Origin of the sequence: Ensifer sp. SL37 (assembly GCF_026672675.1) — a bacterium.
GTDB lineage: Bacteria > Pseudomonadota > Alphaproteobacteria > Rhizobiales > Rhizobiaceae > Ensifer > Ensifer adhaerens.
Genome location: NZ_JAPPRN010000002.1, coordinates 401,536 through 516,878 on the forward strand (window position 1 = coordinate 401,536; position 115,343 = coordinate 516,878).

Annotated in this window: 64 protein-coding genes, 1 tRNA gene, 32 pseudogenes and 1 riboswitch (2 of these 98 only partly in view); of the genes and pseudogenes, 50 read left to right on the forward strand and 47 right to left on the reverse strand. The window is 58.8% G+C overall.

Annotated features, from left to right (window positions below):
- From OVA00_RS09830 to OVA00_RS09840, 3 genes and pseudogenes are all read right to left on the reverse strand, one after another.
- Positions 1–2,024 carry the 5' portion of a hypothetical protein gene (locus tag OVA00_RS09830; RefSeq protein ID WP_268088736.1) on the reverse strand. Its footprint begins 202 nt before the window's first position, so the window shows 2,024 of its 2,226 coding nt (coding positions 1–2,024); it begins with the start codon at positions 2,022–2,024; the stop codon falls past the left edge of the window.
- Between the two features lie 1,200 nt (positions 2,025–3,224).
- Positions 3,225–4,413 (reverse strand): annotated as a pseudogene (locus tag OVA00_RS09835) (IS91 family transposase).
- A 4-nt stretch (positions 4,414–4,417) separates the two neighbouring features.
- Positions 4,418–5,281: a tyrosine-type recombinase/integrase gene (locus OVA00_RS09840; protein ID WP_268088550.1), complete on the reverse strand. Its 864-nt coding sequence runs from the start codon at positions 5,279–5,281 to the stop codon at positions 4,418–4,420.
- 425 nt (positions 5,282–5,706) lie between these two features.
- Here OVA00_RS09840 and OVA00_RS09845 point away from each other — a divergent pair.
- The 4 genes from OVA00_RS09845 (at position 5,707) to istB (OVA00_RS09865) (ending at position 12,821) form a co-directional block, all read left to right on the forward strand.
- Positions 5,707–6,926 (forward strand): IS3 family transposase gene (locus tag OVA00_RS09845; protein ID WP_268088737.1). Its coding sequence is split into 2 segments (ribosomal slippage): positions 5,707–6,043 and positions 6,043–6,926, totalling 1,221 coding nucleotides; the frame shifts between segments, so codons are not numbered across the junction.
- Between the two features lie 391 nt (positions 6,927–7,317).
- Positions 7,318–10,143, forward strand: a complete 2,826-nt coding sequence (locus OVA00_RS09850) for a hypothetical protein (RefSeq protein ID WP_268088738.1) — start codon at positions 7,318–7,320, stop codon at positions 10,141–10,143.
- 537 nt (positions 10,144–10,680) lie between these two features.
- Positions 10,681–11,943 carry an IS21 family transposase gene (gene istA / locus OVA00_RS09860; protein ID WP_268088872.1) on the forward strand — a complete coding sequence of 421 codons (1,263 nt, stop codon included), beginning with the start codon at positions 10,681–10,683 and terminating at the stop codon, positions 11,941–11,943.
- Positions 11,940–12,821 (forward strand): IS21-like element helper ATPase IstB, encoded by an 882-nt coding sequence (gene istB, locus OVA00_RS09865; protein WP_065375085.1) that lies wholly within the window; start codon positions 11,940–11,942, stop codon positions 12,819–12,821. Before istA (OVA00_RS09860) ends, istB (OVA00_RS09865) begins: the two co-directional genes overlap by 4 nt.
- Positions 12,822–12,831: 10 nt before the next feature.
- On the opposite strand, the gene OVA00_RS09870 is transcribed toward istB (OVA00_RS09865), so the two are convergent.
- The 5 genes and pseudogenes from OVA00_RS09870 to OVA00_RS09890 form a co-directional block, all read right to left on the reverse strand.
- Positions 12,832–13,769, reverse strand: a protein-coding gene (locus tag OVA00_RS09870) for an IS630 family transposase (protein ID WP_268088739.1) whose coding sequence is annotated in 2 segments (ribosomal slippage) — positions 12,832–13,430 and positions 13,430–13,769 — 939 coding nt in all. Because the reading frame shifts where the segments join, the coding sequence is not laid out codon by codon here.
- 411 nt (positions 13,770–14,180) lie between these two features.
- On the reverse strand, positions 14,181–15,224 hold the full coding sequence (locus OVA00_RS09875; protein ID WP_268088740.1) for an IS110 family transposase: 1,044 nt from the start codon (positions 15,222–15,224) through the stop codon (positions 14,181–14,183).
- Between the two features lie 239 nt (positions 15,225–15,463).
- Positions 15,464–16,036, reverse strand: a pseudogene (locus tag OVA00_RS09880) (transposase); the annotation flags it as partial.
- Between the two features lie 39 nt (positions 16,037–16,075).
- Entirely contained in the window at positions 16,076–17,278 is a 1,203-nt protein-coding gene (locus tag OVA00_RS09885; RefSeq protein ID WP_268088633.1) for an IS256 family transposase, read from the reverse strand.
- Positions 17,279–17,337: 59 nt separating this feature from the next.
- Positions 17,338–18,114 (reverse strand): annotated as a pseudogene (locus tag OVA00_RS09890) (IS256 family transposase); the annotation flags it as partial.
- 61 nt (positions 18,115–18,175) lie between these two features.
- Here OVA00_RS09890 and OVA00_RS09895 point away from each other — a divergent pair.
- From OVA00_RS09895 to OVA00_RS09915, 5 genes and pseudogenes are all read left to right on the forward strand, one after another.
- Positions 18,176–18,708: pseudogene (locus OVA00_RS09895) on the forward strand (transposase); the annotation flags it as partial.
- Positions 18,709–18,800: 92 nt separating this feature from the next.
- Entirely contained in the window at positions 18,801–20,072 is a 1,272-nt protein-coding gene (locus tag OVA00_RS09900) for an IS256 family transposase (protein ID WP_268088873.1), read from the forward strand.
- 33 nt (positions 20,073–20,105) lie between these two features.
- Positions 20,106–20,774 (forward strand): annotated as a pseudogene (locus tag OVA00_RS09905) (IS3 family transposase); the annotation flags it as partial.
- Between the two features lie 223 nt (positions 20,775–20,997).
- Positions 20,998–21,323, forward strand: a pseudogene (locus OVA00_RS09910) (transposase); the annotation flags it as partial.
- 53 nt (positions 21,324–21,376) lie between these two features.
- Positions 21,377–22,258 (forward strand): annotated as a pseudogene (locus OVA00_RS09915) (IS256 family transposase); the annotation flags it as partial.
- A 92-nt stretch (positions 22,259–22,350) separates the two neighbouring features.
- Here OVA00_RS09915 and istB (OVA00_RS09920) read toward each other — a convergent pair.
- Positions 22,351–23,220: an IS21-like element helper ATPase IstB gene (istB, locus tag OVA00_RS09920; RefSeq protein ID WP_268088741.1), complete on the reverse strand. Its 870-nt coding sequence runs from the start codon at positions 23,218–23,220 to the stop codon at positions 22,351–22,353.
- Positions 23,217–24,742 (reverse strand): annotated as a pseudogene (gene istA, locus OVA00_RS09925) (IS21 family transposase). The gene istB (OVA00_RS09920) and the pseudogene istA (OVA00_RS09925) overlap by 4 nt, the downstream one beginning before the upstream one ends.
- A gap of 178 nt (positions 24,743–24,920) precedes the next feature.
- Between istA (OVA00_RS09925) and OVA00_RS09930 the strand changes: the two are divergent.
- Both OVA00_RS09930 and OVA00_RS09935 read left to right on the forward strand, forming a co-directional pair.
- Positions 24,921–25,247: pseudogene (locus OVA00_RS09930) on the forward strand (transposase); the annotation flags it as partial.
- A gap of 39 nt (positions 25,248–25,286) precedes the next feature.
- Positions 25,287–26,105 (forward strand): annotated as a pseudogene (locus OVA00_RS09935) (IS3 family transposase); the annotation flags it as partial.
- Positions 26,106–26,434: 329 nt separating this feature from the next.
- Here the strand turns inward: OVA00_RS09935 and OVA00_RS09940 are convergent.
- The 3 genes and pseudogenes from OVA00_RS09940 to OVA00_RS09950 all read right to left on the reverse strand — a co-directional run bounded on the left by OVA00_RS09940 (position 26,435) and on the right by OVA00_RS09950 (position 31,175).
- A pseudogene (locus OVA00_RS09940) lies at positions 26,435–27,119 on the reverse strand (division plane positioning ATPase MipZ).
- A gap of 530 nt (positions 27,120–27,649) precedes the next feature.
- Positions 27,650–28,921 carry an IS256 family transposase gene (locus OVA00_RS09945; protein ID WP_268088851.1) on the reverse strand — a complete coding sequence of 424 codons (1,272 nt, stop codon included), beginning with the start codon at positions 28,919–28,921 and terminating at the stop codon, positions 27,650–27,652.
- A 460-nt stretch (positions 28,922–29,381) separates the two neighbouring features.
- Positions 29,382–31,175 (reverse strand): hypothetical protein, encoded by a 1,794-nt coding sequence (locus tag OVA00_RS09950; RefSeq protein ID WP_268088742.1) that lies wholly within the window; start codon positions 31,173–31,175, stop codon positions 29,382–29,384.
- A 431-nt stretch (positions 31,176–31,606) separates the two neighbouring features.
- Here OVA00_RS09950 and OVA00_RS09955 point away from each other — a divergent pair.
- Positions 31,607–32,361 (forward strand): IS5 family transposase gene (locus OVA00_RS09955; protein WP_090429178.1). Its coding sequence is split into 2 segments (ribosomal slippage): positions 31,607–31,940 and positions 31,940–32,361, totalling 756 coding nucleotides; the frame shifts between segments, so codons are not numbered across the junction.
- On the opposite strand, the gene OVA00_RS09960 is transcribed toward OVA00_RS09955, so the two are convergent.
- Entirely contained in the window at positions 32,362–34,230 is a 1,869-nt protein-coding gene (locus tag OVA00_RS09960; RefSeq protein ID WP_268088743.1) for a TonB-dependent receptor plug domain-containing protein, read from the reverse strand.
- 127 nt (positions 34,231–34,357) lie between these two features.
- A riboswitch (cobalamin riboswitch) is annotated at positions 34,358–34,565 on the reverse strand.
- A 457-nt stretch (positions 34,566–35,022) separates the two neighbouring features.
- Here OVA00_RS09960 and mscL point away from each other — a divergent pair.
- From mscL to OVA00_RS09975, 3 genes are all read left to right on the forward strand, one after another.
- The gene (gene mscL, locus OVA00_RS09965; RefSeq protein ID WP_268088745.1) at positions 35,023–35,454 is read left to right on the forward strand and encodes a large conductance mechanosensitive channel protein MscL; all 432 of its coding nucleotides are present in this window, start codon (positions 35,023–35,025) and stop codon (positions 35,452–35,454) included.
- 526 nt (positions 35,455–35,980) lie between these two features.
- Entirely contained in the window at positions 35,981–36,376 is a 396-nt protein-coding gene (locus OVA00_RS09970) for a SyrB-like regulator (RefSeq protein ID WP_268088746.1), read from the forward strand.
- Positions 36,377–36,482: 106 nt separating this feature from the next.
- Complete coding sequence (locus OVA00_RS09975) at positions 36,483–37,004, forward strand: hypothetical protein (RefSeq protein WP_268088747.1); 522 nt, start codon at positions 36,483–36,485, stop codon at positions 37,002–37,004.
- A gap of 577 nt (positions 37,005–37,581) precedes the next feature.
- Here the strand turns inward: OVA00_RS09975 and OVA00_RS09980 are convergent.
- The 3 genes from OVA00_RS09980 to OVA00_RS09990 form a co-directional block, all read right to left on the reverse strand.
- Positions 37,582–37,911 carry a hypothetical protein gene (locus OVA00_RS09980; RefSeq protein WP_268088748.1) on the reverse strand — a complete coding sequence of 110 codons (330 nt, stop codon included), beginning with the start codon at positions 37,909–37,911 and terminating at the stop codon, positions 37,582–37,584.
- Between the two features lie 184 nt (positions 37,912–38,095).
- Positions 38,096–38,171 (reverse strand) — tRNA-Ile (locus OVA00_RS09985).
- Between the two features lie 280 nt (positions 38,172–38,451).
- Entirely contained in the window at positions 38,452–38,757 is a 306-nt protein-coding gene (locus tag OVA00_RS09990; protein WP_268088749.1) for a LexA family protein, read from the reverse strand.
- Positions 38,758–38,802: 45 nt separating this feature from the next.
- Between OVA00_RS09990 and OVA00_RS09995 the strand changes: the two genes are divergently transcribed.
- The 5 genes from OVA00_RS09995 (at position 38,803) to OVA00_RS10015 (ending at position 50,969) form a co-directional block, all read left to right on the forward strand.
- Entirely contained in the window at positions 38,803–39,927 is a 1,125-nt protein-coding gene (locus OVA00_RS09995) for an IS630 family transposase (protein ID WP_268088750.1), read from the forward strand.
- Positions 39,928–40,447: 520 nt separating this feature from the next.
- Complete coding sequence (locus tag OVA00_RS10000; protein ID WP_268088751.1) at positions 40,448–47,845, forward strand: two-partner secretion domain-containing protein; 7,398 nt, start codon at positions 40,448–40,450, stop codon at positions 47,843–47,845.
- An 86-nt stretch (positions 47,846–47,931) separates the two neighbouring features.
- Positions 47,932–48,834 carry a tetratricopeptide repeat protein gene (locus OVA00_RS10005; protein WP_268088753.1) on the forward strand — a complete coding sequence of 301 codons (903 nt, stop codon included), beginning with the start codon at positions 47,932–47,934 and terminating at the stop codon, positions 48,832–48,834.
- A complete protein-coding gene (locus OVA00_RS10010; RefSeq protein WP_268088754.1) occupies positions 48,834–50,450 on the forward strand; it encodes a ShlB/FhaC/HecB family hemolysin secretion/activation protein in 1,617 nt (538 codons plus the stop codon). Before OVA00_RS10005 ends, OVA00_RS10010 begins: the two co-directional genes overlap by 1 nt.
- Entirely contained in the window at positions 50,451–50,969 is a 519-nt protein-coding gene (locus tag OVA00_RS10015) for an invasion associated locus B family protein (protein ID WP_268088755.1), read from the forward strand.
- Positions 50,970–51,097: 128 nt separating this feature from the next.
- Here the strand turns inward: OVA00_RS10015 and OVA00_RS10020 are convergent, their stop codons facing one another.
- From OVA00_RS10020 to OVA00_RS10045, 6 genes and pseudogenes are all read right to left on the reverse strand, one after another.
- Complete coding sequence (locus tag OVA00_RS10020) at positions 51,098–52,300, reverse strand: IS256 family transposase (protein WP_268088617.1); 1,203 nt, start codon at positions 52,298–52,300, stop codon at positions 51,098–51,100.
- Between the two features lie 607 nt (positions 52,301–52,907).
- Positions 52,908–53,438 (reverse strand): annotated as a pseudogene (locus tag OVA00_RS10025) (reverse transcriptase domain-containing protein); the annotation flags it as partial.
- A gap of 29 nt (positions 53,439–53,467) precedes the next feature.
- A pseudogene (locus OVA00_RS10030) lies at positions 53,468–54,634 on the reverse strand (transposase); the annotation flags it as partial.
- A 34-nt stretch (positions 54,635–54,668) separates the two neighbouring features.
- On the reverse strand, positions 54,669–55,940 hold the full coding sequence (locus OVA00_RS10035) for an IS256 family transposase (RefSeq protein WP_268088509.1): 1,272 nt from the start codon (positions 55,938–55,940) through the stop codon (positions 54,669–54,671).
- 73 nt (positions 55,941–56,013) lie between these two features.
- A complete protein-coding gene (locus tag OVA00_RS10040) occupies positions 56,014–57,456 on the reverse strand; it encodes a hypothetical protein (protein ID WP_268088757.1) in 1,443 nt (480 codons plus the stop codon).
- Positions 57,456–57,851, reverse strand: coding sequence for a DUF4158 domain-containing protein (locus tag OVA00_RS10045; protein WP_268088758.1), 396 nt, complete (start codon positions 57,849–57,851; stop codon positions 57,456–57,458). The genes OVA00_RS10040 and OVA00_RS10045 overlap by 1 nt, the downstream gene beginning before the upstream one ends.
- Positions 57,852–57,891: 40 nt before the next feature.
- Here OVA00_RS10045 and OVA00_RS10050 point away from each other — a divergent pair, with 40 nt between their 5' ends.
- The 4 genes from OVA00_RS10050 (at position 57,892) to OVA00_RS10065 (ending at position 61,256) form a co-directional block, all read left to right on the forward strand.
- Positions 57,892–58,410, forward strand: a complete 519-nt coding sequence (locus tag OVA00_RS10050) for a recombinase family protein (protein ID WP_268088759.1) — start codon at positions 57,892–57,894, stop codon at positions 58,408–58,410.
- A gap of 132 nt (positions 58,411–58,542) precedes the next feature.
- Positions 58,543–60,066, forward strand: a complete 1,524-nt coding sequence (gene istA / locus OVA00_RS10055; protein ID WP_442780478.1) for an IS21 family transposase — start codon at positions 58,543–58,545, stop codon at positions 60,064–60,066.
- On the forward strand, positions 60,063–60,932 hold the full coding sequence (gene istB / locus OVA00_RS10060; RefSeq protein ID WP_268088741.1) for an IS21-like element helper ATPase IstB: 870 nt from the start codon (positions 60,063–60,065) through the stop codon (positions 60,930–60,932). The genes istA (OVA00_RS10055) and istB (OVA00_RS10060) overlap by 4 nt, the downstream gene beginning before the upstream one ends.
- Positions 60,933–61,055: 123 nt before the next feature.
- Entirely contained in the window at positions 61,056–61,256 is a 201-nt protein-coding gene (locus OVA00_RS10065) for a hypothetical protein (RefSeq protein ID WP_268088761.1), read from the forward strand.
- 22 nt (positions 61,257–61,278) lie between these two features.
- Here the strand turns inward: OVA00_RS10065 and OVA00_RS10070 are convergent, their stop codons facing one another.
- The 4 genes and pseudogenes from OVA00_RS10070 to tnpA (OVA00_RS10085) form a co-directional block, all read right to left on the reverse strand.
- On the reverse strand, positions 61,279–61,431 hold the full coding sequence (locus OVA00_RS10070) for a hypothetical protein (RefSeq protein ID WP_268088762.1): 153 nt from the start codon (positions 61,429–61,431) through the stop codon (positions 61,279–61,281).
- A 548-nt stretch (positions 61,432–61,979) separates the two neighbouring features.
- A pseudogene (locus OVA00_RS10075) lies at positions 61,980–62,712 on the reverse strand (IS66 family transposase); the annotation flags it as partial.
- A 44-nt stretch (positions 62,713–62,756) separates the two neighbouring features.
- Positions 62,757–63,110, reverse strand: coding sequence for an IS66 family insertion sequence element accessory protein TnpB (gene tnpB / locus OVA00_RS10080; RefSeq protein ID WP_173516751.1), 354 nt, complete (start codon positions 63,108–63,110; stop codon positions 62,757–62,759).
- A complete protein-coding gene (gene tnpA / locus OVA00_RS10085) occupies positions 63,094–63,441 on the reverse strand; it encodes an IS66-like element accessory protein TnpA (protein WP_376741636.1) in 348 nt (115 codons plus the stop codon). Before tnpA (OVA00_RS10085) ends, tnpB begins: the two co-directional genes overlap by 17 nt.
- 153 nt (positions 63,442–63,594) lie before the next feature.
- On the opposite strand from tnpA (OVA00_RS10085), the gene OVA00_RS40015 reads away from it, so the two are divergent.
- Positions 63,595–64,023: an ATP-binding protein gene (locus OVA00_RS40015; RefSeq protein WP_442780479.1), complete on the forward strand. Its 429-nt coding sequence runs from the start codon at positions 63,595–63,597 to the stop codon at positions 64,021–64,023.
- Here OVA00_RS40015 and OVA00_RS10095 read toward each other — a convergent pair.
- The 4 genes and pseudogenes from OVA00_RS10095 to OVA00_RS10110 all read right to left on the reverse strand — a co-directional run bounded on the left by OVA00_RS10095 (position 63,956) and on the right by OVA00_RS10110 (position 67,502).
- A complete protein-coding gene (locus tag OVA00_RS10095) occupies positions 63,956–64,159 on the reverse strand; it encodes a cold-shock protein (protein ID WP_268088610.1) in 204 nt (67 codons plus the stop codon). The genes OVA00_RS40015 and OVA00_RS10095 overlap by 68 nt on opposite strands.
- A 384-nt stretch (positions 64,160–64,543) precedes the next feature.
- Positions 64,544–65,216 (reverse strand): annotated as a pseudogene (gene scpB / locus OVA00_RS10100) (SMC-Scp complex subunit ScpB).
- Between the two features lie 2 nt (positions 65,217–65,218).
- A pseudogene (locus OVA00_RS10105) lies at positions 65,219–66,170 on the reverse strand (DUF1403 family protein).
- 113 nt (positions 66,171–66,283) lie between these two features.
- A pseudogene (locus tag OVA00_RS10110) lies at positions 66,284–67,502 on the reverse strand (IS3-like element ISRm1 family transposase).
- A gap of 467 nt (positions 67,503–67,969) precedes the next feature.
- Between OVA00_RS10110 and OVA00_RS10115 the strand changes: the two are divergent.
- The gene (locus OVA00_RS10115) at positions 67,970–68,398 is read left to right on the forward strand and encodes a hypothetical protein (protein WP_268088763.1); all 429 of its coding nucleotides are present in this window, start codon (positions 67,970–67,972) and stop codon (positions 68,396–68,398) included.
- 14 nt (positions 68,399–68,412) lie between these two features.
- A complete protein-coding gene (istB, locus tag OVA00_RS10120; protein ID WP_268088764.1) occupies positions 68,413–69,195 on the forward strand; it encodes an IS21-like element helper ATPase IstB in 783 nt (260 codons plus the stop codon).
- Here the strand turns inward: istB (OVA00_RS10120) and OVA00_RS10125 are convergent.
- The 4 genes from OVA00_RS10125 to OVA00_RS10140 all read right to left on the reverse strand — a co-directional run bounded on the left by OVA00_RS10125 (position 69,192) and on the right by OVA00_RS10140 (position 75,162).
- Positions 69,192–70,324 (reverse strand): IS3 family transposase gene (locus OVA00_RS10125; RefSeq protein ID WP_442780480.1). Its coding sequence is split into 2 segments (ribosomal slippage): positions 69,192–70,072 and positions 70,072–70,324, totalling 1,134 coding nucleotides; the frame shifts between segments, so codons are not numbered across the junction. The two genes, istB (OVA00_RS10120) and OVA00_RS10125, sit on opposite strands and share 4 nt — an antisense overlap.
- A 571-nt stretch (positions 70,325–70,895) precedes the next feature.
- On the reverse strand, positions 70,896–72,083 hold the full coding sequence (locus OVA00_RS10130; protein ID WP_268088552.1) for an IS91 family transposase: 1,188 nt from the start codon (positions 72,081–72,083) through the stop codon (positions 70,896–70,898).
- Positions 72,084–72,087: 4 nt separating this feature from the next.
- Positions 72,088–72,951, reverse strand: a complete 864-nt coding sequence (locus OVA00_RS10135; protein ID WP_268088550.1) for a tyrosine-type recombinase/integrase — start codon at positions 72,949–72,951, stop codon at positions 72,088–72,090.
- Between the two features lie 459 nt (positions 72,952–73,410).
- Positions 73,411–75,162, reverse strand: coding sequence for a hypothetical protein (locus OVA00_RS10140; protein WP_268088766.1), 1,752 nt, complete (start codon positions 75,160–75,162; stop codon positions 73,411–73,413).
- Positions 75,163–75,402: 240 nt separating this feature from the next.
- On the opposite strand from OVA00_RS10140, the gene OVA00_RS10145 reads away from it, so the two are divergent.
- Both OVA00_RS10145 and OVA00_RS10150 read left to right on the forward strand, forming a co-directional pair.
- Positions 75,403–76,326, forward strand: coding sequence for a LysR family transcriptional regulator (locus tag OVA00_RS10145; RefSeq protein ID WP_268088767.1), 924 nt, complete (start codon positions 75,403–75,405; stop codon positions 76,324–76,326).
- A 402-nt stretch (positions 76,327–76,728) separates the two neighbouring features.
- Positions 76,729–77,409, forward strand: a pseudogene (locus OVA00_RS10150) (IS3 family transposase); the annotation flags it as partial.
- Between the two features lie 38 nt (positions 77,410–77,447).
- Here the strand turns inward: OVA00_RS10150 and OVA00_RS10155 are convergent.
- The gene (locus tag OVA00_RS10155) at positions 77,448–78,650 is read right to left on the reverse strand and encodes an IS256 family transposase (RefSeq protein WP_268088633.1); all 1,203 of its coding nucleotides are present in this window, start codon (positions 78,648–78,650) and stop codon (positions 77,448–77,450) included.
- A 63-nt stretch (positions 78,651–78,713) separates the two neighbouring features.
- Here OVA00_RS10155 and OVA00_RS10160 point away from each other — a divergent pair.
- From OVA00_RS10160 to OVA00_RS10175, 4 genes and pseudogenes are all read left to right on the forward strand, one after another.
- Positions 78,714–79,133 (forward strand): annotated as a pseudogene (locus OVA00_RS10160) (IS66 family transposase); the annotation flags it as partial.
- Between the two features lie 625 nt (positions 79,134–79,758).
- Positions 79,759–80,085: a hypothetical protein gene (locus OVA00_RS10165; RefSeq protein WP_268088768.1), complete on the forward strand. Its 327-nt coding sequence runs from the start codon at positions 79,759–79,761 to the stop codon at positions 80,083–80,085.
- A 73-nt stretch (positions 80,086–80,158) separates the two neighbouring features.
- Positions 80,159–80,446, forward strand: a complete 288-nt coding sequence (locus tag OVA00_RS10170; RefSeq protein ID WP_268088769.1) for a hypothetical protein — start codon at positions 80,159–80,161, stop codon at positions 80,444–80,446.
- A gap of 341 nt (positions 80,447–80,787) precedes the next feature.
- Positions 80,788–82,014, forward strand: a complete 1,227-nt coding sequence (locus tag OVA00_RS10175) for an IS110 family transposase (protein ID WP_442780486.1) — start codon at positions 80,788–80,790, stop codon at positions 82,012–82,014.
- A 392-nt stretch (positions 82,015–82,406) separates the two neighbouring features.
- Here OVA00_RS10175 and OVA00_RS10180 read toward each other — a convergent pair whose 3' ends face one another.
- The 3 genes from OVA00_RS10180 to OVA00_RS10190 form a co-directional block, all read right to left on the reverse strand.
- Positions 82,407–83,594 (reverse strand): IS91 family transposase, encoded by a 1,188-nt coding sequence (locus OVA00_RS10180; protein ID WP_268088771.1) that lies wholly within the window; start codon positions 83,592–83,594, stop codon positions 82,407–82,409.
- Positions 83,595–83,598: 4 nt separating this feature from the next.
- On the reverse strand, positions 83,599–84,462 hold the full coding sequence (locus OVA00_RS10185) for a tyrosine-type recombinase/integrase (protein WP_268088772.1): 864 nt from the start codon (positions 84,460–84,462) through the stop codon (positions 83,599–83,601).
- A gap of 458 nt (positions 84,463–84,920) precedes the next feature.
- Positions 84,921–86,672, reverse strand: coding sequence for a hypothetical protein (locus OVA00_RS10190; RefSeq protein WP_268088766.1), 1,752 nt, complete (start codon positions 86,670–86,672; stop codon positions 84,921–84,923).
- Positions 86,673–86,912: 240 nt separating this feature from the next.
- Here OVA00_RS10190 and OVA00_RS10195 point away from each other — a divergent pair, with 240 nt between their 5' ends.
- Positions 86,913–87,836 carry a LysR family transcriptional regulator gene (locus tag OVA00_RS10195; protein WP_268088773.1) on the forward strand — a complete coding sequence of 308 codons (924 nt, stop codon included), beginning with the start codon at positions 86,913–86,915 and terminating at the stop codon, positions 87,834–87,836.
- A 402-nt stretch (positions 87,837–88,238) separates the two neighbouring features.
- Positions 88,239–88,919 (forward strand): annotated as a pseudogene (locus OVA00_RS10200) (IS3 family transposase); the annotation flags it as partial.
- A 38-nt stretch (positions 88,920–88,957) separates the two neighbouring features.
- On the opposite strand, the pseudogene OVA00_RS10205 reads toward OVA00_RS10200, so the two are convergent.
- Positions 88,958–90,159, reverse strand: a pseudogene (locus OVA00_RS10205) (IS256 family transposase).
- A gap of 63 nt (positions 90,160–90,222) precedes the next feature.
- On the opposite strand from OVA00_RS10205, the pseudogene OVA00_RS10210 reads away from it, so the two are divergent.
- From OVA00_RS10210 to OVA00_RS10225, 4 genes and pseudogenes are all read left to right on the forward strand, one after another.
- Positions 90,223–90,642, forward strand: a pseudogene (locus OVA00_RS10210) (IS66 family transposase); the annotation flags it as partial.
- Between the two features lie 624 nt (positions 90,643–91,266).
- The gene (locus tag OVA00_RS10215; RefSeq protein WP_268088768.1) at positions 91,267–91,593 is read left to right on the forward strand and encodes a hypothetical protein; all 327 of its coding nucleotides are present in this window, start codon (positions 91,267–91,269) and stop codon (positions 91,591–91,593) included.
- A gap of 73 nt (positions 91,594–91,666) precedes the next feature.
- Positions 91,667–91,954, forward strand: coding sequence for a hypothetical protein (locus OVA00_RS10220; RefSeq protein WP_268088769.1), 288 nt, complete (start codon positions 91,667–91,669; stop codon positions 91,952–91,954).
- A 341-nt stretch (positions 91,955–92,295) separates the two neighbouring features.
- Positions 92,296–93,522: an IS110 family transposase gene (locus OVA00_RS10225; protein ID WP_442780486.1), complete on the forward strand. Its 1,227-nt coding sequence runs from the start codon at positions 92,296–92,298 to the stop codon at positions 93,520–93,522.
- 392 nt (positions 93,523–93,914) lie between these two features.
- Here the strand turns inward: OVA00_RS10225 and OVA00_RS10230 are convergent, their stop codons facing one another.
- Complete coding sequence (locus tag OVA00_RS10230) at positions 93,915–95,102, reverse strand: IS91 family transposase (RefSeq protein ID WP_268088774.1); 1,188 nt, start codon at positions 95,100–95,102, stop codon at positions 93,915–93,917.
- 4 nt (positions 95,103–95,106) lie between these two features.
- On the reverse strand, positions 95,107–95,970 hold the full coding sequence (locus OVA00_RS10235; protein ID WP_268088772.1) for a tyrosine-type recombinase/integrase: 864 nt from the start codon (positions 95,968–95,970) through the stop codon (positions 95,107–95,109).
- A 128-nt stretch (positions 95,971–96,098) separates the two neighbouring features.
- Between OVA00_RS10235 and OVA00_RS10240 the strand changes: the two are divergent.
- Positions 96,099–96,374, forward strand: a pseudogene (locus tag OVA00_RS10240) (IS4 family transposase); the annotation flags it as partial.
- Between the two features lie 38 nt (positions 96,375–96,412).
- Here the strand turns inward: OVA00_RS10240 and OVA00_RS10245 are convergent.
- Positions 96,413–97,683: pseudogene (locus OVA00_RS10245) on the reverse strand (IS256 family transposase).
- Between the two features lie 123 nt (positions 97,684–97,806).
- On the opposite strand from OVA00_RS10245, the pseudogene OVA00_RS10250 reads away from it, so the two are divergent.
- The 7 genes and pseudogenes from OVA00_RS10250 to tnpC form a co-directional block, all read left to right on the forward strand.
- Positions 97,807–97,992, forward strand: a pseudogene (locus tag OVA00_RS10250) (NUDIX hydrolase); the annotation flags it as partial.
- A gap of 463 nt (positions 97,993–98,455) precedes the next feature.
- Positions 98,456–99,829: an ISNCY family transposase gene (locus tag OVA00_RS10255; RefSeq protein WP_060517155.1), complete on the forward strand. Its 1,374-nt coding sequence runs from the start codon at positions 98,456–98,458 to the stop codon at positions 99,827–99,829.
- 325 nt (positions 99,830–100,154) lie between these two features.
- Entirely contained in the window at positions 100,155–101,426 is a 1,272-nt protein-coding gene (locus OVA00_RS10260; RefSeq protein ID WP_268088859.1) for an IS256 family transposase, read from the forward strand.
- A gap of 135 nt (positions 101,427–101,561) precedes the next feature.
- A pseudogene (locus OVA00_RS10265) lies at positions 101,562–102,354 on the forward strand (ISNCY family transposase); the annotation flags it as partial.
- Positions 102,354–103,163: pseudogene (locus tag OVA00_RS10270) on the forward strand (ISNCY family transposase); the annotation flags it as partial. The pseudogenes OVA00_RS10265 and OVA00_RS10270, both read left to right, overlap by 1 nt.
- Positions 103,164–103,222: 59 nt before the next feature.
- Positions 103,223–104,426 (forward strand): annotated as a pseudogene (locus OVA00_RS10275) (IS256 family transposase).
- A 37-nt stretch (positions 104,427–104,463) separates the two neighbouring features.
- Positions 104,464–105,609 (forward strand): annotated as a pseudogene (gene tnpC / locus OVA00_RS10280) (IS66 family transposase); the annotation flags it as partial.
- Between the two features lie 8 nt (positions 105,610–105,617).
- Here tnpC and OVA00_RS10285 read toward each other — a convergent pair.
- The 3 genes and pseudogenes from OVA00_RS10285 to OVA00_RS10295 form a co-directional block, all read right to left on the reverse strand.
- Positions 105,618–105,839: pseudogene (locus tag OVA00_RS10285) on the reverse strand (DUF6429 family protein); the annotation flags it as partial.
- A 58-nt stretch (positions 105,840–105,897) separates the two neighbouring features.
- Positions 105,898–106,212 (reverse strand): annotated as a pseudogene (locus tag OVA00_RS10290) (sigma factor-like helix-turn-helix DNA-binding protein); the annotation flags it as partial.
- 510 nt (positions 106,213–106,722) lie between these two features.
- Positions 106,723–111,129: a hypothetical protein gene (locus OVA00_RS10295; protein ID WP_268088775.1), complete on the reverse strand. Its 4,407-nt coding sequence runs from the start codon at positions 111,127–111,129 to the stop codon at positions 106,723–106,725.
- A 569-nt stretch (positions 111,130–111,698) separates the two neighbouring features.
- Between OVA00_RS10295 and OVA00_RS10300 the strand changes: the two genes are divergently transcribed.
- Positions 111,699–112,724 (forward strand): IS110 family transposase, encoded by a 1,026-nt coding sequence (locus OVA00_RS10300; RefSeq protein WP_268088776.1) that lies wholly within the window; start codon positions 111,699–111,701, stop codon positions 112,722–112,724.
- 242 nt (positions 112,725–112,966) lie between these two features.
- Here OVA00_RS10300 and OVA00_RS10305 read toward each other — a convergent pair.
- A pseudogene (locus tag OVA00_RS10305) lies at positions 112,967–113,464 on the reverse strand (IS110 family transposase); the annotation flags it as partial.
- A gap of 487 nt (positions 113,465–113,951) precedes the next feature.
- Between OVA00_RS10305 and OVA00_RS10310 the strand changes: the two are divergent.
- Together OVA00_RS10310 and tnpA (OVA00_RS10315) are read left to right on the forward strand one after the other, a co-directional pair.
- Complete coding sequence (locus tag OVA00_RS10310; RefSeq protein ID WP_268088777.1) at positions 113,952–115,004, forward strand: IS110 family transposase; 1,053 nt, start codon at positions 113,952–113,954, stop codon at positions 115,002–115,004.
- 256 nt (positions 115,005–115,260) lie between these two features.
- Positions 115,261–115,343: the start of an IS66-like element accessory protein TnpA gene (gene tnpA, locus OVA00_RS10315; protein ID WP_268088521.1), read on the forward strand. It continues 370 nt past the right edge of the window; 83 of the gene's 453 nt are visible here — the first part of the coding sequence; it begins with the start codon at positions 115,261–115,263; its stop codon lies off the right edge, out of view.

The following is a 115,343-nucleotide window of genomic DNA, read 5'->3' on the forward strand; positions in this document are numbered from 1 at the left end:
CCTTTTGCTTCAAAAATCGCGAAAACGTTTTCTAAAGTGCTCCGTGGTTGCGCAAAGTGTCCAGTGTGGTTGTTCAGAGAAATGATCACTCCGTCTGACACCTCAGCTCTGCCAGCGTATATCGGCCATTCGTCACCAACCAAGGAGCCGTGATGCAATCGAGGTCTTAGTGGCAAGGTGGGGCTAGCATCAACGTTTTCAGCGTTCTTGCCGCTTCTAAAAAGTTCGCTTTCCGTGTTCACATCCGACACGTAAATATCGTTGTTGCTATCGATTACAAATCTTATTTTTCCACTTGTCACACGTTTTCCAGTTGCGTCTTCCCAGGAAATCTTACCATCCTTTACTTCTATTTTGAACTTAGAAAGGTCTTTCGGAAGAAAGACCCCCTTTTCAGTATCGAGCGCCAATTCGTGCTCCGTGATTTGAAGTCCAGCCGACTTGTTGGAAACGGGACGCGTTTGTTCCGGAGCTTGCTCGGTTCTCCCGCCAGTCATCATTGGCTGCTCATCGGCAACTGTTGAACTTCCTGAAGTGGGGTTGCCATTTGGATCGACGCTCGGGCTATTTGCGGCGGGGCTTGTCGCTTTTTCTGGCATCACCGACGCTCCATCTGCCTGTGCCCCGTTCCACTTGACCGGTTTATCTGGACTGGCGGGATATCCTATGCGTCCATCGGGCAAGCGTTTGGGTGGGTTGAAGAAACCATTGCCTGTCGTAGGTTTCCTGCCGACCTCCTCCCCGGCGGTCAGTGTTTGCGGTTCCATTTGCGTGGTGGAAACGTCCTTGCCGATCTCGAGTTCGGCAGCGGGTTGCTCTGTTACTTCGGGAGCTGTGGCTTTGGCGAGCTCTGCCGTCTCAGCGACAATCTCAGCCTCTTCGACGAGTGGAGCTGCGGCCTGAACAGGAGCGAAAATGGCAGCTGCGACGTTGACTTGTTTCAAGATGTCGCCGAACTCTTCCAGACCAAGGTCCGCTGTGCTGGCCAAAAGTGCCGTGCCATCCTGCTTGGCGAGACCCAGATTGTAATCGGCAAGGGCATCGCCTAGGTTTTCAGGCCCGTAGGCCTCGCCAAATGTTGTCAGATAGCTGGCCGCGTCGCTTGGCTGCTTCGGTGCTTCGACACTGAACGCAAAAGTGTCAAGTTCGCCCTTGCGTCCTTTCTCGAACGCTTCGAACACATCCGGCACGCCCCGAGACTGGTTGCTAGATGTGCGCGCAGTCTGGGCCTCATGGCTGAAGTGGGGCAGCAACTGTTTGGCCGCTTGCGGATCCGCCAGAAGATCGAAAGCGTCTTGCTGGCTGTTGAGTTCCCGGTAGTCGACCTTGCCTTTGTCATCAAACAGCACCAGGACACCTGGAGTTTGTCCAAGCGGCTGATCTCCAGCGTCAATGCTGTCGTTGCCAGCGTCGGATGCCGGTCTCGAAGTGAAATTGCTGCGTTCTGAAACAAACAAGGCGTTCTTTGCCGGGTATCCGTTGATTGACGGGACCACGGCGACGAATCTCTTGTCGTTCGAGGCCAGTCCCAGAACCGCGCCTCGGCCCTTTTCGCTGAGACCCTGATCCTGCCGCGCAGTCTCTGCAAGCAGCGCTGGAACAGCCTTATTCAACTCAGATCGGCGATGACCATCGCCATAAAAACCTTCGACATGCTGCTTGAACGCTCCTTCGAGCGGCGGCAGCCCGCCCAGTTTCCCCTGGATCGCCGCCTGAAGGTTTGACACCTGCGTATCTTGCTCTTGCCAGCGCGGGACTTGAGAGCCGCGGCTCTGAAGTTCAATACCTGTCTTAATCGAGGCTCTGCCTGCGGGATCAATCTTGGCTTGGTTTAGCCTGTCTAGTGCAAACAGCACGGGCGAGGATGCATTGACGGCGCGAGCAACCGTCAATGCACTGCCTGACGGAAACGGAGGGGATGCCATTGGTTTGGGCCGCTTGGCTTCCGGCTGGATTGGACTTTCATCGCCGGACAGTCCCGGCACCCGATTGATTGTGGAAGAGGCAGAGGAAATCACAGTCATATTCAAACCTTGCTATATCGTGATCGTGCGCGCCCTGTACCCGTGGAAATAGGGACTAACTTAAGGCTTGCCTAGGTTAGTCGTATCTACAGTATGGATAACTTACAAATAGCTATAGTTCAGGAGAGATGAAGGGAATGTCGACCGCCGAGGTAGGTTCCGCGTGGTTGAAGTACAATTTTAACGACGATCACTTCAGGGGATAGCGGCAGTCGAGGCACCGGCGCCTGACGAGCACGAGGCCGTCCCGGACGTACTTGCATCCTAGTTGGGGACACTCCATGGAAGAGCTGGCGAAGGCCGCAGAGGCGTTTCGGCACGCCGCGAGCCAAGCTGCGTGTCACCCTGCAGGGCTTTCCGCACGGGGCGTGCGGCGACGCCACCCTGCTCCTCGGTCATCACCTGAAGACCCGTGGTTTCGGAACGTTCAAATACGTGCTCGGCATGCGCACGGATGAGGACGGGGAGCGGTATTCCCATGCGTGGCTCCAGCAGAGCGACATCATCGTCGACATTACCGCCGACCAGTTCCCGAACCAAGCGCCGGTCATCGTGGCCGACCATTCCCCGTTTCACGAGGGAGACCGAGGTGCCGCACGAGGCGGATTTCCATGTCGATCACGGCTACACGGCCGCGATGCTGGGGGCCGCGGCCGTCATGGACACGCTCGAGGCCTAGCCAGCCGGAACTTGTGTGGCGCCGCCAACGAGCCCGCCAAAAAGAGCGACGGTTTCAGGCGTAGGGATTCAACTCCCTGAGAGGGGGGAGAGTGCCCGCTGTCCTCTCATATGCGCTAACTTAGGGGCTGGACGACCTGAATCTATCTGTGATTCATAAGCGGGTGCGGGATCATCCCAATCTGGAGGGTTATGTGAGGTCGCATCCGTCGTCGCGGCGAGCTCGAGCGACCTCACATAAGCCGGATTGAAGTAAGGCGCGGGTTGTTTGGCGCCGTTATGGGAATAGTAAAGCACGCCGCTTGATGACGATAGCGGATTCGTCGTGGACGGCAATCGCACCGCCGATTTTTGTGGTGATCTGGCGACCTTCGCGAGCAGCTTGCCGGACGATAGGAAGCGATTTTTGCGCTCTCAATGCACACTGTCGGTCTTTCGGTGTGGCCAGGGCCACGCGGTATCGCGCGCCGGCGCGGCGCTTGGTTTTGTGGGCATATGGGAGGGGGTGCGGATTGTCGGAGTTCATGATGTATCGCACCAGAAAGATGATGGCCGGGGCGGCGAAACAGGCGCAACAGTGATTCCTGTCCTACGCATGGGACGCCGGCAGTCAGGGCATTCGTGGGATTGCCCGGGCTGTGATTTGCCTGCCTGCGACCGCTCCCCTGCTGATGATGGTTGATCGAGGATCTGCCTGCAGAGGCCGATACGATCCCGTCGGTGGCTATTGGCGAGAAAGCCGAAGTGGCGCATGCGGTGGAAGCCGTCCGGGAGCACGTGTAGAAGAAAACGCCGGATGAACTCGTGCGGGTCAAGGCGCATGATCTTCTCGCGGTCGCGACCCTTGCCACGGTAATCCTTCCATCGGAAGGCAACGTGGTCATCATCGACCTCGACGATGCGGCTGTTGGCGATGGCAACACGATGGGTGTAGCGGTACGAGATAGGCGAGCACCTGGTCGGGGCCGCCGAACGGTGGCTTCGAATAGACGACCCATTCGACGCGGCGCGCACGCGCGAGATGGCGGGTGAACGCCTCGTCATCGTTGAGATGGCTGAGTTCGTTGGAGAAGCGGAGTTCACCGTGAGCGAAGGCTCTAGCAAGGGCCGTCAGAAAGAGCCGCCGAAACAGCCGCGACAGTACGCGCACGGGCAGAAAGAAGCCCGGCCGGCATGCCACCCACCTAGATCTGTCGGGCGAGAGACCGCCGCCGGGCACGACGCAATGAACATGGGGATGATGGGTCATGGCCTGGCCCCAGGTGTGAAGCACGGCGACGATGCCGATCTCGGCGCCCAGCCGCTTGGGATCGGCGGCAACGGTCTGCAGCGTCTGGGCCACGATGCGCATCAGCAATGCATAGACGACCGCCTTGTTGTGGAAAGCGATCTCGGCGATGCCCGGTGGGAGCGTGAAGACCACATGAAAGTACGGGACCGGCAACAGATCGGCGACGCGTGCAGCGACCCACTCCTTGCGGGCCGCGCCTTCGCACTTCGGGCAATGGCGATTGCGGCAGGAATTATAGGAGATGCGGGTCCTGCCGCAATCGTCGCAGGCATCGACGTGACCGCCGAGCCTCGGCGTCCGGCAGGCTTCGATCGCGCCCATGACGCGTCGTTCGCCGCGGCCAAGATGACCGGCGTTCTCACGTCTGTAGGAGCTCCCATGTCGCCGAAAGATGTCGGCGACTTCGAAGGTGGGACGCAACCGATCACGATTCCGGCGGTGTCACCTCCAGTCGTAACCGATCGAGCGGACTGGCCGTCGACCGGATCGTGTCGGTAGAGACCTGCGTATAGCGCGCTGTCGTGGAGAGGTGGGCGTGACCGAGCAGGACCTGGATGATGCGGATATCGGTCCCGTTCTCGAGCAGGTGAGTGGCAAAGGAATGCCGCAACGTATGGACGGTGACGTGCTTGGAAAGACCCGCCGCCGCAACCGCCGAACGGCAGGCGGAATGCAGCACCGACGGCGCGATCGGCTTGTCTGGATCGCGCCCAGGAAACACAATGTCCTTGGGCCGCGCCAACCGCCAATAGCTGCGCAGGATCCCGAGCAGTTCCGGCGACAGCATGACGTAGCGGGCTTTGCCGCCTTTGCCACGCGTGATGTGGATCACCATCCTTGAGCTGTCGATATCGTTGGCGCGAAGACCACAGACCTCCGAAACCCTCAGGCCGGCGGCATAAGCCGTTGTCAGAGCCACCCGCGCCTTCAAGCTGGAGACGGCTTGCAGAAAGTCGACCACCTCGTCGCTCGAAAGAACAACCGGCAACTGGCGTGGCTCGCGCGCATACGGAATATGCTCCGGGATCGTATTCTGGCCGAGCGTCACGCCATAGAGGAACCGGAGGGCGCAGACGATCTGGTTCAATCCGGACCAGGAGATGCCCGTCGACACAAGGTGAACCTGGAAGGCGTGGACCTCGTCCAGGCCGAGCCGAGCCGGTGATCGGCCGAAATGGCGGCTAAACTTTGCGACTGCATAAAGATAGGATTGCTGCGTGGCCGGAGAAAGATTGCGGACCGTCATGTCCTCGATCATCCGGCGACGCAGAGGGCTCATCTCGGCCATCTGGATCTCCTGTCTGAAGGGTGGGTTTGCAACACCCAAATCCTCTCAGACAGGAGACATCTCTCAAAGAGGCCACCAATTGCCGCGACTAGCGGCTTAGTTCAATCCTTGACCCATCGCCGACGGCTCATATCGCCCGCTTATGCACAGGTCTGACATAACGGCCGCGAAAGGGGCGCCACCAAATGTGCCCCGGTTACCCCCCGTTTACTGCGGCATGATCGAGTTCACGAATAATTAACCATCTGAATTGACGCCATAAATTTCATAAGCGGAGGTTATTACGCAGTCAATTTCTGTCATCCGGACGCCATTTTTCACACTCTATTACTATCGATAGGTTGACCTGTGTGCCTGAATTAGCCCCCGAAAGGCCCGGACATGCTCCCCCACTTAGCTAAGTGGGTAGGAGTAATGTTGGTAATATGACTAGCAGCAATTTTAAGATGGAAGTTCTCTCCGGGCCGGAGCGTCGGCGGCGCTGGAGCACGGCAGAGAAGCTGGCGATCATCCATGAGACCTATGAGGCGGACGCGACGGTGAGCATCGTCGCACGTCGGCACGGCATCCAGCCGAACCAGTTGTTCGCCTGGCGCAAGCTGGCGTCCCAAGGGGCACTGACGGCGACTACCGCCGAAGAGGAGGTCGTTCCGGCTTCCGAATACCGGGCGCTTCAGGCCCAGGTGAAGGAGTTGCAACGCCTGTTGGGCAAGAAGACTATGGAGAGCGAAATCCTGAAGGAAGCCCTCGAAATCGCCGGTGGCCCAAAAAAACATCTGTTGCGCTCGCTCTCTCTTCCGAGGGGGATTTTGGAATGAAGACCGTCTGCGAAACTCTAGGTGTCGCCCGCTCGAATATCGCTGCGCGTGCCGCAGGTTCCCCTTCCAGAGCCAGAGGACGCCCGCCTCTACCTGATCGCGAGCTGGTGGAGGACATCAAGGCCGTCATCGCCGATACGCCCACCTACGGCTATCGGCGTGTCCATGCCATCCTGCGTCGGAATGCCCGGAAACTGGGGCGTTCGTGGCCCAATGCCAAGCGGGTCTACCGGGTGATGAAGCTGCACAATCTGCTGCTGGTGCGTCATACCGGAGCGGTCGATGATCGCCTTCACGACGGCCGGGTCGCCGTCGAGCGTTCGAACATCAGATGGTGCTCCGACGGCTTCGAGATCGGCTGCGACAACAAGGAGAAGGTCCGTGTCGCCTTCGCCCTCGACTGCTGCGACCGTGAAGCAATCGCCCATGTCGCCACCACCGAAGGTATCAAGAGCGAAGACGTGCAGGACCTCGTGATCACCGCTGTCGAGAACAGCTTCGGACGTATCAACATGCTGTCCGAACCCATCGAATGGCTCACCGACAACGGCTCTTGCTTCATCGCCAGGGACACCGCATCCTTGCTGCGCGAGATCGGCATGGAACCGTGCACGACACCGGTGCGAAGCCCACAGTCGAACGGCATGGCCGAGGCGTTCGTCAAAACCTTCAAGCGCGATTACGTCTCGGTGAATCCAACCCCCGACGCCGAAACCGTCATGGCGCAACTGCCGTTCTGGTTCGAGCACTACAACAATCTTCACCCGCACAGTGCTTTAGGATATCAATCGCCGCGCGAGTTCATCAGCTCGCAATCTCAAACCTGAGCATGTCCGGTCTTTTGGGGGCAACTCCAGTGCCAAAGACCAAACCGCATTTTCCGCACGATCTGTGGTCGGGTTATCTGACGGAGCCCACCAATCGTCCCCTTCCGGAAGCGAGACAAACTATCCCTCAAATTATCGTATTAGCCTATTACTAATATTCCGTTCTAACCTCGAGACTCGTCCGTACAGCACGATCCGCTGCGATGGCGTCCACCATCCCATTCGAGGGTTCTTAATGGCAGTGGCGTAATGGATCCATTACCTCAATAACGCCGAGCAGCGGCATAGTGCTTGCTCGCTCCGGCAGCACCTCTCGTCATCCCCATAAAGAGGCTGTGAAGAACACCAACGTCAACACGCGGCGAATAGAGTGTGTATCTTGGAGTAGAAAATGAGTGTTACGTTTTATCCAGAAAGAACTCGTCTCCCGGCTGGTCGCGAAGAATTGGACCAGCGAACTCAAATAGCGCCACCTCCCGCCTCACGAAGCCAAGCCTCCAAGGGAAACCCTTCGGCTGTCGTCAAGAGTACGAAAGAGGCCAAGGATGCTGGCGAGGCGTCTGCAACATTGTCCACATGGGACGAACTCTCCGACAAGCAACCCAATGAGAGCGTTCCGGCCTTGTATTCAAAGCTGGCTATGGAACGGGAGGCGCTAATACAATCAAAGGAGCGCGCTCTCTCCGGTCAGCTTCGCTCTGCATTAGAAATCATAAATATGAAGGAGCGCCTAGCCTGGATAGATTATCAAAAAGGGGAGAATAGCGGCGATGCCGATGCCATGAATAAACTGAATAATTTTAGTACGGAGGTGTATAACCATCTACAAGACATTTTCACGGGGCTGTCAAATCCTCCCCGGGCGGCCCAAAACCCTACAAATCTTTCTGACGTAGATTCGCAGGTCGATGCGGTCTATCGACGTTATTTTTCACAGAATCCGAATATTAATCCAACTGATACCGTAGAGACAATCAGTTTTGGAAACGTGAGGATGATAGACGCCCTCTTGTATTTCGATGACAACACGGGTGGTTTATTTGGCATCCTAGCGCCAGAAGATAAAAATAAGCGCTCCGCCTATAATGCGGCGTTAAATTCGCCCGCGCTGAAGACATTACGACACGAATTAAATTTGATAAATAAACAGCAACTTGGCAACGATACCTTTTTGCCAAAAAATTCGTTCCTAATTGATTTTGTTGATGCTGAACTGCAGCACCTCAATCCAGAAATTCATCCGGACACCCTGTTTAGAGGGTATCAAGAGAGCAAGAACTTTAATCACAATAAGCTTAACCTAGAAAAGAACGGAATACTAAAAGAGGTATCACCAAATGATACCCAACTTAAAGCTTTCAAAGTAGAGTTGAATAGACAGCTTTCTGGCGAGCCTGAAGCGTCATTGAATGATAACAGCAGATTCTCGCAAGTGTATGTCAGCGCGACGGATCTATCTGATTTTTCGTATATTACATCCGCATTCGGAAACCCAGAGACAATACCTCTAGATGGCGTCTATTCCTATCGATCAGATGATGGGGCAATCATCCTCTACAACCCCACTCCTCCACAAGGTCACGGCAAACTGTTTGATATAACCCGCCCGGTTCCTCAGTTGGGAACGCAGGAGTTTTTCAAAGACAATAGCACGGATAGGGATGTCTTTGATTTTCTAGAAGGGCGCGTTGGGTATGTTTATGACAATGTAATTATTGTTCCGGCAAGTGTGAGTGTATCTGCCGAATCTATCGCGAGAAATAATGAGCGTGTTATTTTTTCTGATGCAACCGATGACCTTGAAAAAATAATAGCGCTAGACCTTGAGCAGCCTTACTCAAAATATATCGACTCCATTATTGATGATGAATACACTACAATATATAATAATATAGATAAAGTATTAGACGGCATGCCAAACTTTGAGGTATTAAGTCCTGCCTTGAGCTTGAATGAAGATGACAAATTCGAGATTGATCGTATTTTGTCGGATTTTGACAATGACGTCAAACCACGTGAATTTCTGCAGGGAGTGATTCCTGGGATCACCATTTCAAATCCTGATGTTCTTTATTTTCCCTCAGGGCCAAATCAAAAATTTTCTGGGCTAATGGTTAATCTGGCGCGTGAAGAGATTGTGCCCATCCCGAAATCTTTGAAGGAAAGGGCCAGATTGTTCTCAACCGATGAGTTTAGGCAAAATTTCTCTCAAAACGATACGATCAAGAATCGTGACCGCATTCGATTGGACCTACAAGCCAATGATATGAAGGAAGCGCTCGGGGATTATTTTCGTAATTTGCAAGATTTGTCTGTGACTTATAAAAAAGTCCAATCTAAATATTTCGGTCAGCAAATATCGTCTCAGAACGATCTCCAAAGAAACTTGGATAAGGAGGCGAGAAAGGTTGTCAATTACATGGACGCTGTTGCATCCGGATTTATTACGCCAAGCGATGAGGATCTCAATACAATTCAAAAAATCGATGATTTACTTAGAAGAAATGATGCCTCCTACGATGCGTTCGCTGGAGGCGAGGAACGCGTCAGCACCATGGAGAGGATAACAACTAAGGATAACAACCCCATTGTCGAGGACTGGCGGGCGAGACTGAAGGCGGATGGGGATTACATGCTGACATCCGGGTCGGAAGAATGGTGGCGAGATAATATAGAGCGCGTGCGATTGGCTGCCGAGGCAGTGGCCGTTGGCATTGGTGCAGCACTGGCGGCGACAGGTCTGGGCATTCCGGCCGCGCTCGTCGCTAATACGATAGTTGCCTTTGCGATTGACTATTCTGGGGATGCCGTTCTGGATCATCATACGGATGATCTGCGCACGAAGAACGCATTAGACGAAGACATGGCTGAACGTTTGGTCAAGTCGCTGGCAAAGGCGGCCATCACGACGGTCGGATCGGGTGGGACGAATGCTGCAACATCTTTGAGCGCAGCGGTTGCTCCTCCACAGGCAATAAGTTTGGCCCGGTTGGAGCAGGTCCTAGGTGGAGCCTTCACAAAGATGACGGCAGCGGAGGCAACAAGAGTTCCAGCCCCACAGTTGGCGCAGTCGCTACTATGGCAGGTCCCTACCCCACTCTCGGATAGTATAGTCACTCTTGGTAAGAACGTAATAGCGAAGGGATCGCGCTCGCGATATGCTAATTTCATTTATCAGACCATGGGCAGGCAAGCGGTGAGTAAGACCAAGGCTTGAACCGGACCGTGTTTCCGGCGACTGGCTCATGCGAGCCCGGCTCTGTGTCCGGTGCATGTGTTGCTGTTCCGCGTTCCCCTTGGTCCCCAGCCTTGGCTCCACCGACTCCGCCGCTGGTTGCCCAGCTTTGTTCGTCGGTTTCTCAGCTACTATGCCAGAGTCAGACTTCTCCGTGTCGTTCATCAGCGGCTACGGCTCCTCGCCTTCCCGCTGCGGACCACGCCCTCCATAGAGGAGGTCGGGGCTGACCCGCAACTCCAAGGCCCGTTAGCCTGAGGTCAAACCCATCGTCTTGTTCCGTTAGAGAAGACTGAGCCCCTATTAGAGCATTTCCCTTTCATGCTGGATCGTATCCGCATGAGTTGAAGTAGTTTCTGCATTCTTTTGGCGCGTGTCGATACCGGATCAATACTCCCCAGAAGTGCCGTTTGAATCTTCCCCAGTTTAGCGATGCCGCCGGTCTTCCGGGGCGCGCCCCGGAAGACCGGCGGCACGCCATCACCGATACTACTCTCGATGGTCGAGAGGGGACTGGTGGTGATCAAACTCGGGGAGATAGTCATGATCTTAGATTTACACCGGCAGGGCTTGTCGGTGTCTGCGATCGCCAGGCAGACCGGCGTCGATCGAAAGACAATCCGCAAATATATCGAGCGTGGCCTTGAGGCACCGGCCTATGGACCAAGGAAGCCTCGGGCGACGGTCATTGATCCGTTCACTGCGTATTTGCGTGAACGGGTTGCAGCCTATCCCGGCCTTAGCGGACGGCGGCTCCTGCGAGAGCTGAAGGAACGCGGATACGCCGGCGGCTACACTGCTGTTACGGACTTTCTCAGAGACGTCCGCCCGACCTCCGAACACGGGTTTGAAGTTCGGTTCGAAACAGCTCCCGGCGAACAGGCCCAGGTGGATTTCGCCCAATTCCATGTTGTCTTCACCGATGAGCCGGCAACCCCCAGGATCGTCTGGTTGTTTTCTATGGTGCTGGGCCATAGCCGTCTCATCTGGGCGCGCTTTGTTATGCATCAGGATCTGCCAACGGTGCTGCGATGCCACGTGGCAGCGTTCGATGCGATCGGCGGCGTTCCGCGCGAGATCCTTTACGACCGAATGAAGACTGCGGTCATCGGCGAAGGCGAAACGGGCGGCATTGTTTATAACCGCGCTCTGCTCGATCTCGCTCGCCATTACGGCTTTCACCCAAAGGCCTGCAAACCATATCGCGCCAAAACGAAGGGAAAGGTCGAGCGGCCATTCCGCTATATTCGCGAAGACTTCTTCCTGGCGCGCTCGTTTCGCAACCTTGATGATCTCAACGCCCAACTCCGGTATTGGCTTGATACGGTTGCCAATCCGCGTGTGCACGCCACAACGCAGCGGGTCGTCATGGAAGCCTTCGTTGAAGAGCGCTTTCATCTGCGTCCCTTGCCTCTGGCTCCGTTCCGATCGGTTTTGCGGCTTGAGCGCAGGATATCTCGAGAGGGCATGGTGAGCGTCGGTGGAAACGCCTACAGCGTGCCCGATGCCACCAGGCGGCGGCTCGTCGAAGTTCACACCTTGGCGAATGAGGTCCGAATCTTCGAAGATGGTGCGCTGATTGCTGTGCATCCGGTATTGGAAGGACGCCATCAGCGCCGTGTCGAACCAGGACACAGAACCCATCGCTCAGCGCCGCGATCGCGACCACACGTCAACAACGACGAGATCATTCTTCATGGATCCGGAGACAGGGTCACACAGCGGCCGCTTGCCTTCTACGACGCCGTCGCCAGAGCTATGGCACAGGAGAACCGCCCATGAGCGCCGCTCTCGATGCTGTACCGTCGATGATCGACCGCATTCGCCATGACCTTGTTGGCTTGAAGATGCCACGTGCTCTTGAAGCGCTCGATCATATTGTCCGCCGCCTGGAGCATGGCGAACTCTCGGCACTCGAAGCAATTGATATTCTCCTTTCCGAAGAACTGACCCTGCGCGAGAACAGCCGCATAAAAACGGCACTGCGAATGGGTCGCCTGGCAACCATCAAAACACTCGCCGGCTTCGATTTCTCCTTCCAGCCCTCCCTCGATCGAGATCGGATCTTCACGCTTGCGCAACTGGGTTTCATCGACCGGCATGAAGCGGTGCATTTTCTCGGGCCACCGGGAACCGGCAAAAGCCATCTCGCCGTGGCGCTCGGCGTCGAAGCCGTCAAAGCTGGCAAGAGCGTCTACTTCTGCACGCTGGCCGATCTCATTGCAGCGCTGTCCAGGGCCGAACGCGAGGGCCGGCTGCAAGAGCGCATCCGCTTCTTCTGCAGGCCAAGTCTGCTGATCGTCGATGAGATCGGCTATCTCCCGGTCATCGCCGGCGGCGGCAATCTGTTCTTCCAACTCGTCAACGCCCGCTACGAGAGAGGAGCAATGATCCTGACGTCCAATCGCGGCTTTGCAGAATGGGGTGATGTTTTTGGTGATGCCGTCGTCGCAACCGCCTTGCTCGACAGGCTTCTGCATCACGCCGTAGTCGTCCAAATCGAAGGATCAAGTTACAGGCTGCGCCAACATGCCGAACTGATGCCTGAACACGTCCGTTCCAAAGCTTTGATTACGCCACCCTCCTTCGCGCCGCCGCCACGTCCAAGAGGTCGGCCGCCGAAAAATACCCAATTCTCCATGCCGTCCACGTCGGCATAATTGGGGAATTTTACTTCGGCACTTTTGGGGAAATTTCAGTCGGCATTGACAGCGCGACGAGATGGACGAGCTTGCCAATCATGTCCCACAGACCAGACACGGTCCGCTCAGCCGCCTTCCTCAGATGTGCCTTGAGCTTGGAGAAGGCCTTTTCGATGGGGTTGAAGTCGGGACTGTAGGGGGGCAGGAACACCATCGTTGCGCCCGCCGCTTCGATTAACGCTCTTGCTGCTGGCCGTTTGTGGCTGGAAAGATTGTCGAGGATCACGACGTCACCGGGTTTCAATGTCGGGACCAGGACCTGAGCGACATAGGCCTCGAACCACTCGCCATTGATCGGACCGTCGATGACCAAAGGCGCGACCATTCCGGTGTTTCGTAGACCGGCGACAAGCGTCGTCGTCTTGCGATGGCCATGCGGGAAACCCATCCGCAGCCGCTCACCTCTGGTGCATCTTCCATGAGTGCGGGCCATGTTGGTCGCGGTCCATGTTTCGTCGATGAACACGAGCCGCGACGGATCAAGATCAAGTTGCTCGTCGAACCACCGCTGACGGAGTTCCAAGACGTCTGGGCGTGCTTGCTCTATCGCGTGGCCAGTCTTTTTTTGCGCGTCTGATTGTGCCGGACAAGGAAACGGTGCAGCGCCGACTTGCTGATGGCGATGCCCTGAGCTGCAAGGGCATCACGAAGTTCGAACAAGGTGCCGTCCCGGTGTTCCTCAAGCCACGACATGATCGCGTCGGCGTTGGCTTCGGTTTTGTACGAATGACGGTCTCCACCCAGCGGACCCGGTCGAACATGGCCCTGACGGACTTGCAGGTTTCGCCACCGGCTCACGCTGGCCGCACTGACGCCAAAGCGCTCGGCAGCCTCCCGGTGCGACGCTCCGGCTGAGACGGCGGCAAGAACACGTGCGCGAAGATCAACGGAAAGGGCTTTCGACATTATCTGCCGACCTCCATCGGCAGAAAGTTTGAATCAGAACCCATCTGATTTGCAAAGCCCAAATGATTCAATCAGTCAGGGAAACGCTCTAGACTAGAACTGTGTGGGCTGAACTGCCCCCACTTTCGACCGGACACTCATGTATGGAACGGCCCGCGGGCGCAAGAGCTTTCGATCGATTTCACACATGGGATCGGTGCGTTCATGTATACGGCCTGTAAAGCGCGGTATAGGACCGCTGGCCTCGATGAAGTCCGCGACGGGAGCGACTAATCAGCATAACGCGCTCGAAGCGCATGAGTGTCCGGTCTCTCTCCTGTCGGGATTCGTCCCGTGGGTTCATCGTCCGTTTTTGCTCCTTGCCCTCTGCCGGTTCGCGCCGGTCAGATTGTTTTTAAGTTCCTATGCTCATCAACAGGCAACCGCAGCCGTCTCCGACGCCTCCGGACGTTGGTAAACTCCACTCTTATTTAGAAGCGCCCAGACAATCCGCGCTATCTTATTGGCCAGCGCAACTGCGGCCACCTTGAATGGGCGCCGGGTGAGCAGCGCCCTCAGCCAGGGCTGTGCTCGTTCATTTTTCCGGGCGCCTCGGAGAACCGCTGTCGCGCCAAGAACGAGAAGGCATCGTAGTTCAGGGTTTCCCATTTTCGAGATGCGCCCGATACGTTCTTTCCCTCCACTTGAAAACTGTCTCGGCGTAAGTCCCAGCCAGGCGGCAAAGTGACGAGCTGATTTGAAACCGCCTGGGTCTGGCACCAGCGCCTTGACGGTAGCCGCGGTTATAGCGCCAACTCCAGGGATCGTAGTCAGCCGGCGCATATCCCCGTCAGTCTTTGCTTCAGCAACAATAGCGCGATCGAGCTGATCGATCTGGCCTGCTAGGGCATTGATCTGATCGGCAATCGCCGTCAAGGCGAACCGCGCTGCCGCAGGTAAGCGGACATCCGTGAAATCGCGCACGACCGCCATCAGCGTATCGACTTTTTCCATACCGGCGGCATCGATGATACCCAATTCGCCCAGATGCGAACGCAAGGCATTGACCACCTGTGTTCGCTGCTTCACCAAAAGACTGCGGCTCTTTAGCACCATCGCTTCCGCCTGTTGCTCAGCCGTTTTGACCGGAACGAACCGCATCGTCTTGCGCGTCACAGCCTCACTGATGGCTTCGGCGTCTGCTGCATCAGTTTTACTCCGTTTGACGAATGGCTTGACATAGGTCGGGGGGATTAGCCGCACGTCGTGGCCGAACTTGGCGATCTCGCGAGCCCAATAATGGGCGCTGCCACAGGCTTCGATTCCGACAAGGCAGCGAGATTGCTTCGAGAAGAAATGCAGCACTTCACCACGTCGCAGCCTCCGACTGAAGAGAGGAGAGCCGTCCTCATCTGCGCCGTGAACCTGAAAAACGTGCTTCGCCAAATCCAGGCCGATGGTGCTAATCTGGTTCATGGAACGGTCCCTCCTTTGTGGCGTTCAAACAACGACCACGTTTTAGCACACTGGTGCTGTCGGAGCGGGCCGTTCCACCCCATCAGCATAAGCAGGAAGGCTCAAGCACAGGCTTGAGGATAGGCTTGAGGATAGGCTTATGTCTAACGAGTTTCGACAGGTTGACCTGATGATCGGTGACGTCCGGCGGCGGCGCTGGACAACGGAGAGCTATGGCGGGAAATGGGTGACGAGGCCGATCAGGCGGCGCGATGGTCAGGGGTCGTCGTTTCGGCGACACCGTCGGTGAATTTGACGCCGGCGATGACCTTTGGCAACTGATTTTCGCCCTTCAGCCGGCGCCAGGTTTTGGCGGCGCTCATGACGAGCTTGAAGACCATGAGCCGTGCTGTGTTGTGGGACAGGCCTCCCTTGGTTCGCACCGTGCGGTGCCTGACGGTGGCGAAGACGCTTTCGATCGGGTTCGAGGTGCGCAGATGGTCCCAGTGTTCGGCCGGGAAGTCGAAGACGGTCAGCAATGCCTCGTGGTCCTTCGTCAGGCAGTTGACGGCCTTGGGATATTTGGCCTTGTATTTGTCGACGAAGACGGCGATCGCGACCTCGGCGGTTGCCCGATCCGGGGCATCGCGGACCTCCCTGAGATCGGCCTTCATGTTCGGCTGCACCGACTTCGGCACCTTGTTGAGGATGTTGAGGAGCTTGTGTTGCCAGCACCGTTGATGGCGGGTCGAAGGGAATATCTCCTCCAGCGCCTTCCAGAAGCCGAGCGCGCCGTCGCCCACGGCAATTTCTGGCGCAATCGAAAGCCCGCGGGGGGAGTGTCAGGAATTCTGTGCGGTGGGCCGGTTTCATCAGTTGAAGAACCGCTCGCCGAAGATGACGGCGAACTGTGTCTTTGCCTCGATCCACTCCCTCGGCGCGCGCTTCCACTGCTCGGCCGCATTGTTGAGGACCAGATATAACAGCTTCATCGCGGCTTCGTCACCCGGGAAATGGCCGCGCGAGCGCACTGCCCGACGAAGTTTCGAGTTCAACGCCTCGATGGCGTTCGTCGTGTAGATGATGCGGCGGACGCCCTCTGGGAAGGCGAAGAAGGGAACAACGTGTTCCCAATTGCGCCGCCAGCTTTGAGAGATGGCAGGGTATTTCTGGCCCCAATACCCTTCCTCGAAAGCCTCCAGCGCCTTCATTCCAGCCTCGGCATCTCGAGCACGATAGATGGCTCTCAACGCCGGTACGACGGGTTTGCGATCCTTGTAGGACACGAACTCCAGAGAATGCCGGATCAGGTGGACGATGCAGGTCTGGACGATCGTCTGAGGGAAGACGGCCGTAATGGCTTCGGGAAAGCCCTTCAGGCCATCGACCACGGCGATCAGGATGTCCTGGCAGCCACGGCTTTTCAGCTCATTCATCACGCGCAACCAGAACTTTGCCCCTTCGGTCTGCTCGATCCAGAGCCCGAGGATTTCCTTTGTGCCGTCCGCCAGAACTGCGAGCGCGACATAAACGGCCTTGTTGCGAACGAAGCCTTCGTCCCGGATCTTGACCCGGATGGCATCGAAGAACACGAGGGGATAGCACAGCTCGAGCGGGCGGTTTTGCCACTCGCCAACGGCCTCCAGAACCTGGTCGGTCACCGCCGAGATCAGGTCCGGCGACACGTCGATACCGTAGATTTCTTCGAGGTGGCCCTGGATTTCCCGCACCGTCATGCCGCGCGCGTACATGGAAATGATCTTATCATCGAAATCGGGAAAGCGGCGCTGATATTTGGCGATCAGCTGCGGGTCGAACGTACCGGCCCGGTCGCGCGGGATGGTCAACGTCATCTTCGAGGTACCGGTCAGCACCGTCTTTTTCGAAGATCCATTCCGCCGATTGCCCGACGGTCCTTCGCTGCGATCGACGGCGAGATGTTCATCAAGCTCGGCGTTGAGAATACGCTCCGACAGTGCCTTCTTCAGGTCATCCAGCAAGCCGTCCTTGCCGAAAACATCGGATGGATCACGACCAGCAAGAAGTTGGTCCAGAAGTTCTTTTTCGATAGCCATGTGATGATTCGCTCCTTTTCATCATCATGGCCCACCGCACAGAATTCCTGACACTCCCGGAATATCTCCTCCAGCGCCTTCCAGAAGCCGAGCGCGCCGTCGCCCACGGCAATTTCTGGCGCAATCGAAAGCCCGCGGGCCTTCAGCCCGACGAGCAGCTCGCGCCAGCTCTGGGTGCTTTCGCGCACGCCGACTTGAAAGCCGACAAGTTCCTTCTTGCCTTCCGGCGTCGCGCCGATGACGACCAGCATGCAAGCGGCATCGTCCTCCATGCGTGCCTGAAGATAGACCCCGTCGGCCCAGATGTAGACGTAGCGGCGGGCTGACAGGTCGCGGCGTTGCCAGCGATCATAGTCGGCCTGCCACTCCTCCTTCAGCCGGCCAATCACCGAGGGGGACAGGTTCGGTGCGTCCTTGCCGAGTAAGGCGGCAAGCGCCTCCTGGAAATCGCCGGTCGAGATGCCGCGCAGGTAAAGGACCGGCAGCAGAGCGTCGAGGCTCTTCGTGCGTCGTGCCCACTTCGGCAGGATCGCCGACGTGAAGGTGATGCGATCCTCGCGGCAAGTCTCCAAAGCCCGGTCGCGCAGCTTGACGCGGCGCACCGCAACCGGACCGATCCCCGTCTGGATCGTTCTTTCAGGCCCATGGCCGTGCCGCACCACCCGGTCCCGCCCATCGCTCAGGCGTTCGCTGGCCATGGCCGCAAGAAACGCCTCGGCTTCCGCCTCCACGGCCTGTGCCAGAAGCCGGCGCGCGCCTTCGCGTAGAACCGATGTCAGGGGATCATCGAGCGTCTCGGGATGCGGAAAGGAAACAACAGTGCTATCTGTCTTCATGGCGTATCGCTCTTTCATGAGGTTCTGGCAGGCTTGTCACCCGCCTCGATACGCCGCCCTCATCAAACCGTCATCACCCAGTTTCCGTCATAGCTCGACAACGGAACGCAAACTGCAGATCATCGAGGAGAGCTATGCCCCAGGGGAGACGGTTTCCTCTGCGGCTCGGCGGCATGGAGTTGCGCCAAACCTTCTCTATCGCTGGCGTCGGCTCTTGAGCGAGGGAGGTGCGGTGGCGGTGGACTCCGACGAGCCGGTAATCGGCAATTCTGAGGTGAAGAAGCTGGAAGATCGAGTGCGCGAGCTTGAGCGCATTCTCGGACGCAAGACGCTGGAGAACGAGATTCTTCGCGAAGCCCTTTCCAAAGCCCAGTCAAAAAAAACGATATCGCGGCCGATATTGTTGCCGAAGGGCGGTTCCCGATGAAGGCGGTGGCGGAGGCCTTACACGTGTCGCGTTCTAATCTCTCCGAACGTCTGAAGGGCAAGTCCAAGCCTCGCGGACCCTACCTCAAAGCGGACGATGCCGAGCTGCTGCCTGCCATTCGCAAGCTGGTGGATGCCAGGCCAACTTATGGCTATCGGCGGATGAGTTATGACGGAAACTGGGTGATGACGGTTTGATGAGGGCGGCGTATCGAGGCGGGTGACAAGCCTGCCAGAACCTCATGAAAGAGCGATACGCCATGAAGACAGATAGCACTGTTGTTTCCTTTCCGCATCCCGAGACGCTCGATGATCCCCTGACATCGGTTCTACGCGAAGGCGCGCGCCGGCTTCTGGCACAGGCCGTGGAGGCGGAAGCCGAGGCGTTTCTTGCGGCCATGGCCAGCGAACGCCTGAGCGATGGGCGGGACCGGGTGGTGCGGCACGGCCATGGGCCTGAAAGAACGATCCAGACGGGGATCGGTCCGGTTGCGGTGCGCCGCGTCAAGCTGCGCGACCGGGCTTTGGAGACTTGCGGCGAGGATCGCATCACCTTCACGTCGGCGATCCTGCCGAAGTGGGCACGACGCACGAAGAGCCTCGACGCTCTGCTGCCGGTCCTTTACCTGCGCGGCATCTCGACCGGCGATTTCCAGGAGGCGCTTGCCGCCTTACTCGGCAAGGACGCACCGAACCTGTCCCCCTCGGTGATTGGCCGGCTGAAGGAGGAGTGGCAGGCCGACTATGATCGCTGGCAACGCCGCGACCTGTCAGCCCGCCGCTACGTCTACATCTGGGCCGACGGGGTCTATCTTCAGGCACGCATGGAGGACGATGCCGCTTGCATGCTGGTCGTCATCGGCGCGACGCCGGAAGGCAAGAAGGAACTTGTCGGCTTTCAAGTCGGCGTGCGCGAAAGCACCCAGAGCTGGCGCGAGCTGCTCGTCGGGCTGAAGGCCCGCGGGCTTTCGATTGCGCCAGAAATTGCCGTGGGCGACGGCGCGCTCGGCTTCTGGAAGGCGCTGGAGGAGATATTCCCTTCGACCCGCCATCAACGGTGCTGCCAACACAAGCTCCTCAACATCCTCAACAAGGTGCCGAAGTCGGTGCAGCCGAACATGAAGGCCGATCTCAGGGAGGTCCGCGATGCCCCGGATCGGGCAACCGCCGAGGTCGCGATCGCCGTCTTCGTCGACAAATACAAGGCCAAATATCCCAAGGCCGTCAACTGCCTGACGAAGGACCACGAGGCATTGCTGACCTTCTTCGACTTCACGGCCGAACACTGGGACCATCTGCGCACCTCGAACCCGATCGAAAGCGTCTTCGCCACCGTCAGGCACCGCACGGTGCGAACCAAGGGAGGCCTGTCCCACAACACAGCACGGCTCATGGTCTTCAAGCTCGTCATGAGCGCCGCCAAAACCTGGCGCCGGCTGAAGGGCGAAAATCAGTTGCCAAAGGTCATCGCCGGCGTCAAATTCACCGACGGTGTCGCCGAAACGACGACCCCAGACCATCGCGCCGCCTGATCGGCCTCGTCACCCATTTCCCGCCATAGCTCGCGGCGGATCGCTGCCCTTCTCAACAGGCAGCGGCGGGCCGCCGATCAGCCGGTCGTCAACCGCAAGCGGGTCCACCGCATCATGGCCAACCACGCCATGATCCTTGAGAAGCACACCGCCGTGCGCAAGGGCCGCGTCCACGACGGCAAGGTCATGGTGATGCGGTCGAACCTTCGTTGGTGCTCCGATGGCCTGGAGTTCACCTGCTGGAATGGCGAGGTGGTCCGCCTTGCTTTCATCATCGACGCGTTTGATCGAGAGATCATCTCGTGGGCGGCCGTCGCCAATGCCGGGATCTCCGGTTCTGACGTCCCCGATATGATGTTGGAAGCAGTCGAGAAACGCTTCGGTGGCACGCGTGCCCCACATGCCATCGAACATCTGTCCGATAACGGCAGCGCCTACACAGCAAAGGAAACCAGGCTGTTTGCTCAGGCCCTCAATCTGGTCCCGTGCTTCACGCCGGTCGCCAGCCCTCAATCAAACGGTATGTCGGAGGCTTTCGTCAAAACCCTGAAACGCGACTACATACGCATCTCACCCATTCCCGACGCCGACACAGCGCTCCGGAACATCGATGGATGGATCGAGGATTACAACGAAATCCATCCGCATTCAGCGCTGAAAATGGCATCCCCAAGGGAATTCATCAAAGCATTGTCTCAATAGCTGACTTGTCTGGCGAAATGGGGGGCACTCCATGGGCCGACGTACGCTATCTTGTATCCCTGTGCTCGCGCTGTAATCATGAACCCGTTCGCCCCGAAGAGATCTGTTTTGATGACGTTGTCTCCCGATAAAGAGTAAAAAGAGGTGGCTCGGGAAAATTGGACAGGTCGTTAAGTGGAATTTCTGGCTGAGAGCGGCGAGAGTGCCGTAACAGGAGAATCACTTGAGCAGACGACCCCGCCGAAACCACAGCGCAGCCTTCAAGGCGCGTGTAGCCCTTGCTGCGATCAAGGGGGAGAAGACGTTATCGGAGCTTGCGCAACAATACGACGTTCACGCCAACCAGATCACGACGTGGCGAGATCAGGCGCTTGCGGGCATGACGGCGATCTTCGACACGGGATCAAAGCCGTCGGAGCCTGCGGTGGATGTAAAGACGCTGCACGCCAAGATCGGGGAGCTTTCGCTGGAGAACGATTTTTTATCCGGCGCGCTCACCAAGGCGGGACTGTTGGGGAGCGTAAAGAAATGATCGACCGCGATCGGGAGTGTCAGGAATTCTGTGCGGTGGGCCATGATGATGAAAAGGAGCGAATCATCACATGGCTATCGAAAAAGAACTTCTGGACCAACTTCTTGCTGGTCGTGATCCATCCGATGTTTTCGGCAAGGACGGCTTGCTGGATGACCTGAAGAAGGCACTGTCGGAGCGTATTCTCAACGCCGAGCTTGATGAACATCTCGCCGTCGATCGCAGCGAAGGACCGTCGGGCAATCGGCGGAATGGATCTTCGAAAAAGACGGTGCTGACCGGTACCTCGAAGATGACGTTGACCATCCCGCGCGACCGGGCCGGTACGTTCGACCCGCAGCTGATCGCCAAATATCAGCGCCGCTTTCCCGATTTCGATGATAAGATCATTTCCATGTACGCGCGCGGCATGACGGTGCGGGAAATCCAGGGCCACCTCGAAGAAATCTACGGTATCGACGTGTCGCCGGACCTGATCTCGGCGGTGACCGACCAGGTTCTGGAGGCCGTTGGCGAGTGGCAAAACCGCCCGCTCGAGCTGTGCTATCCCCTCGTGTTCTTCGATGCCATCCGGGTCAAGATCCGGGACGAAGGCTTCGTTCGCAACAAGGCCGTTTATGTCGCGCTCGCAGTTCTGGCGGACGGCACAAAGGAAATCCTCGGGCTCTGGATCGAGCAGACCGAAGGGGCAAAGTTCTGGTTGCGCGTGATGAATGAGCTGAAAAGCCGTGGCTGCCAGGACATCCTGATCGCCGTGGTCGATGGCCTGAAGGGCTTTCCCGAAGCCATTACGGCCGTCTTCCCTCAGACGATCGTCCAGACCTGCATCGTCCACCTGATCCGGCATTCTCTGGAGTTCGTGTCCTACAAGGATCGCAAACCCGTCGTACCGGCGTTGAGAGCCATCTATCGTGCTCGAGATGCCGAGGCTGGAATGAAGGCGCTGGAGGCTATAGCGCGACATCGCAGATGACATAGCGAGCGACATCGCTGGTGACTGATTCTACGGCCACATTTAGGTAGTGACTGATCCGTTTCTTTTGATCAAGAGCGATGTCGCTGATCGATGTCGTGGAGCGACATCGGTCTGTTGATGCTGTGTTGGCTTTCATTTGTTTGATCGATGTCGCTGGCGCTGGTGGCCACTGTCGCTGAGTGCCGTTGCTCTGTGGCTGTTCGGCGTCGGAAGCTTTCGACATTCATCTCGAAGATGGTTGCATGGTGCACGAGCCTGTCGATGGCGGCGATGGTCATGGCTTTGTCGGGAAAGAGGCTATCCCAGGCTCCAAATGGCCGGTTTGCTGTAATCATGATGGATCGCCGTTCGTACCTGGCGGCAATGAGCTCGAACAGCACACTGGTCTCGGCTTGGTCCTTGTGAACGTAGGACAGGTCATCAAGGATGAGCAGATCGAATTTGTCGAGCTTGTCGATGGCGGCTGTCAATGCGAGTTCCTGCCGGGCCGTCTGGAGTTTTTGAACGAGATCGATGGTTCTCGTGAACAAAACCCGCAAGCCTTTTTCGACGAGAGCAGCACCGAGGGCCGCACTCAAGTGGGTCTTGCCTGATCCTGGCGGTCCAAACATAAGGATCGTGCCGCCTTTGGCGAGCCAGGCATCGCCTGCTGCCAGCGCCATGACATGAGCCTTTGAGATCATGGGAACGGCTGCGAAGTCGAAGCTGTCGAGGGTTTTTCCGGCTGGTAGCCGGGCCTCGGCGAGATGACGCTGGATGCGCCGTTGCACGCGCTCGGCCATCTCCAATTCGCAAAGCGTGGCCAACAGCCGTGCGGCCGGCCAGCCTTCGCGGTCGGCCCGTTGAGTGAGTTCAGACCAGAGGCGTGCGAAGGTGGGAAGCCGCAAGTTCGCCAGCATGAGCGGCAGTTTTGCGACATCGACGGATGAGGTGTTCATTGCATTGCTCCTGCTGTGAGAAGGCGGTCATAGTCGGCTGCTGTGGGCAGCACGACCTCGATGTCGGGGACGCTATTGCCGGCGACATCGAAGCGGGATTGCAAGGCGGCCAGATCGGGCAGCTTCCTTGCGTCGAGGATCATCTCCAATGCCAATGCGAGTTCGGCTTCGCATGCGCAGGAATGGGCAAGCCAGAGAAGGCCGACCATGGTTTTGCAGGCGGTGCGCTGATCGAGCCTCTTGTTCATGGCCTGCCAGGTCCGGGCAAAGGCGGCACGGGGAAACAACTGGTCGCGGTAAACGAGATTGGCCAGCGCTTGCGGCTTACGGCGAAGGCTGTGAATGACATGGCGGTAATCGACGACATGTGCGTGTTGGCCGCTCTTGCCACTGGACGGTGGACGTCCGCGCGGCAGGGTAAAGGCATGGCTGGATGCGAGATAACATTCCAGGCGATCGTCGTAGAGCCGGACCCGCAGGCGGTGGCCGATATAGGTGGAGGGGGCGGTATAGAAGACCCTGCGCAAGGTGAAGCCGCCAGACGACGTCACCACAACGACGGCATCATCGTAATCGGTGGTCTTGCGTTGCGGTAACGCCCTGAGATGATCCATCTCGACGGCCAGTTCCTGTCGGCGCAAGGCATTATGCCTGCTGATCTGCTCGGCGACGAAGCGGCGGTAGTCGTCGAGCGTGGCGAAGTCGGCCGAGCCGCGCAACAGCAACGCTTGTTCGAGCCTGTCCTTCAAATGACCATTGCGGCTTTCAATGCTGCCGTTTTCGTGGGCGACGCCGCGGTTGTTGCGGGTCGGCGTCATCTGGTAATGGGCGCAAAGTGCCTCGTAACGCCGGGTCAGGTCCTCTTGCGTCTCGTCGGCACGGTTGGTGAAAGCCGCCGACAACGAATCGCTGCGGTGCTCAATCGGACAAGCACCCAGGCTCCACAATGCGTTCTGCAGGCCGCTGGCCAGAGCAGTAAAACCTCTCGCCGCCCAGAACGACTTCACCGTGTTCCCAGCCGCTGTAAACCAGAACGAAGTGGTACAGCCGATGGTCAAGTGGCACGCCGGCAATGGTCACGCCCAGCGACCGGCAGTCGGTAAAGTCTGACATGCCCTGGCGACCGGGTGGATGGTTCTGGCGGAAGATCACTTCCTGTTGCGGCCCATGGGCGGCTTTCCATTCCCGCACGCGCCGCTCAAGAGTGCGCCGTGCCGCTGTCAGCTCGCGCTCGGGGTAGCGCAGGCAAAGGTCACGCAGAATGGTCACCGGACGCAAGTTCGGCGCGCGCTCGAGAAGCGGAACCACCTCGCTTTCCCAGAGATCGGTGAAAGGATCGGGCCGTACCGCCGCCGTGGCCGCGTTGCGCCTTTTTCTCGGAGGGAAGGCGCGGGTCTTTGTCGAGCCGAAAGGCGGTGCTGGCGCTAAAGCCAGACATCGCCGCGGCGGTTTCCCGAGGATGTTTTTTGTTCAATCTCATATACAGTCTCGCTTGCTGATCCGTGATCGGTTTGCCTGGCATCCAGGTCCTCTTCCTCGCAGTTGAAGATCCAGGACTTAAGGCAATCGTCGCGGCCGAAGGCGCGGAAAAATCCGCGCCGCGCGGGGCCAACCTACGGACGGGCTACGCCCATCCTCCGGTCGGCCCCGCGCGTCACCAGCGATGTCGCTGAGTAGTCAAGTGCGATGTCGCGCAGCAGGAGGCTTTCGAGGAAGGGTATTGGGGCCAGAAATACCCTGCCATCTCTCAAAGCTGGCGGCGCAATTGGGAACACGTTGTTCCCTTCTTCGCCTTCCCAGAGGGCGTCCGCCGCATCATCTACACGACGAACGCCATCGAGGCGTTGAACTCGAAACTTCGTCGGGCAGTGCGCTCGCGCGGCCATTTCCCGGGTGACGAAGCCGCGATGAAGCTGTTATATCTGGTCCTCAACAATGCGGCCGAGCAGTGGAAGCGCGCGCCGAGGGAGTGGATCGAGGCAAAGACACAGTTCGCCGTCATCTTCGGCGAGCGGTTCTTCAACTGATGAAACCGGCCCACCGCACAGAATTCCTGACACTCCCACCGCGATCACGAACTGTCCATCACCCGCCAGGCCCGAGCTTTGGGGATCAGTCGCAGCATCGTCTACTACATGCCACAACCGGCGTCGCCGGCGGATCTTGCGCTGATGCGTCGGATCGACGAGCAGCATCTGGACTACCCGTTCGCGGGCAGCCGGATGCTGCAGAAGCTTCTGACGCGCGAAGGCGTTGACGTCGGCCGACTGCATGTGCGGACCCTGATGAAACGCATGGGGATCGCGGCGCTTTACCGCAAGCCGCGCACGTCAGCACCCGGCGATGGGCACAAGATCTATCCCTATTTGCTGCGCGCTCTGAAGGTCGATCGGCCCAACCAGGTCTGGGCAACGGATCTGACCTACATCCCGATGGCGCGCGGGTTCTGCTATTTGATCGCCATCATCGATTGGTTCACGCGCAAGGTTCTGTCGTGGCGGTTGTCGATCACCATGGACGCTGCGCCATGCGTCGAGGCTCTCGAGGAAGCGCTGGCCTGCTACGGCAAGCCCGAGATCTTCAACTCGGATCAGGGCAGCCAGTTCACCAGCCACGACTTAACCAAGGTGCTGCTCGACCACAAGATCAAGATCAGCATGGACGGCAAGGGTGCCTGGCGGGACAATGTCTTCGTCGAGCGGCTGTGGCGGTCGGTGAAATACGAAGAGGTCTACCTCAAGGCCTACGACAGCGTCCGCCAGGCCCGTGCATCGATCGGAAAGTATCTCGACTTCTACAATCAGAGACGGCCACATTCGAGCCTTGACGGCAAGACTCCGGATGAGGCCTACTTAACCCCGACACCGCTGCCCGAAGCGGCTTAACCACAGGCAGGATTCCACTTAAAAACCGGGAAGACCTGTCCAAACAAACCGAGCCACCTCTCTCGCCTAAGACACGTCCTTAACGACGTCGTTAGGGACGTGTCTTAGGCCATCACGACGATAGCCGGCAGGCGGTGACAATCGGGCGGTTACCATCGAACTGTCCGGCGAGAGCTTGCGAAAACAGCGCCAGGCACCATCCGCCGCTTGACCGCGCGACAATCACGCGCCATGCAAAACAACGACCCAGGGGAGCATCAACTGGCCGGCTTCAGAGCGGAATGGTGGCCGGAATGAATTCGGAATAGGTGGCCGGCTTCGTTTCGGAATCAGCGGCCGACTTCACCGGAATACGCATTCTGAACCGTGTTGATGACTTCGGCTCTCGCTTTTGGTCAGTGTATCGGTGAGTTCCAGCATCTGCAGCGCACCGTAGTTGTTTCGAATCTCACGGTAGCCATTGCGCTCCACAACGTCTGTGTCGAGCACGTGAGTATTGCCTTCCCGTGGATGCTGTGCGGACGGTGTGACCAGTCGGTAGGCGTCAAGCACCTTAACAGGAAATGTTATCCTGGTGATGAAATTGGTGTTCGAGATCAGGCGCTGCTCCTCTTCAGTGGTCTCGGCGGCAGCTGCAACCTGGCCTGCCGATTCGGCTTCCTCATCGCTTGACGGAATGGGTGTTAGGACAATGTGCGATCCAGCTATTATCGCGTCTCTTTGGACGGTGTCGTGGCCGGGAGTGTCAATAACGACGAAATCGAACCTGTTCGCGTCGTTTTCCAAAAGCTGTTCGATGTCGGTCTGGCGCGCTGCGATGACCAGCTCAATGTTTTCGGCGAGATTGTCGTTCGCCTCGCTGCGCTTCCACCATTCGAGCAGGTTCTGGCGACCGTCTGCATCGGTGAGAAGGACGCGTTTCTCCTGAAGCGAAAATTCTCCTGCAATTAGAATTGCAGTGCTCGTTTCTCCAGTTTCACCTTTGTCGCGCGCGGTCGAAATGCATAGGGACATATGTGACATCTCCTTTCGCCAGCCGAAACATCGTTCGCCGGCCAGTCGGGTATTTGCCCGGTTGTTACAGGAACCTACACCCGATGTCGGCAATTGCTCGAACCATATCGCAACCTGCCACCACCATTTGGTGTAGACGAACTCTGCTACTAGATTAATTCACACGACATGTGAATGTTTTTCGTACGACGTGGTATTTTCATGTGATCCCATCGTGCCAACCGTCTCGGCACGTCGACCGGGCGACAATCTTATCCGAGGATCACAGGGGTATGTCGATGATCAGATTGAGGAAGACAATCATGGTCGTTGATTTGCATAGGCAAGGTTCGTTCATCTGCCGATCGCCAGATAGACCGGCATCGGACGATGCGCAAAATGTCGCAAGCGCAGTCCGGAGCTGCGGCTGCCATCCGCCACTGCTCTTTGTGATGGGGTAAAGACGCGTCCCAATCTTAAGCGGTATATCAGCGGCAAGACAGAGGTGGCTCGGTTTGTGAGCTATGGCGGGAAATGGGTGACGAGGCCGATCAGGCGGCGCGATGGTCAGGGGTCGTCGTTTCGGCGACACCGTCGGTGAATTTGACGCCGGCGATGACCTTTGGCAACTGATTTTCGCCCTTCAGCCGGCGCCAGGTTTTGGCGGCGCTCATGACGAGCTTGAAGACCATGAGCCGTGCTGTGTTGTGGGACAGGCCTCCCTTGGTTCGCACCGTGCGGTGCCTGACGGTGGCGAAGACGCTTTCGATCGGGTTCGAGGTGCGCAGATGGTCCCAGTGTTCGGCCGGGAAGTCGAAGAAGGTCAGCAATGCCTCGTGGTCCTTCGTCAGGCAGTTGACGGCCTTGGGATATTTGGCCTTGTATTTGTCGACGAAGACGGCGATCGCGACCTCGGCGGTTGCCCGATCCGGGGCATCGCGGACCTCCCTGAGATCGGCCTTCATGTTCGGCTGCACCGACTTCGGCACCTTGTTGAGGATGTTGAGGAGCTTGTGTTGGCAGCACCGTTGATGGCGGGTCGAAGGGAATATCTCCTCCAGCGCCTTCCAGAAGCCGAGCGCGCCGTCGCCCACGGCAATTTCTGGCGCAATCGAAAGCCCGCGGGCCTTCAGCCCGACGAGCAGCTCGCGCCAGCTCTGGGTGCTTTCGCGCACGCCGACTTGAAAGCCGACAAGTTCCTTCTTGCCTTCCGGCGTCGCGCCGATGACGACCAGCATGCAAGCGGCATCGTCCTCCATGCGTGCCTGAAGATAGACCCCGTCGGCCCAGATGTAGACGTAGCGGCGGGCTGACAGGTCGCGGCGTTGCCAGCGATCATAGTCGGCCTGCCACTCCTCCTTCAGCCGGCCAATCACCGAGGGGGACAGGTTCGGTGCGTCCTTGCCGAGTAAGGCGGCAAGCGCCTCCTGGAAATCGCCGGTCGAGATGCCGCGCAGGTAAAGGACCGGCAGCAGAGCGTCGAGGCTCTTCGTGCGTCGTGCCCACTTCGGCAGGATCGCCGACGTGAAGGTGATGCGATCCTCGCCGCAAGTCTCCAAAGCCCGGTCGCGCAGCTTGACGCGGCGCACCGCAACCGGACCGATCCCCGTCTGGATCGTTCTTTCAGGCCCATGGCCGTGCCGCACCACCCGGTCCCGCCCATCGCTCAGGCGTTCGCTGGCCATGGCCGCAAGAAACGCCTCGGCTTCCGCCTCCACGGCCTGTGCCAGAAGCCGGCGCGCGCCTTCGCGTAGAACCGATGTCAGGGGATCATCGAGCGTCTCGGGATGCGGAAAGGAAACAACAGTGCTATCTGTCTTCATGGCGTATCGCTCTTTCATGAGGTTCTGGCAGGCTTGTCACCCGCCTCGATACGCCGCCCTCATCAAACCGTCATCACCCAGTTTCCGTCATAGCTCTTCAAGCGCCTGGCGATTGCCGATGCCGCTTCATTCGTTCCCTCTCAATTTGGGAGTAGATGCGCCTTTGAGCGCCTTCGAGGGGTGTGGTATCGACGTTTCCCGCAAAACGCATCGTTGGGACAACGTGACCATCTTGCCTCGCCTTCGCGTTCTGATCAAAGACCGATCGGCTTCCGGCTCGCAAGAGGCCCCCGAGCCTGCGAGACTTCGGCATCAAAGCCCCAAAATGAAGAGGCTTTGAGCCCAGCGAAAGGAAGCGCGACCTGATTATTGGTCAAGAGTTCCGGCTTGCAGGACGCGACAAAAGCAGGAGGGCGCGCCCATTTTCACTTGCCGCGTCAATCGGGCCCGGTCAAGCAATCTAATCGGCGTCTGACCTCAAGGCCCGCGGTAATCCGCCGCTGTCGATTGCTTGTTGAATGCGCTGAGCCAATAGGTGAGGGCGGACTGGCACGGATTGCGCTGCCTCACTCGCATCGCTGGTAGGTGTTCCAAGTATATTGGCTGTCGAACTTTGCGGCATGTATTCATTCTCCAGGCGCTGGAACAAACTCTCCGCGCTGGGATTAGATATATATCCCCCCTGTGGCTCCCTCAAATATTCGCCGGTAATCGTTGAATAGTTGAGATTGACACGCTGCAATCTGGTTGTGCTGTTCAAAGGCGGAGGCGAGCCGCTCGGAGCTCCTTCGCCGTTACCGGTCACCCGGAGGGTAAACGTTAGCGGTTCCGAACCATCCTCTCCAGTCACAGTCGTGGCTTCGTTCGATGCGGTGGCAAGATCCTCGCCGACTTCGAGCTCGGCTGCAGCCTCTGGCGCAACGTCTTGAACCGCTGCTTCGGCCACCGCCGCGGTCTCGGCGGCAATCTCGACCTCCTCGAGGGGGGGGGGGGTGACCGCCTGAAGCGGGCCTGTGAAGGCAGCCGCGACGTTGACTTGCTTTAAGAGGTCGCCGAACGTTTCGAGACCAAGGTCGGTCGTGCTCGCCAACAGCGCCTTGCCATCTTCTTTGGCAATGAGGAGATTGTAGTCGGCAAGGGCATCTCCCAGGGCCCCGGGTCCATAGGAGGCGCCAAACCCCGTCAGGTAGCTGCCCGCATCGCTGGCCTGTTTCGGCGTCTCGATACCGAACGCAAAACTGTCAAGTTCGCCCTTGCGCCCTTGTTCAAACGCTTCGAACACATCCGGAACGCCGCGGGACTGGTTGCTTGAGGTGCGCGCAGACTGTGCCGTTTGGCTGAAGTGCGGCAGCAACTGCCTTGCGGCCTGCGGATCTGACAGGAGGTTGAACGCGTCTTCCGGATTGTTGAGTTCATGGTAGGCAACGTTGCCTTTCGCATCAAAGAGCGCCAGGACGCCTGGCCTTTGTCCAAGCGGCTGACCGCCAGCATCGACGCTATCGCTGCCATGCTTGGATGGCGCCTTCGCTGTGAAATTGCTGCGTTCAGAGATAAACAGGGCGTTCTTTGCCGGGTATCCGTTGATCGCCGGGATGACGGCGACGAAGCTCTTGTCGTTTGACGCGAGCCCCAAGACAGCGTCGCGCCCTGCCTTGCTGAGAGCGGGATCCTGTCGCGCGGTCTCGGCAAGACGCTTTGGAACAGCCTTGTTCAGCTCGGACCGGCGCTGTGTATTGCCATAAAAACCGTCTACATGGTCACGAAACGCGCCCTCGAGCGGCGCCAGCCCGCCAAGCTTGCCTGCCATCGCCGCCTGGAGGTTTGACACCTGCGCATGCTGGTCTTGCCAACGGGGTGCCTGATAGCCGTGGCTCTTAAGGTCCGTGCCCGTCTTGATCGACGCTTTGCCCGCAGGATCAATCTTTGCTTCGTTGAGCTTGGCAATCGCAAACAGGACCGGCGAGGATGCACTGACCGCGCGACCAACCGTCGACGCGCTCTCTGAAGCGGACTGCGAAGGAGCGGTTGGCTTTGCGGCCTGATTTCTTACAGGCTGAAGCTGTTGCGTCGTCCCTGCAGTGATATTCGACAGCGCCTCTTGAAAAACCTGTGGCTGCACGAGCGCATTTTGCTTGGCCGCGATAGGGGGCAAGCGCTTGCCCGTTGGACCATCCCCTCCTGCATCAGTCGGCATTTCCAGCTGTGTTGTGCCTGAAAACGAGTTAATGCCCGGATTGGGAGAAATGATTGTCATGGGGAATCCTTGACCAAGAGCTGCCTTGGCAGGCAGCAGCGTTGCGTTTGAGAGCATTCACGAATGCAACGAATTTGAATAATAACGTAATATGAAAATCCGAATTTGCCCGATAGTCGTCCATGTACCGGAGTGGGTGGGACTGAGCTTTCAGCAAGTGGCGCATTTGCCGTTCAACTCTCGGACTGGAACGACAAGGTGGATCTGTTCCCCGGACATCCACCATCGCTCTGGTGTGCTGTATTTAGCTCGGATGGACGCCATCAGCCATCGAGACCAGCCACAACCCTTTTTTACACCGCCTCACAACCATCAGAAGGTCGCTTTCAAACCGGCAAAGGCCGTAATGCCCAGCGTGTTGAAGCCGTAGGGTCAGGACCTATTAATTTCGTTTGAGATGTGATTCAGAGTCTCCGTTGAAGGAGGTTCTGATGGGTGATTTGTTTCTGCTAAGCGAGCGCCAAATGGCTCGCATCTCTCCACATTTTCCTCTTTCACACGGGGTTGCGCGTGTCGATGACCAGCGCGTTGTCAGTGGTATCGTCTATGTGATCCGCAATGGTCTGCAGTGGAAGGATGCACCTTCGCAGTACGGGCCACATAAGACGCTCTACAACCGCTTCATTCGCTGGAGCCGGCTCGGCGTGTTCGACAGGATTTTCGCCGCTTTGGCCGGCGAAGGTCCTCAGCCTGAGCGCATCATGATCGACGCGACACATCTGAAGGCCCACCGCACCGCGGCAAGCCTTCTAAAAAAGGGGATGTTCCCCGCCGTATCGGGCGAACCAAGGGCGGACTGAACTCGAAGCTCCATGCCGTTTGCGATGATGACGGCCGACCGATCATCATGCTGCTCTCCGAGGGTCAGATGAGCGACCACAGGGGCGCCCGGATGGTGCTCGACGCGTTACCCAAGGCCGATTGCCTCATCGCCGATAAGGGCTACGACAGCACCTGGTTCCGCGAAGAGCTCCTCGCCAGGGGCATCGAGCCCTGCATTCCGTCCTCTAAAAGCCGGACGAAACCGTACGCCTACGACAAAGCTCTCTATCGCCGCAGACACAAGGTCGAGAACCTATTCGCCAAACTCAAGGATTGGAGACGCATCGCAACTCGCTACGACCGATGCGCCCACACCTTCTTTTCAGCAATCTGCATCGCAGCTTCCGTCATCTTCTGGCTGTAATTAACGAGTCCTGACCCTAGACTTCCTGATAGTCGCGGTCGAACAGGTTGTCGATCCGGCCGAAGACCTCCACGGTGTCATTGACCTTGAAGCTGCCACCGACATTGACCAGCGTGTAGCCGGCAAGGGTGACGCGCGGCGGTAAGAAGGTGGCGAAAACAACGTCCTGCATCTTGCCGTTGAAGACCGCTTCGGCGAACACCCGCGCGCGTTCGTCGTAAAAACATAGGCCGCGTCGATCGATCCGCTGTGGTGGGGGCGGCGCACTTCCTGCAGCCGTTGCCCGCCAGCATTTTCCTGCTCTGTCGCATCGACATAGGTGTAGGAAGCGGTCGAGGTGAGGCCGTTGAAGACGTCGACGGTCGCCGACACCTCCACACCCTGCCGCTTGCTCTCGCCGTTCCGGTTGACCGGAGTTGCAAGGAAGCTTGAATTGTGGACGGTGGCGATTTCGTTCTTAAGGTTCTGGTTAAAGTAGGTGACGTCGACCAAGAGACCACCGTCGAAGATGCTCTTTTCGACGCCGATGTCCCAGCCAAGGCTCTCTTCCGGCTTCAGGTTTGGATTGCCGATGAAGCGACCCGGAAAATAGCCGAACTGCTCGTAGAAGGTCGGGTTGGTTACCGCGGTCCCGATCGATGCGTGCAGCCGGGTGTCCATATCCGGGATCTGCCAGGCGCCGCTGATGGTCCAGGTGACCGCATCGTCAAAGGCGTCGTTCCAGTCCTGCCGAAGCCCGCCGTTCAGATAGAACTGCTCGAGGAACTCACCGCGATACTCGCCTATCAACGAGTGGGAATTGCGCGAGAATGTCTCTGTCAGGTGGGAGGGCGAAAAAATCTCACGCTGCCATTCATAGCCGCCGGTAAACTGATGCACCTGGCCTTCCAGATCCTCGAAACGGTAGGAGGCCTGGTAGGTGGCGTTGTAGCGGTTACCGTCGTTCCAACTATCGCCCGAGGCTTCGGTGCGGTCGAACCGGTAGATGTCGTTGCCGGAAAACCGCGCCTTCTGCGTCAGGGCGCCGTCAAGCGCCTCGTTGGTGATGCCGATCGAGCCATAAAATTCGCGGCTCTTGCTGTAGTCGTCGGCGTCGTAGGTCTGAGCCGTATCATAGTCTTGCGGATCGGTGTCGGTGCGGCGGTTGACGTGACGCAGCGTTCCGTCGATCGACGTCTCGGGTGAGAGGTCGACATTGAACTTGCCATTGAGCGTGCCGTTGCGGTCGCCGTCATCCTCGTTGCCGAGGTCCGAAATGTTGAAGCCGCCCGACCGTCGAAGCGCGCCCGACAACGAATAGTCGTAGTTCTCGGCGCCGCCTCGCGTTGAGAGCGCCCCCATCCAGGTGCCGTCGGTTCCCACTTCGGTGCGGGCCGTCGATACAGGCGCCCCGCGCTCGCCGCGCTTGGTGATGATGTTGATCACACCGGCCATCGCGTTCGCGCCCCAGAAGGTGCTTTGCGGGCCGCGCAGGACCTCTATGCGCTCGATGTCGTCGGCAATCAGGCTGCCGAAATCGAACTCGCCCTGCCCGTCGTCATTGGCCTCGACGCCGCCAATCATGACGAGCACGTGGTTGCCTTCGGCGCCGCGCATACGGACCTGCGTCAGGCCGCCATTGGTGCCGGTCCGCGACACGGAGACCCCGGGGACAAGCCGGAGCGCATCCGAGACAAACCGGATCTGGTTCTGTTCGATCTGTTCGCCGGATATGACCGTGATGGCACGGCCGGATTTCTTGAGTTCGACGTCGGTCAGGCCATCCCCGACGACGATGGCATCTAGTTTCGTCGGCTTTTCGTCTTCAGCAAGCGCCTGCTGCACCAAGGCAAGCACAAGCAGGGAGGTCCCCGCCAGTCGGACATTCATCTCTTCCCCCACGGCAGGATGACCTCCACGGTACCGCACCGCGGGCACTTCAAGCGCCACGGCGACATCGTTTTGACAATGTCACCGCTACGGACGGCCGCGCCTTGGACAAACCCCGTATCCAGGCATGGGTGACCGGTAACAGGCAGGTCTCCTGACTTCCGCGTTATCGCTTGGCCTCGCCTTCCCGCGCTGGAAAGCACAGTGGCTCGTTGAGGCAAGCTCGGCGGTTACAGTTGCGGGGGGCAGTCACGGGTTCGGCCCCTGATGGGTAGTCCTCACCGTGTTCCCTTTTCATCCGTCGATCCGACGGAACCTGTTCCGTGCCACGTCTTTAGCGCTGTGAGGAAGTTGGGGTCAATAGCCGCTAGACTCCGCCCACGGCAACTTTGGGCGGCGCCGCGGTAGGCAAGCGGTTCTTGGCTAAGCATTCGAACGCCGAAGTGCTTCACCCCGTGCGTGGTGTAAAGCCAGAGGAATTCTTGTTGAACCAGATGGCGCATTCCCCGCCGGTCACGGGTGCTTATTGCATTATTAGTTCAAAACAATGCTAGCAAGGCGTCAGGTGCTCCACTGTCCTTCGTTCATCGGGATGTTGCTCGATGTCGTGGCAATAGATGGATGTAACGCATCGCATGCATGGCGCGATTCAAGTCCTGTGTTCTTGCCGGTTCTTGATCTTTACGTGCTTCTGGTGCCAGGGCGCGACGATGACAGCAGTGACATCGGACAAGGTTCAGCCATGTATCGAGCGCCGATAGCAGCTTTTGAACGGGGATTACGGAGAGACGCATGCTGAATGATTTCAAGGAGTTTATTGCCCGCGGCAACGTGATAGATCTTGCGGTCGGTGTCATCATTGGCGCCGCCTTCAACAAGATCGTCACGTCGATCGTCGAAGACTTGGTGATGCCGATCGTCGGAGCGCTGACCGGCGGAGGTTTCGATTTCTCCAACTATTTCCTGCCGCTCTCTTCGAATGTAACGGCGACATCTCTCGCCGCTGCCCGTCAGCAAGGTGCCGTCTTTGCCTATGGCAATTTCATCACCGTGCTCATCAACTTCCTGATCCTTGCCTGGATTATCTTCGTGATGGTGAAGGCGGTGAACCGCATGCGCGCGTCGATCGAGAAGAAGAAGGAAGACGAGGCGCCGGCCGCCGCGCCACCGCAGGACATCCTGCTCCTTGGTGAAATCCGCGATCTGTTGAGGCAGCGCGCGTAGCCTTTGGACGCGGCCCAGATCAGTCAGGGCCGCGAAACCTCCAGAAACCAATACCTGATCAGATAACGTTGGGTGATCATCGCCGGGGCGAATGAAGAGATGCTCCTCCGGGAGCGCCAATTGACGTGTTGATCGTTGGGTTTCGTTGGTGGTCGACCGCGTGTCCAAGTCCGTCGGACGCACTGCCGTCGCTCTTAAGAAGTGAGAATTGTAAGCAATACAGTTTGAAATGCGCGCGCGACCAACGCTTCATCCGCGGAGGGGCGGGGTGACGGCGGCCTATTCGTTCGTGATGACAGGCCAAAGAGGCTCGGAAGAGTAGAGGCCGCAATGTCCGTCTGGCGTTTTGCTTCAAGGTGGGCGCGCGCCCCACGATCTTACAACCCCCTTGCAGAGTTCACCACTTTTTGCGTTGTCGAAAGTATCGTTGCCCTTCGACAGCGAGGCTGTTGTTAATCGATAAGCCTCATTGACTCTGATCTTTGCGCGTTGGAAACAAGACCGATAGTTGAAAAGGGAACAGCTGATGACTGACGAGAACAAGATCGAGATTGAGGCCGAAATTGCGTCGCCGAAAAAGCGCCGAGCCCCTAGGTCGAAGAAAGTTGGATCGGACGTAACGACCGATGCTCCCAAAACGGGTCCTGCAAGGGCGCCAAGAGGTAGCCGCAAAAGTGCCACGATGCCAGCTGATGGCGTAGCCCCGGTCAAGACAGTTGGCAAGCCAACGCCAAAGAACGCGACCAAGGTCGCCGGAAGAGTGCGGGCGACGAAGGAAGCCGCCGAAGTCGCAGCCGCATTCTCCGACGAAATTTCTGACTTGCTTGAACTCGAAGAAGAGAATGCGCGCCTTCGCAAGACGCTGGCGGAGAAACTGCGGGCCGAGAACGCCGACCTGCGCAAGCGACTTGGCCTTGCTTGATCCCTAGTGCTGGCCGATTGGAATAGGCGATCGGCCTCCTTCCCCTATTTTGGTAGCCGATTGGCCTCCCGATGGAGGCCAATGCGACCGTTACTGAGGGCGCTCGATGAAGTCACCCTGGAAATATCTGGCAGACCTGGTCTCCCCTAGACAAGCCGGCAAGGAGCCCGAGAGCCTGTCAGAAACCAAGGTGTCGAACCCAACGGAATTGCTGGTGTCGAGAAAGGGCCTGGAGAAGCCCGAAGATCCGATTGAGGCCAAGACCGCGACTGGCGATACCTCGCACGAACCGGTGTCGACAGAGAGCACATTTGTCGCGATTGAGATCGTCGACGAAATGGGCAAAAATTCGCGTCCCAATCAGGATCGCGTCGCGACACCCGCGGAGCGTTCACCAGGCGCAAGAAGCCGGCAGCGGCGTGCGAGGAAAAAAGCCGCAGAGCCCGTTGGTATGGCCGATCCGGTGGGCGCCCCAAAGACATCTGCTGTGCCTCGGGTACCGACGTTGTCTGACGCCGTTGCCGCTCTCGATGAGGAGGTTCGGCAGCTGAGACGCCAACTCACCGAAAAGCTGCGCTTGCAAAACAGCCTACTTGACAGATTGCTGAAGCGGTTTGACCCATCGTGATGTCCGCGGGGGTTCTGGTCCGCTTCTCCCTTGATGAACCTGCCCCTCCATTCCCGGCTTTGATTTCGGTAGTCTCAAAACTGATCTTCGGCATGGTAAATGCAGAGCCCACGTTGAGGCTTAGATCTTTCAACGAAGAAGGCGATCGGCGCCTGAATTGCGACCGGCGTGGCCACAGTCGTTCCACAGCGTTCCTCAAGTCGGGTTGCACCTCTCGAACAGTTGAGCCGTTTAGTGGTCAGTGTTGCGGGTTCGTGGACGGCTCTATACTACTGGCGACGGCCTGCGCTGATACATTGCTCGGTTTCTTGCCCAACAGCGAGCGAGCACATCGTTCTATGGGCCGAATGCTGGATCGCTTTTGGGCCGCAAAAACTGCGACCGAACGGTGACAGAGTGGGGAGTTGAGGCGTCCCAGGTGTCTGAACCGACGCTTGCTTTTCAAGGAAAGCGACGGAACTTGGCCATGTCTGTGGACGGGTCGGCGGGCCCGGACGCAATGGGAGGACATTTTAGTCATTGGTCTTTTCGCCGTGAACCGTGACCCTCACATTCCGTGAACTGGATGTAAGTTAAATTACACCTCCTCCTTCGGCGTGTTCGCGAAGAGATGCTTCGCTCGTCCCAGTTCTTGGGTTGTTAGGTAGACGGCATCAGCCAGCAATGGCGACGACGGTGCTTTTTCATTTGGGTCATCGCTCCCGTAGCGCAGTTTGCTGCCGCCTTGGAAGTGAAGATTGCCAAGGTCGGATATGGCCACCTCAACCCATTGGGCCGGTTTGGTGAAACCAAGCTGATCGTGGGTGGCCGGGTCGTGGGCTTGATCCTGTATCAGCGCATTGGCGGCGATCTCGGCATTGGCGAGCAAGCGATCGCGTAGCAATTCAGCATAAGGCTGACTGAGCATAACAGCCTCCCATTTGCAGGCGGTCGTGCCCTTAAGGTGGCTCGGTTAGCACAAGATCGAAAGATCCGTCAGGAATCTCTTTCATCCGTTCTAAGTATCCGGTTTTCTTGTTACTCCAAATCGTCGTTTGAGGCGCTTTTTGTCACGCGCGAAATAATTGATTTTATGGAGATATGAAAGGAATTGGTGGGCCTGGCAGGACTCGAACCTGCAACCAATCGGTTATGAGCCGACGGCTCTGACCGTTGAGCTACAGGCCGCCAGGAAGGCATCCTATTCAGAGCGCGAATAGGCGTCTGATTGTCTAAAGCGGGGTCATCCAGTCGATCGGTCCCCCGGATGACCCCTGGCCGACCCGGTGCAAGGGGCAGCTGACCGCTCGGTAGCATAACTTCTGCCTTATAATTCAATAAGCATCAGTGCGCATTACGGCGCATCAGTGCGAACCGGACAGCCGGACAGAAGATCTGCCGTGATATTGAAGTCTTCTGAGAGGGGGCCGGATTTCGTAGTGGGCTTTGTCGCAATGCGGCGGCACCACTAGTACCTCTGCACAGAGGATTTGACGAGTTGGTTGGGTTGCAGCGTGGGTAGGCAGTTGTTGCTGACGAGCAGTTCGATGCTGCGGGCGACGCCGGGTTTCCTTCGGATTAATCCGGCCCGCTCGAGGGAGAGCACCATTTGGTGGACGGATGGTGGGGTGACGCCGAAATAGCGTTGCAGGTCACGCTCGGCCGGCGGCCGTTCGTTGATTTGGCTATAGGCCCAGATGAAGGCGAGGTACTGGCCCTGCTTTTCGGTGAAGTGGGGTGGCGCTGCCGGCTGCCCGTCAAGTAATTGATTCATTTTTCGATTCATCCGGAACCTCCGCAATTGAAGGAGGCTTTCCGGATGAATGTACGCCATCGTGTCGACCTCGACCAACCCGAACGCGACGAACTCTTGAGCATGCTGCGCGGCGGCAAGCACCCGGCGCGCAAGCTCAAGCGGGCGCAGATCCTGCTCGCCGCCGAGGCGGGGCTCAGCGACGAGACCATCGCCGCAACGGTGGCGGTCGGCGGTTCCACAGTCTACCGCACCAAGCGTCGCTTCGTGGAGATGGGCCTGGAGGCGGCGCTTGGCGAGGAGCCGCGCCCGGGCGCGCAACGCAAGCTGACCGGCAAGGAGGAAGCCCTGCTGGTGGCCACCGCCTGCTCCAGCCCGCCGCCGGGCTGCGCCCGCTGGACGCTGGAGCTGCTGGCCGACGCGTTCGTCAAGCTGACCGAGCACGAACAGCTGTCGCGCGAGACGGTGCGCCGGCGCCTGGCCGAGAATGATGTCAAGCCATGGCGCAAGGACATGTGGTGCATTCCCAAGATCGATGCCGAGTATGTCGCGCGCATGGAGGATGTGCTCGACCTCTATGCCGAAGCGTCCGACCCGCAGCGGCGGGTGGTGTGCTTCGACGAAAGCCCGACCCAGCTCATCGGCGAGGTGCGCCAGCCGATCCCGGACGAACCCGGAAGGCCGCAACGCTACGACTGCGAGTACAAACGCAATGGCACTGCCAACCTGTTCGTCTTCCTCGACGCGCACCGATCCTGGCGCAAGGTGAAAGTCACCGAACGGCGTACGGCCGAGGACTTCGCCCACTGCATGCGCGATCTCGTCGATGTCCATTATCCCGAGGCCGCCTGCATCCGCGTGGTGCTCGACAATCTGTCGACCCACACACCCGCTGCGCTCTACCAGGCCCTGCCGGCCGACGAGGCGCGCCGAAGCCTCAGAAGGCTGGAATTCCACTACACGCCCAAGCACGCCAGCTGGCTTAACATGGTCGAGATCGAAATCGGCGTCCTGCGCGGCCAATGCCTCAACCGCCGCATCGAAAGCCGCGACCGCCTCGTCGACGAGGTTGCAGCCTGGGAACGCCGACGCAACGCCAGTGGTGCCCGCATCAAATGGATGTTCTCTACCGAGAAGGCCCGCGTCAAGCTGGCCAAAGCCTACCCAAAACCAACGGCCAAAGAATCATAACCTCTGTGCAGAGCTACTAGAGGGCGGTGCGTTCGAGCTCCCTCGCCGGTGCGTCCCGGCCATTGAGCGATAGCCACTCTGAAACATCGAACCGGTCGAGCCAAGTCTCCAAAGCGAAAAGTGGAGTTTGCAAAGCCATACAAACCACCGCCTGGCTCCCTATCGGTCTTAGGCTGCAATCGGCGCCAAGACTTCGACGCGGTTTTTGAGGAGCACTCGTATGCGGGCGGGGATCGGTCCTCACGAGACGTTGGCCGACCTGTTCTTTTCATCGAGACACGCCTTGAGACTTATACGCCCAATCCTGCATTTCGCAGCCGGCAGATCGTGTCTTGGCGCTCGCGGCGTGAAGCGCCCACCTTCTGGTGCATCTGCGCGCTGCGGTTCGAGCCGAGAATATGAGCCAGTCCTTCTTCACTCCGCGCATCAGGTCTCGGCCCCTGCGGCGGTGTTATTTGTTCATAAGCAATAGCTTCACTAGCTGTCCTGCAAAAATCACAGTCGAGCGGAGTGGCAACTGATGTCCGATCCCATGTATTCGGAAACTCGCGGCAGGAAAAAAAGGCGGATCCGCTCAAGCAAGACCGCTGTGACATTCCTGGCCTGTCAGTCGCTAGCACTTTTTCCATCTCCATTTACAAAAGACGGGGTTGCGCAGAGCGTTGTCGTTGATGGGGGGGGCGCTTCTTCCGCCAAGGTCCTTTCCGCGCCAAACGGCGTTCCGATCGTCAATATCGCGCGGCCTCACGAAGACGGTCTCTCGCACAATCGCTTCTCCAAATTCGACATCGGCTCTGAAGGGTTGATACTCAACAACTCGAGGGATTTGTCGACCTCGACACACCTCGGTGGACAAATCCTCGGCAACACCAATCTGGTCGGCAGATCTGCGAAGGTCATCCTCAACGAAGTGACCGGGACCAGCCGTTCGGCCCTTCGCGGGTTCGCAGAGGTGGCAGGCCCGTCGGCAGATGTCATCGTGGCCAATCCCAACGGCGTAACATGCTCAGGGTGCGGCTTCCACAACACGCCGCACGCGACGATTACAGCCGGTACGCCGATCATTTCCGGTGGAAAGCTGTCGGGCTTCCGGGTGGATGCTGGAGACGTCGACATTGGTCGTGCCGGTGCGAATGCGAGCCAGGTGGATGTCTTCGACATCATATCGCGGCGAATTTCGCTTGATGGGCCAGTTGTGGGCAAGACCGTTCGCATGCTCGCCGGACCGAATGAAACGACCTATTCGGCCTCTGGCGATGCAATCGAGCACCGCTTGATCTCCGAGGAAGAGGACAAGTCCGAGGTCGCGATCTCGTCAACCGCATTTGGGGGCATCTACGGAGATCGTGTCTCGGTGGTTGCCAACAAGAAAGGTGCGGGCGTAACCATGCTTGGGGACATGGCGAGTTCGACCGGCAGTCTCACCTTGACTGCCGACGGGCGGCTGGTTGCCCGAAACGTTGCCTCTGCAGGCAAAGTAGAGTTGCGCAGTGCCCGATCAAGCGTTTCGGCGGGGCGCGTTGCGGCCCGTGGACCGGCTCGCGTCGCCGCCGCCAAGACGATCGAAGCCGAGGCTGTTAGCGCCGCTGATGAGGTGATCCTTTCAGCGGGCGACGATGTGATGCTCGGCGAAGCGCTTGCTGGAGGTCGTCTCGAAGTCACGGCTGGCGGCAAGATCGGAAAGGTCTCCACTTCCTACGGGATTGCTGACGAACTGATCGAAAGCGGCTCCGGAAAGACCGTAATCGGCGCCGATGGTACCGTCAGCCTGCATGCGTCCTCACTTTCCGTCGACACGGTTTTGAGCGCATCCGGCGTTGAGATTGACGTTGTGCGCGACATTGAGCTTGGTCTCGTCAGCGCCGGAAACAATGTCAACATTTCTTCTCACGCCGGTGATTTGCGTGCGAGCGAAGTTCTGTCCGGGGGCGCACTCGTCCTTACCGCCGAGAGCGGCGCTATTGTCGGCCAGACAAAAGGGACCGACATTGCTGCAGTCGGGTCTGCGACAATTGCCGCCAAGTCTTCTGTCAGCCTTGGACAAGTGGTCGTTGACGGATCGCTCTCGGCAACGAGCGGCAGCGCGCTCACGATCGACAAGGCTCAAGCCAAAGCGATTGTCCTGGACGCCCAGACCCTTGATGCGGGCAACATGTCGGCAGACGTCAATGTCGCTGCCCGCACACAGGGGAACTTAACCATCGCGAACCTCTGGGCCGGAGACGGGGTTGAGTTGGCATCAGCCGCGAATATCTCGGCAGATAATGTCGTCACCAAGGGCGACGTCGCCATAAAGGCGACAAAAGCACTCTCTTCGCGAGGTAACATCGTTGGCGCTGGCGTCTCGTTGGAGGCCGGCGCAGATCTGACGACAGAGCTCGTTGCAGGCGGGCGTGAAATTGAAATTGCTGCGGCTGTGGTGAAAGCGGGATCGCTCTATTCGGGCGTGGATCTCGACGGATTGCTGGCAAGCGGTGGGATAAAGTTTAGCACAACAGCGCCCGATGGCGGCATATCCGTAGCGGCAAGGGAAGGTTCGCTCGAGCTTGGCGAGGTGATCGGCTCTGCAGATGCCCATTTTCTGGCGCACGGTGACGTGTCCTACCGGCAGGCGACCGTTAGTGGCGGGATCTCCATAACGACGGATGGCGGTGCGATCGCATTGACCTCCACGGTTGTCGGCGGAAATCTGGATATTAAGTCCAGCGGTGACGTCAATCTTGGCGATGGCCGCCTTGCGGATCGGGCAGACGCAAGCAATAGCATTGGCGGCTATCTTGTCGTTGAAGCACAGACACTCCGCCTGGATAATTCGCAATATGCGTTTGGCGGTTACGATATATCGCTCTCTGGCGATTTCACGCTGAACAACGCGTCCATCCGTGCGAATGGAAACGCTCAATCGGGCGCTCCTGGCGATTTCGTTATCAACGCGGGAGACATCGTTCTTGGAAAAGACAGTTCGATCGCCGCAGATCGATATGCGCTCCTGACTGCGCGCGGCATGCTTGTCAACCAGGGACAGCTCAGCGCTGGGGAAAATGTTGAGATACTGGCCGCGGGCGCTATCGAAAACCGGGGGGCCGTTCGAAGCGGTGGCAGCATTGTCCTGGCTGACGCAGATGCCGAGGGTGTGCTCAGGCGGACAAAGTCCGTTGTTCTGGCCGACACGAGCGTCATTGCGTCGGAAGCCGGGGACGTGGCCATTTTGAGCGCTCGGCTCGACAGCGCCGGTGCGCTGTCAAGCCGGCTAGGTGAACTCACAATCGAAGCCGCTGACATCGCCGAAACCGGTTCTATCAGCGCTCGGGCGGTCGCCCTTCGTGCCGATGATAAGCTTTCACTCGGCGGAGACCTTTCATCCGATGGGACGCTTTCTGTACTGGCGGACGAAATCGAGAATCGCGGTCGCATCTCTGCCGCCGGATCCATCTTCCTCGGGAACGTTTCAGAAAAAGACGGTAGCATCGTGCGAGCAGCGCGGATCGTCAACGAGGGCGATATTGCCTCCAACGAGACGCTTGCAGCGCGCGGCGACGAATTCTTAAACGATGGCCTGCTGTCAGCCGAAGAGGGGCTGATCGTGGATGCTCGTTCGGTCGGCCGATCGGGCGATCTGAATGCCGGCAAGGGCACGCTGCAACTCCTGTCCGACGACAACGTCGTCGTCTCCGGCCTTCTTCATGGAGCAAGCGGTGTCGAGCTCTTTGCCGCCAGGGCGACCGTACAATCTGGCGCCGGTTTGCAGAGCGCTGCCGGTGACGTCCTTGTTAAGGCCGGCCGCTTGGACAGCTCGGGCTCTCTATCGGCTGGCGGCAACCTGTTGATTGATGCCGACGCCTTTTCGGCGTCCGGTGCTCTGAGCGGAGGCAACATAGCCCTGAATTCCGGAGCCGGCCTCAATCTTGGTGCTGTCGACTTCCACACCACCGGCCTGCTTCAGGTCACCACAAAGGGCGACATCATCCTTAGTGGCGATGCCGGTGCACCAAAGACGCTGACAGCCGGCGACATTCAGCTTGCCGCAAGTGGCGGAAGCATTCTTTTGACCGGTGCGACACTGGATGCGCGCGGAAACGCGTCGCTCAGCCTTGCAGGAGTTGTGCTCCTGGATGCGGACAATGACATCCGCTTGTCGGCCGCGAGCCGCTCAACCACTCTTGGAGAGGTGATTGAAGCGGCGGGCGGGCCTGCGGTCACGCGCGTCGATGGCGTGAGCTTCCTTGGGTTCATTCCGGTCGGTGACGTCTACAAGTATCATAATTGGGAACGCCGCTGGACGGAGACCGTCCATGTCGTTTCCGCCAGCGAGCTGGTTGCGACAGGCGATGTCGTTCTTTCTGCCGGTGGGGCAATCACTCTGAGCGGGTCCGACATCCGCACGGGCGGCGGGCAGTTGTTGACTTCGAGCACCGTGTCGCTGCAGCCTGTTAAGACAGGCGTTGAAAAGACGGGGTTGCGGCTGACCGACCATGGTGTGATCCAGGAATGCGTCGTCATTCTCGGATGCCGAACCGTTGGCAGTCACGGCATCGATGTTGTTGAAACGTTTGCCGATGAAGTCTCATACAAGGTTTCGACGCTTTCGGGCGGCGTGGCGAGCCTGGCCAATCGAATTGATGTTGTTTCCTTGGCGCAAAATGTTGCTGGCAGCCAAACCCAATTGCAGGGGCCCGAGCTTGGGTCGGCGGTTGGTTCGCACAAGAAGTCCGCAGAAGTCGGCTCCGGCCAGGCATTCGTTTCACTACCGGGCTCAAATCTCGCCCTTAAGCAGGAGCAGTTGGCAAACGAGCGTGTCGATGCGTCGAGCGTCGGCGCCGGTAGTGCAACCATCGACGACCGGGCGCATGGGGTAGCTCTTCCCGAAACCCCCGGCCTTGCAGAGATACCCAAGGAGGGAACCGAGGGACTTGCCACGGTCGATGAGTTACAGCGTGACCGCTACTTCCTTGATCAATCCGGTTATGCGCGCCATGCCGCGACATTGGACGACGCACGCAAGAACGAGCTTCAGCGTCGGCAGCAAGAGCTGTCGCCGTCGGCCGAAACTGACGATGTTGCTGGCGAAGGGAACTCCGATGGCATCGTGCGTACCGTTGCAGAGATGAAAGCAGGCCTGTCGTCGGACATCATCATCAACACGTCCGGTGACATTTATGGACTTGGCGCTCAAATTACGACAGCCGGTCTCGTTTCGATGCGCTCTGTGTCGGGCAATATTCGGTTCGACGGGATCGAGGTAAATTCCTCCAATGTCTCGGGCGGTTCTCAAGCGTCCACCCGTGGCGCGTTCGGGTCAACGGAAGGTCAACAGTCGATCACGAAGCTGAAAAGCTTTGATTACGCACAGGTTACAGGTGGCCGGGGCGTTTCGCTGGCGGCGGACGCCGGCAGGATCGATCTGTCGGGTACCGATGTCGTGTCGCAGTCCGGCTCGATCAATCTGGCGGCAAAGCAAATTCAGATCACTTCGCTTACATCGGTGATGGAGGTGACGGAGGCTTCGCAGCACGCCGGCTTCCTTTATACGGCAGACCACTACAAGCATACAGCAGCAGAGATGACGCAGGCGGCCGCCCTCAAGGCGGGCGGTGATATTGTCGTGCGTGCAGACGATGGCATATCTATTCATGCGGCAGCGCTTAAGGCCGAAGGCAACATCGCTCTGGTCGCCGGTTATGCAGCGGATGGTACCTTGGTCAACAGCAGCGCCGGCATCTCGATGACTGCGGCTCGAGACCGAATTGAAACAGACATCCACGAATCCGAACACGGTCTCTTCGTCGGTAGCAAGCTTGGCGGTGAGACGAAGTTCGCCGATCAATGGCTGTCGCTTTATGGCGGCAGCTCGAGCGCGACGAAGGCAGTAAACGTCTTGCCTTCGGTCGTTGCGGCAACCTCTGGCAAGAATACGACCCTTGTCGCGTCCGGTGACATAAAGGGTGAGGCTCCCACAATAAGCGCCGGCGGCTCGATTGGCTTTGAAGGCAAGACCATTTCGCTAAGTGCCGTCGCGGCTGAAAGCTTCAGCAGGACAGAAGCGTCCTCTTCGACGTTGGGTATTGGCAAGCCGTCCGTTTCTTCGACTTTGACCGCCCTTGCCGGAGTGGCTTCAGAAAACAGCAGTGTAAAGATCGAAAGCGTGACCCATCAGGGCGCGGCCGTTACCGCAGACGGGGACGTTACGTTCAAAGCTGCAGACAGTATCCGGCTGGAAAACGTCGACGTGGCTGCCGGCAGGGATATCGGACTAGAGGCCGGCGGCAATATTGACATAGTCGAAGCCGTGAATTCCTCCAGGGTCGAGATGTCGAGCAACACGGCGTTCGCTGGCCTGGAATTCCGGTTGACCTCGCCATTGTTGAGCGGCACCGACAGCGCACGATCAGCGACTGAAGGTCTCGTGAAGGCGACCGGCGCAGCGGCGGATGCGTTGCAGGAAGTTACCGATCCGTTCGCCAAGATACGCCTTGCTTCCGCCTCTGCAGAGGCAGGCAAGAAAATGTTCGACCTCGCAGAGGCGGCGAAGAGCCTTCATGGCTATGTCGAAGGCGCCTCCAAGGTTCTTTCGGGCGAGAGCAAGCCCAAGGACTTTACGCTTTTCACGATCGGCGCAGGCGCCAATGTTCGCCTTGATCACGCGGGTTCTGAAAAAACGGAAACATCGGTTGACGGTAGCACCCTCATTGCCGACCGCGATCTTGCCATCAAGTCCGGTGCAGACGTTTTGATCAGAGCAGGCGCGTTGACCGCCAAGTCTTCGCTGGTCATCGATGCAGCCGGCAATATCGTGCTTGACGCGGCCTATGACACAACTGAGGAATCGTCAAACAAGTCTAGCCTTTATGCCTATCTCGGCCTGGAAGCGGGCGTCAACGCAGGGCTCGACGCGAGCTTGACGGGCGCTCGGTTCGAGATCAAGGGGTCGAAGGATAATGCCAGCAGTCTCGCCTCGCAGGCTGCAGTCTCCAGGCTTCTGGGGAGCAACGTGGAGCTACGCGCGGGCAAGGATATCAGAGGTATCGGGAGCCTGATCGAGGGATTGGACGTCTCGCTGGTCGCCGGCGATAACATTTCGCTGAGCTCCGCCATCAGCACCAAGACTTCAGAAAAGGACCATGTCGATGGCGGCTTTTCACTGGCCGCCAAGCTTGGGCCGGAATTCGTGCCGACTTCACTCAGCATATCCGCCTCAGGGAAGGTCTCCGCCGAAAACGCCTATTCGCGCCAACATATTCTTGCAGTCGTGAAGGGCACGCGATCCGTCACGATCAAGAGTGGCGGCGATGTCGCACTTGATGGTTCGCGGATCGAAGGCGCCAAGGTGGCCGCTGAGATTGGTGGTGACCTGTTCGTCCGAAGCGTGCAGGATGTCACGAAATTGGAAAGCAACTCGGTTGGCGGCAACGTTTCGCTCGGGTTGAAGACCTCCGGTCCTCCCAGTTTCGGTTTCGGTTTCAGCATCGCGCATAGCGAAATTGACAAGGCTTGGGTAAACAGGATGTCGGGTATCGTCGGCACAGATACGGTCGATGTTTCGGTCGGCGGAACCACCAATCTGGTCGGCGGCGTCATCGCCTCTGAGACCGGAAAGTTGAACCTCGATACCGGTAGCATCGTCTACTCAAACGTCGCTGATCACGACCGGATGTTTGTGGGCCAGTTTGGTTTGGGCTTGTCGTTTAAAAGTCTCGATCCAGGCAATGGTTTTGCGAACTTCGCGCTCGACAACATAAGCCCTCCAAGCCTGAATTTCGGGTTCGATGCCAAGGACAAAGAACGCTCGACGAGCGCAACTGTCGGCGCGGGCGTGATCCGCGTTGGTGGAAACGAAGTTTCTCCGCCAGGCCTCAATCGCGGGCTCCTCGATGCTCAGCCAAGTCTGCGCGACGTCGATATCGACGCACTCGCAAACTAGGCTTTATCGCCCTTGCTGGCTCACTGTCCGGCTGCGTCACAGCAGCCGGCCGCATCAAACATGTCCGTGAAGGAAGGATCCACAAAGTGTTTAATCCCAAACGACGCTTGCCAGCGCTGGCGCTGGCGCTCTTGACGATGCCCGCCACTTCCCTTGCTCTTGCCGAAAGCAAGAAGAATGTCGCGGAAGCTGCGCCTGCTTTAACCTACACGTCCGCTTCGGCCAAAGGCGTCTCCTTGGCGAAAGGTCTCGTCGAAAAGGGGCAGATTGCAGAGGCCGTCAAAGAATTCCAGAAGGCGTACGATGCGGGCGAGTATGACGCCGGCTTCTATATCGCCCGTCTGCTTGAGCTCGGGCTCGGCGGTAGTTCTGATCCGGTGGCGGCGCTGCGCACGTACCAGGCGGCGGCCGAGAAGGGCTCACCGATGGCACTGAACCGACTTGGCGTGATGCAGTATCGCGGCGAAGTCGGGCAGTTACAGGACTTCAAGGCGGCGCGTGCGAGCTTCTGCCGGGCGGCGGAAGCACAATACCCCGAAGCGCTCTACAACTGCGGTGATCTGACCGAAAAGGGGCTTGGTGGCGAGCCAGATATCGAGGCCGCAGCCGGGCTCTATCAAAGAGCTGCTGAACTCGGCAATGTCGACGCCATGAACCGGCTGGGCGAGCTCCTCGGGAGGGACGACTACCCTTCAAAGGACGTGGCGCGCGCATTCAGTTATTACAAGCAATCCGCTGAGCGGGGCAACGCACAAGGCCTGTTCCAGCTTGCCCTGGCCCTCCAAAGCGGAAAAGGGGGAGAGACGGCTGATCCCGTCATGGCTCATGTCTATTTCAATCTTGCGTCTATGGCAGGCTATCCCGGCGCCGCGTCGCAAATGGCAAGCGCGGCAAAGACACTGTCGGCTTCAGAAGTCGAAAAGGCGCAAGGGCTTGCCCGCGAGAAGCTTAAAGCCATTCAAGCGCAAGGGACGCAGGGCACGCAGTAATGAACAGGCGTTTCGTTGGGATCGTCTATGCGCTGGCATGGAGCGGCTGTGCTATCGTCTCACCAACCAAAGCGCACGCGAAGCCGTCTGAACGTGAGGGCGCAGCCGGTTGCGTCGTCGTGAAACGCATTGTTCTTGATGGACTTTCCCTGCTGGACAAGACGGGAGAAAGAGAAGTTACGGCTCCCTTTGTTGGGCGTTGCCTTGCAATTCAGGATATTGAGCATGTCATCCGCAAGGTGACACAAGCCTATATCGAGATGGGTTACGTCGCCGCACGTGTTTATGTCCCAGAGCAGGATCTGGGATCAGGTACACTACGATTTGTTGTGCTGGAGGGAGCTGTGGAGGAAATCCAGTGGAATGGCAGCCACAAAACTGGGCGTGGCTTCGTTGCTGCAGCCTTTCCGGGCATCAAGGGAAAGCCTCTGCAGCTTCGTGACCTTGAAAGGGGGATAAGGCAGCTTTCCAGAATGAAAAGCTTTAGCGTCAAGAGCGAGCTTCTCCCCGGCAAGAAGCCGGGTGGAACAATTATCGACGTCAAGGCGCAAAGGACGGCTCCAGTGACCGGCTCGGTGTTTCGAGACAATTTTGGTTCGGAAGGAACCGGCGACGTCAGAACAGGACTAAGCCTGGCTTTTGACGGCTATCTTGGCATTGGAGAAGTCGTAGACCTCAGCTACGTGCGTAGTGGCTCGGGTTGGCTCGGCTTTTCGGATCGGCCGTCCGACGACACCTTCAGGCTTGCGCTTACAGCGCCCTTGGGGAGAGCTACGATCAGCCTTTCCAACGAGTACGGACGCTATAGAAGCGGCTTCGAAACGCCGCTTGGGACCCCGGTGAATACAAGGGGAGCCGACATGACCAGCAATTTTTCGACCATATGGACGCTCGACGAGCGGTTGGGTTCGGAAACACGCCTGTCGTTCGGTCTGGAGCGTTATCAAACCTGGAACTACCTGCATGTGTCGGGTTTTGCGGAGGTGGCGCTGGCCACCCAGTCGCATGTCTTTGCGTCAGCGACACTGGGAATTAGTCACGATTGGTCAAGTTCAGGATACCAGATGCATGCCGGCGCCAGTCTGGTGCAAGGAATAGGCGCGTTCGGTGCAACAGGTAAAAGTGATCCGGACCTGGGGCTTGTCGAAGGCGATGCTTTCAGCGTTGAGCTGGACGCATCGCTGTACAAGACGTTTGAGGTTCAACAACAGGAACTTCGGTATGATGTAATGTTCACAGGCAAGTTGAGTGCTGATGAGCTGCCGGACTATCGAAGACTATCTCTCGGTGGCATCGGCTCGGTCAGAGGGATCCAGACGTCTTTGGTTGACGCCAATCGAGGTGCTGTCATTCGCAACGAGCTGTCGAAACCTCTCGATTGGTCGCTGGGGTCGCAATGGGGCACCCTTGAAGCATATACGGCATTCGACGCGGGAACGGCCGAAGCCGAAGGCGAGTTGGTGTCAATGGCCGGCGTCACCGTCGGTGCGCGCACGCGTGGTGGGCGGGTGGCGTTCGGGATTGCCTACTCTGACATCGTTTTTCATTCCGGGCGCGCTTGGCAGGCGAAGCCGAAGACCGGTGTCGTGCAAGCCGAGCTAACGTTTAGGTTTTAGATGCGCACGTTTGATCTTAGGGGTTTGGTTGCACGGGTTCTCGTAGCCTTGTTTCTTGCGCCGCAGACATATGCGCAGGAAAGCGGGAAAATAGAACAGAAGGGCGCATGGATTGTTCGCTGTATCGATAAGGGGGCAGGGGGAAAGTCCGGATCCTGCGAGGCGATTGTGGCTGCCGACATCATTCTTCAGGAAAAGCGGCACCGCGCTTTCGTCTTAACGATAACCAAGCGCGACGCCAAACAGAAATTGTTCAATCTTTTTATCCCGCATGAGCATTCGATCTATCTTCCAAATGGCATCGACCTGCTTGTGGACGGCCAACTGTCTACAAACTATTCGGTGACGCGGTGCGATAGGTCGGGTTGCTTTCTGACAACGACGATGAAAGCCGAGCTTGAACAAAAACTCAAAAAGGGTGCTCGTGGCACAGTGCGTTTCACGCGCACTGATGGCGTACGCCTGGACGTTCACTATTCGCTCTCTGGTGCAAGCGCTGCGCTCGATTCAGTGCGCTAAGGGCCACGCCTGGAGGTTTGATAGTGAAGTCCGACGCCGAAGACGACGATCATCCACTTCGGTCGCGTTCTCGATCCTTAGGTGTCCGGTGGGGAGTGTCAGGAATTCTGTGCGGTGGGCCGGTTTCATCAGTTGAAGAACCGCTCGCCGAAGATGACGGCGAACTGTGTCTTTGCCTTGATCCACTCCCTCGGCGCGCGCTTCCACTGCTCGGCCGCATTGTTGAGGACCAGATATAACAGCTTCATCGCGGCTTCGTCACCCGGGAAATGGCCGCGCGAGCGCACTGCCCGACGAAGTTTCGAGTTCAACGCCTCGATGGCGTTCGTCGTGTAGATGATGCGGCGGACGCCCTCTGGGAAGGCGAAGAAGGGAACAACGTGTTCCCAATTGCGCCGCCAGCTTTGAGAGATGGCAGGGTATTTCTGGCCCCAATACCCTTCCTCGAAAGCCTCCAGCGCCTTCATTCCAGCCTCGGCATCTCGAGCACGATAGATGGCTCTCAACGCCGGTACGACGGGTTTGCGATCCTTGTAGGACACGAACTCCAGAGAATGCCGGATCAGGTGGACGATGCAGGTCTGGACGATCGTCTGAGGGAAGACGGCCGTAATGGCTTCGGGAAAGCCCTTCAGGCCGTCGACCACGGCGATCAGGATGTCCTGGCAGCCACGGCTTTTCAGCTCATTCATCACGCGCAACCAGAACTTTGCCCCTTCGGTCTGCTCGATCCAGAGCCCGAGGATTTCCTTTGTGCCGTCCGCCAGAACTGCGAGCGCGACATAAACGGCCTTGTTGCGAACGAAGCCTTCGTCCCGGATCTTGACCCGGATGGCATCGAAGAACACGAGGGGATAGCACAGCTCGAGCGGGCGGTTTTGCCACTCGCCAACGGCCTCCAGAACCTGGTCGGTCACCGCCGAGATCAGGTCCGGCGACACGTCGATACCGTAGATTTCTTCGAGGTGGCCCTGGATTTCCCGCACCGTCATGCCGCGCGCGTACATGGAAATGATCTTATCATCGAAATCGGGAAAGCGGCGCTGATATTTGGCGATCAGCTGCGGGTCGAACGTACCGGCCCGGTCGCGCGGGATGGTCAACGTCATCTTCGAGGTACCGGTCAGCACCGTCTTTTTCGAAGATCCATTCCGCCGATTGCCCGACGGTCCTTCGCTGCGATCGACGGCGAGATGTTCATCAAGCTCGGCGTTGAGAATACGCTCCGACAGTGCCTTCTTCAGGTCATCCAGCAAGCCGTCCTTGCCGAAAACATCGGATGGATCACGACCAGCAAGAAGTTGGTCCAGAAGTTCTTTTTCGATAGCCATGTGATGATTCGCTCCTTTTCATCATCATGGCCCACCGCACAGAATTCCTGACACTCCCGCCCCGGCGGCTGTTCTGGTAGCGCCGCCCCGCCGCACGCAGACTGTCACGGCGGGCTTCATGGGCGCATTCAGAACCGCAGAAGCGCTGACCCCGATCGCAATGCCGGCAAAGCAAGACCTGTGAGCGGCAACGTGCGCAGAGAAAGAAACGACCGGTTTGCATTGCGACGGCGAACCTCTCGGAACGCCGTCGGGATTGCGGGGAAAAGCTCGACGGAATGCGCCAATGCCATTATGCTGGCGCACACCGTGAACCAGTCGGCAGTCGTGCCCGGGGACCTGCAAGTCCCCGCACACGGGCCGTTGGGATAGGACATCGAGTTACGTGGTAGTGGGTCGATGTCTGTTTGCGGCGCTCCGCACATGTAGCATGCGCGGACGCAGCGCGGGATGCGCCTCAGTCGCCCTGCGGGCTCCTGTCGACGCATCCCGCGCTCTCATCCCCAACCAAATCAGATCATCAGCGTCATTCAGCACCACGCCGAGCCGAATTCCGCATCAATTCCCTCTCGGCGCCATCTATCCGCGCGTCTTAACCGCCATCGACACACCATGGCAGGTCAGGGAACTGTCTGCCCATCCACACGTCGAATGCATAATGCAGGAACAGGTTGGCAAGTATCGGGCTAACGACACCGCCTTGTGGCGTGCCGCAGTTTCGCTCGACGTTTGTCCCATCCTCTTTCCGCATCGGTGCTGTCAGCCATCTTTCGATGTAGAGCAGCGCCCAGGCACATGTTATGTGTTTGCGAACAGCCCGTAGCAGAAGGTCATGGTCAATATTGTCAAACAGCCCTTTGATATCGAATTCCAGAACCCAATCATATTTCCAGCACCGCTTGCGCGTAACGCCGATGGCATCCAGCGCCGACTTGTCGGGCCGATAGCCATAAGAATCTGCCAGAAAGACTGCGTCCAGATCCGGCTCAATCATCTGCTTGACCACACTTTGGGCCACGCGATCTGCCACCGTTGGTACCCCGAGGATCCGCTCGCCTCCACTCTTCTTAGGAATGGAAACGGCGCGAACTGGCGGAGGGAAGTACGTGCCTGAGCTCATCCTGTTCCAGATCTTATACGGGTAGATTGAAAGTACGTGTAAAAAGTTCACAAGGGCAGGTCGAACGGCAAGGGCTTCGGGATGAGCGGGGCTGGCCGCTCGTCCATGTCGAGCTCGTATTTGCCGAACCGGCGGATATGCTTGCGGGCGTAAGGGCTGAGGGCTGCGGCGAACTCCGGCGTGACACGATGCCCGTCTGCGGTCATTGACGAGAGTACGTCCGTCAAATCGGAGACATTGGAGAGCATGATCGCGTTGGCGACCAGGCTGGCATATTTGAGCTGCTTTTCCTGTTCGACCGGATCGCCGCTCTTGATGATTGGACCGCCGAAGGTAATCCAGTCGAGGAAATCGTTGAAGGATTCGATTTTCGTGGTCTCGGCGCGGATTGTGCGCCGAATCTCGGGATTGGCGATGTAGCGCAGCAGGAACAGCGTGCGCTCGACCCGACCGAGTTCGCGGAATGCTTGGTACAGTCGGCTTTTGCGGTTGTGCGAGCCGAGTTTGCGCAGCAACATGGAGGGCAGGACCAAACCGGCCTGGATGGAGAGGATCACCTGCATCATGTCCTGCCAATGGGTTGCGATCAGGCGCCAATCAATTTCGCGGGTGAAGAGCCTGTCGATATGCTGGTAGCGCACCGATTGGTCGGGACGGTAAAAGGCGACGTCGCCCCAGTTGCGCATGCGCGGCATCAGCATGATGCCGAGAAGGCGCGAAAGACCAAAGACAGGCTCGCTCTGGCCTTGGGTGTCGGCATGGAGGGTATCCGGTTGGACCGTGGATCGGTTCTTCATAAGCCCATCCAGGATATGGACGGCCTCCCAGACGCCGCAGGGGATGAAGGTCGTGAACAGCGCGATATAGTTGTCGGCGATATGATGGTAGGCGATGCCGCCATAGGCGCCGTAACGGATGTGTTGGGCGCCCAGCAGGTTGTTTTCGCGAAGCGGGACGTGGGTGCCATCGGCGATCGCGGCGCGTCCCGCGCCCCAGAGTTTTGGCAAGGCAAAGCGATTGTAGGCGTTGATCAGATCGGTCATCGCGGCTTCGAGCTTGGGCGTATCGATATGCTGGGCATTGAGCCGGCGCAACGTATTGGCGCTGGCGATGCCGGGTGCGTGCCGAGCGGCTTGGACCGGGCCAAGATTGCAGCCGTAGCCGAAAGTGGTGAAGACATAGCGCTGCTCCGCTCTGCCGAGCTTCGGGTCAGCCCGAGCTATGGTCGGAAATGGGTGACGAGGCCGATCAGGCGGCGCGATGGTCAGGGGTCGTCGTTTCGGCGACACCGTCGGTGAATTTGACGCCGGCGATGACCTTTGGCAACTGATTTTCGCCCTTCAGCCGGCGCCAGGTTTTGGCGGCGCTCATGACGAGCTTGAAGACCATGAGCCGTGCTGTGTTGTGGGACAGGCCTCCCTTGGTTCGCACCGTGCGGTGCCTGACGGTGGCGAAGACGCTTTCGATCGGGTTCGAGGTGCGCAGATGGTCCCAGTGTTCGGCCGGGAAGTCGAAGACGGTCAGCAATGCCTCGTGGTCCTTCGTCAGGCAGTTGACGGCCTTGGGATATTTGGCCTTGTATTTGTCGACGAAGACGGCGATCGCCGCCTCGGCGGTTGCCCGATCCGGGGCATCGCGGACCTCCCTGAGATCGGCCTTCATGTTCGGCTGCACCGACTTCGGCACCTTGTTGAGGATGTTGAGGAGCTTGTGTTGCCAGCACCGTTGATGGCGGGTCGAAGGGAATATCTCCTCCAGCGCCTTCCAGAAGCCGAGCGCGCCGTCGCCCACGGCAATTTCTGGCGCAATCGAAAGCCCGCGGGCCTTCAGCCCGACGAGCAGCTCGCGCCAGCTCTGGGTGCTTTCGCGCACGCCGACTTGAAAGCCGACAAGTTCCTTCTTGCCTTCCGGCGTCGCGCCGATGACGACCAGCATGCAAGCGGCATCGTCCTCCATGCGTGCCTGAAGATAGACCCCGTCGGCCCAGATGTAGACGTAGCGGCGGGCTGACAGGTCGCGGCGTTGCCAGCGATCATAGTCGGCCTGCCACTCCTCCTTCAGCCGGCCAATCACCGAGGGGGACAGGTTCGGTGCGTCCTTGCCGAGTAAGGCGGCAAGCGCCTCCTGGAAATCGCCGGTCGAGATGCCGCGCAGGTAAAGGACCGGCAGCAGAGCGTCGAGGCTCTTCGTGCGTCGTGCCCACTTCGGCAGGATCGCCGACGTGAAGGTGATGCGATCCTCGCCGCAAGTCTCCAAAGCCCGGTCGCGCAGCTTGACGCGGCGCACCGCAACCGGACCGATCCCCGTCTGGATCGTTCTTTCAGGCCCATGGCCGTGCCGCACCACCCGGTCCCGCCCATCGCTCAGGCGTTCGCTGGCCATGGCCGCAAGAAACGCCTCGGCTTCCGCCTCCACGGCCTGTGCCAGAAGCCGGCGCGCGCCTTCGCGTAGAACCGATGTCAGGGGATCATCGAGCGTCTCGGGATGCGGAAAGGAAACAACAGTGCTATCTGTCTTCATGGCGTATCGCTCTTTCATGAGGTTCTGGCAGGCTTGTCACCCGCCTCGATACGCCGCCCTCATCAAACCGTCATCACCCAGTTTCCGTCATAGCTCGGTCAGCCCCCGACGGCGGGCCGAAGTGGCGCGTGAAGTTGGTCCAGAAGGTGCCGTCCCTGAGAATGTCGAGCAGGTGACGCTCGCGCATGCGGGCATGGATTTCCGTTTCGAAGGCCAACAATCCCTCGGGCTGGCATTTGGCCTTGAGCTGCTTCAGGTGGGGTACGCCGTCTGCGTCAATCGTCAATTCGACGTTGGAGGGGAAGCCCGCATCGACCGCCCCCGCCGTAGCCGTCAGTTCCTGCCGCAACTGGCCGACAAGCTGTTCGCCGCTACCGGGAAGGCCGAGGGCACCGCAATAATTCGCCAGCCGCGCCTCGCAGTCCGACCAAGGCAGGAGTTGGGTCCTGTAGTCATCGAAGGTTTCGGCGCCGACGACGAAGAGGTCGCCGGCCTGCAGCGCGTCCGCCAGATGAACGAAGACGCAGACTTCGAGCGCCCGCCGGTCCAGCACGACACGGCCCTTGCGGCGCTTCATCACGAAGCTTTGCCATCGCTGCGAGGCGAATCTCAGGTCAAGCTGCCCGGCCAGTTCGTCACGGCGCGCGGTACGGTGCTCGATGACGACCGTCAGCGCATCGAGCAGGCTGCGGTCCTGTGTCGCCGGGCGAATCTCCATCAGTTCCAGCAGCCGGAACAAAAGGCTGCGGGTTTTGGCGTGGATTGGCCACAGCAGCGGCAGATCGTTGTTACGATGCCAGGCGCTGACCGTTTCGCATTGTTCCGAGAGCGCCTCGACGCCGCCCTGCTCGGCCAGGAGGGCGCGGATGCGGTGTCCCGTGTCAGTGTCGCTCTCGCCGTCCTTTGCGGTTTCCAGCACCTGTCCCAGGACCCCGATCAGTTTCTCCTCCATCTCCCGGTGCTGCTCCTGAAGCGTCTTAAGCGCTTCCTTGGCGGCCGCCTGGGTCTTTCGAATGCGGCGCAACAACATTTCGATCAGCTCGTCACGACATTGTGCTCGGACCTGTCGAAGCAAGCTCAGTATCAGGATGTGGCGCCGTCCTGGCCGGGCAATGGCGAGAACCTCGCTCACCTCCAAAGCCCGGGCTTCGGCGGCGAATTGGCGGAGCTTGGTATGGGTAATGCCGTCCAGGAGCGGATCGGGATCGATCAATCGGGTCAGCCAGTCGAGGCGCTCTGTCCACAGTTTGATCGTCTCGGGGCGCGCCGGTCCCGGCGTCTGCTTGAGGCGGTTGAAGGCCGTTGTCGCGGCATCCGGCGGAACCGTCAGCAGCCCATCCAGGCCCGCGGTAACATCCGGCGTCAGCCGCCCCGCGACCTGGTCATACATGCGTGTGTGGACCTGGGCCCGCAGATGGTTGACCAGCCGATCCAGTGTGCTGAAGGCCGGCAAATCGATCGAGGCCTTACCCAGGACTTCAATGGCTCGATTGATCAGGTCCGCCGGATCGCTCATCATTTCGTACCGCCGCAAGCACGGCGTACCGAAACCAGCTGCTCTACCGCTTCAGAATAAGGCGACACGCCGAGATGAATGCGTACCGCCGTCCGATAACGGTGGAGCATCGTCTTTTGACGGGTCTCGTCGAGCAGCGGAGATGCGGCGGCCAGGTCCAGTTGCGCCCCCAGATGGGCCACCGTATCGATGTGAACGTCGGACGGCGCTGGAAAGTAGCCAAGGTCCTGCCGGCCCTTCAGCAGTGTCGCCAGTGTCAGGCGGCCGATATCGCCGGGCGCCTTGTCACGAATAAAGAAAAGGTCGGCTTCATTCAGGTGGTAGCGGGCGTCCAATTCCTCAGCCGTCAGAGGGTCGCCTGGACGCGGGTAAGCGGTGCGGTCAATCGCGGTCATGAGGTGTCCGGAAAAGGGTCCGCCGGAGGCGTGGCGAAACATGCGTGAATTGAAGGCGTTAGGACATAGCGATTCCTTGTCCGAAAAGGAAGACATTCTAGGACGGAACCGCCATCACATCCGGCCAAAAAACCGCACGGCGCTCTATCTGCGCGTCTCCACGCCGGACCAGAAGCCGGATCTCCAATATGACGGCCTGCACGGCTACGCCGCGCGCGCCGGGCTGGAGATCGTCGGAGACTACTGTGACGTCGCGGTGTCAGGCCGCCGCGAGGGACGCCCCCGGCTCAACGCCTTGATGGCGAGTGTTCGCAACCGTGAGGTTGACTGCGTCCTGGTCTGGAAATTCGACCGTTTCGCCCGTTCCACCCGCCACCTTTTGACCGCACTCGAGGAATTCGACCACCTCGGCGTGCGCTTCATCAGCGTCCAGGATCAGATCGACACCGCAAGTCCTATGGGGCGCGCCATGTTCACAATCATTGGAGCCATGGCTGAGCTGGAATCCTCTTTGTGCTGCGCGACATCGCACTTGACTACTCAGCGACATCGCTGGTGACGCGCGGGGCCGACCGGAGGATGGGCGTAGCCCGTCCGTAGGTTGGCCCCGCGCGGCGCGGATTTTTCCGCGCCTTCGGCCGCGACGATTGCCTTAAGTCCTGGATCTTCAACTGCGAGGAAGAGGACCTGGATGCCAGGCAAACCGATCACGGATCAGCAAGCGAGACTGTATATGAGATTGAACAAAAAACATCCTCGGGAAACCGCCGCGGCGATGTCTGGCTTTAGCGCCAGCACCGCCTTTCGGCTCGACAAAGACCCGCGCCTTCCCTCCGAGAAAAAGGCGCAACGCGGCCACGGCGGCGGTCGGCCCGATCCTTTCACCGATCTCTGGGAAAGCGAGGTGGTTCCGCTTCTCGAGCGCGCGCCGAACTTGCGTCCGGTGACCATTCTGCGTGACCTTTGCCTGCGCTACCCCGAGCGCGAGCTGACAGCGGCACGGCGCACTCTTGAGCGGCGCGTGCGGGAATGGAAAGCCGCCCATGGGCCGCAACAGGAAGTGATCTTCCGCCAGAACCATCCACCCGGTCGCCAGGGCATGTCAGACTTTACCGACTGCCGGTCGCTGGGCGTGACCATTGCCGGCGTGCCACTTGACCATCGGCTGTACCACTTCGTTCTGGTTTACAGCGGCTGGGAACACGGTGAAGTCGTTCTGGGCGGCGAGAGTTTTACTGCTCTGGCCAGCGGCCTGCAGAACGCATTGTGGAGCCTGGGTGCTTGTCCGATTGAGCACCGCAGCGATTCGTTGTCGGCGGCTTTCACCAACCGTGCCGACGAGACGCAAGAGGACCTGACCCGGCGTTACGAGGCACTTTGCGCCCATTACCAGATGACGCCGACCCGCAACAACCGCGGCGTCGCCCACGAAAACGGCAGCATTGAAAGCCGCAATGGTCATTTGAAGGACAGGCTCGAACAAGCGTTGCTGTTGCGCGGCTCGGCCGACTTCGCCACGCTCGACGACTACCGCCGCTTCGTCGCCGAGCAGATCAGCAGGCATAATGCCTTGCGCCGACAGGAACTGGCCGTCGAGATGGATCATCTCAGGGCGTTACCGCAACGCAAGACCACCGATTACGATGATGCCGTCGTTGTGGTGACGTCGTCTGGCGGCTTCACCTTGCGCAGGGTCTTCTATACCGCCCCCTCCACCTATATCGGCCACCGCCTGCGGGTCCGGCTCTACGACGATCGCCTGGAATGTTATCTCGCATCCAGCCATGCCTTTACCCTGCCGCGCGGACGTCCACCGTCCAGTGGCAAGAGCGGCCAACACGCACATGTCGTCGATTACCGCCATGTCATTCACAGCCTTCGCCGTAAGCCGCAAGCGCTGGCCAATCTCGTTTACCGCGACCAGTTGTTTCCCCGTGCCGCCTTTGCCCGGACCTGGCAGGCCATGAACAAGAGGCTCGATCAGCGCACCGCCTGCAAAACCATGGTCGGCCTTCTCTGGCTTGCCCATTCCTGCGCATGCGAAGCCGAACTCGCATTGGCATTGGAGATGATCCTCGACGCAAGGAAGCTGCCCGATCTGGCCGCCTTGCAATCCCGCTTCGATGTCGCCGGCAATAGCGTCCCCGACATCGAGGTCGTGCTGCCCACAGCAGCCGACTATGACCGCCTTCTCACAGCAGGAGCAATGCAATGAACACCTCATCCGTCGATGTCGCAAAACTGCCGCTCATGCTGGCGAACTTGCGGCTTCCCACCTTCGCACGCCTCTGGTCTGAACTCACTCAACGGGCCGACCGCGAAGGCTGGCCGGCCGCACGGCTGTTGGCCACGCTTTGCGAATTGGAGATGGCCGAGCGCGTGCAACGGCGCATCCAGCGTCATCTCGCCGAGGCCCGGCTACCAGCCGGAAAAACCCTCGACAGCTTCGACTTCGCAGCCGTTCCCATGATCTCAAAGGCTCATGTCATGGCGCTGGCAGCAGGCGATGCCTGGCTCGCCAAAGGCGGCACGATCCTTATGTTTGGACCGCCAGGATCAGGCAAGACCCACTTGAGTGCGGCCCTCGGTGCTGCTCTCGTCGAAAAAGGCTTGCGGGTTTTGTTCACGAGAACCATCGATCTCGTTCAAAAACTCCAGACGGCCCGGCAGGAACTCGCATTGACAGCCGCCATCGACAAGCTCGACAAATTCGATCTGCTCATCCTTGATGACCTGTCCTACGTTCACAAGGACCAAGCCGAGACCAGTGTGCTGTTCGAGCTCATTGCCGCCAGGTACGAACGGCGATCCATCATGATTACAGCAAACCGGCCATTTGGAGCCTGGGATAGCCTCTTTCCCGACAAAGCCATGACCATCGCCGCCATCGACAGGCTCGTGCACCATGCAACCATCTTCGAGATGAATGTCGAAAGCTTCCGACGCCGAACAGCCACAGAGCAACGGCACTCAGCGACAGTGGCCACCAGCGCCAGCGACATCGATCAAACAAATGAAAGCCAACACAGCATCAACAGACCGATGTCGCTCCACGACATCGATCAGCGACATCGCTCTTGATCAAAAGAAACGGATCAGTCACTACCTAAATGTGGCCGTAGAATCAGTCACCAGCGATGTCGCTCGCTATGTCATCTGCGATGTCGCGCTATATCTTTGATCAGCGAGCGCGTTACCGCCGGCATGAAGGCAGCCGCCGCGCGCGGCAAGCATCTCGGCCGACCACCGCTTGCGCCTCGGCTGATTGTCGAGATCGAAACGCTTGCCGCCTCTACCAGTCTCAGCGTGCGGCAAATTCATAAGAAAATTGGCGAAAAAGCCAGTCGCGGCCGCGTCGGCGAAATCGTCAAACGCATCCGATCACCAGGAGCACCGACCTTGTGAACTTTTTACACGTACTTTCAATCTACCCCTTATAGAGATTCCCCTTCAGATCGGCCTCGAACTGCTCAATCGTTACCCCATCCACACCAGCTGCGCCTCCGTTGGATCGCACCTGCAGATAAGCTTCGTACACCTTCTGCTTACTGATATTGAACGGCTTGCTTTGCGTATCCATCAACGTCCTCCTGTTGCCAGTTGTGTTGATAATATGCCCACCTGATCCGACCTCTTCGCTCCAGCTCCATTACGAGCCTTCATCGCTACTACAAATCGGTCCGTCCCAGTGCTCCGCATCGGTACTCTCGCCTCACGGTTTTCTCCGCTTGTGCTTCTCCCTTTGCATCGGAGCGACTGGTTCCTGCAGTTCCGCGACAATGCCTGCATCCGCTTCACGCCCCCTCAACGCCGGTCGCCGCTTGCCCGGTCACCAGGCATCTGACAAGCTGATCCCAGAGAGACGAGAAATCTCTGGTTTTGACGACAGGTTTCACGTTACGACGCTTCATCGGAAGGTTCATTTTCATTCGTCTCTCGGATGCGTACCGGCCCAGGGTATACCCTGGACTTGGCTCCAACGCTTACGACCACGTCTCTTAAACGCAGCCGCTTGGAGTGGTTTGGACCCAGCTCCTGAAAGCCGAGCCCGAGGGGCCATCCCTCATCATCATCGCAGCTTTACGCACACAGTCTGTCAGGCCATCTAGACCATCCTTTCCGTGTGCTCTGCAGCACACTCTCGTCGCCATGGATGACGGTCTGGGATCGCAACCGCAGCTTCAGTGCGTCATAGACGCGAATGAGGTGTCTCTCGCTCGAACCGATCACCCAATGGCCCAGAGCGCCACGGCTGACAGGAACGCCAGCGCGCTCGAAGGCTTGCGCCAAACGATAGAGCGGCGTGCCGTCGACATATTTATGAACGAGCGCGAACAGGCGTGCTGATCCCGGTGCGGTCGCAGTTACGGCACGCATATTTGGCTCGCGCATTCTGCAGAACCGTGGCCTTCACCTCGATGTGAAGCTGCTCGGTAACCAGCTCGCCCATGCGATGCATCGGGTGGCTGCAGCACGGACAGACCTTCTGGTCGTCGGCAAGGTCATACTCGACGCGCTGGCGCGGCAGGTTCGCCGGCAACGGCCTGCGGCCGGGTTTCTTGCCGTCGGGTTTTTCGATCTCCGGCAATCCCGTGTCCGGTAGAGCGACGGCATCATCGGCGTCTTCGCTGTCCTCGTCCCCCTCAAGGGCAGCCTGCTCGGCTTCGTTGAAGATGCGATCCATGTGCTTTTCGCTGCGCGGCGCAAAACGATGCAACTGCGCCAGCGCCAGTTCTTCCTCAAGCTTGAAGACGCGCTGCGCGAGGATATCCTTCTCGGCCTTCAGCGCGGCGATTTCTGCAGCATTCGCCGCCAAAAGCGCCATCAGTTCCGCAACGGTTGGGATGCCGGTTCCTGTCATAGCAGCTTTGAATCTGAGCCGTTCCCTTACGTCAACGGCAAAGTTCAGCCGACAAATTCATATTGCCGCACCGGATGGCGCACCATCGCGTCAAGATCAATGCCGTCGAGCAACCAGTGCAGTTGTTCGGCGTCAAGCGCCACCACCGCCTCCTGCCGCTTGGGCCAGCGGAACTTGTCTTCCGTCAGCGCCTTCAACACGAGCACAAAACCAGACCGATCGAAGAACAGCAATTTCATCCGGGTTCTGCGACGATTGCAGAAGGCGAACACCGCGCGCTCGAACGGGTTGAGGCCCATTGACTGCTCCACCAGGATCGCAAGGCTGTTGATCCCCGCACGAAAGTCGATCGGCTCCCGGTGAAGATAGACGCGCAGATCATCAGCCAGCCGGAACATCGCAACGCCCCAACGCTTCGATCATCGCCGACAGAGCCTCAGCATCCGCATCTTCAAGCTCAAGCCGCACACCGTTCGGTAGCGACGCCCTCAACCGCACCCGTGGCGATGTCGGCCGAGCCGACGGAGCCGGCGGTCGCGCAATCGGCGCGGCCGCAACCACCGGAACGAAGGCCGGCGGCGCGCTGTTCGGCAGAACCGTCAATTCCTTCTCGCTCGCTTGCCGGCGTCGCCGTAGCGCCACCCAGTTGCGCAACTGATTGGCGTTGACCCCGTGCGCCAGCGCAAGCCCTGCAATCGATACTCCCGGCTCAAGGGCCGCATCGACCAAGCGCTCCTTCTCAACCGGATCAAATCGTCGCTTACCGTTGCCAAGAACCCGAACCACTCGAAGCGGCCCTGATCTTCCCGCGCCATCCAATGTCATTGTGTCCACAGTCTCCGTTGTGGACACAGACTCCCTCACTGCCACGTCTATGAACAGGTGCGGGGAATTCCGCGCTTACGGCGAACTTGCGGCTTCCCACCTTCGCACGCCTTTGGTCTGAACTCACTCAACGGGCCGGCCGCACGGCTGTTGGCCACGCTTTGCGAATTGGAGATGGCCGAGCGCGTGCAACGGCGCATCCAGCGTCATCTCGCCGAGGCCCGGCTACCAGCCGGAAAAACCCTCGACAGCTTCGACTTCGAGATCACGCCCGAAAACCGTGCTGCCGTTGAATCAAGCCTGCTGCTAAACTTCGCTTGGCAGAACTGTGAGCGTGGAAAGGGGGCAGGCGACCCGGCGCAAACTGTGGGCGTCAGTGGAAGCCAGCCCGGGACCAGCGGGCCGACAAGGGGGGCCGTTAAAGCAGCAATACGTTTTCCGCCTTCGATTTTCCGGTCTTGCGGTCCTGGCCAAGTTCGAAACTGACCTTGTCGCCCTGACTGAGTGATCCTCCGCGTTGCAGCGCTGTTACGTGAACAAACACGTCGTGTCCACCATTCTCGGGGGCAATGAACCCGAACCCCTTCTCGTCATTGAAAAACTTGATCGTACCCGTCGCCATAAAGGTCCACTCCTTGGTTGGCTTCATAAGTGTTGCGAGAGCAACCTTAACGCGCAAAAACACCCTCATCAAGAGCAGCGCTGCGATCGCAAAAGCTTCGTTTAAGCGCTGCAGCAGCGACCCTTATCTGAGAGTTGAATTAAATTAGGTCGCCTGCGAGCGCGCATTTCGATTGATCGCGCAACAAGACACCGGGCCAATGATGCGGTGTGCGCCAGCGGCCTGTGGAACGAGGCAATCCCGTCGTCAACACATCCTTCTTTGCTGATAAGCTATTGGAACCGTACGTTTCTTTTTGTTCTCTTGGAACTATGTCGGAACTATTGGCCGGCGCATCCTTTTGAGGGCGCCGGTCTTTTTTTGGCGCGGCGATGGTTCGCGGTTTCAGTCGACATCGCCATCTGGACTTTGCGCTGCGAGCGCCTGCCGGCTAAGCAATCCCGCGTCCTCCAACCGCTCGAGGTCGGGCAAGTCGCGCAGTGTCTCCATGCCAAAGGCGGAAAGAAAGTGCTTCGTCGTCACGTAGGTATAGGGCGCCCCAGGCGTAGGGCTGCGCGGTCCGGAGCCGAGGAACCCGGCGTCGCGCAGGCTGGCAATCGTGTCGCGGCTGACTTCCTTACCGAAGACTTTCGACAGCTCGCCGCGCGTCACCGGCTGCAGATAGGCAATGACCATCAGCGCCGCCGCCTCCTGTTCAGACAGGCGAGCTACTCCTGAGCGGGTCGGCGCTTGAGACGCCCGGATCGCCGGTGCGTACGCCGAACGGCTTCGATGTTGCCAGCCGCCGGCAACAGTAACGATGCCATAGGGGGCGTGCGCGCAGTTCCTCACGCAGATCATCGATCAGCAAGTCGATGCCGCAGTCCTTGCCAACCACACGCGCCAAGGTCTCACGGGTGACGGGTTCGACTGAAGCGAAGATCACCGCCTCGACGCGCAGCATCCACTCGCGCCAGCGAAGCTCCGCCGGCAGATCCTCCAATTCCCGGTCAAACAGCTGTTCAGCTGCAGCGTTCACTTTCGCGTTCGAGACCCTCTTTACCGCCGCTGCGCTCATCGTCACAACCCATATATCCGGAAGGACGGCCGCCCCGACAGTTCGCGCACAGCACCTGCCGCTTCCAGCCGTTCAAACAGGCGCTTGCTCCCAGCGCGACAGGTCCGTTCCCGGCGCCGAGATCGGCACGGCATCTTCATCCAGCAGTTTACGGATGACCGGTTGGGCGCCCTTGGTGCGCACCTTCGACGCAGTCGCGACAGCCAAGTCCGCGCGCCGGGCAATCTCGCCGGCTGCGCGCAGCGCAGCGCCAGCGCTTTCAACCAGGGCGATGCACACGGCACGAGGGAAGGCGCTCTCGCCTGGCCGCACCCGCCCCCTGCCTCCAAGCGTACGGAAAGCCGGGCCATAGCGCTCGCCCATCAATAGCGGCGCGGGGACCGGCCAGTTCAGCATGGAGGCGACCAAACTATCGGCAAGCGCCCAGGCGAGCGGTTCGGCATCCGGACGGGCGGCATAGATGGCGCTCACCAGGTCCGCCGCGGCAAAGGGGACGGCGCGGCCGGACTGCGCAGCAGTGTCGGCATGATCGACGGCGGCCGCCAGATGGTCGTCCCAGACAAGCCCCAGCAGGTCAGCCAGTTCGGCGGCATTTTTCGAGGAGAAGCCGGGTTTGCGGCTGACCAGCCTTTTGTAGGCCAGAAACACCTTTCCGGCCGGCCCAGGATCGTGGCCGGGGGCAGTGAGCAAAAGCGCATCACGCAACGCGTGTTCGTCCTCGTTGCGCCCCATCAGCCGCACCGCCACGGCGGCAGATTTCAGCGCCTGGCGCGCCCGCCAACAGCCGGCCCATTGCGGGTCGGTCTTGACGAGATCGTCGAGTGATTTCAGGGCGATGCCAGCTGCAAAGGCGGCGTCTGGCTCGCTCAGTTCACGGCCGCGGGGCCGCGCCCAGCCCGGCAGTTGTAGGGACGGAAGGGACGGTGATGACGACTTGAGCGGGCGCGAATTCATGGTGTTCAGCTTATGCCGCGCGTGCACTTATAGCCATTAAATTCGCCGCAAAGCGCACAGCTTGTCGACTACCTATGATGTCCGTGGAGTTGCCCCCAAAAGACCGGACATGCTCAGGTTTGAGATTGCGAGCTGATGAACTCGCGCGGCGATTGATATCCTAAAGCACTGTGCGGGTGAAGATTGTTGTAGTGCTCGAACCAGAACGGCAGTTGCGCCATGACGGTTTCGGCGTCGGGGGTTGGATTCACCGAGACGTAATCGCGCTTGAAGGTTTTGACGAACGCCTCGGCCATGCCGTTCGACTGTGGGCTTCGCACCGGTGTCGTGCACGGTTCCATGCCGATCTCGCGCAGCAAGGATGCGGTGTCCCTGGCGATGAAGCAAGAGCCGTTGTCGGTGAGCCATTCGATGGGTTCGGACAGCATGTTGATGCGGCCGAAGCGGTTCTCGACAGCGGTGATCACGAGGTCCTGCACGTCTTCGCTCTTGATACCTTCGGTGGTGGCGACATGGGCGATTGCTTCACGGTCGCAGCAGTCGAGGGCGAAGGCGACACGGACCTTCTCCTTGTTGTCGCAGCCGATCTCGAAGCCGTCGGAGCACCATCTGATGTTCGAACGCTCGACGGCGACCCGGCCGTCGTGAAGGCGATCATCGACCGCTCCGGTATGACGCACCAGCAGCAGATTGTGCAGCTTCATCACCCGGTAGACCCGCTTGGCATTGGGCCACGAACGCCCCAGTTTCCGGGCATTCCGACGCAGGATGGCATGGACACGCCGATAGCCGTAGGTGGGCGTATCGGCGATGACGGCCTTGATGTCCTCCACCAGCTCGCGATCAGGTAGAGGCGGGCGTCCTCTGGCTCTGGAAGGGGAACCTGCGGCACGCGCAGCGATATTCGAGCGGGCGACACCTAGAGTTTCGCAGACGGTCTTCATTCCAAAATCCCCCTCGGAAGAGAGAGCGAGCGCAACAGATGTTTTTTTGGGCCACCGGCGATTTCGAGGGCTTCCTTCAGGATTTCGCTCTCCATAGTCTTCTTGCCCAACAGGCGTTGCAACTCCTTCACCTGGGCCTGAAGCGCCCGGTATTCGGAAGCCGGAACGACCTCCTCTTCGGCGCCGTCGCCGTCAGTGCCCCTTGGGACGCCAGCTTGCGCCAGGCGAACAACTGGTTCGGCTGGATGCCGTGCCGACGTGCGACGATGCTCACCGTCGCGTCCGCCTCATAGGTCTCATGGATGATCGCCAGCTTCTCTGCCGTGCTCCAGCGCCGCCGACGCTCCGGCCCGGAGAGAACTTCCATCTTAAAATTGCTGCTAGTCATATTACCAACATTACTCCTACCCACTTAGCTAAGTGGGGGAGCATGTCCGGGCCTTTCGGGGGCTAATTCAGTCCGATAATGTTGCCTTATCGGACATTTTGCGCTTTATGGAAGGAATGGCCCATGTCGGGTTTCCAGGTTCGGTGAATTCTCCGGGAAATCCAGGCTTTATGCCATTTCTGAATCAGGTTCGGTGGATTTCTCTGCCCTGATTGAGTGGACTGCCGTTGGAGCCGTTACGCTCCCCACATCCAGGAGTTTGTCCGCCACCAACACGCCCCTGACGATCAGCCCCCTTCCAAACCAGAACGGTAAAAGCGGCCACGCTCGTTACTCCAGCGTCACGATCCCATTCAACCCGTCAAAACGAAAAGCGGCCTCTAAGGCCGCTTTCCCATTCCCCAATCCTCGGCGCCATTTTTGCGCGCTTTCTCACAGCCGTTAACAACATCCGGGCGACAGCGCGGATGATCGAGGTCTTCCATCGCGGCAAACGTGTTGCGGTCCATCAGCGCCGCTATGGCGGGCCGCGCTATGGAACGGACCCGGCGCACATGCCGAGTTCCCACCGCCGCTATGCCGAGTGGACGCCGGAGCGCTTCCGGCGATGGGGCGCGTCGATCGGTCCGCAGACCGAAGGGCTGATCACCGCCATCCTCGCCAGCCGGCCGCATCCCGAGCAGGGCTTCAGAACATGCCTCGGCATCCTGCGCCTTTATCGCGACATCGGCCGCGAGCGCGCCGAGGCCGTTTCGGCGCGCGCCGTCGAGATCGGCGGCCTGACCTGCAAGACCATTGCCTCGCTCATCGCCGCCCACAAGGCCGCCAGACATTCCACCGAACCCGCCGCCGTCATGGAACACGCAAACCTGCGTGGACCCGGCTACTTCCATTGAGGAGACACCTGATAATGCTGACCAATCCCACCATCGACATGCTGCGCGAACTCGGCCTGACAGGCATGGCCAGTGCCTATCAGGAACTCGAGGCGCAACCGGAAGCCAGACACCTCGAGCATGGCGAATGGCTTGCACTGCTGCTCGAACGCGAGGCGACCACGCGCCGTCAGAAGCGCTTCGAGGCAAGGGCGCGCGCCGCGAGGCTCCGCCACGATGCCCAGATCGAGAACATCGACTTCCGCGCCGCCCGCGGCCTCGATCGCAATCTCTTCCTGAAGCTCGCCAACTGCGACTGGATCAGGCAACACCACAGCATCTTGCTGATCGGGCCCGCCGGCGTCGGCAAGAGCTGGCTCGCCTGCGCGCTCGGACACAAGGCCTGCCGCGAGGACTTCTCCGTCGCCTATCATCGCCTGCCCAGGCTGTTCGCCACCCTTGCGCTGGCGCGCGGCGACGGCCGTTATCCCAAGGTCCTCAAGGCGCTCGCCAGAACCGACCTGCTTGTCCTCGACGACTGGGGCCCGGAGAAGCTCAACGACGAGCAGCGGCGCGATCTCCTGGAGATCGTCGAGGACCGCTACGAGAAGCGATCGACCATCGTCACCAGCCAGGTGCCCGTCGATCACTGGTACGACATGATCGGCAATCCAACGATCGCTGATGCCATCCTCGACCGCCTTGTCCACAACGCCTACCGCATCGAACTGTCCGGCGAGAGCTTGCGAAAACAGAGGTGGCTCGGTTTGTTTGGACAGGTCTTCCCGGTTTTTAAGTGGAATCCTGCCTGTGGTTAAGCCGCTTCGGGCAGCGGTGTCGGGGTTAAGTAGGCCTCATCCGGAGTCTTGCCGTCAAGGCTCGAATGTGGCCGTCTCTGATTGTAGAAGTCGAGATACTTTCCGATCGATGTACGGGCCTGGCGGACGCTGTCGTAGGCCTTGAGGTAGACCTCTTCGTATTTCACCGACCGCCACAGCCGCTCGACGAAGACATTGTCCCGCCAGGCACCCTTGCCGTCCATGCTGATCTTGATCTTGTGGTCGAGCAGCACCTTTGTGAAGTCGTGGCTGGTGAACTGGCTGCCCTGATCCGAGTTGAAGATCTCGGGCTTGCCGTAGCAGGCCAGCGCTTCCTCGAGAGCCTCGACGCATGGCGCAGCGTCCATGGTGATCGACAACCGCCACGACAGAACCTTGCGCGTGAACCAATCGATGATGGCGATCAAATAGCAGAACCCGCGCGCCATCGGGATGTAGGTCAGATCCGTTGCCCAGACCTGGTTGGGCCGATCGACCTTCAGAGCGCGCAGCAAATAGGGATAGATCTTGTGCCCATCGCCGGGTGCTGACGTGCGCGGCTTGCGGTAAAGCGCCGCGATCCCCATGCGTTTCATCAGGGTCCGCACATGCAGTCGGCCGACGTCAACGCCTTCGCGCGTCAGAAGCTTCTGCAGCATCCGGCTGCCCGCGAACGGGTAGTCCAGATGCAGCTCGTCGATCCGACGCATCAGCGCAAGATCCGCCGGCGACGCCGGTTGTGGCAGGTAGTAGACGATGCTGCGACTGATCCCCAAAGCTCGGGCCTGGCGGGTGATGGACAGTTCGTGATCGCGGTCGATCATTTCTTTACGCTCCCCAACAGTCCCGCCTTGGTGAGCGCGCCGGATAAAAAATCGTTCTCCAGCGAAAGCTCCCCGATCTTGGCGTGCAGCGTCTTTACATCCACCGCAGGCTCCGACGGCTTTGATCCCGTGTCGAAGATCGCCGTCATGCCCGCAAGCGCCTGATCTCGCCACGTCGTGATCTGGTTGGCGTGAACGTCGTATTGTTGCGCAAGCTCCGATAACGTCTTCTCCCCCTGGATCGCAGCAAGGGCTACACGCGCCTTGAAGGCTGCGCTGTGGTTTCGGCGGGGTCGTCTGCTCAAGTGATTCTCCTGTTACGGCACTCTCGCCGCTCTCAGCCAGAAATTCCACTTAACGACCTGTCCAATTTTCCCGAGCCACCTCTAACAGCGCCAGGCACCATCCGCCGCTTGACCGCGCGACAATCACGCGCCATGCAAAACAACGACCCAGGGGAGCATCAACTGGCCGGCTTCAGAGCGGAATGGTGGCCGGAATGAATTCGGAATAGGTGGCCGGCTTCGTTTCGGAATCTGGAGGGTTATGTGAGGTCGCATCCGTCGTCGCGGCGAGCTCGAGCGACCTCACATAAGCCGGATTGAAGTAAGGCGCGGGTTGTTTGGCGCCGTTATGGGAATAGTAAAGCACGCCGCTTGATGACGATAGCGGATTCGTCGTGGACGGCAATCGCACCGCCGATTTTTGTGGTGATCTGGCGACCTTCGCGAGCAGCTTGCCGGACGATAGGAAGCGATTTTTGCGCTCTCAATGCACACTGTCGGTCTTTCGGTGTGGCCAGGGCCACGCGGTATCGCGCGCCGGCGCGGCGCTTGGTTTTGTGGGCATATGGGAGGGGGTGCGGATTGTCGGAGTTCATGATGTATCGCACCAGAAAGATGATGGCCGGGGCGGCGAAACAGGCGCAACAGTGATTCCTGTCCTACGCATGGGACGCCGGCAGTCAGGGCATTCGTGGGATTGCCCGGGCTGTGATTTGCCTGCCTGCGACCGCTCCCCTGCTGATGATGGTTGATCGAGGATCTGCCTGCAGAGGCCGATACGATCCCGTCGGTGGCTATTGGCGAGAAAGCCGAAGTGGCGCATGCGGTGGAAGCCGTCCGGGAGCACGTGTAGAAGAAAACGCCGGATGAACTCGTGCGGGTCAAGGCGCATGATCTTCTCGCGGTCGCGACCCTTGCCACGGTAATCCTTCCATCGGAAGGCAACGTGGTCATCATCGACCTCGACGATGCGGCTGTTGGCGATGGCAACACGATGGGTGTAGCGGCCGAGATAGGCGAGCACCTGGTCGGGGCCGCCGAACGGTGGCTTCGAATAGACGACCCATTCGACGCGGCGCGCACGCGCGAGATGGCGGGTGAACGCCTCGTCATCGTTGAGATGGCTGAGTTCGTTGGAGAAGCGGAGTTCACCGTGAGCGAAGGCTCTAGCAAGGGCCGTCAGAAAGAGCCGCCGAAACAGCCGCGACAGTACGCGCACGGGCAGAAAGAAGCCCGGCCGGCATGCCACCCACCTAGCTCTGTCGGGCGAGAGACCGCCGCCGGGCACGACGCAATGAACATGGGGATGATGGGTCATGGCCTGGCCCCAGGTGTGAAGCACGGCGACGATGCCGATCTCGGCGCCCAGCCGCTTGGGATCGGCGGCAACGGTCTGCAGCGTCTGGGCCACGATGCGCATCAGCAATGCATAGACGACCGCCTTGTTGTGGAAAGCGATCTCGGCGATGCCCGGTGGGAGCGTGAAGACCACATGAAAGTACGGGACCGGCAACAGATCGGCGACGCGTGCAGCGACCCACTCCTTGCGGGCCGCGCCTTCGCACTTCGGGCAATGGCGATTGCGGCAGGAATTATAGGAGATGCGGGTCCTGCCGCAATCGTCGCAGGCATCGACGTGACCGCCGAGCCTCGGCGTCCGGCAGGCTTCGATCGCGCCCATGACGCGTCGTTTGCCGCGGCCAAGATGACCGGCGTTCTCACGTCTGTAGGAGCTCCCATGTCGCCGAAAGATGTCGGCGACTTCGAAGGTGGGACGCAACCGATCACGATTCCGGCGGTGTCACCTCCAGTCGTAACCGATCGAGCGGACTGGCCGTCGACCGGATCGTGTCGGTAGAGACCTGCGTATAGCGCGCTGTCGTGGAGAGGTGGGCGTGACCGAGCAGGACCTGGATGATGCGGATATCGGTCCCGTTCTCGAGCAGGTGAGTGGCAAAGGAATGCCGCAACGTATGGACGGTGACGTGCTTGGAAAGACCCGCCGCCGCAACCGCCGAACGGCAGGCGGAATGCAGCACCGACGGCGCGATCGGCTTGTCTGGATCGCGCCCAGGAAACACAATGTCCTTGGGCCGCGCCAACCGCCAATAGCTGCGCAGGATCCCGAGCAGTTCCGGCGACAGCATGACGTAGCGGGCTTTGCCGCCTTTGCCACGCGTGATGTGGATCACCATCCTTGAGCTGTCGATATCGTTGGCGCGAAGACCACAGACCTCCGAAACCCTCAGGCCGGCGGCATAAGCCGTTGTCAGAGCCACCCGCGCCTTCAAGCTGGAGACGGCTTGCAGAAAGTCGACCACCTCGTCGCTCGAAAGAACAACCGGCAACTGGCGTGGCTCGCGCGCATACGGAATATGCTCCGGGATCGTATTCTGGCCGAGCGTCACGCCATAGAGGAACCGGAGGGCGCAGACGATCTGGTTCAATCCGGACCAGGAGATGCCCGTCGACACAAGGTGAACCTGGAAGGCGTGGACCTCGTCCAGGCCGAGCCGAGCCGGTGATCGGCCGAAATGGCGGCTAAACTTTGCGACTGCATAAAGATAGGATTGCTGCGTGGCCGGAGAAAGATTGCGGACCGTCATGTCCTCGATCATCCGGCGACGCAGAGGGCTCATCTCGGCCATCTGGATCTCCTGTCTGAAGGGTGGGTTTGCAACACCCAAATCCTCTCAGACAGGAGACATCTCTCAAAGAGGCCACCAATTGCCGCGACTAGCGGCTTAGTTCAATCAGCGGCCGACTTCACCGGAATACGCACCTTTCCGCCCGCGCGGCTCGTGAAAGAGCCTCGGTGCGCGCTGTTTTCGGCCGATTTTGAAGAGCACCGCGCGCCACTGCTGACGCTGCGGGCAGACTGTCACAACGTCTATCCCGATGAATACGGGCAGGGGCCTTTTCGCGTACTCGGATCGCACCTTTGGCCGAAAATGCGCCGGGAACGCGCAGTACGGGCGGCAGGTCTTGGTCGCTGTTGCAGCATACCGATTGTCGATTGCAGTCTGGCAAGTCGCGACAAGTGGAGCTTTTCCTCGGTATGATCTGGAAAAGAGCAATTCTGACGGCCGATATCGAGCGTAAGGCAATCATTGGGACGGAATTGTAAAACCGGCCTTTTTCAAGCCGTCGAGAAAGTGTGCCTGGTCAATTGCGCGGGGCATCCGAATTGCCACTTCCTGGCGAACGTTGTGAAGCAACTCCGGCACGTTCTTCTCAATCCAGGTCAACACAACACGCGCCTCGGTATCGTTACCAACCTGGCCGAGCGTCGCGGCCAGAATAAAATGGAATATGGGATCGTTCGGCAGGTTGCTTGCCCTGGCCCAGCGCTCCGCCGCAGGATAGTCCCGTCGCATGTAGGCGCAAAGCGCAAGCGCCTTTTGTAGTTGGGCCACGGGCCCGGTGTCGCGGTTCGTCACTTTAAGAAGAAGGCCGCAACCTTCATCCCATTGGCCCGACAGCGCAAGTCGATAGCCGTATTCCAGTATGAGCTCAGAGTCGTTTGTGTTGAGAGCATAAGCACGGGCGCCAACGCTTACGGCCGTTTCTATATCTCCTTGAAAAAACAATGCTAGCATACGCGCTTGCAAAGCGCGCGTGTTCTGAGGAGCTAGCTCGACGGCACGGCGAGAAGCTTCATCGGCACGATCCAGAGCGAACCTTGCGGATCCTGTCGTGGAAAAGCGGAAGCGAAATTCATCGACGTAGCTGAGTGCGAGGAGCGCCCAGCCGGTCGAGTAATCCGGAAATTGCGCCACGGAACTCTTTAAACACCGTTGAACGTTTGAGTGTTCCTTGGGGTTTGGGTTGGCGCTATATCCGTAGAATGCCAGAGTGCAAGCGTATGCGCCCCAATCGTCCGGTTGCGTGTGAGTAAAACGAGCCGCATCCGCCTGAAAAATAGCACCGTAAGGATGTGCTAGTGCTGCTGCTATTTCATCGGCAATTCGGACCTCAAGTTCAACGACGTCTTTTACGCGCAACGTCTCACCATAACTCCTGGCCCAAACGACGACGCCACCAATACTGTCAATCAAGCGCACCGTCAGGCGAAGGCTTTCGCCACCTATTCGTACCTCGCCCTGCAGGACGTAGCGGATCTTGCCCTCTCCATCTTCTTGCTCGGATCCAACGCTTGTTTCAATCTCCTTGAAGCTCGCCAATTGTCCAATAATCTCACTCGTCAGCCCTCGTGCGATCAATGTTGAACTGTCACTTGGGGGCAGTGCCTCAAACGGTTGGACGAGGAGCCTTGGTGTTGTTGGGGGCTGCGATTGCCTGGTGGGAGGCGTTCGATCCAGCATGAGGGCGAGTGAAATCGCTGCGCATGCGACAACGACGAATGCCAAGAGCCATCCGATTGCGGCTTTACTGCGCCGGGTCCGGCCGTTTGAAGGTGGCGCCCTGTGGTCCGATGGCTCGGACATATGTGGGGCATCGTTGATATCGATAATGTGACTGTTCTTGGAGAAGCTCGGACAGTAGCTGCCTCTCGGTATTGTGAGGATGACGGGATCGTTCTGACCAGCAAGAAGATAGTATCGTTCCAAGGACTTGCGTATCTTGGCTGCTTCGATGCGGACAATCGGGTCTGTCTGTGGCTCAAACGTTGCGTCGCGTCCGAAAACCTCGGTTGCAATCGAGTAAGCTTTGATCCTCTGGGCGCGACCGGCCAAGGTCTCTTCAACCACGTAGGTCAGGAATCGGCGCCCACGCTCCGGAACGTCAAACTCTTTGCTGCTTGTGATGCGATTGAGCTGCGCACGAATGGCGGCTGCATCGATTGTCTCGACCGCTTTGTCTCCGCCAGAGGATACGCTGACGTTCAACTGTTCCAACTTGCGCACGTCAATCCTCCAATTGCCACGTAACTTACGTTTCCACATTCTAAAAGACAAACTTATATGCAAGTCAGCCCCTAAAAAAATAGGGTGAAGAGGCGAGTTCCCACACGTGTTAGATGCGGCCTGCGAGAGACGGACGCGCAAGATCGTTGGGCTTATTCTTGGGTTAAAAAATAGACCCCAAGAACAAGTCCATAACCGCTCCCGCAACTGATCGCCGCGACTGGAGGATCAATGAGCAAGTTTCTAGATTCACACCGTTTATCTTTGGGCACAATCCGCTGCGTGCAAGAGGTTTTGACACACCGGAGTGTGTCAATTGCGGCCGAACATTTGGGGATCAGCCAGCCGGCGGTTTCCCAGCAAATTGCCCGATTCGAAAAGCTGTCCGGCATCTCCGTTGCCTCGCGCAATGGCAACACCCTGACGGTCCGCTCCGATGCGGTCGCTAGTCTGATTGCTACAATCGTCGAGGCGGAGAACACGCTGCGCGGGATCGCCCGTGGAGAGAAGAGATCGAAGCCGCGGCTTGGTATCAGTGACGGCCTCGCCGCCCATTATTGCCGCACCCCTGACGGTTATCTTGAGCTTGGGCGGGAATTCGAAATTCATATCGGTCGGCCGGCGGCGCTCGCAGAAATGTTTACGCGCGGCGAGCTCGATGCGGCGGCGCGCCCTCTGTTTCACTATGAGAGCGCTCCGGATCTTGTGATCGACTTGCCCCTGGTTTTCGTGGGTTGCGCTCCCTGGAGCAACGCCAGCAGGGGTGATGAACCGATCCCGGTAATCCTTGAAACCAGTCAGTCCCCCTACACCTACTATGCGAAGCGATTGCTTGATGAAGCTGGCATTGCCCACAATATCGTCGCACGGGTTGACGATTACCTGGTCCGCTCGCATTTTGTTGCCAAGGGTGAAGTGTGCACTCCAATCCCCCAATATCTGTTGAGGTCACTACCGTGCAAAGCTGCTCTCGTGCCAAGCCTGCCGAGCACCGCTTTGTTTCGCTTCGGCCTCTTTCACAACAGGGAAGCGCTATCCTTCAAAGCCGCAAGCGTCCTCTTCGACAAATTGAACGCGATCGTTAATCGCGAAGACGATGGGCGTGTGGATGCAACGGCTTTGCGCGCAGGTAAATCGCTGAACCTGGTCGCATAGAACATAGGCTCTCGCATTCTTAAATTTCTATTTGAAGATCGGCGCGAGCAAATCCGGAGATGCCCGCCCGTTTGGCCCAGAGATCCAACCGGTCGGCTCCGTTGCATCCTTGGCCATGGCGAGGATCGCTATGGCGGAGAAGCCGAGCTCTTCAGTCGTGCAAGCCGCTTGCGCCACTGGGTTCGGGTAAACGACACCTTTGTCGGGTGAAAGGTACGAGCGCAAGCAAAGAGATGTTGATTGTGTATCGTACCCCGTTGTGAACCGTGTTCTGTCAAAACGGCTTCGAACTCCTCACTTCGCTCTTTTTCGAAGGTATAGAGGTGGCTCGGGAAAATTGGACAGGTCGTTAAGTGGAATTTCTGGCTGAGAGCGGCGAGAGTGCCGTAACAGGAGAATCACTTGAGCAGACGACCCCGCCGAAACCACAGCGCAGCCTTCAAGGCGCGTGTAGCCCTTGCTGCGATCCAGGGGGAGAAGACGTTATCGGAGCTTGCGCAACAATACGACGTTCACGCCAACCAGATCACGACGTGGCGAGATCAGGCGCTTGCGGGCATGACGGCGATCTTCGACACGGGATCAAAGCCGTCGGAGCCTGCGGTGGATGTAAAGACGCTGCACGCCAAGATCGGGGAGCTTTCGCTGGAGAACGATTTTTTATCCGGCGCGCTCACCAAGGCGGGACTGTTGGGGAGCGTAAAGAAATGATCGACCGCGATCACGAACTGTCCATCACCCGCCAGGCCCGAGCTTTGGGGATCAGTCGCAGCATCGTCTACTACATGCCACAACCGGCGTCGCCGGCGGATCTTGCGCTGATGCGTCGGATCGACGAGCTGCATCTGGACTACCCGTTCGCGGGCAGCCGGATGCTGCAGAAGCTTCTGACGCGCGAAGGCGTTTGACGTCGGCCGACTGCATGTGCGGACCCTGATGAAACGCATGGGGATCGCGGCGCTTTACCGCAAGCCGCGCACGTCAGCACCCGGCGATGGGCACAAGATCTATCCCTATTTGCTGCGCGCTCTGAAGGTCGATCGGCCCAACCAGGTCTGGGCAACGGATCTGACCTACATCCCGAGGGAGTGTCAGGAATTCTGTGCGGTGGGCCGGTTTCATCAGTTGAAGAACCGCTCGCCGAAGATGACGGCGAACTGTGTCTTTGCCTCGATCCACTCCCTCGGCGCGCGCTTCCACTGCTCGGCCGCATTGTTGAGGACCAGATATAACAGCTTCATCGCGGCTTCGTCACCCGGGAAATGGCCGCGCGAGCGCACTGCCCGACGAAGTTTCGAGTTCAACGCCTCGATGGCGTTCGTCGTGTAGATGATGCGGCGGACGCCCTCTGGGAAGGCGAAGAAGGGAACAACGTGTTCCCAATTGCGCCGCCAGCTTTGAGAGATGGCAGGGTATTTCTGGCCCCAATACCCTTCCTCGAAAGCCTCCAGCGCCTTCATTCCAGCCTCGGCATCTCGAGCACGATAGATGGCTCTCAACGCCGGTACGACGGGTTTGCGATCCTTGTAGGACACGAACTCCAGAGAATGCCGGATCAGGTGGACGATGCAGGTCTGGACGATCGTCTGAGGGAAGACGGCCGTAATGGCTTCGGGAAAGCCCTTCAGGCCATCGACCACGGCGATCAGGATGTCCTGGCAGCCACGGCTTTTCAGCTCATTCATCACGCGCAACCAGAACTTTGCCCCTTCGGTCTGCTCGATCCAGAGCCCGAGGATTTCCTTTGTGCCGTCCGCCAGAACTGCGAGCGCGACATAAACGGCCTTGTTGCGAACGAAGCCTTCGTCCCGGATCTTGACCCGGATGGCATCGAAGAACACGAGGGGATAGCACAGCTCGAGCGGGCGGTTTTGCCACTCGCCAACGGCCTCCAGAACCTGGTCGGTCACCGCCGAGATCAGGTCCGGCGACACGTCGATACCGTAGATTTCTTCGAGGTGGCCCTGGATTTCCCGCACCGTCATGCCGCGCGCGTACATGGAAATGATCTTATCATCGAAATCGGGAAAGCGGCGCTGATATTTGGCGATCAGCTGCGGGTCGAACGTACCGGCCCGGTCGCGCGGGATGGTCAACGTCATCTTCGAGGTACCGGTCAGCACCGTCTTTTTCGAAGATCCATTCCGCCGATTGCCCGACGGTCCTTCGCTGCGATCGACGGCGAGATGTTCATCAAGCTCGGCGTTGAGAATACGCTCCGACAGTGCCTTCTTCAGGTCATCCAGCAAGCCGTCCTTGCCGAAAACATCGGATGGATCACGACCAGCAAGAAGTTGGTCCAGAAGTTCTTTTTCGATAGCCATGTGATGATTCGCTCCTTTTCATCATCATGGCCCACCGCACAGAATTCCTGACACTCTCACTACATGCGCCGCTTTCGCCAGAAACACAGCGTCCCGGTCCTGAACGCCCTCAAGGCGTGGCTCGACGCGATCGCTCCAAAAGTCGTGCCCGACACCAAGCTTGGCGACGCCGTCTCCTATACGCGCAATCAATGGGAATATCTGACCCGCTATACCGACGACGGTAGGATGCCGATTGATAACAATTTACTCGAGCGCGACATTAGAATTTTTGCCACCGGCCGAAAATCGTGGTTGTTCAGCGACACCGTCGATGGAGCCAAGGCCAGCGCCGTCACCTACAGCCTGATGTTGACCTGTCGCGCCTGTGGCGTCGAACCATTCGCGTGGTTGCGGCACGTTCTCACCGAACTGCCGCAGCGTCCCGACAACGCCGACATCGACGACCTGCTACCATTCAACTTCAAAAGGCAGCCTGCCTGACCGCCGGCTCAAGCCGCCTAATCTAATAGCGCGCACCGAAATGAGCGCTTACAGTTGATCAACGCATCGGGCCACCTTTTTTTTGGCACCGCGCGGTCGGCGGCGACCCAGACTGCCAGCCGGGCGATCGGCGATGTGAGGCCTTGTCGCCACAAGCTAAGCCATCGCCAACGGCCCGTTTCTTTGGATTTTTTTTGCCCTTCTCGATCCCCTTGACTGCGGCGGCGTCACAATCCACCTCACAACGATGCGATCTGTTGAGAGGTTAAACTTCCACTTGGTAATATAATTCCAAGTCCCGTTGCGTTCAGGACCCCCCGCAACGCAACGCGTCGCCGGTGAAAATTCGGAAGCCCGGTCGTGAAGATTCAATTGCGACCCGTCAAGCCATTTCAAAAGACTATAAGACTATTTTGCATTTTATCTGTAGGTTTTAATTTAGATGCAGGGCATGCAGTGCACTTGGCAAGGCCGAGGCAAGACTAACGACCTGGGCGACCGCTTGTGTAGGCGGGAGCGATCATGGTCGCGGTCTTAGGCGTGTACTCTCATCGGCACCAACGCCGTGTGTGGCGTAGATAGACGGCTTTGGCCGTTCGATAGAAAACCGTGAAAGGATAAGTATATGATTCCAGGACTTCTTGCCGCCATTCCGGCCGCTGCCAGTGTGCTTGAGGGCGTCGCCTCTGCAGTTTCCGCTGTTTCGGGTAATTCCGGAAGCTCCGGCATGGACGAGCTGCAGGCTCAGCAAGACCGCCATTTGAAAGAGCAGCGAGAGCTCACCATGGCAAACAACGAGCGTGAGCATCAGCGCCAGATGGAAAGCATGAAAATGGCTTCCGATCGTGCAATCCGGAACATCGATTCAAAGGATGCGACCGATGCGCAGGCAAACTCTGAGGCGGCCCTGAAGGCCACCGCGGATAAGCTCAGCGGCTCTTCGTCGTACTAAGGTTACCGCGACGCATAGCGCCCAATAAAAAGCGCGATGCGTCGTGTCGTTATAGCTATTTGGAGTATTTGGAATGATAGGTGGATTGTCCGGCTTTAACGCGATGACGGCCTTGACCCCGGGTGTTGAGACGAGCCCAGTACAACAAAACGCCCAGGCATATGCTGGTCAGCAACATCGTCAGCGGCAAAGCGTTGAGCGTGCTACTCAAGAGAACATGCACAAGGTTGCGATGCGCCAAATTGAGCAGATGGCTCAAAAGGCTGAAAGTGCGATCGCCAACAATGAGATCCAGCGCGGGCTTGACGAACTGAAGTCGAAGTTCAGCCTCCTTGCTCAACTTCCGAATAATCTGGGCTGACTTCGCGGCATTGTTCGCCCCCCCTGTACCCTTCTCACGCGGTTCTTGGGATGCTCGCCTTGTGTGGCGACGTGAAGCGTAGCGGAACTTCCCTGCACCATGGGCGACGGCCCGAATTGGCGTAGCCTTCCCGAACCGAGCCGATTCGTCGGGAGCGACCCACCGCCCCCTGTGCTTCGAGCACCTGGGGGGGACACGTGCCCCGTCGGATTGGCCGTGATCGATGCCCCGTGGGGAGTTCGCGCCGGACCTGTGCCTTTTCCGAGCGCCAGTACAGGGATCGGCGAAGATCGCGGTGGCTCGTAGGCTCAAACGGGGAGTAGGCATGACTGATCAAAGATATTGCTGGCGTCGACTGGGCGTCGGAGAGCCATCATGTGTTCCTCACGGACGGGGATGGCCGGAAAATCGGCGAAAGGGTCTTCAGGCACGGTGGCGAAGGGCTCGCCGAGATGACGGCCTGGCTGATGGCGGCGAGCGGCGCGGTTGAGGGGGATGAAATCCAGGTCGCAATCGAGGTGCCGTACGGCCCCGTGGTCGAGACGCTGATGGAGCGCGGCTTCAAGGCGCACGCCATCAACCCGAAACAAATGGATCGGTTCCGCGACCGGTTCACCCTGGCCGGTGCCAAGGACGACAGCCGCGATGCCGAAGTGATGGCCTCCGCCCTGCGCACCGATCCGCGTTGCTTCCGGCTGCTTGCTGTCGCCGACCCCGTCGTCGTTGAATTGCGCGAGTGGTCGCGCATCGCCGAAGACCTCAGTGACGAGCGCAACCGGTTGACGAACCGCATGCGCGAGCAGCTCTGGCGCTACTTCCCCGCACTGCTGGAGCTCGAAAGCGACCTGGGGGCAGAGTGGTTGCTCGATCTCTGGGAGACCGCGCCGACACCGGATAAAGCCGCGCGCATCCGCGAGGTGACGATCGCCAAGCTTCTCAAGCGCCATCGCATCCGCCGGTTCAGCGCCGCCCGTGTGCTCGATGTGTTGCGCCAGCCGCCGCTCAAAGTCGCCGCCGGAACGACCGAATCCGCCAGCGCCCACGTCACCACGCTCATTGCCCGCATCCGCCTGGTCAACCGGCAGCTCACACAAGCGCATCATCGGCTCGATGGCCTGACCGCCAGCCTCGTTCCGGTCACGGAGGCCGAGCCGGGGCAGCGGAAGCATGACGTGGAGATCCTTGCATCCTTGCCGGGAGTAGGAAGGATCGTCCTCGCCACGCTGCTCGCAGAAGCGTTCGATGCCCTGCAGCGGCGTGATTACGCCGCTTTGCGCAGCTTGACAGGAGTCGCGCCGGTCACCAAGCGCTCGGGCAAGAGCTGCATCGTCGTCAGAAGACAGGCTTGCCATGACCGACTGGCCAACGCCATGTACCATTGGGCGCGCGTCGCCGTTCAACACGACCTCAGAAGCCGATTGAAATACGCGGCCCTTCGAAGCCGAGGTCACAGCCACGGTCGAGCCCTGCGATCCGTCGCCGACCGCCTCCTTGCCGTCGCCAGCGCCATGCTCAAAACGGGCACCACCTTCGACCCCTCTCTGGCCGCTCAAAAATCCGCTTGTTAAACGGTGGGGAGTCCCCCCATATGCGCTAACTTAAGGGCTAGACGGCCTGAATCTGGAGGGTTATGTGAGGTCGCATCCGTCGTCGCGGCGAGCTCGAGCGACCTCACATAAGCCGGATTGAAGTAAGGCGCGGGTTGTTTGGCGCCGTTATGGGAATAGTAAAGCACGCCGCTTGATGACGATAGCGGATTCGTCGTGGACGGCAATCGCACCGCCGATTTTTGTGGTGATCTGGCGACCTTCGCGAGCAGCTTGCCGGACGATAGGAAGCGATTTTTGCGCTCTCAATGCACACTGTCGGTCTTTCGGTGTGGCCAGGGCCACGCGGTATCGCGCGCCGGCGCGGCGCTTGGTTTTGTGGGCATATGGGAGGGGGTGCGGATTGTCGGAGTTCATGATGTATCGCACCAGAAAGATGATGGCCGGGGCGGCGAAACAGGCGCAACAGTGATTCCTGTCCTACGCATGGGACGCCGGCAGTCAGGGCATTCGTGGGATTGCCCGGGCTGTGATTTGCCTGCCTGCGACCGCTCCCCTGCTGATGATGGTTGATCGAGGATCTGCCTGCAGAGGCCGATACGATCCCGTCGGTGGCTATTGGCGAGAAAGCCGAAGTGGCGCATGCGGTGGAAGCCGTCCGGGAGCACGTGTAGAAGAAAACGCCGGATGAACTCGTGCGGGTCAAGGCGCATGATCTTCTCGCGGTCGCGACCCTTGCCACGGTAATCCTTCCATCGGAAGGCAACGTGGTCATCATCGACCTCGACGATGCGGCTGTTGGCGATGGCAACACGATGGGTGTAGCGGCCGAGATAGGCGAGCACCTGGTCGGGGCCGCCGAACGGTGGCTTCGAATAGACGACCCATTCGACGCGGCGCGCACGCGCGAGATGGCGGGTGAACGCCTCGTCATCGTTGAGATGGCTGAGTTCGTTGGAGAAGCGGAGTTCACCGTGAGCGAAGGCTCTAGCAAGGGCCGTCAGAAAGAGCCGCCGAAACAGCCGCGACAGTACGCGCACGGGCAGAAAGAAGCCCGGCCGGCATGCCACCCACCTAGCTCTGTCGGGCGAGAGACCGCCGCCGGGCACGACGCAATGAACATGGGGATGATGGGTCATGGCCTGGCCCCAGGTGTGAAGCACGGCGACGATGCCGATCTCGGCGCCCAGCCGCTTGGGATCGGCGGCAACGGTCTGCAGCGTCTGGGCCACGATGCGCATCAGCAATGCATAGACGACCGCCTTGTTGTGGAAAGCGATCTCGGCGATGCCCGGTGGTAGCGTGAAGACCACATGAAAGTACGGGACCGGCAACAGATCGGCGACGCGTGCAGCGACCCACTCCTTGCGGGCCGCGCCTTCGCACTTCGGGCAATGGCGATTGCGGCAGGAATTATAGGAGATGCGGGTCCTGCCGCAATCGTCGCAGGCATCGACGTGACCGCCGAGCCTCGGCGTCCGCCAGGCTTCGATCGCGCCCATGACGCGTCGTTTGCCGCGGCCAAGATGACCGGCGTTCTCACGTCTGTAGGAGCTCCCATGTCGCCGAAAGATGTCGGCGACTTCGAAGGTGGGACGCAACCGATCACGATTCCGGCGGCGTCACCTCCAGTCGTAACCGATCGAGCGGACTGGCCATCGACCGGATCGTGTCGGTAGAGACCTGCGTATAGCGCGCTGTCGTGGAGAGGTGGGCGTGACCGAGCAGGACCTGGATGATGCGGATATCGGTCCCGTTCTCGAGCAGGTGAGTGGCAAAGGAATGCCGCAACGTATGGACGGTGACGTGCTTGGAAAGACCCGCCGCCGCAATCGCCGAACGGCAGGCGGAATGCAGCACCGACGGCGCGATCGGCTTGTCTGGATCGCGCCCAGGAAACACGATGTCCTTGGGCCGCGCCAACCGCCAATAGCTGCGCAGGATCCCGAGCAGTTCCGGCGACAGCATGACGTAGCGGGCTTTGCCGCCTTTGCCACGCGTGATGTGGATCACCATCCTTGAGCTGTCGATATCGTTGGCGCGAAGACCACAGACCTCCGAAACCCTCAGGCCGGCGGCATAAGCCGTTGTCAGAGCCACCCGCGCCTTCAAGCTGGAGACGGCTTGCAGAAAGTCGACCACCTCGTCGCTCGAAAGAACAACCGGCAACTGGCGTGGCTCGCGCGCATACGGAATATGCTCCGGGATCGTATTCTGGCCGAGCGTCACGCCATAGAGGAACCGGAGGGCGCAGACGATCTGGTTCAATCCGGACCAGGAGATGCCCGTCGACACAAGGTGAACCTGGAAGGCGTGGACCTCGTCCAGGCCGAGCCGAGCCGGTGATCGGCCGAAATGGCGGCTAAACTTTGCGACTGCATAAAGATAGGATTGCTGCGTGGCCGGAGAAAGATTGCGGACCGTCATGTCCTCGATCATCCGGCGACGCAGAGGGCTCATCTCGGCCATCTGGATCTCCTGTCTGAAGGGTGGGTTTGCAACACCCAAATCCTCTCAGACAGGAGACATCTCTCAAAGAGGCCACCAATTGCCGCGACTAGCGGCTTAGTTCAATCAGCGGCCGACTTCACCGGAATACGCACCTTTCCGCCCGCGCGGCTCGTGAAAGAGCCTCGGTGCGCGCTGTTTTCGGCCGATTTTGAAGAGCACCGCGCGCCACTGCTGACGCTGCGGGCAGACTGTCACAACGTCTATCCCGATGAATACGGGCAGGGGCCTTTTCGCGTACTCGGATCGCACCTTTGGCCGAAAATGCGCCGGGAACGCGCGGCCGGGCGGCAGGTCTTGGTCGCTGTTGCAGCATACCGATTGTCGATTGCAGTCTGGCAAGTCGCGACAAGTGGAGCTTTTCCTCGGTATGATCTGGAAAAGAGCAATTCTGACGGCCGATATCGAGCGTAAGGCAATCATTGGGACGGAATTGTAAAACCGGCCTTTTTCAAGCCGTCGAGAAAGTGTGCCTGGTCAATTGCGCGGGGCATCCGAATTGCCACTTCCTGGCGAACGTTGTGAAGCAACTCCGGCACGTTCTTCTCAATCCAGGTCAACACAACACGCGCCTCGGTATCGTTACCAACCTGGCCGAGCGTCGCGGCCAGAATAAAATGGAATATGGGATCGTTCGGCAGGTTGCTTGCCCTGGCCCAGCGCTCCGCCGCAGGATAGTCCCGTCGCATGTAGGCGCAAAGCGCAAGCGCCTTTTGTAGTTGGGCCACGGGCCCGGTGTCGCGGTTCGTCACTTTAAGAAGAAGGCCGCAACCTTCATCCCATTGGCCCGACAGCGCAAGTCGATAGCCGTATTCCAGTATGAGCTCAGAGTCGTTTGTGTTGAGAGCATAAGCACGGGCGCCAACGCTTACGGCCGTTTCTATATCTCCTTGAAAAAACAATGCTAGCATACGCGCTTGCAAAGCGCGCGTGTTCTGAGGAGCTAGCTCGACGGCACGGCGAGAAGCTTCATCGGCACGATCCAGAGCGAACCTTGCGGATCCTGTCGTGGAAAAGCGGAAGCGAAATTCATCGACGTAGCTGAGTGCGAGGAGCGCCCAGCCGGTCGAGTAATCCGGAAATTGCGCCACGGAACTCTTTAAACACCGTTGAACGTTTGAGTGTTCCTTGGGGTTTGGGTTGGCGCTATATCCGTAGAATGCCAGAGTGCAAGCGTATGCGCCCCAATCGTCCGGTTGCGTGTGAGTAAAACGAGCCGCATCCGCCTGAAAAATAGCACCGTAAGGATGTGCTAGTGCTGCTGCTATTTCATCGGCAATTCGGACCTCAAGTTCAACGACGTCTTTTACGCGCAACGTCTCACCATAACTCCTGGCCCAAACGACGACGCCACCAATACTGTCAATCAAGCGCACCGTCAGGCGAAGGCTTTCGCCACCTATTCGTACCTCGCCCTGCAGGACGTAGCGGATCTTGCCCTCTCCATCTTCTTGCTCGGATCCAACGCTTGTTTCAATCTCCTTGAAGCTCGCCAATTGTCCAATAATCTCACTCGTCAGCCCTCGTGCGATCAATGTTGAACTGTCACTTGGGGGCAGTGCCTCAAACGGTTGGACGAGGAGCCTTGGTGTTGTTGGGGGCTGCGATTGCCTGGTGGGAGGCGTTCGATCCAGCATGAGGGCGAGTGAAATCGCTGCGCATGCGACAACGACGAATGCCAAGAGCCATCCGATTGCGGCTTTACTGCGCCGGGTCCGGCCGTTTGAAGGTGGCGCCCTGTGGTCCGATGGCTCGGACATATGTGGGGCATCGTTGATATCGATAATGTGACTGTTCTTGGAGAAGCTCGGACAGTAGCTGCCTCTCGGTATTGTGAGGATGACGGGATCGTTCTGACCAGCAAGAAGATAGTATCGTTCCAAGGACTTGCGTATCTTGGCTGCTTCGATGCGGACAATCGGGTCTGTCTGTGGCTCAAACGTTGCGTCGCGTCCGAAAACCTCGGTTGCAATCGAGTAAGCTTTGATCCTCTGGGCGCGACCGGCCAAGGTCTCTTCAACCACGTAGGTCAGGAATCGGCGCCCACGCTCCGGAACGTCAAACTCTTTGCTGCTTGTGATGCGATTGAGCTGCGCACGAATGGCGGCTGCATCGATTGTCTCGACCGCTTTGTCTCCGCCAGAGGATACGCTGACGTTCAACTGTTCCAACTTGCGCACGTCAATCCTCCAATTGCCACGTAACTTACGTTTCCACATTCTAAAAGACAAACTTATATGCAAGTCAGCCCCTAAAAAAATAGGGTGAAGAGGCGAGTTCCCACACGTGTTAGATGCGGCCTGCGAGAGACGGACGCGCAAGATCGTTGGGCTTATTCTTGGGTTAAAAAATAGACCCCAAGAACAAGTCCATAACCGCTCCCGCAACTGATCGCCGCGACTGGAGGATCAATGAGCAAGTTTCTAGATTCACACCGTTTATCTTTGGGCACAATCCGCTGCGTGCAAGAGGTTTTGACACACCGGAGTGTGTCAATTGCGGCCGAACATTTGGGGATCAGCCAGCCGGCGGTTTCCCAGCAAATTGCCCGATTCGAAAAGCTGTCCGGCATCTCCGTTGCCTCGCGCAATGGCAACACCCTGACGGTCCGCTCCGATGCGGTCGCTAGTCTGATTGCTACAATCGTCGAGGCGGAGAACACGCTGCGCGGGATCGCCCGTGGAGAGAAGAGATCGAAGCCGCGGCTTGGTATCAGTGACGGCCTCGCCGCCCATTATTGCCGCACCCCTGACGGTTATCTTGAGCTTGGGCGGGAATTCGAAATTCATATCGGTCACCTGGCGGCGCTCGCAGAAATGTTTACGCGCGGCGAGCTCGATGCGGCGGCGCGCCCTCTGTTTCACTATGAGAGCGCTCCGGATCTTGTGATCGACTTGCCCCTGGTTTTCGTGGGTTGCGCTCCCTGGAGCAACGCCAGCAGGGGTGATGAACCGATCCCGGTAATCCTTGAAACCAGTCAGTCCCCCTACACCTACTATGCGAAGCGATTGCTTGATGAAGCTGGCATTGCCCACAATATCGTCGCACGGGTTGACGATTACCTGGTCCGCTCGCATTTTGTTGCCAAGGGTGAAGTGTGCACTCCAATCCCCCAATATCTGTTGAGGTCACTACCGTGCAAAGCTGCTCTCGTGCCAAGCCTGCCGAGCACCGCTTTGTTTCGCTTCGGCCTCTTTCACAACAGGGAAGCGCTATCCTTCAAAGCCGCAAGCGTCCTCTTCGACAAATTGAACGCGATCGTTAATCGCGAAGACGATGGGCGTGTGGATGCAACGGCTTTGCGCGCAGGTAAATCGCTGAACCTGGTCGCATAGAACATAGGCTCTCGCATTCTTAAATTTCTATTTGAAGATCGGCGCGAGCAAATCCGGAGATGCCCGCCCGTTTGGCCCAGAGATCCAACCGGTCGGCTCCGTTGCATCCTTGGCCATGGCGAGGATCGCTATGGCGGAGAAGCCGAGCTCTTCAGTCGTGCAAGCCGCTTGCGCCACTGGGTTCGGGTAAACGACACCTTTGTCGGGTGAAAGGTACGAGCGCAAGCAAAGAGATGTTGATTGTGTATCGTACCCCGTTGTGAACCGTGTTCTGTCAAAACGGCTTCGAACTCCTCACTTCGCTCTTTTTCGAAGGTATAGAGGTGGCTCGGGAAAATTGGACAGGTCGTTAAGTGGAATTTCTGGCTGAGAGCGGCGAGAGTGCCGTAACAGGAGAATCACTTGAGCAGACGACCCCGCCGAAACCACAGCGCAGCCTTCAAGGCGCGTGTAGCCCTTGCTGCGATCCAGGGGGAGAAGACGTTATCGGAGCTTGCGCAACAATACGACGTTCACGCCAACCAGATCACGACGTGGCGAGATCAGGCGCTTGCGGGCATGACGGCGATCTTCGACACGGGATCAAAGCCGTCGGAGCCTGCGGTGGATGTAAAGACGCTGCACGCCAAGATCGGGGAGCTTTCGCTGGAGAACGATTTTTTATCCGGCGCGCTCACCAAGGCGGGACTGTTGGGGAGCGTAAAGAAATGATCGACCGCGATCACGAACTGTCCATCACCCGCCAGGCCCGAGCTTTGGGGATCAGTCGCAGCATCGTCTACTACATGCCACAACCGGCGTCGCCGGCGGATCTTGCGCTGATGCGTCGGATCGACGAGCTGCATCTGGACTACCCGTTCGCGGGCAGCCGGATGCTGCAGAAGCTTCTGACGCGCGAAGGCGTTTGACGTCGGCCGACTGCATGTGCGGACCCTGATGAAACGCATGGGGATCGCGGCGCTTTACCGCAAGCCGCGCACGTCAGCACCCGGCGATGGGCACAAGATCTATCCCTATTTGCTGCGCGCTCTGAAGGTCGATCGGCCCAACCAGGTCTGGGCAACGGATCTGACCTACATCCCGAGGGAGTGTCAGGAATTCTGTGCGGTGGGCCGGTTTCATCAGTTGAAGAACCGCTCGCCGAAGATGACGGCGAACTGTGTCTTTGCCTCGATCCACTCCCTCGGCGCGCGCTTCCACTGCTCGGCCGCATTGTTGAGGACCAGATATAACAGCTTCATCGCGGCTTCGTCACCCGGGAAATGGCCGCGCGAGCGCACTGCCCGACGAAGTTTCGAGTTCAACGCCTCGATGGCGTTCGTCGTGTAGATGATGCGGCGGACGCCCTCTGGGAAGGCGAAGAAGGGAACAACGTGTTCCCAATTGCGCCGCCAGCTTTGAGAGATGGCAGGGTATTTCTGGCCCCAATACCCTTCCTCGAAAGCCTCCAGCGCCTTCATTCCAGCCTCGGCATCTCGAGCACGATAGATGGCTCTCAACGCCGGTACGACGGGTTTGCGATCCTTGTAGGACACGAACTCCAGAGAATGCCGGATCAGGTGGACGATGCAGGTCTGGACGATCGTCTGAGGGAAGACGCCGCAATGGCTTCGGGAAAGCCCTTCAGGCCATCGACCACGGCGATCAGGATGTCCTGGCAGCCACGGCTTTTCAGCTCATTCATCACGCGCAACCAGAACTTTGCCCCTTCGGTCTGCTCGATCCAGAGCCCGAGGATTTCCTTTGTGCCGTCCGCCAGAACTGCGAGCGCGACATAAACGGCCTTGTTGCGAACGAAGCCTTCGTCCCGGATCTTGACCCGGATGGCATCGAAGAACACGAGGGGATAGCACAGCTCGAGCGGGCGGTTTTGCCACTCGCCAACGGCCTCCAGAACCTGGTCGGTCACCGCCGAGATCAGGTCCGGCGACACGTCGATACCGTAGATTTCTTCGAGGTGGCCCTGGATTTCCCGCACCGTCATGCCGCGCGCGTACATGGAAATGATCTTATCATCGAAATCGGGAAAGCGGCGCTGATATTTGGCGATCAGCTGCGGGTCGAACGTACCGGCCCGGTCGCGCGGGATGGTCAACGTCATCTTCGAGGTACCGGTCAGCACCGTCTTTTTCGAAGATCCATTCCGCCGATTGCCCGACGGTCCTTCGCTGCGATCGACGGCGAGATGTTCATCAAGCTCGGCGTTGAGAATACGCTCCGACAGTGCCTTCTTCAGGTCATCCAGCAAGCCGTCCTTGCCGAAAACATCGGATGGATCACGACCAGCAAGAAGTTGGTCCAGAAGTTCTTTTTCGATAGCCATGTGATGATTCGCTCCTTTTCATCATCATGGCCCACCGCACAGAATTCCTGACACTCTCACTACATGCGCCGCTTTCGCCAGAAACACAGCGTCCCGGTCCTGAACGCCCTCAAGGCGTGGCTCGACGCGATCGCTCCAAAAGTCGTGCCCGACACCAAGCTTGGCGACGCCGTCTCCTATACGCGCAATCAATGGGAATATCTGACCCGCTATACCGACGACGGTAGGATGCCGATTGATAACAATTTACTCGAGCGCGACATTAGAATTTTTGCCACCGGCCGAAAATCGTGGTTGTTCAGCGACACCGTCGATGGAGCCAAGGCCAGCGCCGTCACCTACAGCCTGATGTTGACCTGTCGCGCCTGTGGCGTCGAACCATTCGCGTGGTTGCGGCACGTTCTCACCGAACTGCCGCAGCGTCCCGACAACGCCGACATCGACGACCTGCTACCATTCAACTTCAAAAGGCAGCCTGCCTGACCGCCGGCTCAAGCCGCCTAATCTAATAGCGCGCACCGAAATGAGCGCTTACAGTTGATCAACGCATCGGGCCACCTTTTTTTTGGCACCGCGCGGTCGGCGGCGACCCAGACTGCCAGCCGGGCGATCGGCGATGTGAGGCCTTGTCGCCACAAGCTAAGCCATCGCCAACGGCCCGTTTCTTTGGATTTTTTTGCCCTTCTCGATCCCCTTGACTGCGGCGGCGTCACAATCCACCTCACAACGATGCGATCTGTTGAGAGGTTAAACTTCCACTTGGTAATATAATTCCAAGTCCCGTTGCGTTCAGGACCCCCCGCAACGCAACGCGTCGCCGGTGAAAATTCGGAAGCCCGGTCGTGAAGATTCAATTGCGACCCGTCAAGCCATTTCAAAAGACTATAAGACTATTTTGCATTTTATCTGTAGGTTTTAATTTAGATGCAGGGCATGCAGTGCACTTGGCAAGGCCGAGGCAAGACTAACGACCTGGGCGACCGCTTGTGTAGGCGGGAGCGATCATGGTCGCGGTCTTAGGCGTGTACTCTCATCGGCACCAACGCCGTGTGTGGCGTAGATAGACGGCTTTGGCCGTTCGATAGAAAACCGTGAAAGGATAAGTATATGATTCCAGGACTTCTTGCCGCCATTCCGGCCGCTGCCAGTGTGCTTGAGGGCGTCGCCTCTGCAGTTTCCGCTGTTTCGGGTAATTCCGGAAGCTCCGGCATGGACGAGCTGCAGGCTCAGCAAGACCGCCATTTGAAAGAGCAGCGAGAGCTCACCATGGCAAACAACGAGCGTGAGCATCAGCGCCAGATGGAAAGCATGAAAATGGCTTCCGATCGTGCAATCCGGAACATCGATTCAAAGGATGCGACCGATGCGCAGGCAAACTCTGAGGCGGCCCTGAAGGCCACCGCGGATAAGCTCAGCGGCTCTTCGTCGTACTAAGGTTACCGCGACGCATAGCGCCCAATAAAAAGCGCGATGCGTCGTGTCGTTATAGCTATTTGGAGTATTTGGAATGATAGGTGGATTGTCCGGCTTTAACGCGATGACGGCCTTGACCCCGGGTGTTGAGACGAGCCCAGTACAACAAAACGCCCAGGCATATGCTGGTCAGCAACATCGTCAGCGGCAAAGCGTTGAGCGTGCTACTCAAGAGAACATGCACAAGGTTGCGATGCGCCAAATTGAGCAGATGGCTCAAAAGGCTGAAAGTGCGATCGCCAACAATGAGATCCAGCGCGGGCTTGACGAACTGAAGTCGAAGTTCAGCCTCCTTGCTCAACTTCCGAATAATCTGGGCTGACTTCGCGGCATTGTTCGCCCCCCCTGTACCCTTCTCACGCGGTTCTTGGGATGCTCGCCTTGTGTGGCGACGTGAAGCGTAGCGGAACTTCCCTGCACCATGGGCGACGGCCCGAATTGGCGTAGCCTTCCCGAACCGAGCCGATTCGTCGGGAGCGACCCACCGCCCCCTGTGCTTCGAGCACCTGGGGGGGACACGTGCCCCGTCGGATTGGCCGTGATCGATGCCCCGTGGGGAGTTCGCGCCGGACCTGTGCCTTTTCCGAGCGCCAGTACAGGGATCGGCGAAGATCGCGGTGGCTCGTAGGCTCAAACGGGGAGTAGGCATGACTGATCAAAGATATTGCTGGCGTCGACTGGGCGTCGGAGAGCCATCATGTGTTCCTCACGGACGGGGATGGCCGGAAAATCGGCGAAAGGGTCTTCAGGCACGGTGGCGAAGGGCTCGCCGAGATGACGGCCTGGCTGATGGCGGCGAGCGGCGCGGTTGAGGGGGATGAAATCCAGGTCGCAATCGAGGTGCCGTACGGCCCCGTGGTCGAGACGCTGATGGAGCGCGGCTTCAAGGCGCACGCCATCAACCCGAAACAAATGGATCGGTTCCGCGACCGGTTCACCCTGGCCGGTGCCAAGGACGACAGCCGCGATGCCGAAGTGATGGCCTCCGCCCTGCGCACCGATCCGCGTTGCTTCCGGCTGCTTGCTGTCGCCGACCCCGTCGTCGTTGAATTGCGCGAGTGGTCGCGCATCGCCGAAGACCTCAGTGACGAGCGCAACCGGTTGACGAACCGCATGCGCGAGCAGCTCTGGCGCTACTTCCCCGCACTGCTGGAGCTCGAAAGCGACCTGGGGGCAGAGTGGTTGCTCGATCTCTGGGAGACCGCGCCGACACCGGATAAAGCCGCGCGCATCCGCGAGGTGACGATCGCCAAGCTTCTCAAGCGCCATCGCATCCGCCGGTTCAGCGCCGCCCGTGTGCTCGATGTGTTGCGCCAGCCGCCGCTCAAAGTCGCCGCCGGAACGACCGAATCCGCCAGCGCCCACGTCACCACGCTCATTGCCCGCATCCGCCTGGTCAACCGGCAGCTCACACAAGCGCATCATCGGCTCGATGGCCTGACCGCCAGCCTCGTTCCGGTCACGGAGGCCGAGCCGGGGCAGCGGAAGCATGACGTGGAGATCCTTGCATCCTTGCCGGGAGTAGGAAGGATCGTCCTCGCCACGCTGCTCGCAGAAGCGTTCGATGCCCTGCAGCGGCGTGATTACGCCGCTTTGCGCAGCTTGACAGGAGTCGCGCCGGTCACCAAGCGCTCGGGCAAGAGCTGCATCGTCGTCAGAAGACAGGCTTGCCATGACCGACTGGCCAACGCCATGTACCATTGGGCGCGCGTCGCCGTTCAACACGACCTCAGAAGCCGATTGAAATACGCGGCCCTTCGAAGCCGAGGTCACAGCCACGGTCGAGCCCTGCGATCCGTCGCCGACCGCCTCCTTGCCGTCGCCAGCGCCATGCTCAAAACGGGCACCACCTTCGACCCCTCTCTGGCCGCTCAAAAATCCGCTTGTTAAACGGTGGGGAGTCCCCCCATATGCGCTAACTTAAGGGCTAGACGGCCTGAATCTGGAGGGTTATGTGAGGTCGCATCCGTCGTCGCGGCGAGCTCGAGCGACCTCACATAAGCCGGATTGAAGTAAGGCGCGGGTTGTTTGGCGCCGTTATGGGAATAGTAAAGCACGCCGCTTGATGACGATAGCGGATTCGTCGTGGACGGCAATCGCACCGCCGATTTTTGTGGTGATCTGGCGACCTTCGCGAGCAGCTTGCCGGACGATAGGAAGCGATTTTTGCGCTCTCAATGCACACTGTCGGTCTTTCGGTGTGGCCAGGGCCACGCGGTATCGCGCGCCGGCGCGGCGCTTGGTTTTGTGGGCATATGGGAGGGGGTGCGGATTGTCGGAGTTCATGATGTATCGCACCAGAAAGATGATGGCCGGGGCGGCGAAACAGGCGCAACAGTGATTCCTGTCCTACGCATGGGACGCCGGCAGTCAGGGCATTCGTGGGATTGCCCGGGCTGTGATTTGCCTGCCTGCGACCGCTCCCCTGCTGATGATGGTTGATCGAGGATCTGCCTGCAGAGGCCGATACGATCCCGTCGGTGGCTATTGGCGAGAAAGCCGAAGTGGCGCATGCGGTGGAAGCCGTCCGGGAGCACGTGTAGAAGAAAACGCCGGATGAACTCGTGCGGGTCAAGGCGCATGATCTTCTCGCGGTCGCGACCCTTGCCACGGTAATCCTTCCATCGGAAGGCAACGTGGTCATCATCGACCTCGACGATGCGGCTGTTGGCGATGGCAACACGATGGGTGTAGCGGACGAGATAGGCGAGCACCTGGTCGGGGCCGCCGAACGGTGGCTTCGAATAGACGACCCATTCGACGCGGCGCGCACGCGCGAGATGGCGGGTGAACGCCTCGTCATCGTTGAGATGGCTGAGTTCGTTGGAGAAGCGGAGTTCACCGTGAGCGAAGGCTCTAGCAAGGGCCGTCAGAAAGAGCCGCCGAAACAGCCGCGACAGTACGCGCACGGGCAGAAAGAAGCCCGGCCGGCATGCCACCCACCTAGCTCTGTCGGGCGAGAGACCGCCGCCGGGCACGACGCAATGAACATGGGGATGATGGGTCATGGCCTGGCCCCAGGTGTGAAGCACGGCGACGATGCCGATCTCGGCGCCCAGCCGCTTGGGATCGGCGGCAACGGTCTGCAGCGTCTGGGCCACGATGCGCATCAGCAATGCATAGACGACCGCCTTGTTGTGGAAAGCGATCTCGGCGATGCCCGGTGGTAGCGTGAAGACCACATGAAAGTACGGGACCGGCAACAGATCGGCGACGCGTGCAGCGACCCACTCCTTGCGGGCCGCGCCTTCGCACTTCGGGCAATGGCGATTGCGGCAGGAATTATAGGAGATGCGGGTCCTGCCGCAATCGTCGCAGGCATCGACGTGACCGCCGAGCCTCGGCGTCCGCCAGGCTTCGATCGCGCCCATGACGCGTCGTTTGCCGCGGCCAAGATGACCGGCGTTCTCACGTCTGTAGGAGCTCCCATGTCGCCGAAAGATGTCGGCGACTTCGAAGGTGGGACGCAACCGATCACGATTCCGGCGGCGTCACCTCCAGTCGTAACCGATCGAGCGGACTGGCCATCGACCGGATCGTGTCGGTAGAGACCTGCGTATAGCGCGCTGTCGTGGAGAGGTGGGCGTGACCGAGCAGGACCTGGATGATGCGGATATCGGTCCCGTTCTCGAGCAGGTGAGTGGCAAAGGAATGCCGCAACGTATGGACGGTGACGTGCTTGGAAAGACCCGCCGCCGCAATCGCCGAACGGCAGGCGGAATGCAGCACCGACGGCGCGATCGGCTTGTCTGGATCGCGCCCAGGAAACACGATGTCCTTGGGCCGCGCCAACCGCCAATAGCTGCGCAGGATCCCGAGCAGTTCCGGCGACAGCATGACGTAGCGGGCTTTGCCGCCTTTGCCACGCGTGATGTGGATCACCATCCTTGAGCTGTCGATATCGTTGGCGCGAAGACCACAGACCTCCGAAACCCTCAGGCCGGCGGCATAAGCCGTTGTCAGAGCCACCCGCGCCTTCAAGCTGGAGACGGCTTGCAGAAAGTCGACCACCTCGTCGCTCGAAAGAACAACCGGCAACTGGCGTGGCTCGCGCGCATACGGAATATGCTCCGGGATCGTATTCTGGCCGAGCGTCACGCCATAGAGGAACCGGAGGGCGCAGACGATCTGGTTCAATCCGGACCAGGAGATGCCCGTCGACACAAGGTGAACCTGGAAGGCGTGGACCTCGTCCAGGCCGAGCCGAGCCGGTGATCGGCCGAAATGGCGGCTAAACTTTGCGACTGCATAAAGATAGGATTGCTGCGTGGCCGGAGAAAGATTGCGGACCGTCATGTCCTCGATCATCCGGCGACGCAGAGGGCTCATCTCGGCCATCTGGATCTCCTGTCTGAAGGGTGGGTTTGCAACACCCAAATCCTCTCAGACAGGAGACATCTCTCAAAGAGGCCACCAATTGCCGCGACTAGCGGCTTAGTTCAATCTGTCTGTGATTCATAAGGTAGATGCGAACAACTGATTCCATCGATCCCGATTGGTCCAGGCTGCTGTCGAAGCTGGAGCGTGTCATTGATCTCGGCGCGACCGCGCGTACTTCGGGTGCGCTTGTGCGGCGACGTGGTGTTGGTGACGCCGCGACCTTGCTGCGGCTGGCATTGGCTTACGGGCCCGGCGGCATGAGCTTGCGTTCAGCCGCCGCCTGGGCTGGTCTGAATGATGTGGCGGCGATTTCCGACGTTGCTCTTTTGAAGCGACTGCGCGGATCGGTCGATTGGCTGGGGGACATCGAGCTATGGCGGGAAATGGGTGACGAGGCCGATCAGGCGGCGCGATGGTCAGGGGTCGTCGTTTCGGCGACACCGTCGGTGAATTTGACGCCGGCGATGACCTTTGGCAACTGATTTTCGCCCTTCAGCCGGCGCCAGGTTTTGGCGGCGCTCATGACGAGCTTGAAGACCATGAGCCGTGCTGTGTTGTGGGACAGGCCTCCCTTGGTTCGCACCGTGCGGTGCCTGACGGTGGCGAAGACGCTTTCGATCGGGTTCGAGGTGCGCAGATGGTCCCAGTGTTCGGCCGGGAAGTCGAAGAAGGTCAGCAATGCCTCGTGGTCCTTCGTCAGGCAGTTGACGGCCTTGGGATATTTGGCCTTGTATTTGTCGACGAAGACGGCGATCGCGACCTCGGCGGTTGCCCGATCCGGGGCATCGCGGACCTCCCTGAGATCGGCCTTCATGTTCGGCTGCACCGACTTCGGCACCTTGTTGAGGATGTTGAGGAGCTTGTGTTGGCAGCACCGTTGATGGCGGGTCGAAGGGAATATCTCCTCCAGCGCCTTCCAGAAGCCGAGCGCGCCGTCGCCCACGGCAATTTCTGGCGCAATCGAAGCCCGCGGGCCTTCAGCCCGACGAGGAGCTCGCGCCAGCTCTGGGTGCTTTCGCGCACGCCGACTTGAAAGCCGACAAGTTCCTTCTTGCCTTCCGGCGTCGCGCCGATGACGACCAGCATGCAAGCGGCATCGTCCTCCATGCGTGCCTGAAGATAGACCCCGTCGGCCCAGATGTAGACGTAGCGGCGGGCTGACAGGTCGCGGCGTTGCCAGCGATCATAGTCGGCCTGCCACTCCTCCTTCAGCCGGCCAATCACCGAGGGGGACAGGTTCGGTGCGTCCTTGCCGAGTAAGGCGGCAAGCGCCTCCTGGAAATCGCCGGTCGAGATGCCGCGCAGGTAAAGGACCGGCAGCAGAGCGTCGAGGCTCTTCGTGCGTCGTGCCCACTTCGGCAGGATCGCCGACGTGAAGGTGATGCGATCCTCGCCGCAAGTCTCCAAAGCCCGGTCGCGCAGCTTGACGCGGCGCACCGCAACCGGACCGATCCCCGTCTGGATCGTTCTTTCAGGCCCATGGCCGTGCCGCACCACCCGGTCCCGCCCATCGCTCAGGCGTTCGCTGGCCATGGCCGCAAGAAACGCCTCGGCTTCCGCCTCCACGGCCTGTGCCAGAAGCCGGCGCGCGCCTTCGCGTAGAACCGATGTCAGGGGATCATCGAGCGTCTCGGGATGCGGAAAGGAAACAACAGTGCTATCTGTCTTCATGGCGTATCGCTCTTTCATGAGGTTCTGGCAGGCTTGTCACCCGCCTCGATACGCCGCCCTCATCAAACCGTCATCACCCAGTTTCCGTCATAGCTCTCCCGCCGCGTGCGGCAGTGACGCAGTGTTGTCCCCTTAATCGTAGAGATGTTCCAAATTGAGGTGACGGAGATAAGTCCGGATTTCAAAGAGCAGGAACAACGGTCAATTGACTGGGTGAGCCCCAGCGAAGCCGCCAGACGAGTCCGTGAAACTGAGCTAAAATCCCTTCTGATCAACTTCACGCCAATCGAGAAAGGAGCCCGAAACTAAGTCCGGGCGGGGAGGCCGTCATTCCTCTCTTAGCGGTTTTCCGGCGTCGGTGACGCATCCCTCCCGTTTGTGGTTTGTCGACTGCTTGCCAAGATAACAGAAGCGCACCAGGGGCAGGCGAGCCAAAGTGCGGAGACATCCGAAGCGTCACAGATCTATCCGCGCGTGAGGAGGCCCAATTCGAGTGGCTCGCAGAGAGGCTTGGAAAGCGCGATTGCGCCGACCTGGTTTCGCGCTGGCGTGAAGTGTTCGACAAGGCTGCCGAACCGGCTCGCGACGGAGGGACTGATGTCTCGATGATCGCCCCTTGAGAGACGTCGGCGTGATTTCTATAGCGGATGGCTGTCAGGTTCCATAATCTATCTTATGTGATCTTTGTATGTAGCCGCAAAGTTAAAGTGTCCTGATCCTGCAAAGTTGGAATGTCACTCTCCCCGGGTTTTGATGACCTGGGAGATTGCGGATGGGATTGATTGCGATGAGCGAACGCGATCTGCAACGGATTGAGGTTTTGTCGAAAGTGATCGCCGGACGCATGACGTTGGCGTCGGCGGCGCGCGTGCTTGAACTGAGCACCCGTCAGGTCCGTCGTCTGCTGGAGCGGATCAACACTGGCGGCGCGGCTTCAATCCGGCATAAGGCGATCGGCCGACCCTCGAACAACCGGATCAGCGACGGTGTTCGGGATTATGCGGTGACGCTCGTTCGCGAACGCTATGCGGACTTCGGACCGACGTTGGCGGCCGAGAAGCTAGCCGAACGCGATGGACTGACGGTATCGCGCGAGACGCTGCGCCAATGGATGTCGGACGACGGCCTCTGGCTGTCGCGCAAGCAGCGGCGGACGTTTCATCAGCCACGCTTGCGACGCGAGGCCTATGGCGAGCTGGTGCAGATCGACGGGTCGGAGCATCGCTGGTTTGAGGATCGTGGGCCGTCATGCTCGCTGCTGGTGTTCGTCGATGATGCGACGGGCAAGTTGATGCAGGTGCGGTTTGTGCGTTCGGAAAGCGCCTTCACCTACTTTGAAGCGCTGGCGCTGTATCTCAAGCATCACGGGGCACCGGTCGCCTTTTACTCCGACAAGCATTCGGTGTTCCGGGTGGCGAAGAAGGATGCCAAGGGTGGCCAGGGCATGACGCAGTTCGGGCGAGCGCTTTGCGAGTTAAACATCGAGATTCTTTGCGCAAACTCCAGTCAGGCCAAAGGTCGCGTCGAACGGATGAACCGGACGCTGCAAGATCGCTTGGTCAAGGAATTAAGGCTGGCGGGTATCGACGACATGGAGGCTGGCAATGCATTTTTGCCTGGCTTCATAGAGCACTACAACGCGCGGTTTGCCATTGTCCCTGCCCGACCCGATGACCTGCACCGGCCGATGAACCTTGCACCGGATCGGCTGGCCGAGATCCTGTGCAAACGCGAGCAGCGCTATGTCGGAGCGCAACTGACGTTTTCGTTTGAGCGCCAGCGGATCATGCTCGAGGAGACCGAGGTGACGCGCGGTTTGGCTGGTCGCTATGTCGAAACCTATGCCTATGCGGATGGCCGATTGGATGTGCGGTGGAAAGGCCATTCCCTGTCCTACAGGGTGTTCGACAAGGACCAGCGGGTGACGCATGCGGCGATCACCGAGAACAAGCGGCTTTCCGATGTCCTGGCTTACATCAAGGAACGTCAGGACCAGCAGACGCAGCCGGCCGTGAAGACGAACAGCGACAAGAATGGCTACAAACCGCGTGGCCGCAAGCCGGGCAAGCGGACGGACTTCACGAACGATCCGGTGGTGATCGCGCGACGTGAGAAGGCCCTTTCCCGACTTGATGCTGCGGAATGATCCGTCATCGCAACATCTCAAAGCTAAAGCCGAAGAGGTGGCCACCACCCACCCCGATCTGATCTTGCAACCGGATCAGCCGGTCAGATCGGGGCTGGTCGTCGTGCCGTAGGGCAGCCCAAAGTGACATTTTAACTTTGCGCCAAAGCGGACAGTTCAACTTGGCTGCCACATTGTATGTAGTGGCTATTTAGTAATGCGACATATGAGCCAGTTAGAGATGCGACAGGAGCTATGACGGAAACTGGGTGATGACGGTTTGATGAGGGCGGCGTATCGAGGCGGGTGACAAGCCTGCCAGAACCTCATGAAAGAGCGATACGCCATGAAGACAGATAGCACTGTTGTTTCCTTTCCGCATCCCGAGACGCTCGATGATCCCCTGACATCGGTTCTACGCGAAGGCGCGCGCCGGCTTCTGGCACAGGCCGTGGAGGCGGAAGCCGAGGCGTTTCTTGCGGCCATGGCCAGCGAACGCCTGAGCGATGGGCGGGACCGGGTGGTGCGGCACGGCCATGGGCCTGAAAGAACGATCCAGACGGGGATCGGTCCGGTTGCGGTGCGCCGCGTCAAGCTGCGCGACCGGGCTTTGGAGACTTGCGGCGAGGATCGCATCACCTTCACGTCGGCGATCCTGCCGAAGTGGGCACGACGCACGAAGAGCCTCGACGCTCTGCTGCCGGTCCTTTACCTGCGCGGCATCTCGACCGGCGATTTCCAGGAGGCGCTTGCCGCCTTACTCGGCAAGGACGCACCGAACCTGTCCCCCTCGGTGATTGGCCGGCTGAAGGAGGAGTGGCAGGCCGACTATGATCGCTGGCAACGCCGCGACCTGTCAGCCCGCCGCTACGTCTACATCTGGGCCGACGGGGTCTATCTTCAGGCACGCATGGAGGACGATGCCGCTTGCATGCTGGTCGTCATCGGCGCGACGCCGGAAGGCAAGAAGGAACTTGTCGGCTTTCAAGTCGGCGTGCGCGAAAGCACCCAGAGCTGGCGCGAGCTGCTCGTCGGGCTGAAGGCCCGCGGGCTTTCGATTGCGCCAGAAATTGCCGTGGGCGACGGCGCGCTCGGCTTCTGGAAGGCGCTGGAGGAGATATTCCCTTCGACCCGCCATCAACGGTGCTGGCAACACAAGCTCCTCAACATCCTCAACAAGGTGCCGAAGTCGGTGCAGCCGAACATGAAGGCCGATCTCAGGGAGGTCCGCGATGCCCCGGATCGGGCAACCGCCGAGGTCGCGATCGCCGTCTTCGTCGACAAATACAAGGCCAAATACCCCAAGGCCGTCAACTGCCTGACGAAGGACCACGAGGCATTGCTGACCTTCTTCGACTTCCCGGCCGAACACTGGGACCATCTGCGCACCTCGAACCCGATCGAAAGCGTCTTCGCCACCGTCAGGCACCGCACGGTGCGAACCAAGGGAGGCCTGTCCCACAACACAGCACGGCTCATGGTCTTCAAGCTCGTCATGAGCGCCGCCAAAACCTGGCGCCGGCTGAAGGGCGAAAATCAGTTGCCAAAGGTCATCGCCGGCGTCAAATTCACCGACGGTGTCGCCGAAACGACGACCCCTGACCATCGCGCCGCCTGATCGGCCTCGTCACCCATTTCCCGCCATAGCTCATGCGACAGTCGTCGCCTCTTGGGATGCTGGTCAAACGTCAACGTTTGGAAGGAAGACTGGCGACGTGAAGCGTGGTTGAGACCATGAGCGTTCGGAGTCGTCATGTCTTGTTTGATCACCATGTCGCAGAAGGAATTGCATCGTCTTGAACTCATCCAGCGGATTCGCGGCCGCAGCCTGACCGTCGTCGAGGCGGCCGCCTTGCTTCGTCTCAGCCGCAGTCAGGTGCACCGGCTGCTGCAGGCCTATGACCTGGCCGGCGCCGACGGTCTCGTCTCGAAGAAGCGCGGCCGTCCGAACAACCGGCGTCACAGCGAGGATTTCCGCAACCTGGTGCTCGACCTGGTGCGTGAGCATTACGCGGATTTTGGACCAACCTTGGCGGCCGAGAAGCTCATCGAACGCCACCGGATTGCCGTCAGCAAGGAGACGCTGCGCCAATGGATGATCGAAGCCGACATCTGGGTGTCGCGACGCGAGCGCAAGAAGCGGGTCTTCCAGCCGCGCGGCCGGCGCGATTGTTTCGGCGAACTCGTTCAGATCGATGGCTCGCTCCATTGGTGGTTCGAGAACCGCGGTCCCAAATGCGCCCTGCTCGTCTATATCGACGACGCCACCGGCAAGCTGTTGCATCTGCGCTTTGCGGCCTCAGAGAACACCTTCGACTATCTGCACGCGACGAAGGCCTACTTGCAGCAACGGGGCAAGCCGATCGCCTTCTACAGCGACAAGCATGGCATCTTCCGCACCACCCATGCTTCCAAGCAGGACAGAACCAGCGGCCTGACGCAGTTCGGGCGGGCGCTTTATGAAGCGCGCCAACCAGACGCTGCAGGATCGCCTGGTCAAGGAACTGCGGCTGCGCGGCATCGACACGATCGCGGCGGCCAATGCCTGCAGCGGATCGAGATTTTGTCGAAGGTGACCGCCGGGCGGATGACACTGGTGTCGGCGGCTCATGTGCTGGGCTTGAGTACCCGCCAGGTGCGTCGTCTGTTGGATCGGATCAGCACTGGCGGTGCGGCGTCGATCCGGCACAAGGCGATCGGCCGGCCGTCGAACAACCGGATCAGCGACGGTGTCCGGGATTACGCGGTGGCGCTGGTGCGCGAATGCTATGCGGACTTCGGCCCAACGCTAGCGGCCGAGAAGCTTGCCGAGCGTGATGGATTGCGGGTGTCGCGCGAGACGTTGCGCAGCTGGATGGCGGATGCCGGACTGTGGTTGTCGCGTAAACAGCGCCGGACGTTTCATCAGCCGCGGTTGCGACGCGAGGCCTACGGTGAACTGGTGCAGATTGATGGCTCCGAGCATCGTTGGTTCGAAGATCGCGGTGACCCATGTTCATTGCTGGTGTTCATCGATGATGCGACCGGCAAGCTGATGCAGTTGCGGTTCGTACGATCGGAAAGTGCGTTCAGCTATTTCGAAGCGCTCGAGCTCTATCTGAAGGCGCATGGTGCTCCCGTCGCGTTCTATTCCGACAAGCATTCGGTGTTCCGGGTGGCGAAGAAGGATGCCAAGGGCGGTCAGGGCATGACCCAGTTCGGGCGTGCACTTTGCGAGTTAAACATCGAGATTCTTTGCGCAAACTCGAGCCAGGCCAAGGGCCGGGTCGAACGGATGAACCGGACGCTACAGGACCGGTTGATCAAGGATCTGCGCCTGGAGGGCATCTGCGGCATGGACGACGGCAACGCTTTCCGGGAGTGTCAGGAATTCTGTGCGGTGGGCCATGATGATGAAAAGGAGCGAATCATCACATGGCTATCGAAAAAGAACTTCTGGACCAACTTCTTGCTGGTCGTGATCCATCCGATGTTTTCGGCAAGGACGGCTTGCTGGATGACCTGAAGAAGGCACTGTCGGAGCGTATTCTCAACGCCGAGCTTGATGAACATCTCGCCGTCGATCGCAGCGAAGGACCGTCGGGCAATCGGCGGAATGGATCTTCGAAAAAGACGGTGCTGACCGGTACCTCGAAGATGACGTTGACCATCCCGCGCGACCGGGCCGGTACGTTCGACCCGCAGCTGATCGCCAAATATCAGCGCCGCTTTCCCGATTTCGATGATAAGATCATTTCCATGTACGCGCGCGGCATGACGGTGCGGGAAATCCAGGGCCACCTCGAAGAAATCTACGGTATCGACGTGTCGCCGGACCTGATCTCGGCGGTGACCGACCAGGTTCTGGAGGCCGTTGGCGAGTGGCAAAACCGCCCGCTCGAGCTGTGCTATCCCCTCGTGTTCTTCGATGCCATCCGGGTCAAGATCCGGGACGAAGGCTTCGTTCGCAACAAGGCCGTTTATGTCGCGCTCGCAGTTCTGGCGGACGGCACAAAGGAAATCCTCGGGCTCTGGATCGAGCAGACCGAAGGGGCAAAGTTCTGGTTGCGCGTGATGAATGAGCTGAAAAGCCGTGGCTGCCAGGACATCCTGATCGCCGTGGTCGATGGCCTGAAGGGCTTTCCCGAAGCCATTACGTACCGTCTTCCCTCAGACGATCGTCCAGACCTGCATCGTCCACCTGATCCGGCATTCTCTGGAGTTCGTGTCCTACAAGGATCGCAAACCCGTCGTACCGGCGTTGAGAGCCATCTATCGTGCTCGAGATGCCGAGGCTGGAATGAAGGCGCTGGAGGCTTTCGAGGAAGGGTATTGGGGCCAGAAATACCCTGCCATCTCTCAAAGCTGGCGGCGCAATTGGGAACACGTTGTTCCCTTCTTCGCCTTCCCAGAGGGCGTCCGCCGCATCATCTACACGACGAACGCCATCGAGGCGTTGAACTCGAAACTTCGTCGGGCAGTGCGCTCGCGCGGCCATTTCCCGGGTGACGAAGCCGCGATGAAGCTGTTATATCTGGTCCTCAACAATGCGGCCGAGCAGTGGAAGCGCGCGCCGAGGGAGTGGATCAAGGCAAAGACACAGTTCGCCGTCATCTTCGGCGAGCGGTTCTTCAACTGATGAAACCGGCCCACCGCACAGAATTCCTGACACTCCCATCGAAACCGTACGCGAGAAATTTAGCTGCCGGGACTGCGAGAAGATCAGCCAGGCGCCGGCACCCTTCCATGCCACGCCACGCGGCTTTATCGGTCCTCATCTGCTGGCGACGATCCTGTTCGATAAGTTCGGCATGCATAGCCCGCTCAACCGCCAGAGCACCCGGTTCAAATGCGAGGGCATCGAGCTTTCGACCTCGACGTTGGCCGACCAGGTCGGGTATGGAACGGCCGCGCTCCTGCCGATCTTTGATCTGATCGAAACGCATGTCTTCGCGGCCGAGCGGCTTTTTGGCGACGACACCACCATTCCCATCCAGGCCAAAGACAAATGCACGACCGGGCGAATATGGACGTACGTGTGCGATGACCGGCCCTACGGCGGCGCGGCAGCGCCGGCGGCCATATACTATGCGTCGAGCGACCGCCGCGGCGAGCATCCGCAGAAGCACCTGGCCGCGTATGGCGGCATTCTGCAGAGTGATTGTTACAATGGCTTCGAGCCGCTCAGTGTCGCCGAAAAGAAAGCGGTGCCGATCACCTTCGCCTTTTGTCATGCGCACGCGCGGCGCAAATTCTTTGAACTGGCCGACATCCAGAAAAATGCCCGCGACCGCAAGCGCAAGGGCAAGCCAATCTCGCCGATCGCATTGGAGGCCGTCCAACGGTACGACGCGCTGTTTGAGATCGAGCGCGACATCAATGGATTGAGCGCCGCAGAACGACTGGCCGCGCGGCAGGAAAAGAGCAAGCCGCTGTTCGATGACATGCACGCGTGGCTGAAACGGGAGCGCGCCTCGCTCAGCAAATCGTCCGAGGTGATCGAGCCGATCGATTACATGCTGAAGCGCTGGGATGGCTTTGCCCGTTTCCTCGACGATGGCCGGATTTGTCTCACGAACAATGCGGCCGAGCGCGCGCTGAGAGGAATTGCCCTCGGGCGTCGAAACTGGACCTTCGCCGGCTCCCAGCGTGGGGCCGATCGTGCCGCCATCATGCTCTCCGTCATCACGACTTGCCGTCTCAACGACGTCGACCCAAAGGCGTGGCTCGCCGATGTGTTTAGCCGCATCGCCGATCTTCCCGTCTCCCGCCTGCACGAACTGCTGCCGTGGCAATGGAAGACACACAAAGGGACGGCTATTGCGGCGTTTCGCGTAAACAGCTCCCGGAACAATGCTTCCGAACGCGCCAAGCCTTCATCGGTCAGGATCAATGACTTCGACTTGTTGACTGGGTCGCCGATCAAGCCCTTCTTGTGAAGCCGATCCGTCGTTGCCCAGTCGAAGCCCTTCCAGGCACAGCGTTCGTTATGCAGCGTCAGCCATAGCAGCGCCAAAACCGCATCGTCGATCTTGTCCTCATCGATCTCCATGAACCCACGTTACCACGCGCGGCGCTCAAAATCCTGCGGCCCTGCTCGGATGGATACGTGTCAGCGTCACCCCTTTGCGCTTCAGCTCGCTGGCGATGTTCGCCCAACTGGGCTCATCCAGATCCTGCGGCGGCCGCCCGCGGCGGTGGAACAGGCGACGCTGCAAAACGGCGTCGTCATCAAGGCCGGGCGGCAGGGGCCAGCATGACAGACCCTCTTCCCGAGCCCGCAGAAGGTAGGTCGACACGGTCGTTTTGCTGATCTTCAGCCGTTCCGATATCGCCCGAACAGAAAGCCCTTGTTCGTGCGCCAGTCTCAAAATCGATCGAATGTCCTTCACACTCGTAAGTCTCGCCTGCTTCCGTCTCGCCATTCACCCCACCTCGTTCAAATCGAGGTGCAGAATGACAAAGACGGCGCGGGCGAAAGTCGATCTTTTGTCGCCGAGAAGACTGTCCGGGATTTACCGAAATCGCTGTCCGGGAATTAGCGAAATCCCTGTCCCGGATTTAGCGAAAACGCTGTCCGCGATTTAATGGAATCGCTGTCCGCGAATTACCGAAACCCGCAGCTTTCCAGCAGATCAAGGAACGGACCCCGCTGCAGCAACCAAAGCTGCGGCTCCCATACCGGGCGCTGCGAGCACTTGCGGTGCTGTGAAACAACTGCCGAAGAGCGTGGTGCGGGAAATCTGCACGCCACGTTCTGTGGGAACCGGAGGTGGGTGACCGACTCCGGTGACCCGGTGGCGATGGGTAACCATCGTCCCTAACGGGACCAATTCAGCGAAGGTGGCAAGGATGTTGAAAAACAATGCCCATCGGGTCGGATGGGTCATGGACGCTGGCCCCGATCTGCAACTTAAAGAAATGTTACAGGTCCCCTATCCGACCCGCGGTACGAAACGGGTGATTTTCGCTTTCCTAATCAATTTCAAGTAGCTCTCAGTTCGGTCACGATCGAGTCCCATCGCACGGAACTGCTCTGCGGTCCCGTTGAATATGGGCGGCTTGCCGAGCGTCTCACTTTCGGAGAAGAATTGTTTCCAGGTGGGATCGCGCCACGTTTTGCCGTTGTCGATAATGAAGTGATTTGTCGTAATGTTCGAGCCGCTGTTTGCTGGCGTATACTCCCGGACAGGTCCGCCCAAGGCAGCGGTCGCCTCTTGGCAGAGGCGTAATCCGGTCCATTGGCGATCATCAAAGCTCGTGCCGCGGCGCGAAAGTCCCCTTGAGATTTCAAGACGATGTCTCGAATAGCCCTCTTCTTTCATTTTTCTCTTGAGTATGGTTTCTCGCATTTGGCGAACTGCCGGATCCGCGAGATCGCCCTCTGCCACAGGTGGAAACAGGGAGGTTCTGTTCGCGGTGACATAGGCGTCAATCTCATCCGAGCTCATCGGCTTGTGCCAGTCAATGGTAGCCAGCAATCTGGTTTTTTCCTGAAACGCTCGGCTTGACGGATCCGCCGGTATAGACAGCGCGTTGAGCTTCTCTCCCAACTTGACCAGCAAAGCCTGGGCGTCAACCGTATCCAGATTCTTGCCCTGAAGCTCGTCGAGAACATCCGCGACGTCTTGCAGTTGTTTTGGCTTCCAGCCCTTGAAGCCGGCTTTCCACATTTTCACGTGCTTTTCGGTGATCAGGCTTTCAGGCTCACCGATTCCGAGCCCATATTTGAGGCCTGATACGTCGGCCGAAACTTCCGCCAATACACTATCAGAATTCCTCCGAGGGGCTGGGCTTGTCCGCTGTCCGTCAAGGGAACCTGACGGCGAGGCAGTCTCAGCTCTGTTGAATGTGGCTGCGCCCCGATCTTCAATGAGGCTCGTTAGCAACCCGTTCGTATTCTTGTGAATGACACCGGCATCGAGGAGCTCTTGAACCATCTTGGATTCTTCGATCCGATTGCCAGCATCAAGTATCTTTCGTGACTGTTCCAAGCTGATACGACCACCCTTGGCGGCCTCCGCTGCGATTTTCCCCTGAACAGCTTTCAACAATGCCTTATAGTCGCCGCTAAACCCCTCAGGGTTAGACGCGAGCATGTGCATAAATGACTGCTTGTAGACTTCAGACCAGACAAGCTGTGAAACGTTGTTGTCAGCACACTTCACCAACAATTCTGCTAGCTCAGACCCAATTTCGACTGGCTGCGGGTCCGATGCTTGACGACTGGCTGCGGGTTTCCGGGAGCCACGTAATGCTGCCTTGGATTTAGGCCCAACAGGCAAATTCTTCACTTCAGCGTCAACGGCTGTCTCGATGTCACGGATCAATTGCGATACATCGGCTTCTCGCCCAACGCCCTCGATCTGCGAAGCGCTTTTTCGTACGAGCCGGCCAATTGTCTGCTTGGCCAAGACCGCGATGGCCTTCGTCGCGCCTCCCAGCGTCATCTCGGCTGCGATCGAGGTGTAGAATTTTTCAACCATGCCCCTGGCCAAGCGGTCTCTTTCCTCCAGGTCATCCGTCGCGGCAAGTTCAGCGGCGTCTGCTGCTATGTCTGTCACCGCCGTTGCCGCGACGCCAGCAATTACGCCAGCTGCCACTCCGGGAAAAGCGACCGACAATCCTACGGACAAGGCATAGCCAGCTCCGGTTAGTGCTGGTCGCAACACGCGCAAAGCGTCTTTGGTTGATTTTTCCCATGCCGACGTGGTGTTATAATCCCAGTCGCTCTTCAGCAAATTCTTCCAGTCGGAAACGATCGGATTGCTATCTTTAGACTTCAGTTCGTCGATGCTCTGGCCCGTGGCACTCTGCTTTATCTTGTTCAAATAGAGAGTGCGGGTAAAATCAACCAGTTTTTCTTTGGCACCCGACTTGCGTGGCGCCTCAGATAGGATATCCGCGATCTTTACGATCGAATCGATATCCTCGTCGTTGGGAGACACAAGCCCCGAGGCCGTTAACGCAACGTAATCACTGAGATCTTGCGCCAGAGTATCCGCTTCATTTACGCGCGCGCGATTGACCGGGGCTGCACTCATGCGACCGTTATCGCTTGTCGGAACATAGAATTTGCCCCCGCGGGCCTCCAAGGCCTTAAGGTATACACTCGGATTGGTCAGATATTTGCCGCTGTTGTATTGCTCCATCTTCTTTAGTTTCGACGCCATCTCGCCTTTGGTTTTGGCGTCGATCCCTTCGGCGAAAATTTCTCTGAACTGCTCGCTCTTAAAGAGAGCCAACTGCGCCTTCAGACCTTTCGGTATGACCGCAATTTTTTGCTGATTTAGATTGATCAGCATGCCGGAAAATTGTTCATCTTCTCCTGTTGGCAAAAAGAGTGTATTCGGATTGAGGACTTCTTCGCGCCCGGACAGGGATAGCTTAGAGGCACTGCCTCTGAGGGCTTTGCGTTTTCCGTCGAGGAACTCGTACAAATACCCCTGAATTCTCTTTTGTTCAGTGGAATTCAGCTCACCTTCTTGAGCAATGGTCGTGAACACAGGAATGGCATCCAGAGACTGGCTGACATTGACGACCAGTTCATCCCGATTCTTCTGGAAGAATTGGTCGACATCCTGCGTGTGGCGAGGAGAAAGGTTTAGGTTCCACACCTTCTTGACTGTTTCGCTCATGCCGAAAGGAAAGACAACCTCTCCTCGTTTTTGCGCAACGCTGGCGGCGGTCGCTTGCTTTCTTTTGGGAACGATGACGACATTATCCCTGCGGGTATATTGCAATGATTCGCCCAGATACGTCATGATTTCTCCATCACTGTATTCTTGGTTGCCTGGGGTCTCGTTGACTTTCTGCAATAGAGGGGGTTGCCCAAGCTTCTGGCGCTCCTTATAGCCCGGGGGCCAGGGATTGTAGATGAACAGTTCACCGTTTTTGGCACGGTACGAGTACGTCCGCGCCAGTGGTTCGGTTACGTTGTAAAATCCCCCAAGTGGGTTGCGGAAGGTCGACTTTCCGCTCGAGAAAACCGGATCGTATCTGTCGGCATCATCAAGAAATTCAGTCGGCTCGTCCGGTATTTGCGCAAGCAGCGCTTGCTTGAAAAAACCAATATCGATCTGCGACATCTCCGGCCTTTGGGAATGGAATGAGCCTTGGCCTGGTTGTATCCCGTCAAAATCTGCCCCGAGTGTCGTCTGCGCGGCGTGTTGGGCGGCTCCCTGCGCAGCTATCGCGAGGGTGGTGACCCCATTGCTCAAGGTCTCCTGGGTAAAGTGCTCGCTGGATTGATATCCACTCAGCTCGGTCACAGCGAAAAGTTCAGGGTCGATCTTCTGCAGCTCGGCATTGATGTAAGGCTCGGTTTTGAACGCAGAGACTGGCAAGGCAAGCGCTGTTGCGTTCCGATACTCTCGGCGCGCCTCCAGCGTACCGCCATCTTGCGATGGACGATCGGCCAAAGCGCGCACTTCAGCGCGGAAACCCTGTAGTTCCTTTGAGTTAAACGCGATCTCGTAGGCGGCGTTGAGGGCTGAATCGGTCATGTTTGTGCGCCGGAATGGCCCCTGGCTATCGTTGAAGCACAGAAGGTAGGGCAAGTACCCAACATCGCCAAAGGCCTGTGTTAGCACTTCGGGGCCGGTCGTAATAACGTCAGCGTCTCGAGGGCTGAGGGGAGACTGCGCAAAAAACCTGGAGAGGGCTTTCTGTACATCTGCCTTATCGTAGGCGTCGATGTCATCGCCAACGTCAGAATCATAGTCCTCGATGCGTTCGATAACCTTCCTCTGAATTGAATTCAGGGAGTCCAGATCCGATTCGACCGAGAAATCGGGGTCTTCATGATCAATCAGCGCCTTCCGGGCCGCCTTCACGGTTTCGTCAACGACCTCGGAATTTTTCCTATTCTTGAATATACTCTGAAGAACATCAAGCGTCATTTGACGCCGCGCAGTCAGGAACTTCTGCTGTTCCGGCGTATTGTTGTTCAGCTTGGTGGCCGCGTCGTCCTGCAGGAATTTTTCTTTTAGATCTCCCAGGGCCAAAATCCTTTTGGCGCCGAACGTGGTCTGGGTCAAATATAGCTGGTGTCGCAGCAGCTCTCGCTTGCCGGTCGAATCCAGCCCCTCATAATACTTGCGCAACGGATCTGTCACAAACCCATGCGAAGCCGTCACAAACGTATCCAGCTCGCTTTCCGGTTCTGCTGTTTCCGGCGGGACCGTGCTTGCAGTCGATTGCACAGCGGTATCGGGTGCTGCGCGCGCTTGCCTGATTGCAACAGACTTGCCTTCAGAGGAAGATACCGGCGCACTACTATCGTTCGGCGGCTCTTGAACAGGTACGTAGGCGGACTGGGAAGCAGCAGATATCGCAACCATGGATGTTCTCATTGGTGAAAGGACTGCGAAGTGCGTCTTCCAACCTGAAACTGAACGTGCACTCAGCACTGAGCGGAAGCCGCGTTCTGAGGCGTCTCAGATCCCGGGCCAGCCGATGCTGCAGTTTTGCGTTCATTCAGACAGACGAGCTGGTTGCGATTGCCGGCGCTTGTCCGTCAATTCCGCGACACTGACCGAACAGCCGCGTCACGCGGGTGTTTCGGTTCGACCGGCCATGCAAAGTTCGTCACGAAGTGTGCTCCGCGCAATGTTCACACGCAAACTAACTGCAGTAAATGTTATGGAGAACTAATATAGCCAAATATCGGGCTACGGCGTTCGCAATCCTGCGCATCGACAGACGCGGAGGCTATCGTAATTGGGGTCGGAACAAGATTTGTTCCCCCAGACACGCGGCCTTTATCAACATGGGGTAATCGCGGGAGCGGTGCCCTACTGGCTGCTGAACGGATATTTCCACGACGTAGCCAAGGTGGTTGTTCCCCGACAAGATGGAAAAACGGGAACATGGCGCGGGGCCCGTCCCAAGCATCGAACAGGAAACAACCATGGAAGAATATATCGGGCTCGACGTATCGTTGAACGACACCGCGATTTCGGTGCGGCGAAACGGCAAGCGGGTATGGCGTGGAAAATGCGCATCCGATCCGCAACTGCTGGCAGCTGTTATCCGTGAACGCGCTCCGAAAGCAAAGCGCGTGGTATTCGAGACGGGACCTTTGTCGGTCTGGTTTTACCATGAGCTGACTGCACAGGGTGTCCCGGCAATCTGCATTGATGCTCGGCACGCCAAAGCGGCGCTCAATATGGCGACCAACAAGACCGATGCAAACGATGCCGACGGCTTGGCTCATCTTGCCGAGGTTGGCTTTTACAAAGCAGTCCGGGTGAAGGATTCTAACAGCATGCTGACCCGTACCCTTGTCGGTGCCCGCGGTCAGTTGATCAAAATTGTGACTGATCTTTCCAATCAGATACGAGGTCTCATGAAGACCTTCGGGCTCATTGTTCCGAAAGGAGCAGGACGCGTCTTTGAAGCCCATGTGCGCAGGCTGCTTGCCAGCAATGGCATGCTTGAACAGATCATCGTGCCACTGCTGGAAGCTTGGTGCAGTATCCGCACCCGGGCTGCAGAGCTTGACCGGCAGCTTGTTGCCACCGCGCGAATGAGCACTCCATGCCGATTGCTCATGTCCATTGCAGGTGTCGGTGCGGTTACAGCGGCAACATTCACGGCAGCAATCGAAGCACCGGAAAACTTCAAGACGTCCCGCGCTGTCGGAGCATGGCTGGGTCTGACCACCCGGCGTTATCAGTCCGGTGAAGTTGATTATGACGGGCACATATCGCGGCGCGGCGACAAATATCTGCGGGTTCTCTTGTACGAAGCGGCTGGGGTTATCCTGACCCGAGCCCAGGCCGACAGCGCACTTCGCAGATGGGGAGTGAAGCTGAGGGAAAGGATCGGCTTCAAGCGGGCGGCGATTGCTGTGGCGAGAAAGCTCGCCGTCATCATGCACACGATGCTGAAGACTGGGCAGCTCTTTGAGAGAGCTATCGGCACAACCGCCTGAACTGATGATAAAAAACGTCGGGAGCGCACAGATGATGTAAGTCAGGGAGCTATCAGAATTGCGTCCATTGCTTCGGATGCATCGAGACGTCCTTGCCGGGACGTGGGTCGGGTTATTCCGCGTATTTGGTTGCAGCAAGGGTCTACGTCTTGAACTGCGTTATCAACATTGGAAGACCCATCCAGCGAAACCCATACTGCGGCGGCCTCAGTTGCCGACCGCGAAGACAACCGTGCTCCTGGCAAACGTACTTCAAAGACGCGTCCTGCTCCTTTCGGAACAATGAGCCCGAAGGTCTTCATGAGACCTCGTATCTGATTGGAAAGATCAGTCACAATTTTGATCAACTGACCGCGGGCACCGACAAGGGTACGGGTCAGCATGCTGTTAGAATCCTTCACCCGGACTGCTTTGTAAAAGCCAACCTCGGCAAGATGAGCCAAGCCGTCGGCATCGTTTGCATCGGTCTTGTTGGTCGCCATATTGAGCGCCGCTTTGGCGTGCCGAGCATCAATGCAGATTGCCGGGACACCCTGTGCAGTCAGCTCATGGTAAAACCAGACCGACAAAGGTCCCGTCTCGAATACCACGCGCTTTGCTTTCGGAGCGCGTTCACGGATAACAGCTGCCAGCAGTTGCGGATCGGATGCGCATTTTCCACGCCATACCCGCTTGCCGTTTCGCCGCACCGAAATCGCGGTGTCGTTCAACGATACGTCGAGCCCGATATATTCTTCCATGGTTGTTTCCTGTTCGATGCTTGGGACGGGCCCCGCGCCATGTTCCCGTTTTTCCATCTTGTCGGGGAACAACCACCTTGGCTACGTCGTGGAAATATCCGTTCAGCAGCCAGTAGGGCACCGCTCCCGCGATTACCCCATGTTGATAAAGGCCGCGTTGCTACTTTTTGCGCTCACACCGCGGTGACGACGCTTGTTTGCTTATAAGTATCTAAAACCATTATGTTAATTCGGAGGCTGCTCTCTTGAAAAGCTCCTTCTGGACCCGGGTTGCCTTCGCGGTGTCGCAGTGGGCCGCTGCCCCTTTCGTTGTGGTGGGTTGATAGGGCCGGTCGCTGTCACATCGCTGACGGAACCAATCCGCCCGGCCTTCGCATGGGTGGACGATTGCTGTTCGCTTGGGTCCGTCGATATCGTCGACGTCTCCGAGCACCATTGAAATGTGCCTAGATAGCCGTGTTTAGACCTTGCTAGAGAGGAGGCGTGCATGGGTGAGACTAGCATTATCGGAATTAACCTGGCCAAGGGAATTTTCCATTTGCATGGGATTTGCGCTGACGGTTCTGTAGCTTTTCGCCGCAGACTGTCGTGCTGCCACGTGTTGCCTTACCTTGCTGGATATCCGGCTTGCCTTGTGGCGATGGAAGCTTGTGCAAGCGCTCACTATTGGGCCCGCGAGATCAGTAAACTTGGCCATGATGTCCGTTTGATTGCGCCTCAATATGTGAAGCCCTTCGTCAACCGCCGCAGGAATGATGCAGCGGACGCCGAAGCAATTGCCGAGGCGGCATCTCGACCAACGATGCGTTTTGTTGCACTCAAGGATGCTGAGCAAGAGAGCTACGCAATGGTCCTCAAAACCCGTGAATTGCTGTTGGGGCAAAGAGCGCAGGTGATAGATGCGTTGCACAGGCAGATTGTAGAGCACGGTCTTATCGCTCTTAAGGAGAGAGAGGGTTTCGACAGCCTTGAAAAGGGAGGCGAAAACGGGGAGCTAGACTTCGCAAATGTCGTTCGAGATCTCTCGAGAACGTTGCTTGTTGGGGTACTCAGCGGACGTATCTCCGTTCTGGACGAGCAGATGAGAAAGATCGCAAAAGAAGAAGAAGTCTCCTGCCCAAATTTGGGGACCGCGATAGCCGACAAGGCGACGCCGGCTCTGCCCTTTCCCCGTGTCCCCGAACCTGCAGCATGGCTCGGGCTTACACTGAAACGGAATTCGACTTATTGGTCGCGAGTGGGTGAGACATCGCAGATGTGGCAAAAAAAGCTTCGGCGGGTGGTGCGCCTCGCAGCCGCGGCCGTCTTGCAAATGACAGCGCGATACGGTGCGGCGGTGCCATCGAGGTTTGACAGCCAGCCAAGCATCAGTAAAGGCGAAGCGACAAATAGGCTGAATAGCGCTGCCTGTTTCAATGGGCGCGGCGAACTACGCGATCGATCCATCGAAGGACAGACCTTTCGGGTTTCCGGCCTCAACCTGGTGGTCAGTGTCTCACCGTATGGCGTGAGGAAAGGCGATCCCGAAAGCGTGAGTTAGTTGGGAAAGCCACCACGATCTGTGGTGGCTATGCACGCCGTCATCTGGCGATCGCCTCCACCATCTCTCTCTGGAATAGAGTTCGCATTGGTGTCGCCACTGATCTTGGCTGCCTCACATCTTGCGGCAGACATTCGTGTTGCAAGCGCCGACGTGGAGGCCGAGTTGTAAGCGCCGTCTCCGCCCCATTGGATTGGCTGTATTTTGAGGCTTGCTGCGTGTGCGAGAAGGTTTCCAGGACTATCTGGAGATTTGCATGGCAGATGATGGATTTGTTGGTCGCTATGAGGTTGTTGAGCCGCGGCGCGGTAACCGGCGTTGGCCGGATGATGTGAAGGC

Coding starts and splice junctions, on each gene's coding strand:
- OVA00_RS09945 (WP_268088851.1), bottom strand. CDS start 28,921: ATGAAGACAGATAGCACTGTTGTTTCCTTTCCGCATCCCGAGACGCTC.
- OVA00_RS10185 (WP_268088772.1), bottom strand. CDS start 84,462: ATGGCCGAGATGAGCCCTCTGCGTCGCCGGATGATCGAGGACATGACG.
- OVA00_RS09990 (WP_268088749.1), bottom strand. CDS start 38,757: ATGAATCAATTACTTGACGGGCAGCCGGCAGCGCCACCCCACTTCACC.
- OVA00_RS10255 (WP_060517155.1), top strand. CDS start 98,456: ATGGGATTGATTGCGATGAGCGAACGCGATCTGCAACGGATTGAGGTT.
- OVA00_RS10135 (WP_268088550.1), bottom strand. CDS start 72,951: ATGGCCGAGATGAGCCCTCTGCGTCGCCGGATGATCGAGGACATGACG.
- OVA00_RS10215 (WP_268088768.1), top strand. CDS start 91,267: ATGATTCCAGGACTTCTTGCCGCCATTCCGGCCGCTGCCAGTGTGCTT.
- OVA00_RS09980 (WP_268088748.1), bottom strand. CDS start 37,911: ATGCTCAGTCAGCCTTATGCTGAATTGCTACGCGATCGCTTGCTCGCC.
- OVA00_RS09975 (WP_268088747.1), top strand. CDS start 36,483: ATGAAGTCACCCTGGAAATATCTGGCAGACCTGGTCTCCCCTAGACAA.
- istA (WP_442780478.1), top strand. CDS start 58,543: ATGCCAGGCAAACCGATCACGGATCAGCAAGCGAGACTGTATATGAGA.
- istB (WP_268088741.1), bottom strand. CDS start 23,220: ATGAACACCTCATCCGTCGATGTCGCAAAACTGCCGCTCATGCTGGCG.
- OVA00_RS09850 (WP_268088738.1), top strand. CDS start 7,318: ATGAGTGTTACGTTTTATCCAGAAAGAACTCGTCTCCCGGCTGGTCGC.
- OVA00_RS10040 (WP_268088757.1), bottom strand. CDS start 57,456: ATGAGCGATCCGGCGGACCTGATCAATCGAGCCATTGAAGTCCTGGGT.
- OVA00_RS10000 (WP_268088751.1), top strand. CDS start 40,448: ATGTCCGATCCCATGTATTCGGAAACTCGCGGCAGGAAAAAAAGGCGG.
- OVA00_RS10165 (WP_268088768.1), top strand. CDS start 79,759: ATGATTCCAGGACTTCTTGCCGCCATTCCGGCCGCTGCCAGTGTGCTT.
- istB (WP_268088764.1), top strand. CDS start 68,413: ATGCTGACCAATCCCACCATCGACATGCTGCGCGAACTCGGCCTGACA.
- OVA00_RS10300 (WP_268088776.1), top strand. CDS start 111,699: ATGGAAGAATATATCGGGCTCGACGTATCGTTGAACGACACCGCGATT.
- OVA00_RS09995 (WP_268088750.1), top strand. CDS start 38,803: ATGAATGTACGCCATCGTGTCGACCTCGACCAACCCGAACGCGACGAA.
- OVA00_RS09970 (WP_268088746.1), top strand. CDS start 35,981: ATGACTGACGAGAACAAGATCGAGATTGAGGCCGAAATTGCGTCGCCG.
- OVA00_RS10035 (WP_268088509.1), bottom strand. CDS start 55,940: ATGAAGACAGATAGCACTGTTGTTTCCTTTCCGCATCCCGAGACGCTC.
- OVA00_RS10170 (WP_268088769.1), top strand. CDS start 80,159: ATGATAGGTGGATTGTCCGGCTTTAACGCGATGACGGCCTTGACCCCG.
- mscL (WP_268088745.1), top strand. CDS start 35,023: ATGCTGAATGATTTCAAGGAGTTTATTGCCCGCGGCAACGTGATAGAT.
- OVA00_RS09960 (WP_268088743.1), bottom strand. CDS start 34,230: ATGAATGTCCGACTGGCGGGGACCTCCCTGCTTGTGCTTGCCTTGGTG.
- OVA00_RS10010 (WP_268088754.1), top strand. CDS start 48,834: ATGAACAGGCGTTTCGTTGGGATCGTCTATGCGCTGGCATGGAGCGGC.
- OVA00_RS09840 (WP_268088550.1), bottom strand. CDS start 5,281: ATGGCCGAGATGAGCCCTCTGCGTCGCCGGATGATCGAGGACATGACG.
- istB (WP_268088741.1), top strand. CDS start 60,063: ATGAACACCTCATCCGTCGATGTCGCAAAACTGCCGCTCATGCTGGCG.
- OVA00_RS10195 (WP_268088773.1), top strand. CDS start 86,913: ATGAGCAAGTTTCTAGATTCACACCGTTTATCTTTGGGCACAATCCGC.
- OVA00_RS10020 (WP_268088617.1), bottom strand. CDS start 52,300: ATGGCTATCGAAAAAGAACTTCTGGACCAACTTCTTGCTGGTCGTGAT.
- OVA00_RS10310 (WP_268088777.1), top strand. CDS start 113,952: ATGGGTGAGACTAGCATTATCGGAATTAACCTGGCCAAGGGAATTTTC.
- OVA00_RS10235 (WP_268088772.1), bottom strand. CDS start 95,970: ATGGCCGAGATGAGCCCTCTGCGTCGCCGGATGATCGAGGACATGACG.
- OVA00_RS10015 (WP_268088755.1), top strand. CDS start 50,451: ATGCGCACGTTTGATCTTAGGGGTTTGGTTGCACGGGTTCTCGTAGCC.
- OVA00_RS10045 (WP_268088758.1), bottom strand. CDS start 57,851: ATGACCGCGATTGACCGCACCGCTTACCCGCGTCCAGGCGACCCTCTG.
- OVA00_RS09900 (WP_268088873.1), top strand. CDS start 18,801: ATGAAGACAGATAGCACTGTTGTTTCCTTTCCGCATCCCGAGACGCTC.
- OVA00_RS09875 (WP_268088740.1), bottom strand. CDS start 15,224: ATGAACCAGATTAGCACCATCGGCCTGGATTTGGCGAAGCACGTTTTT.
- OVA00_RS10095 (WP_268088610.1), bottom strand. CDS start 64,159: ATGGCGACGGGTACGATCAAGTTTTTCAATGACGAGAAGGGGTTCGGG.
- OVA00_RS10145 (WP_268088767.1), top strand. CDS start 75,403: ATGAGCAAGTTTCTAGATTCACACCGTTTATCTTTGGGCACAATCCGC.
- OVA00_RS10260 (WP_268088859.1), top strand. CDS start 100,155: ATGAAGACAGATAGCACTGTTGTTTCCTTTCCGCATCCCGAGACGCTC.
- OVA00_RS09885 (WP_268088633.1), bottom strand. CDS start 17,278: ATGGCTATCGAAAAAGAACTTCTGGACCAACTTCTTGCTGGTCGTGAT.
- OVA00_RS10220 (WP_268088769.1), top strand. CDS start 91,667: ATGATAGGTGGATTGTCCGGCTTTAACGCGATGACGGCCTTGACCCCG.
- OVA00_RS10155 (WP_268088633.1), bottom strand. CDS start 78,650: ATGGCTATCGAAAAAGAACTTCTGGACCAACTTCTTGCTGGTCGTGAT.
- OVA00_RS10070 (WP_268088762.1), bottom strand. CDS start 61,431: ATGGATACGCAAAGCAAGCCGTTCAATATCAGTAAGCAGAAGGTGTAC.
- istB (WP_065375085.1), top strand. CDS start 11,940: ATGAGCGCCGCTCTCGATGCTGTACCGTCGATGATCGACCGCATTCGC.
- OVA00_RS10115 (WP_268088763.1), top strand. CDS start 67,970: ATGATCGAGGTCTTCCATCGCGGCAAACGTGTTGCGGTCCATCAGCGC.
- tnpB (WP_173516751.1), bottom strand. CDS start 63,110: ATGTTCCGGCTGGCTGATGATCTGCGCGTCTATCTTCACCGGGAGCCG.
- OVA00_RS09950 (WP_268088742.1), bottom strand. CDS start 31,175: ATGACAATCATTTCTCCCAATCCGGGCATTAACTCGTTTTCAGGCACA.
- OVA00_RS10065 (WP_268088761.1), top strand. CDS start 61,056: ATGAAGGCAGCCGCCGCGCGCGGCAAGCATCTCGGCCGACCACCGCTT.
- OVA00_RS10050 (WP_268088759.1), top strand. CDS start 57,892: ATGCGTGAATTGAAGGCGTTAGGACATAGCGATTCCTTGTCCGAAAAG.
- OVA00_RS10295 (WP_268088775.1), bottom strand. CDS start 111,129: ATGGTTGCGATATCTGCTGCTTCCCAGTCCGCCTACGTACCTGTTCAA.